This window comes from Devosia yakushimensis, assembly GCF_030159855.1.
GTDB lineage: Bacteria > Pseudomonadota > Alphaproteobacteria > Rhizobiales > Devosiaceae > Devosia > Devosia yakushimensis.
In genome coordinates this window covers 969,686-1,079,958 of the sequence record NZ_BSNG01000001.1, presented here as the reverse complement: position 1 = coordinate 1,079,958, position 110,273 = coordinate 969,686, and the positions used below count along the sequence as shown (strand labels likewise).

The 110,273-nt window shown below is 62.5% G+C and carries 126 protein-coding genes and 1 tRNA gene (1 of these 127 cut by a window edge); 64 read left to right on the top strand and 63 right to left on the bottom strand.

The annotated features are described in order from the left end of the window. The 7 genes from QQL79_RS05245 to QQL79_RS05215 form a co-directional block, all read left to right on the top strand. Positions 1–203, top strand: partial view of an ABC transporter permease gene (locus QQL79_RS05245; protein WP_284392822.1) — the end only. It extends 622 nt beyond the left edge of the window; only the last 203 of its 825 coding nucleotides appear in the window; its start codon lies beyond the left edge, outside the window; its stop codon occupies positions 201–203. Further along, complete coding sequence (locus QQL79_RS05240) at positions 203–991, top strand: ABC transporter permease (RefSeq protein WP_370461179.1); 789 nt, start codon at positions 203–205, stop codon at positions 989–991. Before QQL79_RS05245 ends, QQL79_RS05240 begins: the two co-directional genes overlap by 1 nt. A 7-nt stretch (positions 992–998) precedes the next feature. Beyond that, positions 999–2,060 (top strand): ABC transporter ATP-binding protein, encoded by a 1,062-nt coding sequence (locus tag QQL79_RS05235; protein WP_284388603.1) that lies wholly within the window; start codon positions 999–1,001, stop codon positions 2,058–2,060. A gap of 241 nt (positions 2,061–2,301) precedes the next feature. After that, positions 2,302–3,627: an amidohydrolase family protein gene (locus QQL79_RS05230; RefSeq protein WP_284388602.1), complete on the top strand. Its 1,326-nt coding sequence runs from the start codon at positions 2,302–2,304 to the stop codon at positions 3,625–3,627. After that, on the top strand, positions 3,624–5,006 hold the full coding sequence (locus QQL79_RS05225) for a M20/M25/M40 family metallo-hydrolase (RefSeq protein ID WP_284388600.1): 1,383 nt from the start codon (positions 3,624–3,626) through the stop codon (positions 5,004–5,006). Before QQL79_RS05230 ends, QQL79_RS05225 begins: the two co-directional genes overlap by 4 nt. A gap of 5 nt (positions 5,007–5,011) precedes the next feature. Continuing rightward, complete coding sequence (locus QQL79_RS05220; RefSeq protein ID WP_284388598.1) at positions 5,012–6,811, top strand: adenine deaminase C-terminal domain-containing protein; 1,800 nt, start codon at positions 5,012–5,014, stop codon at positions 6,809–6,811. Continuing rightward, complete coding sequence (locus QQL79_RS05215) at positions 6,804–7,697, top strand: nucleoside hydrolase (protein ID WP_284388596.1); 894 nt, start codon at positions 6,804–6,806, stop codon at positions 7,695–7,697. The genes QQL79_RS05220 and QQL79_RS05215 overlap by 8 nt, the downstream gene beginning before the upstream one ends. On the opposite strand, the gene QQL79_RS05210 is transcribed toward QQL79_RS05215, so the two are convergent. After that, positions 7,694–8,821 carry a M20 aminoacylase family protein gene (locus QQL79_RS05210; RefSeq protein WP_284392820.1) on the bottom strand — a complete coding sequence of 376 codons (1,128 nt, stop codon included), beginning with the start codon at positions 8,819–8,821 and terminating at the stop codon, positions 7,694–7,696. The genes QQL79_RS05215 and QQL79_RS05210 overlap by 4 nt on opposite strands. A gap of 121 nt (positions 8,822–8,942) precedes the next feature. On the opposite strand from QQL79_RS05210, the gene QQL79_RS05205 reads away from it, so the two are divergent. Beyond that, the gene (locus QQL79_RS05205; protein WP_284392819.1) at positions 8,943–9,578 is read left to right on the top strand and encodes a phosphoribosyltransferase; all 636 of its coding nucleotides are present in this window, start codon (positions 8,943–8,945) and stop codon (positions 9,576–9,578) included. 37 nt (positions 9,579–9,615) lie between these two features. On the opposite strand, the gene gnd is transcribed toward QQL79_RS05205, so the two are convergent. Next, a complete protein-coding gene (gene gnd, locus QQL79_RS05200) occupies positions 9,616–11,034 on the bottom strand; it encodes an NADP-dependent phosphogluconate dehydrogenase (protein WP_284388594.1) in 1,419 nt (472 codons plus the stop codon). Between the two features lie 183 nt (positions 11,035–11,217). Between gnd and QQL79_RS05195 the strand changes: the two genes are divergently transcribed. Both QQL79_RS05195 and QQL79_RS05190 read left to right on the top strand, forming a co-directional pair. Further along, positions 11,218–12,000, top strand: coding sequence for an SDR family oxidoreductase (locus QQL79_RS05195; RefSeq protein ID WP_284388590.1), 783 nt, complete (start codon positions 11,218–11,220; stop codon positions 11,998–12,000). Between the two features lie 12 nt (positions 12,001–12,012). Beyond that, positions 12,013–12,552, top strand: a complete 540-nt coding sequence (locus QQL79_RS05190) for a gluconokinase (protein WP_284388587.1) — start codon at positions 12,013–12,015, stop codon at positions 12,550–12,552. Here the strand turns inward: QQL79_RS05190 and QQL79_RS05185 are convergent. From QQL79_RS05185 to QQL79_RS05160, 6 genes are all read right to left on the bottom strand, one after another. Further along, positions 12,536–13,108 carry an ASCH domain-containing protein gene (locus QQL79_RS05185; RefSeq protein WP_284388585.1) on the bottom strand — a complete coding sequence of 191 codons (573 nt, stop codon included), beginning with the start codon at positions 13,106–13,108 and terminating at the stop codon, positions 12,536–12,538. The genes QQL79_RS05190 and QQL79_RS05185 overlap by 17 nt on opposite strands. Before the next feature lie 4 nt (positions 13,109–13,112). Next, positions 13,113–14,021, bottom strand: coding sequence for a DMT family transporter (locus QQL79_RS05180; RefSeq protein ID WP_284388583.1), 909 nt, complete (start codon positions 14,019–14,021; stop codon positions 13,113–13,115). Positions 14,022–14,115: 94 nt separating this feature from the next. Beyond that, positions 14,116–14,589, bottom strand: coding sequence for a CYTH domain-containing protein (locus QQL79_RS05175; RefSeq protein WP_284388581.1), 474 nt, complete (start codon positions 14,587–14,589; stop codon positions 14,116–14,118). 1 nt (position 14,590) lies between these two features. Then, positions 14,591–15,499 carry a CHAD domain-containing protein gene (locus tag QQL79_RS05170; protein WP_284388579.1) on the bottom strand — a complete coding sequence of 303 codons (909 nt, stop codon included), beginning with the start codon at positions 15,497–15,499 and terminating at the stop codon, positions 14,591–14,593. An 8-nt stretch (positions 15,500–15,507) separates the two neighbouring features. Then, positions 15,508–16,044, bottom strand: a complete 537-nt coding sequence (locus tag QQL79_RS05165) for a methylated-DNA--[protein]-cysteine S-methyltransferase (protein ID WP_284388577.1) — start codon at positions 16,042–16,044, stop codon at positions 15,508–15,510. A gap of 9 nt (positions 16,045–16,053) precedes the next feature. Continuing rightward, on the bottom strand, positions 16,054–16,617 hold the full coding sequence (locus QQL79_RS05160; RefSeq protein ID WP_284388575.1) for a TetR/AcrR family transcriptional regulator: 564 nt from the start codon (positions 16,615–16,617) through the stop codon (positions 16,054–16,056). 66 nt (positions 16,618–16,683) lie between these two features. Here QQL79_RS05160 and QQL79_RS05155 point away from each other — a divergent pair, with 66 nt between their 5' ends. Beyond that, positions 16,684–17,211: a dihydrofolate reductase family protein gene (locus QQL79_RS05155; protein WP_284388573.1), complete on the top strand. Its 528-nt coding sequence runs from the start codon at positions 16,684–16,686 to the stop codon at positions 17,209–17,211. Positions 17,212–17,265: 54 nt separating this feature from the next. On the opposite strand, the gene QQL79_RS05150 is transcribed toward QQL79_RS05155, so the two are convergent. Further along, the gene (locus QQL79_RS05150) at positions 17,266–17,448 is read right to left on the bottom strand and encodes a CsbD family protein (protein WP_284388571.1); all 183 of its coding nucleotides are present in this window, start codon (positions 17,446–17,448) and stop codon (positions 17,266–17,268) included. A gap of 145 nt (positions 17,449–17,593) precedes the next feature. On the opposite strand from QQL79_RS05150, the gene QQL79_RS05145 reads away from it, so the two are divergent. Together QQL79_RS05145 and QQL79_RS05140 are read left to right on the top strand one after the other, a co-directional pair. Beyond that, the gene (locus QQL79_RS05145; protein ID WP_284388569.1) at positions 17,594–18,265 is read left to right on the top strand and encodes an RluA family pseudouridine synthase; all 672 of its coding nucleotides are present in this window, start codon (positions 17,594–17,596) and stop codon (positions 18,263–18,265) included. Positions 18,266–18,283: 18 nt separating this feature from the next. Then, on the top strand, positions 18,284–19,333 hold the full coding sequence (locus tag QQL79_RS05140) for a hypothetical protein (RefSeq protein WP_284388567.1): 1,050 nt from the start codon (positions 18,284–18,286) through the stop codon (positions 19,331–19,333). 148 nt (positions 19,334–19,481) lie between these two features. Here the strand turns inward: QQL79_RS05140 and QQL79_RS05135 are convergent, their stop codons facing one another. The 3 genes from QQL79_RS05135 to QQL79_RS05125 form a co-directional block, all read right to left on the bottom strand. After that, positions 19,482–19,766 (bottom strand): hypothetical protein, encoded by a 285-nt coding sequence (locus QQL79_RS05135; RefSeq protein ID WP_284388565.1) that lies wholly within the window; start codon positions 19,764–19,766, stop codon positions 19,482–19,484. A 1-nt stretch (position 19,767) separates the two neighbouring features. Further along, on the bottom strand, positions 19,768–20,145 hold the full coding sequence (locus QQL79_RS05130) for a RidA family protein (RefSeq protein WP_284388564.1): 378 nt from the start codon (positions 20,143–20,145) through the stop codon (positions 19,768–19,770). A 14-nt stretch (positions 20,146–20,159) separates the two neighbouring features. Continuing rightward, a tRNA-Leu gene (locus QQL79_RS05125) sits at positions 20,160–20,245 on the bottom strand. A 475-nt stretch (positions 20,246–20,720) separates the two neighbouring features. On the opposite strand from QQL79_RS05125, the gene QQL79_RS05120 reads away from it, so the two are divergent. Further along, a complete protein-coding gene (locus QQL79_RS05120; RefSeq protein ID WP_284388562.1) occupies positions 20,721–21,227 on the top strand; it encodes a cupin domain-containing protein in 507 nt (168 codons plus the stop codon). A 31-nt stretch (positions 21,228–21,258) separates the two neighbouring features. Here the strand turns inward: QQL79_RS05120 and QQL79_RS05115 are convergent, their stop codons facing one another. The 5 genes from QQL79_RS05115 to QQL79_RS05095 all read right to left on the bottom strand — a co-directional run bounded on the left by QQL79_RS05115 (position 21,259) and on the right by QQL79_RS05095 (position 24,888). After that, entirely contained in the window at positions 21,259–21,831 is a 573-nt protein-coding gene (locus QQL79_RS05115; protein ID WP_284388560.1) for a dihydrofolate reductase family protein, read from the bottom strand. A 5-nt stretch (positions 21,832–21,836) separates the two neighbouring features. Continuing rightward, entirely contained in the window at positions 21,837–22,346 is a 510-nt protein-coding gene (locus QQL79_RS05110; protein WP_284388558.1) for an SRPBCC family protein, read from the bottom strand. After that, a complete protein-coding gene (locus QQL79_RS05105; protein ID WP_284388556.1) occupies positions 22,346–22,675 on the bottom strand; it encodes an ArsR/SmtB family transcription factor in 330 nt (109 codons plus the stop codon). Before QQL79_RS05105 ends, QQL79_RS05110 begins: the two co-directional genes overlap by 1 nt. A 414-nt stretch (positions 22,676–23,089) precedes the next feature. Then, a complete protein-coding gene (locus QQL79_RS05100) occupies positions 23,090–24,091 on the bottom strand; it encodes an NADP-dependent oxidoreductase (protein ID WP_284388555.1) in 1,002 nt (333 codons plus the stop codon). A 17-nt stretch (positions 24,092–24,108) separates the two neighbouring features. Continuing rightward, positions 24,109–24,888, bottom strand: a complete 780-nt coding sequence (locus QQL79_RS05095; protein WP_284388553.1) for an SDR family NAD(P)-dependent oxidoreductase — start codon at positions 24,886–24,888, stop codon at positions 24,109–24,111. A gap of 98 nt (positions 24,889–24,986) precedes the next feature. Here QQL79_RS05095 and QQL79_RS05090 point away from each other — a divergent pair, with 98 nt between their 5' ends. Beyond that, a complete protein-coding gene (locus QQL79_RS05090) occupies positions 24,987–25,538 on the top strand; it encodes a TetR/AcrR family transcriptional regulator (protein WP_348523170.1) in 552 nt (183 codons plus the stop codon). Positions 25,539–25,622: 84 nt separating this feature from the next. Here the strand turns inward: QQL79_RS05090 and gpt are convergent, their stop codons facing one another. Next, positions 25,623–26,120 (bottom strand): xanthine phosphoribosyltransferase, encoded by a 498-nt coding sequence (gene gpt / locus QQL79_RS05085; protein WP_284388549.1) that lies wholly within the window; start codon positions 26,118–26,120, stop codon positions 25,623–25,625. Between the two features lie 123 nt (positions 26,121–26,243). Continuing rightward, entirely contained in the window at positions 26,244–27,011 is a 768-nt protein-coding gene (locus tag QQL79_RS05080; RefSeq protein WP_284388547.1) for a competence/damage-inducible protein A, read from the bottom strand. A gap of 127 nt (positions 27,012–27,138) precedes the next feature. On the opposite strand from QQL79_RS05080, the gene map reads away from it, so the two are divergent. Together map and radC are read left to right on the top strand one after the other, a co-directional pair. Next, positions 27,139–27,972, top strand: coding sequence for a type I methionyl aminopeptidase (gene map, locus QQL79_RS05075; RefSeq protein WP_284388544.1), 834 nt, complete (start codon positions 27,139–27,141; stop codon positions 27,970–27,972). After that, positions 27,972–28,703, top strand: a complete 732-nt coding sequence (radC, locus tag QQL79_RS05070; protein WP_284388542.1) for a RadC family protein — start codon at positions 27,972–27,974, stop codon at positions 28,701–28,703. The genes map and radC overlap by 1 nt, the downstream gene beginning before the upstream one ends. Here radC and QQL79_RS05065 read toward each other — a convergent pair. Both QQL79_RS05065 and QQL79_RS05060 read right to left on the bottom strand, forming a co-directional pair. Beyond that, positions 28,695–29,909 carry a GNAT family N-acetyltransferase gene (locus tag QQL79_RS05065; protein WP_284388540.1) on the bottom strand — a complete coding sequence of 405 codons (1,215 nt, stop codon included), beginning with the start codon at positions 29,907–29,909 and terminating at the stop codon, positions 28,695–28,697. The genes radC and QQL79_RS05065 overlap by 9 nt on opposite strands. Positions 29,910–30,073: 164 nt before the next feature. Beyond that, complete coding sequence (locus QQL79_RS05060; RefSeq protein ID WP_348523169.1) at positions 30,074–30,808, bottom strand: cytochrome c biogenesis CcdA family protein; 735 nt, start codon at positions 30,806–30,808, stop codon at positions 30,074–30,076. Positions 30,809–31,114: 306 nt separating this feature from the next. On the opposite strand from QQL79_RS05060, the gene rpe reads away from it, so the two are divergent. The 7 genes from rpe (at position 31,115) to QQL79_RS05025 (ending at position 36,102) form a co-directional block, all read left to right on the top strand. Then, the gene (gene rpe, locus QQL79_RS05055; protein WP_284388539.1) at positions 31,115–31,786 is read left to right on the top strand and encodes a ribulose-phosphate 3-epimerase; all 672 of its coding nucleotides are present in this window, start codon (positions 31,115–31,117) and stop codon (positions 31,784–31,786) included. Positions 31,787–31,816: 30 nt separating this feature from the next. Continuing rightward, positions 31,817–33,145: an adenylosuccinate lyase gene (gene purB, locus QQL79_RS05050; protein WP_284388538.1), complete on the top strand. Its 1,329-nt coding sequence runs from the start codon at positions 31,817–31,819 to the stop codon at positions 33,143–33,145. After that, complete coding sequence (locus tag QQL79_RS05045; RefSeq protein WP_284388536.1) at positions 33,142–33,555, top strand: GNAT family N-acetyltransferase; 414 nt, start codon at positions 33,142–33,144, stop codon at positions 33,553–33,555. The genes purB and QQL79_RS05045 overlap by 4 nt, the downstream gene beginning before the upstream one ends. After that, positions 33,552–34,103, top strand: a complete 552-nt coding sequence (locus QQL79_RS05040; protein ID WP_284388534.1) for an RBBP9/YdeN family alpha/beta hydrolase — start codon at positions 33,552–33,554, stop codon at positions 34,101–34,103. The genes QQL79_RS05045 and QQL79_RS05040 overlap by 4 nt, the downstream gene beginning before the upstream one ends. Before the next feature lies 1 nt (position 34,104). Then, entirely contained in the window at positions 34,105–34,515 is a 411-nt protein-coding gene (locus QQL79_RS05035) for a GNAT family N-acetyltransferase (RefSeq protein ID WP_284388532.1), read from the top strand. Between the two features lie 18 nt (positions 34,516–34,533). Beyond that, positions 34,534–35,364, top strand: a complete 831-nt coding sequence (locus tag QQL79_RS05030; protein WP_284388530.1) for an apurinic/apyrimidinic endonuclease family protein — start codon at positions 34,534–34,536, stop codon at positions 35,362–35,364. Between the two features lie 423 nt (positions 35,365–35,787). Further along, positions 35,788–36,102, top strand: a complete 315-nt coding sequence (locus QQL79_RS05025; protein ID WP_284388528.1) for a DUF1344 domain-containing protein — start codon at positions 35,788–35,790, stop codon at positions 36,100–36,102. A gap of 54 nt (positions 36,103–36,156) precedes the next feature. Here QQL79_RS05025 and QQL79_RS05020 read toward each other — a convergent pair whose 3' ends face one another. Further along, a complete protein-coding gene (locus QQL79_RS05020; RefSeq protein ID WP_284388526.1) occupies positions 36,157–36,480 on the bottom strand; it encodes a DUF1476 domain-containing protein in 324 nt (107 codons plus the stop codon). A gap of 231 nt (positions 36,481–36,711) precedes the next feature. Here QQL79_RS05020 and purC point away from each other — a divergent pair, with 231 nt between their 5' ends. The 12 genes from purC (at position 36,712) to grxD (ending at position 45,824) form a co-directional block, all read left to right on the top strand. Further along, the gene (gene purC, locus QQL79_RS05015) at positions 36,712–37,476 is read left to right on the top strand and encodes a phosphoribosylaminoimidazolesuccinocarboxamide synthase (protein ID WP_284388524.1); all 765 of its coding nucleotides are present in this window, start codon (positions 36,712–36,714) and stop codon (positions 37,474–37,476) included. Between the two features lie 20 nt (positions 37,477–37,496). Further along, a complete protein-coding gene (gene purS, locus QQL79_RS05010) occupies positions 37,497–37,739 on the top strand; it encodes a phosphoribosylformylglycinamidine synthase subunit PurS (RefSeq protein ID WP_284388523.1) in 243 nt (80 codons plus the stop codon). A gap of 270 nt (positions 37,740–38,009) precedes the next feature. After that, entirely contained in the window at positions 38,010–39,089 is a 1,080-nt protein-coding gene (locus tag QQL79_RS05005) for an acyltransferase family protein (protein ID WP_284388521.1), read from the top strand. Between the two features lie 114 nt (positions 39,090–39,203). Further along, a complete protein-coding gene (gene purQ / locus QQL79_RS05000) occupies positions 39,204–39,872 on the top strand; it encodes a phosphoribosylformylglycinamidine synthase subunit PurQ (RefSeq protein WP_284388519.1) in 669 nt (222 codons plus the stop codon). Then, positions 39,817–40,530 (top strand): Pr6Pr family membrane protein, encoded by a 714-nt coding sequence (locus tag QQL79_RS04995; protein ID WP_284388518.1) that lies wholly within the window; start codon positions 39,817–39,819, stop codon positions 40,528–40,530. Before purQ ends, QQL79_RS04995 begins: the two co-directional genes overlap by 56 nt. Next, positions 40,523–41,134, top strand: a complete 612-nt coding sequence (locus tag QQL79_RS04990) for a DJ-1/PfpI family protein (RefSeq protein ID WP_284388517.1) — start codon at positions 40,523–40,525, stop codon at positions 41,132–41,134. The genes QQL79_RS04995 and QQL79_RS04990 overlap by 8 nt, the downstream gene beginning before the upstream one ends. Then, the gene (gene purL / locus QQL79_RS04985) at positions 41,134–43,359 is read left to right on the top strand and encodes a phosphoribosylformylglycinamidine synthase subunit PurL (protein ID WP_284388515.1); all 2,226 of its coding nucleotides are present in this window, start codon (positions 41,134–41,136) and stop codon (positions 43,357–43,359) included. Before QQL79_RS04990 ends, purL begins: the two co-directional genes overlap by 1 nt. 99 nt (positions 43,360–43,458) lie before the next feature. Then, entirely contained in the window at positions 43,459–44,064 is a 606-nt protein-coding gene (locus QQL79_RS04980; RefSeq protein ID WP_284388514.1) for a hypothetical protein, read from the top strand. Between the two features lie 90 nt (positions 44,065–44,154). After that, positions 44,155–44,388 carry a BolA family protein gene (locus tag QQL79_RS04975; RefSeq protein ID WP_035098949.1) on the top strand — a complete coding sequence of 78 codons (234 nt, stop codon included), beginning with the start codon at positions 44,155–44,157 and terminating at the stop codon, positions 44,386–44,388. Between the two features lie 4 nt (positions 44,389–44,392). After that, positions 44,393–44,713: a DUF6665 family protein gene (locus QQL79_RS04970; protein ID WP_284388512.1), complete on the top strand. Its 321-nt coding sequence runs from the start codon at positions 44,393–44,395 to the stop codon at positions 44,711–44,713. A 22-nt stretch (positions 44,714–44,735) separates the two neighbouring features. Beyond that, positions 44,736–45,362: an HAD family hydrolase gene (locus tag QQL79_RS04965; RefSeq protein ID WP_284388510.1), complete on the top strand. Its 627-nt coding sequence runs from the start codon at positions 44,736–44,738 to the stop codon at positions 45,360–45,362. Positions 45,363–45,488: 126 nt separating this feature from the next. Further along, positions 45,489–45,824: a Grx4 family monothiol glutaredoxin gene (gene grxD / locus QQL79_RS04960; protein ID WP_284388508.1), complete on the top strand. Its 336-nt coding sequence runs from the start codon at positions 45,489–45,491 to the stop codon at positions 45,822–45,824. A gap of 30 nt (positions 45,825–45,854) precedes the next feature. Here the strand turns inward: grxD and QQL79_RS04955 are convergent, their stop codons facing one another. Both QQL79_RS04955 and QQL79_RS04950 read right to left on the bottom strand, forming a co-directional pair. Then, positions 45,855–46,829: a GNAT family N-acetyltransferase gene (locus tag QQL79_RS04955; protein ID WP_284388505.1), complete on the bottom strand. Its 975-nt coding sequence runs from the start codon at positions 46,827–46,829 to the stop codon at positions 45,855–45,857. After that, positions 46,826–47,119, bottom strand: a complete 294-nt coding sequence (locus QQL79_RS04950) for a Dabb family protein (protein WP_284388504.1) — start codon at positions 47,117–47,119, stop codon at positions 46,826–46,828. The genes QQL79_RS04955 and QQL79_RS04950 overlap by 4 nt, the downstream gene beginning before the upstream one ends. Before the next feature lie 148 nt (positions 47,120–47,267). Here QQL79_RS04950 and QQL79_RS04945 point away from each other — a divergent pair, with 148 nt between their 5' ends. Both QQL79_RS04945 and QQL79_RS04940 read left to right on the top strand, forming a co-directional pair. Next, complete coding sequence (locus tag QQL79_RS04945; protein WP_284388503.1) at positions 47,268–48,485, top strand: MFS transporter; 1,218 nt, start codon at positions 47,268–47,270, stop codon at positions 48,483–48,485. A gap of 106 nt (positions 48,486–48,591) precedes the next feature. Next, entirely contained in the window at positions 48,592–49,845 is a 1,254-nt protein-coding gene (locus QQL79_RS04940; RefSeq protein ID WP_284388501.1) for a multidrug effflux MFS transporter, read from the top strand. Between the two features lie 49 nt (positions 49,846–49,894). Here the strand turns inward: QQL79_RS04940 and QQL79_RS04935 are convergent, their stop codons facing one another. The 5 genes from QQL79_RS04935 to ttcA form a co-directional block, all read right to left on the bottom strand. Next, on the bottom strand, positions 49,895–50,524 hold the full coding sequence (locus QQL79_RS04935) for an ATP-dependent Clp protease proteolytic subunit (protein WP_284388500.1): 630 nt from the start codon (positions 50,522–50,524) through the stop codon (positions 49,895–49,897). Between the two features lie 38 nt (positions 50,525–50,562). After that, positions 50,563–50,910, bottom strand: coding sequence for an SRPBCC family protein (locus QQL79_RS04930; protein WP_284388498.1), 348 nt, complete (start codon positions 50,908–50,910; stop codon positions 50,563–50,565). Beyond that, a complete protein-coding gene (locus QQL79_RS04925) occupies positions 50,907–51,221 on the bottom strand; it encodes an ArsR/SmtB family transcription factor (protein WP_284388496.1) in 315 nt (104 codons plus the stop codon). The genes QQL79_RS04930 and QQL79_RS04925 overlap by 4 nt, the downstream gene beginning before the upstream one ends. A gap of 178 nt (positions 51,222–51,399) precedes the next feature. After that, positions 51,400–52,218, bottom strand: a complete 819-nt coding sequence (locus QQL79_RS04920) for an inositol monophosphatase family protein (protein ID WP_284388494.1) — start codon at positions 52,216–52,218, stop codon at positions 51,400–51,402. Then, positions 52,215–53,087 carry a tRNA 2-thiocytidine(32) synthetase TtcA gene (gene ttcA / locus QQL79_RS04915; protein WP_284388492.1) on the bottom strand — a complete coding sequence of 291 codons (873 nt, stop codon included), beginning with the start codon at positions 53,085–53,087 and terminating at the stop codon, positions 52,215–52,217. Before ttcA ends, QQL79_RS04920 begins: the two co-directional genes overlap by 4 nt. Before the next feature lie 175 nt (positions 53,088–53,262). Between ttcA and QQL79_RS04910 the strand changes: the two genes are divergently transcribed. Continuing rightward, complete coding sequence (locus QQL79_RS04910; protein ID WP_284388490.1) at positions 53,263–54,651, top strand: SbmA/BacA-like family transporter; 1,389 nt, start codon at positions 53,263–53,265, stop codon at positions 54,649–54,651. Positions 54,652–54,862: 211 nt separating this feature from the next. Here the strand turns inward: QQL79_RS04910 and rpsD are convergent, their stop codons facing one another. From rpsD to QQL79_RS04885, 5 genes are all read right to left on the bottom strand, one after another. Next, the gene (rpsD, locus tag QQL79_RS04905; RefSeq protein ID WP_284388488.1) at positions 54,863–55,480 is read right to left on the bottom strand and encodes a 30S ribosomal protein S4; all 618 of its coding nucleotides are present in this window, start codon (positions 55,478–55,480) and stop codon (positions 54,863–54,865) included. Between the two features lie 171 nt (positions 55,481–55,651). Next, complete coding sequence (locus QQL79_RS04900; protein WP_284388487.1) at positions 55,652–56,890, bottom strand: MFS transporter; 1,239 nt, start codon at positions 56,888–56,890, stop codon at positions 55,652–55,654. 69 nt (positions 56,891–56,959) lie between these two features. Then, a complete protein-coding gene (locus tag QQL79_RS04895; RefSeq protein ID WP_284388486.1) occupies positions 56,960–57,769 on the bottom strand; it encodes an RNA methyltransferase in 810 nt (269 codons plus the stop codon). A gap of 56 nt (positions 57,770–57,825) precedes the next feature. After that, on the bottom strand, positions 57,826–58,422 hold the full coding sequence (locus QQL79_RS04890; protein WP_284388485.1) for a GNAT family N-acetyltransferase: 597 nt from the start codon (positions 58,420–58,422) through the stop codon (positions 57,826–57,828). Between the two features lie 222 nt (positions 58,423–58,644). Beyond that, positions 58,645–59,220 (bottom strand): GNAT family N-acetyltransferase, encoded by a 576-nt coding sequence (locus QQL79_RS04885; protein ID WP_284388484.1) that lies wholly within the window; start codon positions 59,218–59,220, stop codon positions 58,645–58,647. A 100-nt stretch (positions 59,221–59,320) separates the two neighbouring features. Here QQL79_RS04885 and QQL79_RS04880 point away from each other — a divergent pair, with 100 nt between their 5' ends. Continuing rightward, entirely contained in the window at positions 59,321–59,761 is a 441-nt protein-coding gene (locus tag QQL79_RS04880; protein ID WP_284388482.1) for a GFA family protein, read from the top strand. Here QQL79_RS04880 and fabF read toward each other — a convergent pair. Together fabF and QQL79_RS04870 are read right to left on the bottom strand one after the other, a co-directional pair. Further along, on the bottom strand, positions 59,758–61,038 hold the full coding sequence (gene fabF / locus QQL79_RS04875) for a beta-ketoacyl-ACP synthase II (protein WP_284388480.1): 1,281 nt from the start codon (positions 61,036–61,038) through the stop codon (positions 59,758–59,760). The two genes, QQL79_RS04880 and fabF, sit on opposite strands and share 4 nt — an antisense overlap. Before the next feature lie 29 nt (positions 61,039–61,067). After that, positions 61,068–61,505, bottom strand: a complete 438-nt coding sequence (locus QQL79_RS04870; RefSeq protein WP_284388478.1) for a MarR family winged helix-turn-helix transcriptional regulator — start codon at positions 61,503–61,505, stop codon at positions 61,068–61,070. Positions 61,506–61,625: 120 nt separating this feature from the next. On the opposite strand from QQL79_RS04870, the gene QQL79_RS04865 reads away from it, so the two are divergent. The 6 genes from QQL79_RS04865 (at position 61,626) to QQL79_RS04840 (ending at position 68,170) form a co-directional block, all read left to right on the top strand. Beyond that, a complete protein-coding gene (locus QQL79_RS04865) occupies positions 61,626–62,837 on the top strand; it encodes an NADP-dependent isocitrate dehydrogenase (RefSeq protein WP_035098930.1) in 1,212 nt (403 codons plus the stop codon). 247 nt (positions 62,838–63,084) lie between these two features. Then, positions 63,085–64,209 carry an OmpP1/FadL family transporter gene (locus QQL79_RS04860; RefSeq protein WP_284388473.1) on the top strand — a complete coding sequence of 375 codons (1,125 nt, stop codon included), beginning with the start codon at positions 63,085–63,087 and terminating at the stop codon, positions 64,207–64,209. 137 nt (positions 64,210–64,346) lie between these two features. Continuing rightward, entirely contained in the window at positions 64,347–65,081 is a 735-nt protein-coding gene (locus QQL79_RS04855; RefSeq protein WP_284388469.1) for a head GIN domain-containing protein, read from the top strand. A 108-nt stretch (positions 65,082–65,189) separates the two neighbouring features. After that, entirely contained in the window at positions 65,190–66,173 is a 984-nt protein-coding gene (locus tag QQL79_RS04850) for a glycerophosphodiester phosphodiesterase family protein (protein WP_284388467.1), read from the top strand. A gap of 90 nt (positions 66,174–66,263) precedes the next feature. After that, entirely contained in the window at positions 66,264–67,193 is a 930-nt protein-coding gene (locus QQL79_RS04845; protein ID WP_284388465.1) for a DMT family transporter, read from the top strand. Positions 67,194–67,285: 92 nt separating this feature from the next. Next, positions 67,286–68,170: a DMT family transporter gene (locus QQL79_RS04840; RefSeq protein WP_284388463.1), complete on the top strand. Its 885-nt coding sequence runs from the start codon at positions 67,286–67,288 to the stop codon at positions 68,168–68,170. 39 nt (positions 68,171–68,209) lie between these two features. Here QQL79_RS04840 and alaS read toward each other — a convergent pair whose 3' ends face one another. From alaS to ribB, 3 genes are all read right to left on the bottom strand, one after another. Then, positions 68,210–70,855: an alanine--tRNA ligase gene (alaS, locus tag QQL79_RS04835; protein ID WP_284388460.1), complete on the bottom strand. Its 2,646-nt coding sequence runs from the start codon at positions 70,853–70,855 to the stop codon at positions 68,210–68,212. A gap of 192 nt (positions 70,856–71,047) precedes the next feature. After that, positions 71,048–72,124 (bottom strand): recombinase RecA, encoded by a 1,077-nt coding sequence (gene recA, locus QQL79_RS04830; RefSeq protein WP_284388457.1) that lies wholly within the window; start codon positions 72,122–72,124, stop codon positions 71,048–71,050. 149 nt (positions 72,125–72,273) lie between these two features. Next, positions 72,274–73,392 (bottom strand): 3,4-dihydroxy-2-butanone-4-phosphate synthase, encoded by a 1,119-nt coding sequence (gene ribB / locus QQL79_RS04825; RefSeq protein ID WP_284388456.1) that lies wholly within the window; start codon positions 73,390–73,392, stop codon positions 72,274–72,276. Positions 73,393–73,584: 192 nt separating this feature from the next. On the opposite strand from ribB, the gene araD1 reads away from it, so the two are divergent. The 4 genes from araD1 (at position 73,585) to QQL79_RS04805 (ending at position 76,672) form a co-directional block, all read left to right on the top strand. After that, on the top strand, positions 73,585–74,580 hold the full coding sequence (gene araD1, locus QQL79_RS04820) for an AraD1 family protein (RefSeq protein ID WP_284388453.1): 996 nt from the start codon (positions 73,585–73,587) through the stop codon (positions 74,578–74,580). 67 nt (positions 74,581–74,647) lie between these two features. Next, entirely contained in the window at positions 74,648–75,664 is a 1,017-nt protein-coding gene (locus QQL79_RS04815) for an aldo/keto reductase (protein WP_284388451.1), read from the top strand. Between the two features lie 59 nt (positions 75,665–75,723). Further along, complete coding sequence (locus QQL79_RS04810) at positions 75,724–76,074, top strand: ArsR/SmtB family transcription factor (RefSeq protein WP_284388449.1); 351 nt, start codon at positions 75,724–75,726, stop codon at positions 76,072–76,074. Between the two features lie 112 nt (positions 76,075–76,186). Next, entirely contained in the window at positions 76,187–76,672 is a 486-nt protein-coding gene (locus QQL79_RS04805) for an SRPBCC domain-containing protein (RefSeq protein WP_284388447.1), read from the top strand. A 37-nt stretch (positions 76,673–76,709) separates the two neighbouring features. Here the strand turns inward: QQL79_RS04805 and QQL79_RS04800 are convergent, their stop codons facing one another. The 8 genes from QQL79_RS04800 to flgB form a co-directional block, all read right to left on the bottom strand. Further along, a complete protein-coding gene (locus tag QQL79_RS04800) occupies positions 76,710–77,093 on the bottom strand; it encodes a DUF2237 family protein (protein ID WP_284392817.1) in 384 nt (127 codons plus the stop codon). A gap of 5 nt (positions 77,094–77,098) precedes the next feature. Further along, entirely contained in the window at positions 77,099–79,669 is a 2,571-nt protein-coding gene (cckA, locus tag QQL79_RS04795; protein ID WP_284388445.1) for a cell cycle histidine kinase CckA, read from the bottom strand. Positions 79,670–80,153: 484 nt separating this feature from the next. Continuing rightward, positions 80,154–81,236, bottom strand: a complete 1,083-nt coding sequence (gene flhB, locus QQL79_RS04790; RefSeq protein WP_284388443.1) for a flagellar biosynthesis protein FlhB — start codon at positions 81,234–81,236, stop codon at positions 80,154–80,156. Between the two features lie 146 nt (positions 81,237–81,382). After that, entirely contained in the window at positions 81,383–82,153 is a 771-nt protein-coding gene (gene fliR / locus QQL79_RS04785) for a flagellar biosynthetic protein FliR (RefSeq protein WP_284388440.1), read from the bottom strand. Continuing rightward, positions 82,153–82,419 carry a flagellar biosynthesis protein FliQ gene (fliQ, locus tag QQL79_RS04780; protein ID WP_284388438.1) on the bottom strand — a complete coding sequence of 89 codons (267 nt, stop codon included), beginning with the start codon at positions 82,417–82,419 and terminating at the stop codon, positions 82,153–82,155. Before fliQ ends, fliR begins: the two co-directional genes overlap by 1 nt. Positions 82,420–82,480: 61 nt before the next feature. Then, entirely contained in the window at positions 82,481–82,810 is a 330-nt protein-coding gene (gene fliE, locus QQL79_RS04775) for a flagellar hook-basal body complex protein FliE (RefSeq protein ID WP_284388436.1), read from the bottom strand. A 21-nt stretch (positions 82,811–82,831) separates the two neighbouring features. Then, entirely contained in the window at positions 82,832–83,242 is a 411-nt protein-coding gene (flgC, locus tag QQL79_RS04770; RefSeq protein WP_284388434.1) for a flagellar basal body rod protein FlgC, read from the bottom strand. Between the two features lie 11 nt (positions 83,243–83,253). Continuing rightward, positions 83,254–83,646, bottom strand: a complete 393-nt coding sequence (gene flgB / locus QQL79_RS04765; protein WP_284388433.1) for a flagellar basal body rod protein FlgB — start codon at positions 83,644–83,646, stop codon at positions 83,254–83,256. Positions 83,647–83,840: 194 nt separating this feature from the next. On the opposite strand from flgB, the gene QQL79_RS04760 reads away from it, so the two are divergent. Next, positions 83,841–84,461, top strand: a complete 621-nt coding sequence (locus tag QQL79_RS04760) for a flagellar biosynthetic protein FliO (RefSeq protein WP_284388431.1) — start codon at positions 83,841–83,843, stop codon at positions 84,459–84,461. A 16-nt stretch (positions 84,462–84,477) separates the two neighbouring features. Beyond that, positions 84,478–85,221: a flagellar type III secretion system pore protein FliP gene (gene fliP, locus QQL79_RS04755; protein ID WP_284388429.1), complete on the top strand. Its 744-nt coding sequence runs from the start codon at positions 84,478–84,480 to the stop codon at positions 85,219–85,221. Here fliP and QQL79_RS04750 read toward each other — a convergent pair. The 5 genes from QQL79_RS04750 to QQL79_RS04730 all read right to left on the bottom strand — a co-directional run bounded on the left by QQL79_RS04750 (position 85,218) and on the right by QQL79_RS04730 (position 91,777). Then, a complete protein-coding gene (locus QQL79_RS04750) occupies positions 85,218–88,496 on the bottom strand; it encodes a tetratricopeptide repeat protein (RefSeq protein ID WP_284388427.1) in 3,279 nt (1,092 codons plus the stop codon). The two genes, fliP and QQL79_RS04750, sit on opposite strands and share 4 nt — an antisense overlap. 206 nt (positions 88,497–88,702) lie before the next feature. Further along, entirely contained in the window at positions 88,703–89,704 is a 1,002-nt protein-coding gene (locus tag QQL79_RS04745) for a MotE family protein (RefSeq protein WP_284388424.1), read from the bottom strand. Next, positions 89,701–90,129 carry a DUF6468 domain-containing protein gene (locus QQL79_RS04740; RefSeq protein WP_284388422.1) on the bottom strand — a complete coding sequence of 143 codons (429 nt, stop codon included), beginning with the start codon at positions 90,127–90,129 and terminating at the stop codon, positions 89,701–89,703. The genes QQL79_RS04745 and QQL79_RS04740 overlap by 4 nt, the downstream gene beginning before the upstream one ends. After that, on the bottom strand, positions 90,129–91,286 hold the full coding sequence (fliM, locus tag QQL79_RS04735; RefSeq protein WP_284388420.1) for a flagellar motor switch protein FliM: 1,158 nt from the start codon (positions 91,284–91,286) through the stop codon (positions 90,129–90,131). The genes QQL79_RS04740 and fliM overlap by 1 nt, the downstream gene beginning before the upstream one ends. Then, positions 91,286–91,777, bottom strand: coding sequence for a flagellar basal body-associated FliL family protein (locus QQL79_RS04730; RefSeq protein WP_284388418.1), 492 nt, complete (start codon positions 91,775–91,777; stop codon positions 91,286–91,288). Before QQL79_RS04730 ends, fliM begins: the two co-directional genes overlap by 1 nt. A 282-nt stretch (positions 91,778–92,059) precedes the next feature. On the opposite strand from QQL79_RS04730, the gene flgF reads away from it, so the two are divergent. The 10 genes from flgF to QQL79_RS04680 all read left to right on the top strand — a co-directional run bounded on the left by flgF (position 92,060) and on the right by QQL79_RS04680 (position 100,787). Next, positions 92,060–92,800 carry a flagellar basal-body rod protein FlgF gene (gene flgF, locus QQL79_RS04725; RefSeq protein WP_284388416.1) on the top strand — a complete coding sequence of 247 codons (741 nt, stop codon included), beginning with the start codon at positions 92,060–92,062 and terminating at the stop codon, positions 92,798–92,800. 15 nt (positions 92,801–92,815) lie between these two features. After that, positions 92,816–93,601, top strand: a complete 786-nt coding sequence (flgG, locus tag QQL79_RS04720; RefSeq protein ID WP_284388415.1) for a flagellar basal-body rod protein FlgG — start codon at positions 92,816–92,818, stop codon at positions 93,599–93,601. Between the two features lie 13 nt (positions 93,602–93,614). After that, the gene (gene flgA / locus QQL79_RS04715) at positions 93,615–94,556 is read left to right on the top strand and encodes a flagellar basal body P-ring formation chaperone FlgA (protein WP_284388414.1); all 942 of its coding nucleotides are present in this window, start codon (positions 93,615–93,617) and stop codon (positions 94,554–94,556) included. Positions 94,557–94,570: 14 nt separating this feature from the next. Then, positions 94,571–95,308, top strand: a complete 738-nt coding sequence (gene flgH, locus QQL79_RS04710; RefSeq protein WP_284388413.1) for a flagellar basal body L-ring protein FlgH — start codon at positions 94,571–94,573, stop codon at positions 95,306–95,308. Positions 95,309–95,509: 201 nt separating this feature from the next. Next, positions 95,510–95,680: a glycine zipper domain-containing protein gene (locus QQL79_RS04705; RefSeq protein ID WP_284388411.1), complete on the top strand. Its 171-nt coding sequence runs from the start codon at positions 95,510–95,512 to the stop codon at positions 95,678–95,680. Between the two features lie 67 nt (positions 95,681–95,747). Further along, a complete protein-coding gene (locus tag QQL79_RS04700) occupies positions 95,748–97,244 on the top strand; it encodes a carboxypeptidase M32 (RefSeq protein ID WP_284388410.1) in 1,497 nt (498 codons plus the stop codon). Positions 97,245–97,557: 313 nt separating this feature from the next. Next, a complete protein-coding gene (locus tag QQL79_RS04695) occupies positions 97,558–99,141 on the top strand; it encodes an ABC-F family ATP-binding cassette domain-containing protein (protein WP_284388409.1) in 1,584 nt (527 codons plus the stop codon). Positions 99,142–99,278: 137 nt separating this feature from the next. After that, positions 99,279–99,710 carry a curlin gene (locus tag QQL79_RS04690; protein ID WP_284388407.1) on the top strand — a complete coding sequence of 144 codons (432 nt, stop codon included), beginning with the start codon at positions 99,279–99,281 and terminating at the stop codon, positions 99,708–99,710. Positions 99,711–99,774: 64 nt separating this feature from the next. Continuing rightward, positions 99,775–100,173, top strand: a complete 399-nt coding sequence (gene csgH, locus QQL79_RS04685; protein ID WP_284388405.1) for a curli-like amyloid fiber formation chaperone CsgH — start codon at positions 99,775–99,777, stop codon at positions 100,171–100,173. Positions 100,174–100,367: 194 nt separating this feature from the next. Next, positions 100,368–100,787 carry a curlin gene (locus QQL79_RS04680; RefSeq protein WP_284388403.1) on the top strand — a complete coding sequence of 140 codons (420 nt, stop codon included), beginning with the start codon at positions 100,368–100,370 and terminating at the stop codon, positions 100,785–100,787. Positions 100,788–100,861: 74 nt separating this feature from the next. Here the strand turns inward: QQL79_RS04680 and dksA are convergent, their stop codons facing one another. From dksA to QQL79_RS04665, 3 genes are all read right to left on the bottom strand, one after another. After that, positions 100,862–101,281, bottom strand: coding sequence for an RNA polymerase-binding protein DksA (gene dksA, locus QQL79_RS04675; RefSeq protein ID WP_284388401.1), 420 nt, complete (start codon positions 101,279–101,281; stop codon positions 100,862–100,864). A 182-nt stretch (positions 101,282–101,463) separates the two neighbouring features. Then, positions 101,464–101,877: a GNAT family acetyltransferase gene (locus tag QQL79_RS04670; RefSeq protein ID WP_284388399.1), complete on the bottom strand. Its 414-nt coding sequence runs from the start codon at positions 101,875–101,877 to the stop codon at positions 101,464–101,466. 19 nt (positions 101,878–101,896) lie between these two features. Beyond that, positions 101,897–102,598, bottom strand: a complete 702-nt coding sequence (locus tag QQL79_RS04665; RefSeq protein WP_284388398.1) for a TetR/AcrR family transcriptional regulator — start codon at positions 102,596–102,598, stop codon at positions 101,897–101,899. A 124-nt stretch (positions 102,599–102,722) separates the two neighbouring features. Here QQL79_RS04665 and QQL79_RS04660 point away from each other — a divergent pair, with 124 nt between their 5' ends. After that, complete coding sequence (locus QQL79_RS04660) at positions 102,723–103,205, top strand: RidA family protein (protein ID WP_284388397.1); 483 nt, start codon at positions 102,723–102,725, stop codon at positions 103,203–103,205. A 243-nt stretch (positions 103,206–103,448) separates the two neighbouring features. Here the strand turns inward: QQL79_RS04660 and QQL79_RS04655 are convergent, their stop codons facing one another. The 4 genes from QQL79_RS04655 to QQL79_RS04640 form a co-directional block, all read right to left on the bottom strand. Beyond that, positions 103,449–104,429: an SDR family oxidoreductase gene (locus QQL79_RS04655; RefSeq protein ID WP_284388394.1), complete on the bottom strand. Its 981-nt coding sequence runs from the start codon at positions 104,427–104,429 to the stop codon at positions 103,449–103,451. Positions 104,430–104,507: 78 nt separating this feature from the next. After that, positions 104,508–105,773 (bottom strand): diaminopimelate decarboxylase, encoded by a 1,266-nt coding sequence (gene lysA / locus QQL79_RS04650; RefSeq protein WP_284388392.1) that lies wholly within the window; start codon positions 105,771–105,773, stop codon positions 104,508–104,510. 100 nt (positions 105,774–105,873) lie between these two features. After that, on the bottom strand, positions 105,874–106,572 hold the full coding sequence (locus QQL79_RS04645; protein WP_284388390.1) for a class I SAM-dependent methyltransferase: 699 nt from the start codon (positions 106,570–106,572) through the stop codon (positions 105,874–105,876). Between the two features lie 174 nt (positions 106,573–106,746). Further along, positions 106,747–107,385 carry a glutathione S-transferase family protein gene (locus tag QQL79_RS04640; RefSeq protein WP_284388388.1) on the bottom strand — a complete coding sequence of 213 codons (639 nt, stop codon included), beginning with the start codon at positions 107,383–107,385 and terminating at the stop codon, positions 106,747–106,749. A 177-nt stretch (positions 107,386–107,562) separates the two neighbouring features. Between QQL79_RS04640 and QQL79_RS04635 the strand changes: the two genes are divergently transcribed. Then, complete coding sequence (locus QQL79_RS04635; protein WP_284388387.1) at positions 107,563–108,006, top strand: Rrf2 family transcriptional regulator; 444 nt, start codon at positions 107,563–107,565, stop codon at positions 108,004–108,006. A gap of 3 nt (positions 108,007–108,009) precedes the next feature. Here the strand turns inward: QQL79_RS04635 and QQL79_RS04630 are convergent, their stop codons facing one another. The 4 genes from QQL79_RS04630 to QQL79_RS04615 all read right to left on the bottom strand — a co-directional run bounded on the left by QQL79_RS04630 (position 108,010) and on the right by QQL79_RS04615 (position 110,055). Continuing rightward, on the bottom strand, positions 108,010–108,423 hold the full coding sequence (locus QQL79_RS04630; RefSeq protein ID WP_284388385.1) for a DoxX family protein: 414 nt from the start codon (positions 108,421–108,423) through the stop codon (positions 108,010–108,012). A gap of 110 nt (positions 108,424–108,533) precedes the next feature. After that, the gene (locus QQL79_RS04625) at positions 108,534–109,259 is read right to left on the bottom strand and encodes a phosphotransferase (protein WP_284388384.1); all 726 of its coding nucleotides are present in this window, start codon (positions 109,257–109,259) and stop codon (positions 108,534–108,536) included. A gap of 13 nt (positions 109,260–109,272) precedes the next feature. After that, the gene (locus tag QQL79_RS04620) at positions 109,273–109,569 is read right to left on the bottom strand and encodes a DUF1905 domain-containing protein (protein WP_284388382.1); all 297 of its coding nucleotides are present in this window, start codon (positions 109,567–109,569) and stop codon (positions 109,273–109,275) included. A 57-nt stretch (positions 109,570–109,626) separates the two neighbouring features. Further along, positions 109,627–110,055 carry a flagellar assembly protein FliX gene (locus tag QQL79_RS04615; RefSeq protein ID WP_284388380.1) on the bottom strand — a complete coding sequence of 143 codons (429 nt, stop codon included), beginning with the start codon at positions 110,053–110,055 and terminating at the stop codon, positions 109,627–109,629. Between the last annotated feature and the right edge of the window lie 218 nt (positions 110,056–110,273).

The window sequence follows — 110,273 nt, the reverse complement described above, 5'->3', positions numbered from 1 at the left end:
GCAGCTTCACCGCTTATGCCACGCCCCAACTGCTGGGCGGAGAAAGCCAGATGGTCATGGGCACGCTGATGTATCAGCAGGCCATGGTCACCTTCGATTGGGTTTCGGCCTCCACCATCGCCGCCATCATGGTCGTCATCACCATAGCCATCGTGCTGCTGATGACCCGTATGGCCAAGCGCCTCAACCCCATGGCCATCTGATGACCACAAAACTCCACCCGGCCCTGATCGCCTTCACCGCCTTGGTCTTCGTGTTCCTGATCGGCCCGCTGATCATCGTGGTCGGCGCCGCCCTTAGCGACACGACCTATCTCACCTTCCCGCCGCAGGGCCTCTCCCTGCGCTGGTTCGAGAATATCTTTGAAATCTCGGCCTTCCGCCGCACGATCATCACCAGCCTGCAGATCGCGTTCCTCTCGACCTTCATTGCCCTCTTGATCGGCATCCCGGCCGCCTACGCCCTCAACCGCTACCGCATCCAGCTCCCCGGCTGGCTCTCGACGCTGTTCGTGCTGCCCATTCTGGTGCCCGAACTGGTGCTGGGCTTCTCCCTGCTCAAAAACGTCGCCGTGCAGTTCAACGCGCCCATCTACCTCTCCCTGGTCGTCGGCCATTCCCTGCTCGTGCTGCCCTATGTTGTCCGCGTCATCAGCGCTTCGCTCGCCAGCTTCGATTTCTCCATCGAGGAAGCCGCGATCAGCCTGGGTTCGCCCCCGCTCAAAACCTTCTTCACCATCCTTTTGCCCAATGTGCGCTCCGGCGTCATCGCGGCCTTCATCCTGTCGTTCATCACCTCGATCAACGACGTGTCGATCTCGATCTTCCTGACGGGCCCCGGCATCTCCACCCTCCCCATCCAGATTCTCGCCCATATGGAGCAGTTCTTCGATCCGACCGTCGCGTCGGTCTCGGTGCTGCTCATGGCGCTTACCGTGGCCGTCATGGCCATTGTCGAGCGCACCCTGGGCCTGACCTTCCTTGCCAAGTGAGCCAACCGTGACCCAAAACCTCTCCATCCAGAACATCACGGCGCATTACGGCTCCACCAAAGTCCTCGAAGACCTGTCGCTGGAAATTGCCGAAGGCGAACTCGTCTCCCTGCTCGGCGCCTCCGGCTGCGGCAAGACCACGACCCTGCGCCTTGTCGCCGGCTTCCTCGAACCCACATCCGGCAAGATCGAGCTGGGCGGCAAGGATCTGACCCGCCTGCCTGCCCACCAGCGCAATATTGGTCTGGTCTTCCAGAACTACGCGCTGTTCCCGCACCTGTCGGTGGCCGAAAACGTCGCCTTCGGCCTCAAGCAGCGCGGCGTTTCCGGCGACGCCAAGACCAAGCGCGTCACTGCCATGCTCGAACGCGTTGGGCTCGCTCACCTGGCTGAACGCCTGCCCGGCGCGCTATCTGGCGGCCAGAAGCAGCGCGTTGCCCTCGCCCGTGCGCTTGTCATCGAGCCGCCTCTCCTCATGTTCGATGAGCCCCTCTCCAATCTCGACGCCAAGCTGCGGGTCGATATGCGGGTGGAAATCCGCAAGCTGCAGCAGGCCAATGGCACCACCTCGGTCTATGTCACCCACGATCAGGAAGAAGCCTTCTCGATCTCGGACCGCGTCGCCATCATGCATGCCGGCCGCGTCATGCAGCTCGACACGCCCGAAGTGCTCTACCAGCGCCCCGCCAACGCCTTCGTCGCCCGCTTTGTCGGCTTCGAAAACCTGCTGCCAATGAGTGTGGTTGCCCGCGACGGCGCCAAGATCAACGCCCAAATGGCCGGCGGCGCTCAGCTCACCCTGAGCCAGGACGATTTCGGCCCCATCCCCGACAGCTTCATCCTGGCCTGCCGCGCCGATGGCCTCTCGGTCACCACCGGCACCGAAGGCATCCCCACGACGCTGGGCCTGCGCACGTATCTCGGCCGCGCCTACCAATATCAATGCGACACCCCGGCCGGCCATTTGGTCGCCAACGGCCCCCTGACCCGCCCGCTCGAAACCGGCGCCACAGCGAAGCTGGTGCCGGTCGCGGAGCAATGCACGATCCTGGCCCCGGAACCGGCGTGATGCAAATAGACCTCATAGTGAGCCCCCCGAGCTTTAGTCGAAGGGCAAACTGCAAGGTCGTGGCGCTATCCTGCCACACAACGACCACCCCCACCCCAACCCTCCCCTCAAGGGGGAGGGAGGCCTCTCAATCATCGCGATCTAAAGCTCACAGCATTTGCGGCTCTATCGTCCCCTCCCCCTTGAGGGGAGGGCTAGGGTGGGGGTCGCTTCGCTTTACGCACGCATTACGGCCAACCCCATGACCACAATCCTAACCAACGCCTGGCTCCTCACCCTTGACGACGCCCTTACCGAGCACCGCCCCGGCTGGCTGCAGATCGACGGCGACACCATCACCGCCCTCGGCTCCGGCACCCCGCCCACAGTGGAAAACGCCGAAATCATCGACTGCAACGGCGATATCGTCATGCCCGGCATGGTCAACGCCCATTGCCACATGGGCATGTCCGTCTTCCGGGGCCTGGGCGAAGACGTTGATGACCGTCTCTATCGCTACATCCTCCCGCTCGAGCGCAAATTCGTCACCCCCGAAATGGTCCGCGCCGGCTCGGCCCTCTCGGCGCTCGAAATGATCCAGGGCGGCGTCACCACCATCGCCGACATGTATTATTTCGAAACCGAAGTCGGCCGCGTCGCCGCCCAATCGGGCCTGCGCGCCATTGTCGGCCAGACGCTGGCGGATTTCGACCCGCCCGACCATAAGGACTTCGACCAAGGCTTCGCCCGCGTCGAGGAACTGGTCGATGAATTTGCCGGCCACGCTCTGGTCACCCCCTCCATCGCCCCCCACGCCCCCTATTCCACGGGCCTGAAGGTCATGGAGCGCGTCGCCCGCTGGTCCGCCGACCACCCCGGCGTGCCCGTCCAGATGCATCTGGCCGAAAGCACGCTGGAAGTCGCCTGGGCCCGCGATAACCACAACCAGTCCACCGTCGCCGTCACCCGCGACGCGGGCCTACTCAAGCCCAACCTCATCTGCGCCCATTGCCTGCAACTGGACGACGCCGATATCACCATGATGTCCGAAGCCCAGGTCTGCGCCGTCACCAATCCGCGCTCCAATGGCAAGGCCGGCCGCGGCATCGCCCCGGTCGAAAAGCTGCGCAATGCCGGCATTCCCACCGGAATCGGCAGCGACGGCGCCATGAGCGGCAATACGCTGGACCTGTTCAGCCAGTTCGCCCCCGTTTCGATGTTCGCCAAACTGCTCGGCGGTTCCCGCAAACCCTTGCCCGCCCTCGACGTGGTCCGCATGGCCACCATCGAAGGCGCCCGCGCGCTGAGCCTCAATCTCAAAACCGGCTCGCTCGAAACCGGCAAACAGGCCGACCTGATCCGCATCAGCCTCGCCGCCCCGCGCTTGCATCCGATTTACGACGCCTATTCCATGCTGGTTTTCGCCGCCATGCCAAGTGACGTCACCGACACTTTGGTCGCCGGCCGCTGGCTGATGCGCGACCGGCAGGTGCAGACGCTCGATCCCCACAAGACCCTGCGCGACGCCATGCAGATCGCCACCGAATTCAAGGCCGAAATGACCCGCATCGACGAGGCTGCCCGATGACCGAACTCACCGCCATTCTCGACGCCGTCGATGCCAATCTCGACGACAGCCTCGCCCGCCTCTTCGAGCTGATCCGTATCCCCTCGGTCTCGACCGAACCGCATTACAAGGACGATTGCCGCCGCGCGGCCGAATGGCTCGCGAGCGAACTGGCCGATATCGGCTTTGACGCCTCCGTCCGCGACACGGCGGGCCATCCCATGGTCGTCGGCCACGGCCCCAAAATCGCCGGCCCCCATGTGCTGTTCTACGGCCATTACGACGTCCAGCCCGTCGATCCTCTCGCCCTCTGGACCACGCCCCCCTTCGAGCCCTCCCTGGCCCCGCAGCCGGATGGCGAAACCTTCATCCTGGGCCGCGGCGCCTCCGACGATAAAGGCCAATTGCTGACCTTCATCGAGGCCTGCCGCGCCTACAAAGAAGTAACCGGCACGCTACCGATCCGTATTTCCATGCTGTTCGAAGGCGAGGAAGAAGCCGGCAGTCCCTCGCTCGGGCCATTCCTCGAAGCCAATGCCGAAGACCTCAAGGCCGACACGATCCTGGTCTGCGACACTGACATGTGGGACCACGACACCCCCGCCATCACCACCATGTGGCGCGGCTTTGTCAGCGAGCAATTCACCATCACTGCCGGCGATCGGGACCTGCATTCCGGCATGTTCGGCAGCGCCGCCCGCAATGCAGCCCAGCTGATCGGCACCATTATCGGCAAGCTGCGCAGCGACGACGGCGCCGTCGCCATCCCCGGCTTCTACGATGGCGTAGAGGATGTTCCCGCGGCCATTCTTGACCAGTGGAACCGCCTCCCCTTCGACGCCGAAAAATTCCTCGCCGATGTCGGCCTGTCCGTCCCCGCCGGCGAAACCGGCCGCTCAGTGCTCGAACAGGTCTGGGCCCGCCCCACCTGCGAAATCAATGGCGTGTGGAGCGGCTATACCGGCGATGGCTTCAAAACCGTCATCCCCGCCCAGGCCAGCGCCAAGCTCAGCTTCCGCCTCGTCGCGGGCCAGGACCCCGACCGCATCCGCGCCCTGTTCCGCCAATTCGTAACCGATCTGCTACCGGCCGATTGCAGCGTCACCTTCAAGGCCTATGCCGCCGCGCCCGCCCAGATCATGGACCTCGATGGTCCCCTGCTCACCAAGGCCCGCGCCGCCCTTACCGCCGAATGGAACCGCGAAACGGCCCTCGCCGGCACGGGCGGCTCCATCCCCATTCTGGGCGAGTTCAAGAAACGCCTCGGCATGGATTCCATGCTGATCGGCTTCGCCCGCTTCGACAACCGCATCCACTCGCCCAACGAAAAATACGACCTCTCCAGCTTCCACAAAGGCATCCGCTCCTGGGTGCGCATCCTCCACGCCTTCAAGGAGTAGACCATATGGCCCTCACCCGCTTTTCCGTCGCCCCGCTCTGGCAGCAGACCCAAGCCCTCGCCGCCGTCGCCGCGGGCCGCGCCCCCCCCGATGTGGTCATCACCGGCGCCCGCATGCTCTCGACCTATTCCGAGCGCATCGCCAATGATAAGGAAATCTGGCTGGTCGGCGGCCGCATCGCCGCCATCCACCCCGCCGGCACCTATAAAAAGGCCCCCGCGCCCAAAGCCGTCTACGACGCCAGGGGCGGTATTATCGCACCGGGCCTGGTCGATCCACACATCCACATCGAAAGCTCGATGGTCACCGCCTGCGCCTATGCCGAAGCCGCCCTCCTCAATGGCACCACGACCATTTTCTGCGACAGCCACGAGATCGGCAATGTCATGGACGTGGCGGGCGTTGAAGCCATGCTCGAAGACGCGCGCCTTGCCCCGCTCTCGATCTTCCTGACCGTTCCCTCCACCGTGCCCGCCACTTCCCCGGAGCTGGAAACCGCCGGCGGCGACCTCACCCCCGAGAAAATTGGCGCACTGTTCGACAAATGGCCCGAGGCTATGGCGCTGGGCGAAAAAATGGATTTCGTCCCCGTCGCCATGGGCGATCCGCGCAGCCACGCCATCATCGCGGAATCCCTCAAGCGAAACCGCCCGGTTTCCGGTCACATCTATGGCCGCGATTTCGTCGCCCCCTATGCCGCCTCTGGCGTCACCGACACGCATGAAGCCATCGACCGCGATATCTCCAATGATTTCATCGACGCCGGCATCTGGGTCTTTCTGCGCGGCGGCAATCCGGCCACCCCCTGGAATTCCATCGTCGAAGCCATCAAGCCCATCACCGAGCAGGGCGCCAGCCACAAGCGCTTCGCTGTCTGCACCGATGATCGCGACGCTGATGACCTGCTCACCTTCGGCCTCGATTGGGTCGTCCGCGAAGCCATTCGCCTCGGCATGAAGCCCGAACAGGCCTGGGCCATGGGCTCGCTGCATGGCGCCACCCGCTTTGGCCTGGGCGACGACATCGGTGGCCTCGGCGGCGGCCGCCGCGCCGATCTGGTCCTGCTGGGCGACGACATGAAGCCGGTCAGCACCTGGTATGGCGGCGAATTGGTCGTCGACCAGCGCAAGGTCATGCCCGTGCTGGAGCAAACCCTCAACCAGCGCTACCGCTACCCCGAGGCGGCCTACAATACCGTCCATCTGCCCAAGGGCCTCAAGCTCACCCCCGAGCTGCCGACCGCCCCGGTCACCGCCAATGCCATCGGCATCGAGCTGCCCGGCATCGTCCTGCCCCACCGCAAGGTGGCCATCGAGCCGGCCAATGATTGGGCCAGTATTCTCGACAAGCACAATCTGAGCTTCGTCACCGTCGTCGAGCGCCACGGCAAATCCAAGGGCGGCATCGCCCATGGCCTGCTGCAGGATTTCGGCCTCAAAAACGGCGCCGTCGGCTCCAGCGTCGGCCACGACAGCCACAATATCCTGCTCGCCGGCACCAACGAAGCCGATATGCAACTGGCCCTCGACACCATCGAAGCGGCCAAGGGCGGCATCGTCGTGGTGCAGGATGGCAAGGTCACCGCCTTTGTCGGCCTGCCTGTCGCGGGCCTGATCTCCGACAAGCGCGTCCACGAGGTCGCCGCCGAAAATCGCGCCCTCAAAACCGCCTGGGAAGCCGCCGGCTGCACCATCCCCTATATGGGCTTCAACCTCATCCCCCTCTCGGTGATCCCGGAAATCCGCATCACCGACAAAGGCCTGGTCAAAGTTCCCGAAATGACCTTGCAGCCGCTTTATGACTAATCGCCGCATCATCATCGACACCGATCCCGGCCTCGACGACGCCCTGGCCATCCTCCACGCCCTCAATTGCGGGCGTTTCGAGGTGCTGGGGCTCACCACCATGGCCGGAAATATCGGCATCGACAACACCACGCGCAATGCCGGGCGCCTGCTGGCCGCCATGGGCCGCAGCGACATCCCGGTCATCACCGGCGCTGCAAAACCACTTGCGCGCGGGATGATCGACATTTCCGACATCCACGGTAGCGACGGCCTGCACGGCCTCGCTTTGCCAGAGCCCCAAGCCACGCCGCCGTCCGACGCCGTCGTCTGGATGGCCGACCTGCTTCTGGCCGAACCCGCTAGCAGCGTCGATATCTTCGCCCTCGGCCCCCTGACCAACATCGCCGGTTTGATCACCCAGCATCCCGAAGCCGCCGCCCGCATCGGCCAGATCATCGCCATGGGTGGCGCGGTGGACGAGCCGGGCAATATCGGCCCCCGCTCCGAATTCAACTTCGCTACCGATCCCGAAGCCGCTGATATCGTCCTCCGCGCGAGCCTCGACCTGACGCTGGTCCCCCTCGACGTTACCCGCAAAGTCCGCGCCGACACCGCCTATATGACGGCCCTGCGCGGCACCAAGCCCGGCGACATCGCCGCTGATATCATCGCCCTCTATTTCGGCACCGGCCGCGAAAGCCGCCCCCTGCACGACCCCTGCGTCATGCTGTTGGCGCTCGAACCGAGCCTGTTCGATATCGAGCCCCGCCACCTGTCCGTCGATCTCACGGACGACCCCGGCGCCCTCAGCCCCGCCCAAGATCAACCCGCCACAAAGGTCGCCCTGCGCGTCAATGCCAAGGGCGTGCTGGACCTGCTGGCAGAGGGCCTGACGCGCACTTAGCGCAACTCCTGCTCCACCAGCGCCGTCCAATACCGCGCGCCCGTCACAATCGCGTCGTCATTGAAATCATACCGCGAATTGTGGTGCAGCGCTCCGTCCACCGCCGGCCCATTGCCCAGCCAGACATAGGCCCCCGGCACAACCGATCCGAAAAACGCGAAGTCATCGCCCGCAGTCGACGGCGGAAAATCGGTAACCACCGCCTTACCGGACGCAGCCCGCGCCGCCGCCAGCGCCCGCCGCGTCGCATCGACATCATTCACCACTGGCGGTATCCGGCGCAAAAACTCATATTCCACCTCGATCCCGAACGTCGCGGCCACGCCACGCGCCAGCCTGCCAATTTCGTCTTCCAACTGGTCCCGCACATCCGCCGAATAGGCCCGCGCCGTGCCCCCGATCCGCACCTCATCAGGAATGACATTGAGCGCCTTGAAATCCCCAGCGCTGACCGCGCAGGCACTCACCACCGCCGGCTGCAATGGATCGACCCGCCGCGCCACAATCGTATGCAGCGCCAGCAGAAACTGCCCCGCCGCCGTCACCGCATCGCGCCCCAGATGCGGCTTGGCGCCATGCGTACCGATGCCGCGAAACACCACTTCCCAGCTATCCGACGAGGCCAGTTGCGGCCCCGCCACCACCGCCATTTCGTCCGTCGCCAGCCCCGGCATATTGTGCAGCCCATAGGCCGCATCCACCGGGAACAGCTCGAAAAATCCCTCATCGATCATAGCCTTGGCCCCGCCGCGCCCTTCCTCGGCCGGCTGGAACACGAAATGCACAGTCCCCGAAAAATTCCGCGTCCGCGCCAGATGCCTGGCCGCCGCCAACAGCATCACCGTATGCCCGTCATGCCCACAGGCATGCATCGTATTGGGCACTGTCGAGCCATACTCCCGCTCCGCAAGTTCGGGCATGGCTAGCGCGTCCATATCCGCCCGCAGCGCAATCCGCCGCGTCCCATTCCCCACCTTGAGCGTGCCCACCACGCCTGTCTTGCCCAGCCCACGATGCACCGCAATCCCCGCCTGCTCCAACTGCTCGGCCACAATGGCGCTGGTGCGCACTTCCTCAAAGCCGAGTTCGGGATGGGCATGCAGATCGCGCCGCAGCGCAATCATGGCGTCGAGGTCGAAAGGGTCATTGCCGTCAGGAAGAGTCACGGGACAAGCTCGTCAAATTGGGATAGGTGACTTTTCGGCCAATCCCCTCCCGCCAGCAAGGAAAACCTCGCTTTTGTCACTGCTGCCGCACCAATTCTGGCAGGATATCCTGCCCCCGCCAGCCGCCCCCGCCGGCAGCTTCACCGACGCCTATCCCGCGACCCTGCCGGACGGACGCCAACTCCTGCTGCCCATCCGCATCCTGCCCGGCGACGGCACCAAGGCAGTCGCCTCGCTGATCATCAACCAGGCCAGCTTCACCGTCGCCGACGCGCTGGCAGATGGCCTCGCCACTCTGCTGCGCCCCTTCGCACCAGACATCATCATCGGCGTCCCCACTTTGGGCCTGCACCTGGCCCCCAATGTCGCCCGCCGCCTCGGCCACACCCGCATCGTGCCGCTCGGCACCTCCCGCAAATTCTGGTACGACGACGCTCTCTCCGAGCCGATGAGCTCGATCACCAGCCCCAATCACGCCAAAACCCTGTTCATCGACCCGCGCATGCTGCCCCTAGTTCAGGGCAAACGGGTCGCCGTGATCGACGACGTCATCAGCTCGGGCACCTCAATGGCCGCCGTCATGCGCCTGCTCGCCAAGGCCGGTATCGAGCCCGTCGCCATCGGCGCCGCCATGCTGCAGGGCAATAAATGGCACACCCCAATGCAAAAGTGGCGCGACAGAATTGTCGCGCCACTCAATTCACCGCTGCTGTAAAAGACCGAAACCGGCTGGGTGCCGCTGGCCTAAGCCCTTACTTCCCCAGCGTGCTCGGCCAAGTGCCGTGCAAATCGGTCCCGCGGCCCACAATCTCGAAACCATGGGCGCCAAAGAAATCGCGCTGGCCCTGGATCAGGTTGGCCGTGCCCTGGGCCTGGCGGTAGCTGTCGAAATAGCTCAGCGCCGCCGACAGGCAGATCATCGGGAATTCACCGACCGCCGCTGCCGCCACGACCTTGCGCAGGCTCGGATGCGCGTCCTTCATCAGCGTCACGAAGTCCGGCACCACCAGCAGGTTCACATTGCCGCCCTTTTCATAGGCCGCCGACATCTGATCGAGGAACCGCGAACGGATGATGCAGCCAGCGCGCCAGATCTTGGCGATGGTCGCCAGCGGCAGGTTCCAGCCATTCTCTTCGCTCGCCTTGGCGATCACCGCAAAGCCCTGCGCATAGGACACGATCTTGCCCGCCAGCAGCGCTTTTTCCAGGTCGGCCAGCGTCACGTCAGCCTTGCCGGCCGAACGCTTGCCGTAAATGGCCTCGGCCGCCACGCGCTCTTCCTTGCGCGAGGAGATCGAACGGGCCGCCACAGCGCCCTCGATAGCCGTTGCCGGCACGCCCATCTGCTGAGCGGCGATTGCCGACCACACGCCGGTGCCCTTCTGGCCCGCCTTGTCGAGGATCAGTTCAACCAGCGGCTTGCCGGTTTCGCCATCAACAGCGGCCAGCACGTGGCCGGTGATTTCGATCAGATACGAATTGAGCGGACCCTTGTTCCATTCCTTGAACACGTCGGCGCATTCGTTGGGGCTCATGCCCAGCCCGTCGCGCATCACGCCATAGACTTCGGCGATCATCTGCATGTCGCCATATTCGATGCCATTGTGGATGGTCTTGACGAAATGGCCCGCGCCGCCTTCGCCCAGATACGCGCAGCAGCTTTCGCCATTGAACTTGGCGGCGATGGCGGTCAGCACGCCTTCGGCATTGTGCCACTGCTCCTTGGAGCCGCCCACCATGATGGAGGGGCCGTGGCGCGCGCCTTCTTCGCCGCCCGAAACGCCGACGCCGAGATAACCGATGCCCTTGGGAGTAAGGTAATCAAACCGGCGCTGCGTATCGGTGAACAGCGAATTGCCGCACTCGATGATCGCGTCGCCCTTTTCCAGATGCGGCAGCAGCTGCTCGATCATCTCGTCCACCGGCTTGCCGGCCTTGACCATGATGATGATGGAGCGCGGCGCCTTCACGGTCTGCACGAATTCGGCCAAGTCGTATTTGGGAATGGTCTTGCCATCCAGGCCCTCGGCCTTGGCTTCCGCGACGAATTCGTCAATGCGCCCGGGCGACCTATTGTGGACAGCGATAGTGTAGCCTTTTTCGGCGATGTTCAGCGCCAGATTGGAGCCCATAACCGCCAGCCCGATCAGGCCGATATCCGCTGTCGACATATGTCAGTCCTTCCGAGATCGTCTTGTGCAATCCATGCACGCAGCGCATGCCACGCGGCCGGGAACTGACCACAAACCAGGCCGATACGGAAGCTGTATTTGCGCAAAAAACGGCTATTCAACACGCTTGTATGGAAGATGCTATTGCTTGCATCGGTCGCCCACCCTAGGTTCCGGGCACTTATGGAGGCCGCCTTGCAAAACCCATCGCCTTTCGACCTCACCGGCAAACGCGCTCTTGTCACCGGCTCGAGCCGCGGATTGGGCCTCGCGATGGCCACGGCCCTGGCGCAAGCAGGGGCTTCCATTGTCCTCAACGCTCGCGACAATGTCGCTCTGGGCGCTGCCGCACAGGATCTTGCGGCCACCGGCGCCAGCGTCAACGCGGTCGCCTTCGACGTCACCAACCGTGACAGCGTGGGTGAGGCCATTGCCTATATCGAAGACGAAATCGGCCCCATCGACATTCTAATTAACAATGCCGGCATGCAATTTCGCTCTAGCCTCGAAGCCTTCCCGCCGGAAAAATTCGACCAGGTCATCGCCACCAACCTGACCTCGGTATTCAATGTCAGCCAGCCCGTCGCCAGGCACATGATCGCCCGCGGCGCCGGCAAGATCATCAATATCTGCTCGCTTCTTGCCGAACTATCCCGCCCCTCCATCGCCCCCTATGCAGCGACCAAGGCTGCCGTGGCCAACCTGACACGGGGTATGGCTGTGGATTGGGCCCGCCACGGCCTCAACGTCAACGGCATCGCGCCGGGCTACTTCTCCACCGAGATGAACGAGGCGCTGCTCAAGGATGCCAAGTTCAATGCCTGGATCGAAACCCGCACGCCCATGGGCCGCTGGGGCCAACCCGAAGAGCTCGGCGGCGCCGCCGTGTTCCTCGCCTCCGACGCCGCGCGCTTCGTCAATGGACATATCCTTTATGTCGATGGCGCCTTTACCGCCACCGTCTGACCAGGAGCGGCCATGTCCACCCCTGCCCGTATCATTATCGCCATGGGTGTCAGCTCATCCGGAAAATCCACCATCGGCCAGTCCATCGCCCGGCGCCTGCATGTGCCCTTCCTCGATGGCGACGGCTACCACCCCGAAGCCAATGTCGAGAAAATGCGGGCCGGCATTCCCCTGACCGACGCAGACCGCTGGCCCTGGCTCGAAAAGCTCGCAAAGGCCCTGCACGAAGCGGCAAATCTGAAAGGCGCTGCGGCGGGCGCCTGCTCCGCCCTCAAGCGCAGCTATCGCGACTTTCTTGTCGAACAGGCGGGCGAACCGATCCTCTTCGTCTATCTCGACGGCACCAAGGAGGTCATCGCCGAGCGCATGGCCCGCCGCAAGCACGAATACATGCCCCAGAGCCTGCTCGACAGCCAGTTCGCCACCCTCGAAATCCCCGATCCGGCAAGCGAAAACGTATTGCCCGTTCCGGTCACCGATAGTGTCGAGAAGATCACCATGACCGTGGTCAAATCGCTCGACCACCTCAAAAGCTTCAAGCGCTGGCAATAGGCCCGCGCCGCCGGGCCAGCACGGCTGCGCCCCGCGGCGACAGCCGGTAGCCGATTTCGAGGCTTTCCGTCAGCCCGAGTGCCTTAAGCTGCCGCACCCTGGCTTTGAACTTGAGCTTGTCGAGACCCATTTCGTCGGCCAGCGCCTGCGCCACGCGCCCGGGATGCGCCTCGATCAGCGCCAAGACCTCTCCAGTCCAGGCGCCCCGCGCATCGAGCCGCGCCAATGCCTTGTCGATTTCTTCGGCATCACCGGCCGAGGCCCTGAGCGCAATGCGTGGATCGGCCCCCGCATATCGCATGCGGATGCGGTAAAGCTGACCTGGCCTGCCACCCTCCAACCACCGCCGCAACGCCGCGACGCTGTCGAACCCGGCCCGCCGCGCATCTTCCGGCGCAACCTCGCCGTCGACAATATCGACCGCCTCGATCGCCAGCACGCCAATGGCGGTCATCAGCGTGCCTCCGGCCTTCACTGTCGGCCGCGACCAGCGCCGGAACGCCGTATCGATCCGTCCGGCCTTGATATTCTCGAGATCGGCGGCCTTGAGCAGCATGGCGCTATTCCGCCGCCACGGGCTTGGCCGCGAACCGCCCCTGCCCATAGGTCACCAGCGCGGCCGCGCCAACCACCACGACCGCGCCGGCTACGGTCCAGCCATCCAACCCCACGCCGAGCAGCACGATATCGAACAGAAAGGCCCAGATGATGCCGGTATATTCATAGGCTGCCAACAGCGACACTGGCGCCCGCGCTGTTGCCTCCATCATCAGCACATGTCCCATGCCGCCCAGTACCCCCGCCCCGATCAGCAGCGCAAATGCCTGCGCGTCGAGCGCCGCCCAGCCCCAGAGGCTTGAAGCCAGCCCCGCCAGGCCGCATACGACCGCGAATGACAAGGCAATGCTGGCCGGCGGATCGGTGCGCGTCAGGTCCTTCACCTGCACCCGCGCCAGCGCATTGGCCGCCGCCATGCCGATCGCCGCGGCAATTCCGATCAGCGTGCCATCGCGCAGCTCCGCGCCCACCAGTGCCGGAAACAGCATCAGCACAATGCCCGCAAAGCCCAGCGCCACACCGGCAAATACCGTTGCCGCCGGCCGCTCGCGCAGAAACACCATGGCCGCGAAAATCGCAAAGATCGGTGAGAGATAGGTCAGTGCCGTGGACACCCCAACCGAAAGATAGGCCAGCGAAATAAACGACAGCGCCATCACCAGGCACCCCAACAAGCCCCGGATCAGATGCTTATAGGGATATTTCGTGCGCAGCGACGGGCCGATCTGCCCGCGAAGCGCCATGTAGATGAGAATGGGCACCAGCGCCACGAAACTGCGCCAGAACACCAATTGCCCCACCGGCGCGACCTTGGCCGCGTCGTGGATAGCGGCCGACATCGCCGCCATGGTCACGAGACCGAAGGTGGCAAGCCACAGGGCCGCTACGGGATTGGATTTTGTGATGACCAAAGGGCAGACCCGTGGCGTGAAACGAACGCTCTGACCTATCCCCATCCACGCCCACCTGTCACCTCGCTTTGATGCAGCGGCAGTAAGGCAGGCTCTATTTTACGCCCGGAACTGTCTCGCTCCGCGCCAGGCTGGCATTGAAATAGCGCTCGTCCAAGCTGACTTCCGCGCCCACCCAATCGGGCAGCGCGACAGGCTGGTCCTCGCGTTCCAGCTCCACTTCCGCGATCATCAGCCCCAAATGGCGCCCCTCAAATATGTCGACCTCCCAGATCAAGCCGCCAAACGGCACGATATGCCGCCGCTTTTCGAGCACGTGCGGCGCCGCCATGGCCAGCAGCTCCCGCGCATCCTCGATCGGAATGTCATATTCGAATTCGGCCCGGGAAATGCCCCTCGCCGCCCCCTTGAGCGTCAGCGCCGCCTTTTGGTCGTCCTTGCTGCGCACCCGCACCGTGGCCTTGGAATTCGACGACAAGTACCCCTGCCGCAACAGCGCGCTACTGGTCGCCAGGGCCTTCCAGCCCTCCCCCGTCACCAGGAACTTGCGCTCGATTTCCTGCGCCACGCTATTTCTCCACCGGCAACAACACCCAATAATCCTCAAATCTTCGGCGCAGCGTAGCGGGCTTTTCTGCCGTCAACTGCCGCCCCAGCGCAAAGGCCCGCTCAGCCAGTTCCGCTTGCCGCTCCACGATCAGCTTTTGCACTGCCATTATGTCGCTTCCGGCCAGTCCGCGCTCGCCGCTCAGCGTTTCGTCGAGAACCGCAAGATTGTGGTGGTCGCCCAAGAGCTCCCCCAGATCGTCCAGCAAGGTTTTGCGACCCGCCAGCAGCTCGGGTGCGCACCCTTCGAACAGGCTCACATGGTGCCAATGATATTTTGTGTCCTTGCGCCAATCATGCAGCGCTGCGGCGGTAACATCCTCCATCGCCGCCTGCATGCCTTCGCGCATCTGCCGATAGGTCGTCTCCAGCCCATCGCCGATCCGGGAAAACCCCGAACCTCTGATGGACCAGTCCTCGACCCGCTTGCCGGCTGCACGCATGAGCCCCGCAAAGGCCATGAGCAGATCCCGGCCATCGCCGGACCCTGCAGCCTCGCCCAGCCGCTCCTGCAATCGCCGCAGCACTCGGCCAGCCTGCTCGGCATCAAGCCGGGCCTTCGTGCCCCGCTGGATATCTTTCGCGAGCAATGCCTGGAATGTTTCGACCATTACGGCGCTGTCGCGCGCGCCGGCCAATCCATCGGCCGCATCGCGGAAAGCCCGGTTCTCCAGGACAAAGTCTTTGAAATGCGGCTCGATAAGCCGCAGCAATCCCCGCATTTTCTTGCAGCGCCGCCGCAGCCCATGCACCGTCTCGTCCAAGCTTTTACCGGTGGCCTCGCATTCGGCCAGAGCCTTGTCGATTTGCTCGCCGGCAATCGCGCGCACCTGCTTGCCGATATTGCGCTGGCGAGTAAAAGCAAAACCCATGGCCGTGCCTAGAATCCGAAGGTCATCTGCCCGGCTGGCGTGCCAACTTCAACGCCCTCCAGTGACAACATCCTGAGCTTGGATTCCGCTCCGCCCGGCGCGGAGAATCCACCCGGCTTGCCATCGCTTGCCAGCACGCGATGACACGGAATGACCAGGGGAATGGGATTGGCGCCCATCGCCTGCCCCACCGCGCGCGACAACGTCACGTCGCCCAATTGCCGGGCCAGCGCGCCATAGGTCGTCGTTTCGCCCCATTTGATTTCAAGCAATAGCGCATAGGCCCGCTGATGAAACGCCGGAGCCCCGCTCAGGTCGAGCGGCACATCGTTGAAATCGATCGGCTCACCCTCGGCATAATCCTCGATCCGGTTGATCAGCGCCTCGATGACCCGGGGTGGTTCACCAGGTCTGGCTTTGCCACGATTGATGCGCTCGCCAAGCGCCTCGTGTGCCAGGCCCGGCAATTGCAGCCGCGCCAGTCCCTTGTCGGTCCAGCCGATGCCAAATTCACCCAGCGCCGTATCGAAGACAGTGGTTTCCATGCCGCAATTCTAACGTCCTAAGACTGTCACACACCAGTCCCGCAATTCACGGCCAATAACTTCGCCCGGTGGTCCATCCTGCTCGAAGCCCCACCACAATTGGGCGCCCTGCCACTGGCTGGCGAGCATCAGGCCCAGTTGCTCCATTTTGGCGCTATCCCCCGTCAACCGCCGCCCCAGCGCCGCCGCGAGCGCCTTGCGCCACGCCGAACCGCGCGCCCGCAATACCGGGTCGCGCATGTCTTCGCGCAGAATGGCCAGCCCCATGGCGTTTTCCGCGTCGCTCATGCCTTCGGGGATCATCGCGACCAGCATATCCACCGCGCCATCCGGGTTCACCGCCGCCGTGCGATCCAGCTCTGCGGTCAAATCGTCGAGCTGGTCCCACCCCCGCAGCATGGCGGCGCGCAAAAACGTCTCCTTGGTCGCATAGCGCTGCACCAGCGTCGCCGGTGACAGGCCAACAGCCCTGCCGACAGCGGCAAAAGTCAGCGCATCGGGCCCTTCCCGATACATCAGGTTCATTGCTGCATCCAGGATTGCTTCATCCGTAACCGTCCGGGGTCGCGCCATGCACTTTCCATTTGTAAATGAACGTTCATTTATATATCTTGTCCAAGGTACATCAGGAGAAGGCAAATGGCTAGAATCGTCGGTTACATCGCATCGAGCCTGGACGGCTTCATCGCCACCGCCGATGAGAATCTCGATTGGCTGACCCAGCAGCCTGATCTCAACCTCGGCGAATTCGACTATCGCAATTTCATTGCGCGCATCCGTACCGTGGTCATGGGGCGCGCCACCTATGATTGGATCGAGCGCTATCCCGGCGCCTGGGAATATGATGGCAAGCGGGTGATCGTGGTCACCTCCCGCCCCATCGACAACCCCAAAGGCCCTCTCGAAACCCGCTCGGACATTCCCGCCCTCATTGCCGAACTCCGCGCCCTCGACGATGGCGATGTCTGGATGCTGGGGGGCGGCAAACTCCAGATGACCTTCATGCAGCAAGGCGCCTTGGACGAGATCGAGATCTACATCATCTCCGAGATCATCGGTGGAGGCATTCCGCTCTTTCCGCCCACAGGTCTTCGGTCCACCGGCAAGCTGATTTCGGCGCAGGCGCTTCATTCCAGTTGCGCCCGCCTCCACTACAGCTTCGACTGAGCAGCAAGAAGCCGCCCATCCGGGCGGCTTCTTCGTCGGTCTGGTGCAACCGGGTCAGTGCTTGAGCATATCGCGAGCCCGGTCCTTGGCCTGCCCCACCTTTTCCTGCAGCTTGCCGGCGGCCTTTTCCATCTTGCCTTCGGCTTTCATCCGATCATTTCCGGTCAACCCGCCGACAGCGTCCTTGACGGCGCCCTTAACCTGTTTGCCGGCGCCTTTGATCTGGTCTTTATGCATGACGCGCTCCTCGTGCTCGTGATGTGTTGAAAGAAAACGTCCGCCCTCATGGCCAGTTCCACCTCAGTCCGATCACAAAGCCGAATTGCGGGGCGGCCAGTTACGAAGAGTTGGTCAAACGAGCAGTCTCTGGTAAACGCCCCTCATGCCCGGTCCCATGCCCACATTGCTCGATTATTTTCCTCCGCTCGATCCCTATCTTAACGTGCTCTATCAGGACGGGGATATCCTGGTGCTGGACAAGCAAAGCGGCCTTTTGACCGTTCCCGGCAAGGACCCTTCGCTATGGGACTGCGTTGAATATCGCGCCCGCCAGACCTGGCCCACGGCGGGCATCGTTCACCGGCTCGACAAGGACACATCAGGCGTTCTGGTCATGGCGCTCAACAAGCGTGCCCATGGCCGCATCGGCAGCCAGTTCGAACACCGCAAAACCACCAAGAGCTATGTCGCCCGCGTGGCTGGCCTGATCGAGGCCGATTCCGGCCTGGTCGATCTGCCCCTCGCCACCGATTGGGACAACAAGCCGCGCCAGCGTGTCGACTATGAACACGGCCGCGCCGCCCAGACCGAATGGGCCGTCATGGAGCGCGAAGCCGATGTCACTCGCGTCCGGCTCCACCCTCTCACGGGCCGCACCCACCAGTTGCGGGTTCACATGAAAGCCATTGGCCATGTGATTCTAGGCGATGCATTTTATGGCGATTCCGCCACCTTTGCCGCCGCCCCTCGCCTGCAATTGCACGCCGCCGAACTCGGCTTCACCCATCCCACCAGCGGCGAGTTCATGGTCTTTACCGCCCCCACGCCCTTCTAGTTTTCCGCGAGCATAATCATGAAGAAAATCCTCGCCACCCTGATCGCCCTCGCCCTTTCGGTTCCGCAATTCGCAACCGCCTTCGACCAGCTCGAGCGCTTCGTCGCCATCGTACCGGACGACCCGCAGAACGCGCTGGCCTTCACCTATGTCGCGCCGCGCGATGGCTTTCTTTCCGATAAGCCGACGCTCTATGGCGTTGAGGACACGACCCTGCTCACCGCGCTGATCGGAGCCGAGGGCACCGATGTGACGACCGGCATTGCATTTTCGCAGGTTACCGGCGTGCTGAGCACCGGCGTGCCGCCCCGCCAATTGACGGTGCTGTTCGGCCAGCCTGGTTTTCTCGACGCCAGCGAAACGACGCTGCTCGCCCGCGGCTTTACCCGCTCTGAAATCGCGGGCCTGCCCATCTTGAGCAAAGGCGAAGACTATGCGCTGGACCTGGCTTCCGCGAGCGACCCGCTCGGCGGCGGCATGGGCAAGGCGCAACGTCTGGCACTGGACAATGACTTCCTGCTCCGTAGCGCTGGCTGGCCAGAAATGCGGATGGCCCTGGAAAATCTCGAGACGCCCCCCGCAATGACGGAACTCTGGCGCGCCACCATCACCGGTCTTCGCCAGGCCAGTGGGGAAAGCTGGCTCGATGTCGCTATCGGCTGGAATGCCGTGGGCTTTCTCGATGTCGGCGATCCCGCCGATTTCCTGCTCGATCCCACTGCCATCAAAAATCCTGGCAAGAAGACTGACGAAGAACCCTTGCCCGTATTCCCGCACGCAGTCATCGCCCTGACCGAAGATAGCGACAACGCCGCCGTCCGCATCGCCCTGCCCTTCGCCACCGAAGATCAAGCCAAGCAAGCCGGCAGTGTCATTGCCGACCGGCTATCGGCCAACCCGATCATGGCCACCGGCCAAGCCAATATTGCCGTGGAGCCTGTCGCCGCCTATTTCATCGCCGTCATCACCATCGAGGCCGAGAGCCTGCCCGACGCAGCCAAAAGCTTCACCGCCCAGAACAACGCCGTCCTGCAACGCAACTACGATATCCTGCGACTAAGCCTCTAGGACCAATCGCCATTCAGCTGATGCTGGCCTGCAAAGGGCAGTTTTCTGCGCTTCCGGTGCTCACGTACCCAAACGTACGTTCCGCTCCGGTTCTCGAAAACCGCCCTTTTCGGCTCAGCCTGAGTGAATGGCGATTGGTCCTAGCCGTCTATGCTTCGCCCAGATATCCCACCTCGATGCGCTGAAACAGGTGCCCCGGCTTCATCGTATCGAGCCATTTGCGGAAATCGGCGACATCCTTGAAGCCGGCGCGCCTGACCTCGGCTTCGGTCACGTCCGCCGGGTCCATGTCGTCCATCGCCTTGATGGCCAGCAACCCCACCTTGGTCTTGAGCGTGCCGCCGGCCTTGACCGTCGGCTTGCTCCAGCGCCGGAAAATCAGATCGACCTTGCCCGCCCTGATCTCTTCGAGCAGTTCCCGCTTGAGCAGCATTTTACCCCACCACCGCCGTCGCCAGCATTTCCACACGCAGGCCCTTGGCCAGCAATTCCTTGACCACCACCGTCGCCCGGACGGGATAAGGCGGCTTGAAATAGTCGGCATAAACCGCGTTCATGCCCTTGGCATCGGCGCTATCGATCAGGAAAACCTGCACCTGCACGATATTGGCCAGCGTGCCGCCGGCCGCCGTCACCGCCATCTGCAAATTCTCAATCGTCCGCCGCGTCTGCTCTTCTATGCCGCCGGCAACGATCTCACCGGTCGCCGGGTCCTCGGCAATCGCCACCAGCCAGAGCTGATTGCCCGCCTTGATGGCGTCGCTCACCGGCGAACTTCCCGCCGCAATTCCGGTATCGATCCGTTCGATCATCTGTCTCACCATTCTGGTGCGGGCGGCGGGACTTGAACCCGCACGGGGATACCCCCTCCGGATTTTAAGTCCGGTGTGTCTACCATTCCACCACGCCCGCGGCAGAGCGCGCTTAGCACGGTGCCGGGCGCATGCCAACGCTTGTTAGGCAATCGCCGGACAGCCAAAAATGCCGCCCGGCCATTATGGCGTCGCGGTTATACGGTAACGGGCGGCCATTGGGCCTTCCGAAACTTAGAGAACGGACCAATGGCCGCCCGTTACGATCCGCTTTTGCATGAGGTCCGGTTCAGGCGGTACCATTATTGCAGGTCCGGCTGCCGAGTTTCCAACCCCAATGGAGAAGCGCCCTTCTCCCACGGTCTCCCCACCCGGCCCTGCGTCGGGGCCGCGTAACTGGCGGGAATGAGGGTATGATGGCATGGGGGGCCGGAGCGGGGATAAGTTTTTCGTAGGGCCGGTTTCGACGCCATTCACGATCCACCGCGATGCTAAAGCCCGTATGCATTGCGGACACCAGCACTTTGCCTGATGCCCCCGAAAGCTGCCATGGTCGATTGAAAGGAGTCGCGCTTATGACTGAAGCTGTCGTCAATCTTGAGAAGCTGTCCCTTAAACCCGACAACATGGGCACTCGCTTCGCCAATGAGTACGCAGAGATCGGGACGGCTCTCGGCCTCAAGGCGCTGGGCGCCAATTATCTGGTCGTTCCGCCCGGCAAGACCTCCATGCCTTTCCATCGCCACCACACCTCCGATGAGATGTTCTTCATTCTTTCAGGCAAGGGTGAATACCGCTTCGGCGATGACCGCATTCCCGTGCGCGAGGGCGATTGCCTCGGGGCTCCGGCGGCCGGGGCGGCCCATCAGCTCATCAATACCGGCAGCGAGCCCCTGCGTTATCTGGCGCTGTCAAACAATACCAATGCCGAAGTGATCGAATATCCGGACAGCGGCCGCGTCCGCGTCGATGTCGGTCTCTCGGGGTTTCATCGGTATGACGGCACCTTCAAGGAAGGCGGCAAGCTGACGCCGCTCGGCTATTGGGAGGGAGAGGACATCGACGACGAGGGTAAGTCCTGAGTCTCGGCAATGCCGCCTCAAGGGGCTCACGCTAGCGTCTCGGCTCGTAGCGCAGCGCTACGGCGCCTGAGCTGAGTTCCCTCCGGTCGATGAGCTTCAACTCGACATATTTGGAGAGCCCGGCAAACAAGGTGGGTCCATGGCCGGCAAGTCTGGGCTGCATCACGAATTCGTATTCATCGATCAGGCCCAGCTCGGCCAGCGCCAGTGGGAGCTTCACGCCGCCCGTGAACAGCGCCCTGCCCGGTTGCTGCTTGAGCTTCTGCACCGCCTCGCCCAGGTCTCCGCTCACCAGCTCTGCATTCCAGTCGACGCGGTCGAGCGTGCTGGAAACGACGTATTTCTTCATCGCGTCGATGGTGTGCGCGAAAGGCTCCGTCCAGTCCGGGGGCGTTGTGGTCCGCGTCTCCAGCCGCCACGCCCCTTCCATCATCTGATAGGTGACGCGACCAAAGAGCAGGGCGTCGGCCCGGCCGATGCTTTCGGTGGCGTGGCGATGCGTCGCGCGCAGCGTCTCCTGCTGCAGCGCCTCGTCCGAGGGTATGGCGTTGTGGTCGACGCAGCCATCGAGCGTCACGTTGATGGAGTAGAGAAGCGGTCGCATTACACTCATTGCTCCTTTGCGGCTCGTGCCGCTATGGCCAAGTCGAAGCGTTGCAGCTGGCTGGTCAGTCCGATGATTGCGCCGCGCGTCATCTCGGGGTCCGGGTGGCGATCGGCCGTCAGGACCATCCGAACACGCCCGGCCTCGGCATGGAGCTCGACCATCATGTCGTAGGGATATGGTTCGACGCCCGGGACGAAGTCGATGTCGAAGCGAATCCGCAGGCGCCGGTGGGGCACGATCTCGACGAACCGACCGCTGACCCGCGCCGTTACCGGCCCGTTGACCTTCGCCATATAGGCGACTTGCTCGGCCCCCACCGCCGTCATCACGTGATCGAAGGCACCACCGACCCGCAGCTCGAGAGCCGATACCTCAAAGCGCATGCCCTCGGGCGCGAACCACTGTTCGAGCCCTTCCCTGGTGGTCCACAGCGCCCAGACGTCGTCGACCGACGCGTCGTAGACCCGCTCCAGCCGGATGGTATCCGGGCCCGGCTCGCTGGCCTGTGCCATCACTTCTTCCCCTCGCTCTGCCGTCGCGCGAGGGCGGCGTCGAAGCGATCGAGCCGGCCCTCCCAAAGCTTGCGATAGCTCCGAACCCAGTCCTCGATCGCCTGGAACGGCTCGGGCCGGAGCGAATAGAGGCGCCGCGCCCCATCAGGCCGCATCGTGACGAAGCCAGCTTCGCCGAGAATCCGCAGGTGCCGCGAAACGCCGGACTGATCGATGGCGACGGCCTGAACCAGCTCGCCCACCGCCCGCTCGCCGCCAGCCAGCGCTTCGACGATACGAAACCGCGTCGGGTCGGCCAACATTTCGAACATGTTTTGTTGCATCATCATGCATATGTATATCTATGCATATATAGGGTCAAGACGGTTCTGGCCAAGCGTGCCGCGCACCAAATGCGAGTATTTCGACCGGTGCAAACCGCCGGACAGCCGACATTGCCGCCCGGCCCTGAGGCGTCGCGGTTATACGGTAACGGGCGGCCTTTGACTCGGCCAGTGTAGACTAGGGGAGCCAAAGGCCGCCCGTCACGATCCGCTTTTGCATGAGGTCCGGTTCAGGCGGTACCATTCTTGCAGGTCCGGCTGCCGAGTTTCCAACCCCAATGGAGAAGCGCCCCTCTCCCACGGTCTCCCCACCCGGCCCTGCGTCGGGGCCGCGTAACTGGCGGGAATGGGGGCATGATGGCATGGGGGGCCGGAGCGGGGATAAGTTTTTGGAAGGAGCAGATTCCGATCCCATACCGGCTACCGAATCTTGATCACAACCTTGCCCTTCGCTCGGCCTTTGTGGACATAGGCCAAGGCTTCATTTGTCTGCGTGAAGGGGAATACTTTATCGAGCGTGGCACGGACGGCGCCTGCATCGATAAGGGCCGAAATGTTTGCGAGCTGGTCGCCATTAGCCGACATGAACAGGAAGGCGTAACGGACGCCAGCGCGCCTGGCGGCGCGCCGGATTCCCGAACTGGCGAGCCTCAGCACGAGGCCGATCAAGGGATTGAGTTTCCGGCTTCGGGCAAATGCGGGATCCGGCGGGCCCGAGATCGAAATTGCGATGCCGCCCGGCTTGAGAATGCCAATGGATTTCCTCAGCATTTCATTATCCTGACTGTGCAACACAACATCGTAGCCTGACAGGATTTGCTCAAAATCCTGCGTCCGATAATCGATGACGACGTCGGCTCCCAGCGCCTGGACAAGCTCGATATTCGCCGCGCTTGTGGTCGTCGCGACTACCGCTCCGAGATATTTCGCGAGCTGAATGGCAAAGGTGCCGACGCCGCCCGACCCAGCTTGGATAAAGATCTTCTGGCCTTTCTTCAGCTTGGCAATTTCAACCAAGGCCTGCCAGGCAGTGAGGCCAACCAGGGGAATGGAAGCCGCTTCCTCCATGGTCAGAGATCTCGGCGCGATGGCAAGATCGGCCTGATCCACAGCGATCTTCTCTGCGAAAGTGCCGATGCGCCCGTCGCGTGGCCTGGCATAGACCGCGTCGCCTACGCTGAAACGCGTGACGTTCGCCCCGACCTGGACGATCGTTCCGGCCACGTCGTGTCCCAACACGAATGGCGGGCGGTACGGCAGGATAGGTTTGAACTCGCCGTCGCGTATCTTGTTGTCCAGTTGGTTCACGCCTGCGGTGTGTATTTCGATCAACACATCATTGTCTTGAACCAGAGGATCGGCGACATCGCCCAAGCGAAGGTCCGCGTCCTTGCCATATCTATCGAGGGTAAAGGCCTTCACCGCTATCGCTCCTCGGTTCAGGCTTTAAGGCGGTAGCGGTCGGCTGGCGCAGCATTGGCCAAACTTGGCGGCAACGCGTGGCGGGCCGCCTGGAACGCGTCCCAAAGTGCGGCATCGGCCAGTGGCGGGATTGTCACGCCCTCTTTCTGGTCAAAACCAACCAAGGCGGCATCGACCAGATCGTCAACTTCCATAACGTTCTGCAGACTAGCAACATCCACGCCGGAGCGGGCCCAGATCGCGGTTCGCGTCGCGGCAGGCAGTACCGCCTGAACGTAAATGCCCCTAGGCCCGACTTCAGCAGCCAGTCCCTGCGAGAACGTCAGGATATAGGATTTTGTCCCAGAGTAGATACCGGGGAAATATTCCGGCAGCAGCGCGACCGCCGAGCCGATATTGACGATGCTGCCTTCCCCCCGTTCCAGCATGCCCGCCAAAGCAGCGGAAGCGAGTAATGTTGGGGCTGTGACGTTGAGCTGGATCAGCCACGCCAAGGCTTCGGGCTGTGCCGTGGCAAATGTTCCCGGCAGTGAATCACCGGCATTGTTGATCAGGATATCTATTGGCGAGCCAGTACGCAGACGGTCCGACACCACGTTCAGTTGCGCAGTGTCAGTGAGATCTGCCGGCAGCACTTCCACTTTGATGGAGTGGGAAGAACGCAGCTCCGCGGCCAGGGCCTCGAGCTTGTCGGTTGAACGCGCAACGAGGACCAGGTCGTGGCCGCGTGCCGCGAGACGGCGCGCATAGCTGGTGCCGATGCCGGCGGATGCGCCGGTGATGAGTGCTGTGGACATGATTGAACCTGTTGAAGAATGCGGTAATCGATGCCACATAGATGATGGTCGTCATCCAGAAGTCAAGATGACAATCATCATCTAGATAGGAGTTTTTTGTGGGGACTAGTCAGCATCAAAAGGCTCAGAGCCGCGCAGCAATCATAGTGGCGGCGTCGAGATTGTTTCGCGAGCGCGGCGTTGAAGCCGTAAGTGTCGCGCAGGTTATGGATGCGGCGGGCATGACACATGGAGGCTTTCCCCGTCACTTCGCGAACAAGCAGGAGCTTGTGAATGAAGCGCTCGCATCGGCTGCCGATGAGCAGCAGGCCGGAAATGCCACCTCTTCTGATGGCTTCGAGACGTTCGCGGATACCTACCTGACGCGGCAGCACCGGGATCACCCGGAGAGCGGCTGTGTATTCGCGGCGCTGGGTGGAGAAATTTCGCGGGCACCCGCCGAAACGCGTCGCGTTCTCAGCGAGCGGATACAAAGGCAGATAGCGGCATTTGGTGACGACCCAGACATGCGCGCGGACGCTCTGGGACGCTGGTCCAGTCTTATCGGCGCAATGATCCTGGCGCGCCTCGTGGAACCGGAGGAGCTATCGGATCAAATAATCGCCGCGGCCCGGCAGTTTGTCGGATTGCCGGAACAGGTCAAAGCCTGACGTGCGCCAGAATATATGGGCCGCCCCGAGAGCCGCCATTGAGCGGCCCCGTCAGCAAACACCACCAGCGCGGCTGTCTGCCCCTCAGTCCGTCCCGCCACTGATCGGGGCCACATAGGCCACGTCCAGGTCCCAGGGGAAGAAGATCCAGGTGTCCTGGCTGACTTCGGTGATGAAGGTGTCGACCATTTCGCGGCCCTTGGGCTTGGCATAGACCGTGGCGAAGTGGGCGCCGGGCAGCATTTCGCGGACGACGCGGGCCGTCGAGCCGGTGTCGACCAGATCGTCCACGATCAGGATCTTGGCGCCACCGCGGGCCAGTTCGAGCAGCGGGGGGCTGATTTCCTTGAGAACCTTGATGCCGCCCTGGTTCTGGTGGTCGTAGCTCTTGACCGCCACGGTCTCGACCGTGCGGATATTGAGCTCGCGCGCTACGATCGCCGCCGGCACCAGCCCGCCCCGCGCAATGGCCACGATGGCATCGAACGAACCCAGCCCCGCCAGCCGCCAGGCCAGGGCCCGGCTATCGCGATGAAACTGGTCCCAGCTGACCGGGAAGGACTTTTCGTTGGGATTGTTCACGCGATGCTCTCCTGCGCCGGCGCCACGGGCGCCCGATAAATGGATTTGCCGTTGCTTAGCAAAAGCCGGACGTCTGCGCTATTGCACCACGCGCACACGCCCACAACTCTTGCTATATTCGCGCTAGTTTTCCGGCGGCGTCACACCAGCCCTGGCATGGGCCGCATCCACCATGGCCTGCACCTTGGCGGTTGCTTCCTCAAGCAGCGCCTCGTCGGACGAGCGCAGGACCAGTTCGGTCATCACCCGATCCTTGCCCATCTGCGGATAGCTGCCCATTTTGACATCGGGATATTGCGCCTGCAGCGCGCCCAGCGGGCCGCCGACAGTGCCCTCGCCCACCGCCGCCTTGACCGTGCGCGACAGCACTTTCTTGCCGCCCTGCAGGGTCGGCGCCAGCGCTTCAAGCATGGCCCGCATGATGATCGGCACGCCCGCCATGACATGCACATTGCCGATCCGGAAACCGGGCGCGGCGCTGACCGAATTGACGATCAGATCGGCGCCTTCGGGAATGCGGGCCATGCGCAGCCGGGCTTCATTGACCTCGGTGCCGGTCTCCTTCCAGCGGGCTTCGAGCATGGCGCGCGCCTGCGGATTGATCGGCAGGGCCACGCCGAACGCCTTGGCGACCGCGTCGGCCGTGATGTCGTCATGGGTGGGGCCGATGCCGCCGGTGGTAAAGACGTAGGTATAGCGGGCCCGCAGGGCATTGACGGCATCGACGATGTCGTCGGTCTCGTCGCTGACGACCCGCACTTCCTTGAGGTCGATCCCCAGATCGGTGCAGAAATCGGCGGTGGCGCCGATATTGACGTCCTTGGTGCGTCCGGAAAGAATTTCATCGCCAATGACGATCAGCGCGGCGGTAATGGTGGCAGGGCTCGACATCGATTGAATCCGTGGCTTGCTGTCAGCCAGCAATGCCCGCCCCCGATAGGCGCGTCAAGCAAGTGTGTCACCCTTCCCATTGGCCAAGCGAGCGATTAGATTTATCGTGTTTCCTCCGGAGTTCTAGATGACCACCTTTGTCGATGCCAGTTCCAAGGCCCGCCGCACCCCTGGCGTTATCCCGCTGCATGGCGAGGAAGGCTTTGCCGGCATGCGCAAGGCGGGCCAGCTGACGGCGCAGGCGCTGGACATCCTGGTCGACTACGTCGAGGCGGGCGTGCCGACCTCCACCATCGATCGCGTGGCCTATGAATTCGCCCGCGACAATGGCGCCATTCCGGCCACCATTTTCTACAAGGGCTACCGGCACTCGCTCTGCACCTCGATCAACCATGTCGTGTGCCACGGCATTCCCGACGAAAGGCCGCTGCGCGAGGGCGATATCGTCAATATCGACCTGACGCTGATCGTCGATGGCTGGTATGGCGATTCGAGCCGCATGTATCCGGTGGGCGAAATTTCGCGCAAGGCGGAACGCCTGATCGAAGTGACCTATCTGGGCCTCGAAGCCGGCATTGCCGCCGCCAAGCCCGGCAATACCACCGGCGATATCGGCGCGGCCATCCAGGCTGTCGCAGAAGGCGAGCGCATGAGCGTGGTCCGCGACTTTGTGGGTCATGGTGTCGGCCGGCTCTTTCACGACGAACCCAATATCCTCCATTTCGGCGTTCCCGGCACGGGCGTACCGCTCCGGCCCGGCATGATCTTTACCATCGAACCGATGATCAATCTGGGCCGGCCGCATGTCAAAATCCTGTCGGATGGCTGGACGGCGGTGACCCGCGACCGCACCCTGTCCTCCCAGGCGGAGCATTCCATCGGCATCACCGAAACCGGCTGCGAGATTTTCACCCTCTCACCCGGCGGCCTCTTCAACCCGCTTGCCGCGCGGGCTGCCTGATGACCGACCGGCCCGACGAACTGGCCGAGGCCGCCTACCCTTCCCCGGTGCCGGCCGCCAATGATCATGCCGGCCATCGCCAGCGCGTGCGGGAGCGCTTCCTCAAGGTGGGCGGGGATGCGCTGGAAGATTACGAGCTGCTGGAGCTGATCCTGCAGCTTGTGGTTCCCCGCCGCGACACCAAGGCGCTGGCCAAGACGCTGCTGCGCGAATTCGGCTCGTTCTCGGGCGTGTTCAATGCCAGCCAGGCGCGGCTCGAAAAGATCGATGGGCTCGGCACGACGTCAGTGGCGCATATCAAGGTCATCCAGGCCGTCGCTGCCCGTTTCGGGCGGGATCGCATCGCCGCCGAAAAACCCATCCTGAGCTCCTGGACGCAGCTTATCGAATATTGCAACAGCCAGATGGCCTATCAATCCATCGAGCAGTTCCGCATCCTTTTCCTCGACAAGAAAAACCGGCTGATCGCCGACGAGGTGCAGCAGACCGGCACTGTCGACCACACGCCCGTCTATCCGCGCGAAGTCATCAAGCGGGCACTGGAGCTGTCCGCCACGGCGCTGATCCTGCTCCACAATCACCCTTCGGGCGACCCAACCCCCTCCTCCGCCGACGTGCGGATGACCAAGGAAATCGGCGATATCGCCAAGCCGCTCGGCATTACGCTGCACGACCATCTGATTATCGGAAAATCCGGCCACGCCTCGCTGCGCGGCCTCAAGCTAATCTGATTTCTCAGGTGCTTCTGCGGCCCGCTTGCCGGCCAGGCGATAGACGAAGGACTGAACATTGCGGGCAAGCACCTTGAGTTGCTTGTTCGCCTTGATATGCGCCCGCATCTTCTGGAAGGTCTGGTGCACGCCCACGATGACGGCGCCCCGCCCGGTCAGCCCGATATAATGCTGCCGCAGCGGCATCTGCACATTGCACCAATGCCGCTTTTCGTCGGTAAAGCCGCTGCCCATGTCGAAGACGCGCATGCCCTGGTCGAACACGCTCTGCATCACCCGCAGCAGGCATTGCTTGCCGGGGGAGCCGTTCTGGATTGCCGGATCGTCGCTCATCGAGGAAATCAGGCAGAACATGCGGTCATTATCGACTACATTGTAGCGCACCGCTACGATTGCCCCATCGAGCCGCAGCACATGCAGCCGCACATCCACGCCCGAGCCCGCAGCGGCCATGGCGTGGTAAAAGTCGGTCAACCGGTCATGCACGAAGGGATCGCGGATTCCCATGACCTTGAAGCGCGCTGCCCGCTGGATGAACATGGTCTCGATGGCGCAACGCATATCGCCGCCATTGCGGATTTCCTCGAATCCCACCTCGCCCATGGCTGCCAGGCGATCGCCCTGCTGGCGGTCATGCTTGCGGCGCGATTTGCTGCGCTGCAGCCTGTCGCATTCTTCCCAGCTGCCATATTGCGAGCGATAAAGCGTCTCTACGGCAAGGGTCGAACCGAGTTCGTCGAAAAGGCCGGTGGCCCCATCGATTTCCGTTGGCATGGAGCGCAGATAAATCAGGTCGGCGCCGCAAAGCTGGCCGACCATTGCCCGCCACAAGGCGCCGCGCCCGACTGGCCCAAGCGCCGCCAGCGTCTTGAAATCTGCGACCGGCGCATAGCAACCGGCATGCGCGCCGGGAAACCAGGTGAAAACCGGGATGCCCCGCACCGTCTTGCGATGCAGAGGCAGCAGCGCCACCGGGCGGCCATCGACCGTGCCCACGACAAAGCGCTGATCCTCGGCTGGGATGCCGCGATCCTCGATCCACAGGCGGATAAAGTCGTAGCTCTGCCCCGGCGACTCGATGCCGGCGGCGGTCAATGTCCGCCACACCGTCTCCACCGCCGCGATGTCGGTGCTGAGACTGGCGGCGATATCCGCGCGCAACGGATCGATCGCGACCACCGCCAGGCCAAGCGCGGTCGTGTCCAATGCCGTTTCCGGCAGCGCCGAGAATGCTGCGTTGAGTATCAGTTTCCGCCCCCAAAACCGTTGGGCAGCACTCTGCATGGACTGGGTGAATCAGACCTAAACAAGTGCGTAGCAAAACACCCGAGCTATAAAAGCCACGTGACGGGGTTAAGCGGAGCTTACTGTCAGCCGAAATTGGCGAGAACCGGGAAGGTCTCGAGGAACCAATAAGACAGCCGGGTGAAATTGCCGGTGAGGAACAGGACGCCGGTGATCACCAGCAATACGCCCATCACCCGTTCCACGGTGTGCAGATGGCGCTTGAAGCTGTTGAAGAAGGTCAGGAAGGGCCCAATGGCGATGCCGGCGAGGAAAAACGGCACGCCCAGCCCCAGCGAATAAAGCCCCAGCAGCGAAGCGCCTTCGAGAGCCGTATTCCGGCTGGCCGCGACCGACAATACCGCGGCAAGCACCGGCCCGATGCAGGGCGTCCAGCCTATGGCAAAGGCCAGTCCCAAGAGGAACCCGCCCAGCGGCCCGCTCGCCACACCCGGCCCGTTATGGCGAATCTGGCGGTCCAGCAATCCGATGCGGTAGACGCCGATGAAATGCAGCCCCATGGCGATGATCATCACCCCGGCAATCGGCGTCAGGATCGGCAACGCCTGCCGGAAGGCCTGGCCGAACGCCGTCGCCGTGGCGCCCAGCAGCACGAAGACCACGGCAAAGCCCAGGATGAAGAACAGCGAGGTCACCGCCACCCGGCGCTGCAACGCGGCCGACCCTGAGCCGTCGGCCCGCAACTGGTCGAAGCTCGCCCCACTCATATAGGTGAGATAGGGCGGCACCAGCGGCAGCACGCACGGGCTGAGAAAGCTCAGCACGCCGGCCCCGAACACCATGGGCAGTGAAAATTCCAAGCGACGCTCCTTTTGCGTTCTTCTAGCGCGAAGTGCCCGCAAAGCAATGCGCGGCTTGGTCGCATCGCCGGTTTGTGAAGCGGATACCCTCTCCTAGCCTCCCCCTGATAGGGGGAGGGATCTCTCCACTGTTGGAACTGGATCGAGTCTTAACCACCGGCCTGTCCCTCCCCCTGTCAGGGGGCTAGGAGGGGGTACCGCGCTTACAAAGCAACCCATTCCCCACTTTCCATCGCCCCTCCCTTGCCCGCGCCAGCCCGCCGCTATAAGGCAAGAACGCATCTTTTGTCGGCAAGGCGAGCGCTCATGACCACCCGACCCATCCGCATTGCGCCATCGATTCTTTCGGCCGATTTCAGCCAGCTTGGCGCCGAGATCGAAGCCATCGACAAGGCCGGGGCCGACTATATCCATGTCGACATCATGGACGGCCATTTCGTGCCCAATATCAGTTTCGGCCCGCTCGTCATGGCCTCGGTGCGCAAGTTCAGCGCCAAGCCCTTCGACGTGCACCTGATGATCGCACCGGCCGATCCCTATCTCGCCGCCTTCGCCAAGGCCGGCGCCGACATCATCACCGTCCATGCCGAGGCCGGGCCACACCTGCACCGCTCCATTCAGACCATCAAGGCCGAGGGCAAGAAGGCCGGTGTTGCGCTCAATCCCGCCACGCCCGTGTCGGCCCTTGAGCATGTTATCGACGATATCGACCTGCTGCTCGTCATGTCGGTCAATCCCGGCTTTGGCGGCCAAAGCTTCATTCCCGCCGCACTGACCAAGCTGGCCCAGGCCCATGCCCTGATCGGCAAGCGCCCCATCGATCTGGAAGTCGATGGCGGCATCACGGCCGAAAATGCCGGTGCGGCCGCCAAGGCGGGCTGCAATGTCTTTGTCGCCGGCTCCTCCATCTATGGCGGCAACGATCCCGCCACCTACGCCTCCCGCATCGCTGATATCCGCGCCGCGGCCACTCTTTGACTCGAATTCTGAACGCGAAGGCCTAAGCCCATGATTCCGCGCTATTCCCGCCCCGAAATGGTTGCCAATTGGTCGGCCGAAAACCGCTTCGCCATCTGGTTTGAGATCGAAGCCCACGCCACCACCAAGCTCGCCGAACTCGGTGTCGTTCCCAAGGAATCCGCCCAGAAAATCTGGGACGTGATGAATGCCCGCAAGGCCGAGCTGGGCGATTACGGCTTCGATGTCGAGCGGATCGACGAAATCGAGCGCACCACCAAGCACGACGTCATCGCCTTCCTCACGCATTTGAGCGAAATCGTCGGCCCCGACGCCCGTTTCGTGCACCAGGGCATGACCAGTTCCGACATTCTGGACACCACCCTGTCGGTGCAAATGGCTCGCGCCGCCGATATCCTGATCGCCGATGTCGATGCCCTGCTCGCCGCCCTCAAGCGCCGCGCCTATGAGCACAAGGACACCATAACCATCGGCCGCAGCCATGGCATTCATGCCGAGCCGACCACATTCGGCGTCAAGCTGGCCGAAGCCTATGCCGAATTCACCCGCAATCGGGCGCGTCTTGTCTCAGCGCGGGCAGAGATTGCCACCGCCGCAATTTCGGGCGCCATCGGCTCCTTCGCCAATATCGACCCTCAGATCGAAGAATATGTTGCCGAAAAACTCGGCCTCGCCATCGAGCCGGTCTCGACCCAGGTCATCCCGCGCGATCGGCACGCCATGTTCTTCGCCACGCTCGGCGTTGTCGCCAGCTCCATCGAGCGCGTCGCCGTCGAAATCCGCCATTTGCAGCGCACCGAAGTGCTCGAAGCCGAGGAATTCTTCTCCCCCGGCCAGAAGGGCAGCTCCGCCATGCCCCACAAGCGCAATCCGGTACTCACCGAAAACCTCACCGGCCTCGCGCGCCTCGTGCGCGGCATGGTCACCCCGGCGCTGGAAAACGTCGCGCTCTGGCATGAGCGCGATATCTCGCACTCCTCGGTGGAACGCATGATCGCCCCCGATGGCACGATCACGCTGGATTTCGCCCTCGCCCGGCTGACCAATGTCATCGACAAGCTGGTCGTCTACCCCGAAAATATGCGCAAGAATCTCGACTTGCTCGGGGGTCTGCACAATTCCCAGCGTGTCCTGCTCGCTCTCACCCAGGCCGGCTACAGCCGCGAAGACAGCTATGCCGTCGTCCAGCGCAATGCCATGAAGGTCTGGGAAATGCGCGGCGACCGCGCCGGCCAGTTCGCCAAGAACCTCAAGGCCGATCCTGAAGTGACTCTAAGCGACGAACAACTCGACGCCATGTTCGACGACGCCTACCACCTCAAGCATGTCGATACGATTTTCCGGCGGGTGTTTGGATGAGCATTATCTGCGCCCAGGAAACCGGCCTGACCGCCGAAGAATACACCGCCTGCGTCGGCCAATCGGCGCTGGGGCCCACTCGCCCCCTGAGCAATGCCGAGCGCGTTCAGGCCTATCTCGACAACTCCAATATTGTCGTCACCGCCCGGGACAGTAATGGAACCCTGGTGGGCCTGTTCCGCGGCATGACGGACTGGGGCTGGGTCTGCTATTGCGCCGACCTGGCCGTAATCGAGAGCTATCAGGGCAAGGGAATCGGCGCTTTGCTGATGAACAAGGCCACCGAAATCCTGGGCCCCGGCGTTACGATTGCGCTGCTCTCCCTGCCCGGCGCCGAGGGCTTCTACCAGAAGATCGGCCTGACCCAGACCGGGGCAGCCTTCTATCGCGACAGGACGCATCGCACATGAAGCTCGCCGAAGCCGATATCCTGATCCTGCCGGGTCTGGGCGGTTGCAGCCCTGGCCATTGGCAATTGCGCTGGGCCGAGCGCATGTCCAACGCCGCCATTGTCGAACAGGCCGATTGGGACGAGCCCGATCTGGATGATTGGGTTTCCACCATCGAGCAGGCCATCCTGCTTGCCACGCGACCCGTCGTGCTGATCGCGCACTCGCTGTCGGTCATCGCCATTGCCCATACGGCGAGCCGGCTGATCGATTCCAATGTGCGCGGCGCCTTCCTCGTCGCCCCGCCCGATCTTGAGCTGAGCCCCGATGCACCGGAGGAAACCTATCCCTTCCGCCCCATCCCGCGCGATCCTCTCCCCTTCCCCTCCCTGTTGGTTGCCTCCAGCAACGATCCGCTTTGCACCATTGACCGGGCCGTGGAATTCGCCACCTGCTGGGGCTCCGATTTCCATCAGGCTGGCGAAGCCGGCCACATCAATGTGGCGTCCGGCCATGGGCCATGGCCCGAGGGGCTGCTGATGTTCACCCGCCTCATGCAACGGATTTGACATGTCCGACTATGTCCTGACCGCTGAAACGCCCAGCGTCGCCGATTACCGCCGCCTGCGCGAAATCGCCGGCCTCAGTGGCAAGTCGCAGGCGGCCGCCGAAGCGGGCCTGCCCAATAGCTGGTTTGCCGTCATCATCCGCCATGGCGATGCCGTGATCGGCATGGGCCGCGTCATCGGCGATGGCGGCACCGCTTTCCAGATCGTCGACATCGCCGTGGAACCGGCCCATCAGGGCAAGGGGCTGGGCAAGCAGATCATGGCGGCGCTGATGGATCATCTGCGTCGGAACGCCCCGGCGACTGCCTATGTCAGCCTCATCGCCGATGGCGATGCCCGCCATCTCTATGCCAAATACGGCTTCGAGCCGGTCATGCCCGCCTCCATTGGCATGTATACGCGCATCGGCTGAGGCCAAGGACAGCAAAAAATGCAGAAACTTCTGGTGCTCCAATCCCTGTGGGCCATGCAAAATCTGCGCGGCGCTCCGGGCGTGCGTTCGCTCGAGGACAATGTCGCGCGCATCAAGGCGGCCGGCTTCGACGGTTTTGGCGGCATGCTGGAAGACGACGACATGGCCCGCCGGGCCTCTGCCCTGGCAGCAAGCGAGGGATTGGTGCTGGAGGGGCTCTTCCTCCCGACAAATCTGGGCGAAGTAGAAATGGCCATAGAGCGCGCAGAACGCTTTGGGGTCCATCACCTCAATCTGCAATTGCGCATGCTGCCGCGCACGCTGGATGAAGCTTCGCGGCTGATCGCGGCCATCCAGCGGCTCATCGGTCAGGCCGATATCCCGGTCTATATTGAAACCCACCGCGGCCGGTTGACCAACGATCTGCTATTCACCCTGGAGCTTCTCGACCGGCATCCCGATCTTCGCCTCCTGGCCGATCTCTCCCATTATGTCGTGGCCCGCGAGATGGAACTGCCGATCGATCCGACGGCCAATCAGCAGATGCTGACCATCCTCGATCACGCATGGGCCTTTCATGGCCGCATCGCCGGCAGCGGCCAGGTGCAATTGCCCCTGAGCTATCCCCAGCACCAGCCCTGGATCGATCAATTCGTGTCCTGGTGGTCGGCCGGGTTCGCCAGCTGGCGCAGCCGGGCCGCAAGCCATGCCGAGCTGACCTTCGTGTGCGAGCTGGGACCGCAGCCCTACGCCATCTCCGGCCCGGACGGCATCGACCTCACCGACCGCTGGGAAGAATCCCTGACCATGCGCGAGCTGGCGCGCCGGGCGTGGGAACAAAGCGCCTAGCCTGATCGTCGCGCGTGAGTACCCCCTCCTAGCCTCCCCCTGATAGGGGGAGGGACCGCCTTGTGGCTAGAACTCGATCCAGTTTCAAGAGTGGAGATATCCCTCCCCCTATCAGGGGGAGGCTAGGAGGGGGTACTCCGATGCCTCACCCAGCCAAAATCCGCCGCAATCACCCAAGATAAACCGCAAACCCTGGTGGCCTGACACCGATCCGCCCAAGATCTGTCTAAATCCATGACTTTGTGGCTGTTTGGCTGAACAAGTAATTAAATTACTTTAACTTGAGACCGCCATTTGCCGGTCCTAGCCTCCTTATCGCAGGTTTGGACCGCGCCGGCATCTCGAATGCGACCTGCGACTCGACGCGATCTGTAAACCGGCCAATTCCGGGCACGTCCCGGCTGTCTTTACGGAGACATCACTATGCGCAAGATCATCGTTCCCGCTGTCCTGGCTCTCATCGTCGGCACGTCCGGCATGGCATTTGCTGCCACTACCACGCCCATGGCCCCGGCGGCCAAGCCCGCGGCGGCCGCTACCATCGCCGCGCCGCAGTCCATCAGCAGCACGGTCAAGGCGTTCGACCTCAAGACCCATTCCCTGACCCTGGCCAATGGCATCGTCTATAAATTGCCGGCCACGTTCAAAGACCCCGGCCTCAAGAATGGCGCCAAGGTCACGGTGAAGTGGCAGCAGAACGGAAAAGAATACGACGCAAGCAGCGTCACGCTCGGCTAGCGCGCCCGAGCTTGGGATCCGAGGCGAAGCAAGCCTTCGCCTCGGCCCGGCAAATCAACCTTCGGCGGCGATCTGCTCATTGGCGACAGCCACCAGCTGCGCCATTTTCTGGCGAATCACGTCATCGCCGATTGCCACGCCCTTGGCCTTGAGGTCGCTCGAAACCTTGCGGAACACGTCCTCGTCACCGGCCTCCTCGAAATCGGCAGCCACCACTTCGGCGGCATAGGTCTTGGCGTCGTCGCCCGTCAGGCTCAGCAGCTCTGCCGCCCAGATGCCAAGCAGCTTGTTGCGGCGTGCTTCGGCCTTGAACTTTTTCTCCGCGTCGAAGGCGAATTTGGCTTCCTGGCCCTTCTGTCGATCGTCAAACGCGCTCATCAATGTCTCCCGCTGGCTCTGATGCATCGCCGTTCCGGCGTCCGCCAATCGACATAGGCGGTTCAGCCGGGCAAATCAACGCCGTCCGGCCGGCTGCGACCTTATGCGGCCCAACCCTCTCGCGAATGGCACCTATCCCCTGCATTCTATCGAAAGAGCTTGCATTTTTGTGCCTTTGTGGCGCATGAAGCGGCCGAAATCATCCCCTTCCTTCATCGGTCCGGAACTTCCATGAACCGTCGTCGCAAAATCTATGAAGGCAAGGCCAAGATCCTGTTCGAGGGTCCTGAGCCGGGCACGCTGGTCCAGTATTTCAAGGACGATACGACCGCTGGCGACGGTGCGCGCCTTGAGATCGTCGATGGCAAGGGCGTGCTCAACAACCGCATTTCCGAGTTCATCTTCACCAAGCTCAACGGCCTGGGCATCCCGACTCACTTCCTGCGCCGCATCAACATGCGCGAACAGCTGATCAAGGAAGTCGAGATCATCCCGCTCGAAGTCGTCGTGCGCAATGTCGCCGCCGGCTCGCTGGTCAAGCGCCTCGGCCTCGAGCCCGGCACCCAGTTGCCCCGCTCGATCATCGAATTCTACTACAAGGACGATGCCCTTCATGACCCCATGGTCAGTGAAGAACACATCACCGCCTTTGGCTGGGCCACCCCTGCCGAGCTGGACGACATCATGAGCCTGGCCATCCGGGTCAATGACTTCCTCTCCGGCCTCTTCATGGGCGTGGGCATCCAGCTCGTCGACTTCAAGATCGAATGCGGGCGCCTTTATGAAGGCGATCTGATGCGCATCGTGCTGGCCGACGAGATCAGCCCGGACAATTGCCGCCTGTGGGACATCAAGACCCGCAACAAGATGGACAAGGACCGCTTCCGCGAGAATCTCGGCGGCCTGGTCGAGAGCTATCGCGAAGTCGCGCAGCGCCTCGGCATCCTGGTCGAAACCGACAATGCGCTGGCCACTGGCCCGCGCCTGGTTCAGTAAGCGTTCATCGGAGCGGCGAAATGAAGGCACGCGTCACCGTCACCCTCAAGACCGGCGTCCTCGATCCGCAGGGTCAGGCCATCGAAGGGTCCTTGAAAAGCCTTGGTTTCTCGGGCGTTGGCGCCGTCCGCCAGGGCAAGGTCTTTGACCTGGCCCTGGAAGGCAGCGACGAAGCCGCCGCCCGCACCACCCTCACCACCATGTGCGAAAAGCTGCTCGCCAACACGGTGATTGAAAACTACGCGATAGAAATCTCCAATTAATCTTTCGCTGTTATCCTATCGAGCGCGCCGAAGTGAGGCGCCGGACCATTTGTCATGCTCAAAACTATTTCGCTCACGGTTATGTTCATTGCGACGCTGGGCCTGCTGTTCGCGGCCTATGCTTCCGTTCCGGTCTAAAGCGCCTATATTGGGCGGGATTTAGTTAAATCCTTACCAGTTAAACATTTCGATTAAGCCTGCATGCAGGCTTTTACGCTTCCACAGCGCATTACCGCTATCATGACCCGGCAGGTTCTGGGGGATGCGGCAATGGCTGAATCAGCAAAACGTCTGGACTGGGTTGATATGGCCAAGGGCCTGTCGATCTTCCTGGTGGTGTTGATGTATGCGGCGACGAGCGTCGGCGAAGATACCGGCGGTATCGGCGCGCTGCATTGGTCCGTCGCCTTTGCCATGCCCTTCCGCATGCCCGAATTCTTCCTGATTTCCGGCCTGTTCCTCTCCCAGGTCATCGACCGCCCCTGGAAAGCCTATGCCGATCGGCGCGTCGTTCATTACCTCTATTTCTACGCGCTCTGGGCGGTGATCCACATCGTCTTCAAGGTTGGCCTCTTAACCGCCAATCCCGTCGGCGCGGCAAGTGATATGGTCTGGGCCGTGGTCCAGCCTTATGGCGTGCTGTGGTTCATCTACATGCTGGCCGTGTGCGGGGCCGCTGCCAAGCTGCTGCACGATATCCGGGCGCCCCACTGGGCGGTCTTCGCCATCGCTGCAATCCTGCAAATGGCCAAGATCCACACCGGCAGCTACGCCGTGGACCAATTCGCTGCCTACTTCGTGTTCTTCTATTCCGGCTATGTGCTGGCGCCCCACCTGTTCCGCCTGGCGGCCTGGGCCCATGAAAATGTCACCATCGCCATTATCGGCCTTTTCATCTGGGCCATCCTCAACGCGGCCCTGGTTTTCTCGCCCGGCTTCAAGATGGACCCGGTCCACCCCGTCATGGGTATCGCCGGCCTGCCCGGCGTCCACCTGATCCTGGCGCTGGTGGGAACATCGGCCCTTTGCGTGATCGCGGCACTGCTGACCCGCCTGCCCTGGATGAACTGGCTGCGCTGGATGGGCTCGAAGTCGCTGATCATCTATGTGGCCTTCGTGCTGCCCATGGGCATAGCCCGCACCGTCTTGATCAAACTCGGCTTTGTCGAGCCGACCCTGCTGGGTCTGGCCGTCATGGCCATCTCCATCATCTCCCCGCTGATCCTCTATTGGCTGGTGCTGCGCACGGGCTGGGGCATGTTCCTGTTTGAACGCCCCGCCTGGGCCCACCTGCCCGGCACCGGATCGCGCCGCGAAGAGCCGCGCGCCGTTCAGGCTCCGGCCGAATAGCTGACCATCTCGCAATCAAGCCAAGGGCGGGATATTCCGTCTCGCCCCTTGCCTTTTTGCCCAAGACTCACCACAAGGGCCTCGCGCAACCCCTGACATAGCGAGGACCTGCCGATGAAATCAGCCGTCATCGTCTTCCCCGGCCTCAATCGTGACCGCGACATGATCGCGGCACTCACCAAGATTTCCGGCACCGCCCCACAGGTGGTCTGGCATCAGGATGCCGACCTGCCGGATGTCGATCTCGTGGTGATCCCCGGTGGTTTCTCCTATGGCGATTATCTGCGCTGCGGCGCCATCGCCGCCCGCTCGCCCATTATGGACAAGCTGCGCGACCGAGCTGCCCAGGGCGTCAAGGTGTTGGGTGTCTGCAATGGCTTCCAGATCCTGGTGGAGGCGGGCCTGCTGCCAGGCGCCCTGATGCGCAATACCAGCCTCAAATTCGTTTGCCGCGAGGTCAAGCTGCAGGTGGTGAATGCCGATACCGCCTTTACCCGCGGCTATCAGCCGGGCCAGGTCTTCCGCTGCCCCGTCGCCCATCACGACGGCAATTACTTCGCCGACGCCGAAACCATCGCGCGGCTCGAAGGCAATGGCCAGGTGGCGTTCCGCTATGCCGAGGGCACCAATCCCAATGGCTCGATCAACGATATCGCCGGCATTTTCAACGAGCAGAAGAACGTGCTCGGCATGATGCCGCACCCCGAAAACCTGATCGAAGCGGCCCATGGCGGCAGCGACGGACGCGCGCTGTTTTCCACGCTCCTGGAGCGGGCAGCCTGAGATGAACCTGCGGGCGCCAGTCAATCCGCGAACGCTGTTGACCTGGCTTGGCCTGCTGTTCGGCGCCGGCGGGCTGGTGCTGCAATTCGTTCTCTCGATGCAGCTGGCTTCCGAAAATGGCCGGGATTTTCCGGGTTTTCTTGGGCATTTCTTCGCCTTCTACACCATCCTGACCAATATCGTCCTGGTGCTGATCTACCTGTCGGACGTGCTCCCGACGCCCCGCCTCTCCCTGTTCCAGCGCCCGCTGGTCCGCGGCCTGATGGCGGCAAATATCGCGCTGGTCGGGCTCTACGTCTATTTCGTGCTGCGCCACCTCCATGTCCTGGAGGGGCTCTACGAGCTGGCCGACACCATCCTGCATTATCTGTGCCCCACGCTCTATCTGCTGTGGTGGCTGGTGACGCAAAAGCATGGCCAACTGCGCTGGAACCAGCTGCCGCTCATGCTGCTGCCGACGCTGGTCTATTTCCTCTATATCCTGGCCCGCGGCGTCTGGGTGCAGCAATACCCCTACCCGGTGCTGGATGTCGTCAATCTCGGCTACGGCCAGGTTTCCCTCAACGCCCTCTTCATGGGCAGCGCCCTCGCCCTGCTCTGTGCCGGCGTCATCACCGCCGACAAACTCATTGCCCGGGGTGTTCCACGCCATGTCTGATGCCACCACAAGGACCAGTGTCGCCATCGTCATCTTCGAGGACGTCGAAGAACTTGACTTCATCGGCCCCTGGGAAGTGTTCAGGATGGCCGGCCGGATGGGGGCGCCCGTCGACACCTTCACTCTGGGATGGCCTGATACCACGATCCGCTGCGCCGAAGGGCTCCGCGTCACCGCCGACCACACTTTCGATGATGCCCCGCATGCCGATATCGTCATCGTTCCCGGTGGCCGTGGCACCCGCCCGTTGGTGTCCGACACCGCCTTCATCGACCGCCTTCAGCCCTATATGGCCGCGGCAACGTGGCGGACCTCGGTCTGCACGGGCGCTGCCCTGATCGGCAAAGCCGGATTCCTCGATGGCAAGCGCTCAACGACCCATTGGAACGCCTTCGATTTTGTCCGCACCGCTGCGCCAAAAGCCATATTGCTGGAAAACCAGCGCTTCGTGCATGACGGCAACGTGGTGACCAGCGCAGGAATCTCGGCAGGCATCGACATGTCCCTGTGGCTAGTGGGACACCTGTTCGGCGAAGAACTTGCCCGCTCCACGCAGCGCCAAATGGAATATTTTCCAAAGCCTCCCTACGGAAACGCTACCTGATGACCCTTCAGAACGACATCGTCATTACCCCCGAGCTGGTTGCCGACCACGGCCTGAAGCCCGACGAGTACCAGAAGATCCTCGATTTGATCGGTCGCACGCCGACCTATACCGAACTGGGCATTTTCTCGGCGATGTGGAACGAGCATTGCTCGTACAAGTCCTCCAAAAAGTGGCTCAAGACGCTGCCGACCACCGGCCCACGCGTCATTCAGGGGCCGGGCGAAAATGCCGGCGTCGTCGATATCGGGGACGGGCAGGCCGTGGTTTTCAAGATGGAAAGCCACAACCATCCCAGCTTCATCGAACCCTATCAGGGCGCAGCGACCGGCGTCGGCGGCATTCTGCGCGACGTCTTCACCATGGGCGCGCGTCCCGTCGCGGCGATGAATGCGCTGCGTTTCGGCAGCCCCGATCATGAAAAGACCCGCCACCTCGTCTCCGGGGTGGTGGCCGGCGTCGGCGGCTATGGCAATGCCTTTGGCGTACCCACTGTGGGTGGCGAAGTCGAATTCGACGAGCGCTACAACGGCAATATCCTGGTCAATGCCTTTGCGGCCGGCCTGGCCGACACCGACAAGATTTTCTATTCCAAGGCGGAAGGCGTCGGCCTGCCCGTCGTCTATCTCGGCGCCAAGACCGGCCGTGATGGCGTCGGCGGCGCCACCATGGCCTCGGCCGAATTCGGCGACGATATCGAGGAAAAGCGCCCCACCGTGCAGGTCGGCGACCCCTTCACCGAAAAGCGCCTGCTCGAAGCCTGCCTCGAACTGATGCAGACCGGCGCCGTCATCGCCATTCAGGACATGGGCGCGGCGGGCCTAACCTGCTCGGCCGTCGAAATGGGCGCCAAGGGGGACCTGGGCATCGAACTGGACCTCGACAAGGTGCCGGTGCGCGAAACCCATATGACGCCCTATGAGATGATGCTGAGCGAAAGCCAGGAGCGCATGCTCATGGTGCTGCATCCCGAAAAGGAAGCCGCGGCCCGCGCCGTCTTCGAAAAGTGGGAACTCGATTTCGCCACGGTCGGCAAGACGACCGACGACCTGCGCTTCCGCGTGCTCTGGCAGGGTGACGAGGTTGCCAATCTGCCGATCAAGGAACTGGGCGACGAAGCCCCCGAATACGATCGTCCCTGGATCGAGCCGCAGAAGCCGGCGCCGCTGGCCGCCACCGACATCCCCCAGATGGACGTGGCCGATGCCCTGCTCAAGCTGATGGGCAGCCACCAGATCGCCTCGCGCCGCTGGGTCTATGAGCAGTATGACACCCTGATCCAGGGCAATTCCCTGCAACGCCCCGGCGGCGACGCCGGCGTCATTCGGGTCGAGGGGCACGATACCAAGGCGCTGGCCTTCACCTCCGACGTCAATCCGCGCTATTGCGAGGCCGACCCCTATGAAGGCGGCAAGCAGGCCGTGGCCGAAGCCTGGCGCAACCTCACCGCGACCGGAGCCGAGCCGCTGGCCGCCACCGACAATCTCAATTTCGGCAATCCGGAGCGTCCCGAAATCATGGGGCAGCTGGTGGGCGCCGTGAAGGGCATTGGCGAAGCCTGCCGTGTACTCGAATTCCCCATCGTTTCGGGCAATGTCAGCCTCTATAACGAAACCAATGGCCGCGGCATCCTGCCGACCCCCACCATTGGCGGCGTGGGCCTGCTCCCCGACTGGAACAAAATGGCCCGCATCGGCTTTGCCGCCGAAAACCAGGTCATCCTGCTGGTCGGTGCGCCCGCCGCGCGCGGCAGCCATCTGGGCCAATCGATCTATCTGCGTGACCTGTTCGGCCGCCGCGACGGCACGGCACCCGCAGTCGATCTTGCCCATGAAAAGCGCACCGGCGATTTCGTCCGCAAGCTGATCCGCTCCGGCGCGGTCACCGCCTGCCATGACCTCTCGGATGGGGGCCTTGCCGTGGGCCTGGCCGAAATGGCCGTCGCCTCGGGGATCGGCGCTGTTATCGTCGACCTCACCGACCAGGATACGATCCTGCAATATTTCGGCGAGGATCAGGGCCGCTACCTCGTGACCGTCAATTTCGATCCGCAGGGCGACGAGATCGCAGCACTCTGGAACGAGGCAGAAAAGCTGGGCATTCATGCCCCCTGGATCGGCACGACTGGCGGCAGCGATCTGGTGCTCGGGAGCGCTCGCCCCCTGCCCGCGGCTGACCTTCGCGCCGCACATGAAAGCTGGTTCCCCGCCTATATGAACGGGTAAGTTTCGCGCGCATCGATCAATTAATCTTGCTGCCTTATGATCGCCGCTCTTTGGAGTGCTTTGGCACTCCGGGGCGGCGTTATCATTTTGGAGACGACCATGAATTTTCGACCGGCAATCAGCTGCCTAGCGGCATTGAGCATCAGCCTGCTGCCGGCCGCCGCCCATGCCCAGAGCGTCAATGTCACCCGCTCCATCCTGCAGGATCAGCCCTATACGATCATCTACCCCGATTTCATGATCCCATCCGGTGGCGCCACGGAACCGCTTAGCCTCACCCATCCCAGCGTGCCGCTGCAATGCGACATCACCATCGTCCCGGTCGAAGACACCACCTGGTCGGCCGATAGCGCCCTTGCCAGCCTCGATGACGGCGAAGTGGCCGCGAGCTGGGCCAGGACCTTCCCCGGCTTCACGCTAGCCAGCAAAGCGACCACGCCCTACCAGAGCGGCACCGCCCTGCTCTATGACGGCCAAAGCACCGACTCGCCCATGGGCATCCCGCTGACCATCGTTCACACCGAAGCGGTCGATTCCGGCCGCGGCTATACGCTGGACTGCCTGTTCGCCACCGACGTCACCCAGCAGGCCCGCCCGATCGTCGATTTCATCATCGCCAATTTCTCGACCAAATCCGACGCCGAATGCTGCGTTGGAGCGGTAGCGGCGCCCGTGGCCACGGAAACTCCGGCGCCAACTCAATAACGCGATGCAGCGCTCATATTGAAGCGCTTGCCCCGGTACCATATCTTGGAGGAGTCGGCGCTGACGCCGTCATGACCAAGGAGTTGAGCAATGCCCATGGACGCCAACGAGATCGAGCGCCGCATTAAGGCCGCGTTGCCTGACGCCGATATCGATATTCGCGACCTCGCCGGCGACGGCGATCACTACGCCGCCACCGTCATTTCCGCCGCCTTCAAGGGCAAGTCCCGCGTGCAGCAGCACCAGCTGGTCTATGCCGCCCTGCAAGGCGACATGGGCGGGGCACTGCATGCCCTGGCCCTTCAAACCAGCGCGCCTGAATAGAACAGTGACGCTGCGCGACTCGCTTGATCTGATCCGCATGGTCCGTCCCGAATCCGGGACGGCTGCGCTGGAATACGAAATCGCGGCCGAACGCGCTTCCTCGATCAGCGCCGCCGAGCGCAAGGTGATCACGACCCTTGCCGCACTTGCCCAGGCCCATGGCGACCGCGAACCGGCGCTGGCTGACGCTCGCCAGGCCGTCTGGGAATATTTCGTCCATCGCGAGCTGATCGGCTTCCGTCGTCATACCGATGTGATTCAAGATCTAAATATTCCCCGCGAAGTCCTTGCCGGGCTTGGCGCTTCTCCGGCGAGGAGCAGGTGAGTCCACATCACATGGAGTCCGCATGACTCGCGCGGTTTTCTTCGACATCGACGGCGTACTGATCCACGGCTTCCATGCTCGCCCCGACCTGACCCGTCGCTGGGATACGAACCTGCTGGCCGATATGGGCGTGGAGTCAAAGCGGTTCGTCGACGAATTCATCTACGATATTTTCGTCAAGAAGGTCGTCACCGGCGAAATGTCGGTTATCGATGCCCTTGAGCGCCGGCTGCCCTCGCTCGGCTATAAAGGCTCGCCGATCGCTTTCCATCATTACTGGCTGATCAACGACAGCGAGCTCAACCAGCCGCTCCTTGACGGCATCCGCCAACTCAAGCGCAAAAGCGACATTCGCCTCTATATCGCTACCAATCAGGAACATCTGCGCGCCAGTTGGCTCTGGAGCCATCTGGGTCTCAATGAGCTGTTCGATGACATGTTCTATTCGGCTCGCATCGGCGTGCGAAAACCCGACCCTGCTTTCTTCGACTTCGCCATGAGCAAGATCGGCCCGCAAACCGAACCGCCGCTTTTCTTCGATGACACGCCCAAAGTCATCGACGGTGCTCGCGCGGCCGGCTGGGAGGCGGTGCTGTTCAACACGATCGACGACTTCACCAGCCATCCCTGGATCGCCGCGCGCCTTTAGCCCGTTCCCATCGACAAGGCTTGATCGGCAAATGGCGATGGCAGGCCTCGACAGCGCCGCGCCAAGCTCCTATTTATTGACCAACGATTTTCCCGGCCTCCCCCGGACCCAAGAAAGGCTGCCGCAATGACCGACATCAACGCATTCATCGACGACAAGGTGAAGAACAACGACGTCTTTCTGTTCATGAAGGGCACGCCGGATTTTCCGCAATGCGGCTTTTCCGGTCAGGTCGTCCAGATTCTGAACTATCTCGGCGTCGACTATGACAGCGCCAACGTGCTGGAAAGCGCCGAACTGCGCGACGGCATCAAGGCCTATACCAATTGGCCTACTATTCCCCAGCTCTATGTGAAGGGCGAATTCGTCGGCGGCGCCGATATCGTCCGCGAAATGTTCCAGGCCGGTGAACTGCAGACTCACCTCGAAAGCGCCGGCATCGCGGTCAAGCAGTCCGCCTGATTTCTTGAATCAAGCTGAGAAGGCCCTACCCTAACCCGGTGGGGCCTTTTGCTTTTCTAGCGCCTCTATCGCCCCCAGCATGCGCGGATGATCCGCGATGCCGGCCAGGGCCCAGTGCCCGGCCAACCATTGCGGCGACCCCGACCAGCCGTCGGCAACAAGCTGTTCCACCGCTTCCAGTGCGGCCTCGTCCGCCCCGGCCGCCGCCCAGGCGCAGGCCGCGTGAAATCCCAGCCAGGCGATAGTGCTACGCTTCTTCGCAAAATGCTCAGCCAGCCGCTGCCATTCAGCTGCCGGCAGATCATCCACATTCTCCGCCGGCAGGCTTGCGCTATAGGCCAATGTCTCCACCGGCTCCCCCGCGCCGATCTGGCGGGCCAGGCCTATCGAGCCACGGTTGGAAGCGTGGCAATGCCAGCCCATCGCAACAATGCCTTGGCCGTGCGCTGCCGCAAGGCAGGCCCGCGCCGCAAGTCTTGCCAGGCCACGCCGCCGGTGACCAGGATGGGTCCAGACCCCCATCTCGGCGCGTTGCCCGATAACAAGATCGGGCAGGCAACGACTTACCTCAACGTCTCCAGCATAGATGCGCTGCCCCAGCCCATCGCCGTCGACGATCAATCGATAGCCCGCAGGCATTGCCGGCATGGGACCAGGTCCGGGCACGATGGCGAAGGTCAGCCGGGGATGGACCAGCATGGCGTCGTTGGGCAGAACCTGCTCGATGCCCGCTCGCTGGACCGGATCGACATGGAGGTAGACCCAATCGTCAAGCTGGTCCCGGATGGCCGAAGCGACCTCTGCCGAAGGACAGCGGCCCACGAGATAAACGCCTTCAGGGCCTTCAATGACGGCCACACGCGGCTGGTCTGCGTCATCGACCCAGACCTCGCCTTCGGCCGCCCCGCCCAACACGACCGCGACGCTGCCATGGACCGTTGCCATCGCGGAAGCGATAGCAGCGACCTTGTCATAGGCAGTGCGCCGCAGCGTAACGAGACTCACCCCGGTTGCGCCTCGAAATCTGCCGACAACCGCAATTCACGCAGCGGCCGGACGCGCCGCGTGGCTTCGGCATAGGTCGGGTGCGCCTTATAGGCCGCGAGTGACGCGGCATCGGCGAATTCGGCATAGACCACGACATCCACCTCGTTGGATATCTGATCCACCTTGCTGTTGCGCGATACCTCGAAATGGCTGCTATGCGGAATGGTCCCCAGCAGCGACAGGCCCTCGCAAATGGCATCGAGATCGTCGCTGGACTTGGCCGTAAAGAAGACGATGTGGCGGATCAATATGGGCTCCCGGATAGACGCGCGAGTTGTCGGTGCGATTGACCTATGCGTCAAGTCATCACTGGTCTTGATAGATCCCATTCAGCAATATTGCTTTGCGTGATGATGTCGCGGGCGTAGATAGGACATCCACGCTGGATATCCGACCATGACCTCATCGGCCCTTCGCCCCGCTGTTCCCCTGATCGCCATTATCATCGCCGGGTGCATCATCGCCGCCATCGGCAATGGCGTGCGAACCAGTTTCGGCCTGTTCACCTTGCCGATGACGGCGGACCTGGGCCTCAGCCGCGAGGGTTGGGGCCTGGCCATGGCCATTCAGAACCTGGCCTGGGGCATTGCCCAGCCCTTTGCCGGCGCCTTTGCCGACCGGGTCGGAACGGCCCGCACCGTGGCCGCCGGCGCCGCTCTCTATGCCCTTGGCGTCGTTCTCATGGCCTTCTCGCCCAATGCGCCAATCATGTACCTGACGGCCGGTGTCATTACCGGCGTGGGCATCGCCGTCTGTTCGTTCAGCGTCGTCATGGCCGCCTTTGGCCGCTCGGTGCCTGCCGAGAAGCGCAGCTTTATCTTCGGCATCGCCACCGCCGCGTCGTCATTCGGGCAATTTGCCTTCGCCCCCATCAGCCAGGGCTTCATCAATGCCTTCGGCTGGCAGACCGCGCTGATCTATCTCGGCGCCATGCTGCTGCTGATCATCCCGCTGTCCTATGCGCTGCGGGGCCGCACCGAACGGCCTGCCGGCCAAGTCGACATGCCGTTCATGCAGGCCCTCTCCCGAGCCTGGGGCCATGGCTCCTATCGCCTGCTGGTGATCGGCTTCTTCGTCTGCGGCTTCCACCTCGCCTTTATCAACGTCCACATGCCCGCCTATCTGGTGCAATGCGGGCTCTCGCCCGATGTGGGGAGCTGGACCATTGCCGTCATCGGCATATTCAATGTCGCCGGCAGCCTGCTCGCCGGCTATCTCGGCGGCCGGGTACCCAAGCAGATCCTGCTGGCAAGCATCTATTTCCTGCGCGCGATCGCCATCGGGCTGTTCATGCTGTTCCCGGTCAGCGAAATCACCGCCTATGCCTTCGCTGCCTCCATGGGCTTGCTCTGGCTGTCGACCGTGCCGCCGACGGCCGGGCTGGTCTCGGTCTTTTTCGGTCCGCGCTATATGGGCATGCTTTATGGCGTCGCCTTCTTCAGCCACCAGCTCGGCTCATTCATGGGCGTCTGGCTAGGGGGCGTGGCTTTCGACCTGACCGGCCATTACGACCTGGTCTGGTATCTGGGCATTCTGCTCGGACTGGGCTCGGCGGCGCTGCATCTGCCGATCAACGAGCAATCGGCGCCAAGCTTCGGCCTGAAGCCGGCCTGACATCGTCATTTGCCGATTGAAGCCTTGCCAAAGCGGACCATGAGGTTCATGGTCCGCTTCACCTTTTTCGCCGCGCGGTCGCTCGCGGTCTCCCCGAGAATCATTCATGTCCGATCATTTTTCGCGGGTTCTGTCCCGCCCTGAATTCATTGCCCTTATGGCCGCCCTGATGGCGCTCAACGCACTGGCCATCGACGTCATGCTGCCTGCCCTGCCCTATATGGGCGAAGCCCTGGGGATCAGCAGCGAAAATGAGCGCCAGTTCGTCATTTCCGCCTATATGATGGGCTTTGGCCTGGCCCAGCTCGCCTTCGGGCCCCTGTCCGATCGCTTCGGCCGCCGCGCGCCGCTGCTGATTGGCATCGTCGTCTACATCATCGCTGCCGTCGCCGCTGTCTTCTCGCCAAGCTTCGGCGTGCTGCTGGCCTTCCGCTTCCTGCAGGGTCTGGGTGCCGCCGGAACGCGCGTCATCGCCACATCCATCGTGCGCGACATGTATTCGGGCCGCGCTATGGCCGAAGTGATGTCGCTGACCTTCATGGTGTTCATGGCCATCCCCATCATCGCGCCAGGCATCGGCCAGGTCCTGCTGTTGACCGGACCGTGGCAGACCATTTTCCTCTTTATGGGTGGCCTCGCCGCCGTCTTTGGCATCTGGGCCTTTTTCCGCCTGCCCGAAACCCTGGCCCTGGGCAATCGCCGCCCGCTGACGGTCAGCGCCATCATCGATGGCTTCCGTATCGTCGTCACCAACCGCGTCGCGTTCTGCTATGGCCTGGCGGGCACCTTTACCTTCGCCGCCCTGTTCGGCTTCATCAGCTCGTCGCAGCAGATCTATGTCGATATCTATGGCCTGGGCGTCTATTTCCCAGTTGCCTTCGCGGCCGTGGCTGCGCTGATGGCGGTCTCGTCCTTCACCAATTCGCGCATCGTCTCGCGGGTTGGCATGCGGCGGCTGTCGCATGGCGCCATGCTGGTCTTCACCGGCATGAGCGCCATCTGGCTGATCCTGGCGCTGCTGAACCTGCTGCCGATCTGGCTGTTCCTGCCAATCCTGTCGGTGATCATGTTCTGCTTCGGCTGGGCCGCCTCGAACATGAACTCGCTGTCCATGGAACCCCTGGGCTCGGTGGCGGGCACGGCCTCCGCCGTTTTCGGCTTCATCCAGACCGTCGGTGGCGCGCTGATCGGCAGCTTTATCGGCCAGCAGTTCAACGGCACAGTGGTCCCCGTTGCCGGCGGCTATTTCGCCATGGGCGTGCTATCGCTGGTCTTCATCCTGATCGCCGAGAATGGGCGCCTGTTCGGCGTGGGCACCGAACACGCCCACACCGATATGAGCCATCACGCCGCTCACTAAAGCGCATGTCTTTATCCCGAAACCGGTAACCACTTTCGGTAGACATGCTCTAATCCTGCTCGGGGCGCGGCAGCGCCTCGAACTCTCCCCGGTCGTGATAGACATGATCGACCAGGCCCCAGTCTTTGGCCTGTTCGGGCGTCATGAAGTGGTCGCGCTCCAGTGCGGCCTCCACCTCCTCATAAGTGCGCCCGCAATGCTTGGCATAGAGATTGTGCATGCGGCGCTTCAGCCGCTGGCTTTCCTCGGCATGCAGCACGATATCGGTGACCTTGCCCTGATAGCCGCCGCTGGGCTGGTGCAGCATGATCGAGGCATTGGGCAGGCAGATGCGGCTGCCGGCCTCCCCGGCCATCAGCAGGAACGAGCCCGCCGACATGGCCATGCCCATGCAAAGCGTGCCCACCGGCGCCTTGATGAACTGCATGGTGTCATACATGGCCAGAGCCGAGGTCACCACGCCACCGGGCGAGTTGATATAGAGGCTGATCTCCTTTTTGGGGTTTTCAGCCTCGAGGAACAGCAATTGGGCGCAGACCAGCGCGGCCATATTGTCCTCGATCTCGCCATTGACGAAAATGATCCGCTCGCGCAACAGGCGCGAATAGATATCGAAAGACCGCTCCCCGCGGTTGGATTGCTCGACCACCATAGGGACGAGTTGCATCATGTCGCGCATCGGCGAACTCCGTTCTGCTCTGAGATTTTGAATAAGGGTTAGGCGGCCAGCATCAGCGGGCCGGCTAGATTGCTATTGGCGGCAACCGGCATCACCACCGGCTCATGGGTCAGCCGGAACCAGGTGCGCCCGTCAGCCATGGGCTTGAGCTCGAAGGTCACGACGCTGTCCTCGGCATCGCCGGCCGCACCCTGCCCGGCCTCGCGCCAGTGATAGCTCAGCGACTTGTTTTCCTCCGCCGCCAGCACGGTCAGATCGAGCTTGCCGCCCGCTTCGGCCTCTGGTGCCAGCCAGCGCTCCAGATATTCCGGGATGGTCAGGGCCCGCCATACCTTTTCCGGCGCAGCATCGAGCGCACATTCATAGATCAAGGCGTCGGTCGTCATTGGTCCATCTCCTTGAGCAGGTCTTTGAGGTGATCGATCCGCTGAGGCCAGAAGGCGCGATGACGCGCCAGCCAGCCATGCAGCGGCGCCAGGCCCGCCGGCTCGATCCGGTAATTGACATAGCGCCCTTCGCGCCGTTCGCTCACCAGCCCCGCCTCGCGCAATACGGCAAGATGCTGGGACATGGCGGGCTGCGAAATGGCAAAACCTTCCCGCAGCTCGGTCGCCGTCATCTCGGCCGTCGCCAACCGCTCGAACACCGCCCGGCGCGTCGGATCAGCCAGCACTTTGAAGATATCGGTTTCGCTCATGCCGATACATAAGCACAGACTTATGAGTCGAGCAAGGGGGGCAATGAGGGGAGGATTTGGGGCTCTCGTTACCCCCACCTAGCCTCCCCCTGACAGGGGGAGGGATCTGCCGGTGGTTGGGGTTGGATCGAGGCCCAGGTGGCAAACGTTGCTCCCCCTATAGGGGGGTATCCCCGCCTCAGTAGGTAAAAACCTCGCGCCGCAGGGCTTCCCAGCTGTCCTTGTCGGTTGCAACGATCAGCCCGCCATCCACGTGATGGGGCAGATAGGGCGAGCCGTCGAGCCGGGCCGCATAGCCGCCGGCTTCCTGCGCCATCAGCGTGCCGGCCAGGTGATCCCAGGGCATCAGCTTGTTGTAGCCCAGGAAATGGGTATGGCCGGAAACGAAGGCGCGATATTCGTGCCCCGCCACGCGGTAATTGGAAACGATCCGCACCTTGGCGAAATTGGCCAGCACGGTCGCGCGGCTTCCCGCCGGCATGAACGCCACCGAGGCGCAGCCCAGCATGTCGGCCAGCGGCGCCGGCTCGGCAACCTGCACCCGCACAGCTTCGCCATCGGGCCGCCGCAGCCAGGTGCCGCTGCCCTTTTCGGCGATCATCCAGTCATCGCCCATCGGATCGTAGATGATGCCCGCCACGGTCTCGCCCTTGGACACCACCGCCGCCATCACTGCGAACAACGGTAGCCCGGCGGCATAATTGGCCGTGCCGTCGATCGGGTCGACCACTACGGCCAGATCGGCATCGGCCAGGGCCGTCAGCAGGGCCGGATCAGCCGCCACCGATTCCTCGCCGACAAACAAAGCCTCGGGCGCAAGTGCGGCAACCTTGGCCTTGATGAAGCGCTCGGCGGCCTCGTCGGCCTCTGTCACCAGGTCGATGGCCGAGGTCTTGATCTTGACCATGCCAGCGTCCAGCCGGCGGAAGCGGGGCAGTATTTCGGCCTTGGCTGCATGCCGCAGAATTCCCGCCAGCGCTCCGATATCAACACTCATAATCCGGTCCTTCGTTCGAACAGCCCTGCAAAATCGAACAATTTCGGATCGAGCATATGGCTTGGATTGATATTGCCCAGCGCACGGATCATCACGTCCTTGCGGCCCGGCATGCGTTTTTCGATGTCGTTCAGCATGGCCTTCATCGCGTTGCGCTCCAGCCCATCCTGGCTGCCGCAGAGGTCGCAGGGGATGATCGGAAAGGCCATGGCGTCCGAAAACCGCTGCAGATCGCTTTCGGCGCAGTAGATCAGCGGGCGCAAGACCTCGATATCGCCCTCGTCATTGAGCAGCCGCGGCGGCATGGCAGCGAGCTTTCCGCCATGAAAAAGGTTCATGAAGAAGGTTTCAAGACTATCGTCGCGGTGATGCCCCAGCACCAGCGCCGTGCAGCCTTCCTCCCGCGCGATGCGGTAGAGATTGCCGCGCCGCAACCGGCTGCACAGCGAGCAATAGGTCGCCCCGGCCGGCAGCTTGTCGGTGACGATGGAATAGGTGTCCTGATATTCGATGCGGCGTGGAATCCCCAATCCGCTGAGGAATTCGGGCAGGATATGCTTGGGGAAATTGGGCTGGCCCTGATCGAGATTGCAGGCCAGCAATTCGACCGGCAACAGGCCGCGCCATTTGAGATCGAGCAGCAGCGCCAAGAGGCCATAGCTGTCCTTGCCGCCCGACAGCGCCACCAGCCACTTTTCGCCCGGCCGCACCATGGCAAACTTGTCTAGCGCCTCGCGCATATTGCGCATCAGGCGCTTGCGCAGCTTGTTGAACTCCACGGTCCGTGGCGCTCCGGCAAAAATCGGGTGCGCACCGGATTCGGCTTCATCGGCCTCGGCCGGGGGGACGGCATCCAAAATGGCGCTCATTGGAACTCTCTGGGAAACTCTCGCGGCAATCTGTGCGTAGCTGATAGCGCCCCTGCCCGCTTGTGGAAAGCAAAACCCGGCCGCCGAACATTACCAAGCTTTAACTTCCCATTCTTGCTTTGGACGTTTTGCGGCAGTTACATGACACACCCTACCGGCACCCTGGAGTCTCGCGGTGTTTCGCTCTTTTTTTCCTGTTCCCAAGATCTTCTTCAGTTCCGCCGCATTGTGGCTGCTTGCGGCCGTGCTGCTGTGGTTCGCCATTGGCGAGCCGATGCGATCCGTCATCAGCATCGACCGCTTCACGCACCCGTCGATTGCCGCACCGGTATCCGATCAACCGGCGGCTACTGATACGGCAGCGCCCGCCCCAGCGGCGGGCACACGACAGACCGACCCTGATGCGCCGGCAAACACGGCAAGCGAGGCCCCGGCGCAGGTCAGCCGCGCGACTGCTGCGGCCGAAGAAGGCTCGAACCTGAACTTCCTGACTGCGGAGCGGGTCTGGCTGTACCAGTATGTTGTAATGATCGCCGTACTCTTTTGCGCATTCTGGTACTTCTACAAGCGCAACGAATGGTATTGGTGGTCTGTCGTTAGCTCGACCGTCATCCTGCTCGTCATCTATTTTCAGGTGCAGGTGCAGGCCTTCGTCAACGAATGGTCCGGCTCATTCTTCAACACCATCCAACTCGCGCTGACACAGCCCGGCTCGGTGACACCCGAAAAGCTTTATGGCCTAACATGGACCATCGTGCTCGTCACCATCCCCAATGTGCTGGTCGCTGTGGCATTGGCTTTTTACACGTCGCACTACGTGTTCCGTTGGCGCAAGGCGATGAACTTCTACTACATGGCCTACTGGCCCCAGATACGCGAAACCGAGGGTGCGGCACAGCGCGTTCAGGAAGACACCATGCGCTTTGCCTCCATCATGGAAGACTTGGGCACGGCCTTCTTCGACTCCCTTATCACCCTCGTCGTGTTCCTGCCTTTGCTCTGGCAGCTATCGTCCAATATCAGCGAACTGCCAATCTTCGGTTCGACGCCGGGCGGACTGGTCTGGGTCGCGCTGCTGGGTGCGGCTGCGGGCACGGCCTTGCTGGCGATCGTCGGCATCAGGCTGCCGGGTCTTAACTTTGCCAACCAGCGGGTGGAGGCTGCCTATCGCAAAGAGCTGGTATTCGGCGAAGACCATGCTGATCGCGCCGATCCGCCCACCATACGGGAGCTTTTTGCAGGCGTGCAGCAAAACTACTTCCGCATGTATTTCCACTATACCTACTTCAACCTGGCTCGATACGGCTACACCAACATGGTGGGTTACGTTCCGCTGGTGGTCATGGCGCCCTCGATCCTGGCAGGCACGCTGACCATGGGGCTTTACCAGCAAATCCAGATTGCGTTCGGACAGGTGTTCAGCTCGTTCCAATTCTTCGCCCGCGCCTGGACCGTAATCGTCGAGCTGCAGTCGGTAATCATGCGTCTGCGCAAGTTCGAGAGCTACATCCCCCAGGATCAAGACCCGATCAAGGTCAGCGTCGGGGATGCAGCGCCCGTCTAGTCTGGCGTTCTGAGGAGCGAGATTGGGTGACTTGCGGCAATCTCCAATACCCCCACCTAGCCTCCCCCTGATAGGGGGAGGGACCGTTCCGTGGTTGTGCCTTTGATCCAGCCCCATCTCTGCGTAGCACCAGCCGGGGCGGCCTGTCGTGCACCCAAACAAAAAGGCCGCCCCGAAGGGCGGCCTTTCCAATTCTGAAATTCGGCTTCGCTTAGCGCGAGTAGAATTCGACGACCAGGTTCGGTTCCATCTGGACCGGATAGGGCACGTCCGACAGCGCCGGAACGCGGGCGAAGGTGGCGGTCATCTTGTTGTGGTCGACTTCGACGTAATCAGGAACGTCGCGCTCGGCCAGCTGGGTGGCTTCGATCAGCACGGCGAGCTGCTTGGAGCGCTCGCGCACTTCGATCTTGTCGCCGACCTTGACCTGGTAGGACGGGATGTTGACACGCTTGCCATTGACCAGGATATGGCCGTGGCTCACGAACTGGCGCGCAGCGAACACGGTGGCAACGAACTTGGCGCGGTAGATGATCGCGTCCAGACGGCTCTCGAGCAGGCCGATCAGGTTCTCGCCGGTATCGCCCTTAACGCGGGCAGCTTCGGTGTAGAGGCGCTTGAACGCCTTTTCGGTGACCGAACCGTAATAGCCCTTGAGCTTCTGCTTGGCGCGCAGCTGCAGACCGTAGTCCGAGAGCTTGCCCTTGCGACGCTGACCATGCTGGCCGGGGCCATAAGCACGGGCATTGAGCGGGGACTTGGGACGGCCCCAGATATTTTCGCCAAGACGGCGATCGATCTTGTACTTGACTGAATGACGCTTCGACATCGCGTATCCTTCTTAACAGTTGAATGGATCGCGCCCTCCTCTGCCATCCCGAGGGATGACCGACAGACCTCAATAATTCAGGAGATCCCGGGTGCGCCTATAGGCCCAAAGGCCCGGATAGGTGGGCGCGTCATAGATGGCGCGGCCACCGAAGTCAAGCCGGCAGAGGGCTCAGGCCATCTTCTTGTCCAGCGTCTTCTGCTCACGCAGGCCGGGGAAAATCTGGCTCCAGATGACGGCGACGGCAATGGCGCCGAAACCGCCAAGCACCACCGCCGGCACCGGGCCAATGAGATGAGCGACCGTGCCAGCGCGGAATTCGCCCAATTCGTTCGACGCGCCAATAAACACCGAATTGACCGCATTGACCCGGCCGCGCACCTCTTCGGGCGTCCAGAGCTGCATGATCGTCTCGCGAATGGTGACGCTCACCATGTCCGATGCTCCCACCAGGGCCAGCGCCGGAATGGAAATCCACACACTCGTCGAAAAGCCGAACACCACGGTAAAGGCGCCGAACAGGCCGACAAACAGGAAGAGCAGCTTGCCGGCATAATTGCGGATCGGAAACCGGGTGAGGAACAGCGCCATGACAATGGCACCGATTCCCGGCGCAGCACGCAGCAGCCCAAGCTCCTGCGGCCCGGCATGGAGGATATCCTTGGTATAGACCGGCAGCAGCGCCACCGCCCCACCCATCAGCACGGCGAACATGTCCAGCGAAATGGCGCCCAGCACCACCTTGTTGGAGAAAATATAGCGGAAGCCCGCCAGCATAGTTTCAAGGCTCGTCGCCTGATGCGATTCCCGCTGCGCGGGCTTCGGGATCAGCAGCACGGAGACCCCCGCGGCCAGGAGCAGCACGCCTGCCGTGGCAAAGGGCACCGCCGGCCCGATGCCATAGAGCAAACCGCCGGCAGCAGGCCCCATAATGGCCGAGAATTGCCAGGCGGAAGCATTGAGGGTGATGGCATTGGAGAGCGCTTCGGAGGGCACGAGATTGGGCGCCAGGGACTGGGCCGCCGGGCCCCAGAAGGCGCGCGCCGTGCCCAGCACGACCAGAATGCCGAAAATCGGCCAAACCTCATGCGCCTGCGCATTAACGAAAACCAGAAAGCCCAGCGCGCAAACCAGCTCGACCACCAGGCAGGCGGTCATGATGAAACGCCGGTTGAAGCGGTCGGCCGTGAGCCCGGTGACCAGGATCAGCAGCAGCGCCGGCAGGAACAGGCATAGCCCCACCAGGCCCAGCAGGAACGCGTTGCCGGTGACGTCATAAATCTGCCAGGCGATCGAGACCGACATGATCTGCACCGCAAAGCCGACCAATAGCGTGGTCAGCCAGAAAAAGCGGAAGCCGATATAGGTGAAAGCGAGACGGGATTTGTCAGTGGGGGCGGGCGTGCTCATGGATCAAGCAGATCGCATGACAAACTGTCGCAGTCAAAGGCGGAACACGCAGATTCGGTTCGCCCCGCATCATTCCGTGTCTGTGTTGCCACCCGGCTTCTGCCGGTTGGGGTTGGGCCGCTGGTGCCGCCGGTCAATCGAGGAGATGACCCCGCGCAGCGTGCGGATTTCCTGGCTGGTGAATTTGCCGCGCTCCAGCATGGTCCGCAGATTGTTGATCACCGTCGGCCGCTTGTCCGGCGCCGTAAAGAAACCGGACTGGTCCAGAGTGGATTCAAGATGTCCGAAAAGTCCCACTAGCTCTTCCCGCGGCGCAACTTCCGCCAGCGCATCGGAGAATGGCAGGGCCGTGCCCGCATCACTGTGCCGGCGCCACTCATAAGACAGCAGCAGGACAGCCTGGGCAATATTGAGCGAAGCAAAGGCCGGCTCCACCGGCAGCGTAACGATGGCGTCGGCCAGCGCCACTTCCTCATTGAGTAGGCCCCACCGCTCCCGGCCGAACAACAGCCCGGCGGGACGGCCGGAGCCGATCTGCGCCGCGAGGTTTGTCGCGGCCTCTTCCGGGCCTAATACGGCCTTCTGCATGTCCCGGGACCGCGCGGTGGTGGCATAGACCAGCGTCAGATCGCTGATCGCCTCTTCCAGTGTTTCAAAGACCCGCACACGCTCGATCACATGATCGGCGCGAGACGCGGCATTGACGGCCTTTTCATTGGGCCAGCCATCGCGTGGCCGCACCAGCCGCAAATCCCACAGGCCGAAATTGGCCATGGCCCGCGCAGCCGTGCCGATATTCTCACCCAGCTGCGGTTCGCACAGGATGATAGCCGGCGTCGGCGCAAGCGTTGGTTTAATCGAAGAATCCGTACCGGCCATGGCGCCCAATCCGTAAAGTCAGGCGCACATATCCCATTTGCCGGGGCAGATGCAAATCAGGCCACGCGATGGCGTGGTGGCAATTCCCGCACTTTGCTTGGGCGTTGCCATTCCCGGTCGAGCACCGCGAAATGCAATTCCTCGTCCCACTCGCCCTGGAACAGGGCATGCTCGCGATAATGCGCCTCAAGCCGCATGCCCAGGCCCTGCATCAGTTTGATGGAATGGTGGTTGCGGCCATCGCATCGCGCATAGAGGCGGTGAATGCGGAAATGGTCGAAAGCCAGGTCGAACAAGGCGCCAAGCGCCTCCCCGGCAAAGCCTTGCCCCGCATAATCGGGGTTGATCACAAAGCGAACCTCGCCCTGCCCCGCCGTTGCGTCGGACCAGTGCAGCGACACATGGCCGATCAACTGCCGATCGCCTTTTCGCACCATAGCCAGGGTCAGCGTATCGCCAGGTCGCTGCAGGCTGACATGGCCCCGCATGACATTGAGCGCCCCCGCCACCTCGCCCTTGTCGCGCGCGCTGCTGACAATATAGCGCTGCACCGACGGCAGGCTGAAATAGGCTCCAAGCGCTTCGATATCGCCGCGTTCAAAGGTTCGCAGCAGCAAACGCTCGGTTTCGATAGGCAGACTCAATGACGACATGATTGCGCTCCCTCCCGCTAGGCATTGCGAGGTTCTCAACGCGAGGGGAGTCGCAGGCGTTCCTGCCGTGCGGTGAAATATTCTACCTCAGAAGATGACCGTGTCCCGGGGCGTGAGCCCGCGTTTAAAGCCTGATGCGAGCGACGCCGGATTGGCCGATAAAATCACTCAATATCAATGCGATAATCGTAAAATATCAATGCGATAATCGTAAAATCTGAATCAGAAGGGGAGGTGTGCGCGGCGCTTTTCCGGCCATTCCCGTTCGAGAATGGCGTAGATGAATTCCTCGTCCCATTCCCCTTTGAACAGGGCGTGCTCGCGGAAATGTGCTTCCCGCCGCATGCCCAACCGCTCCATCAATTTGGCCGAAGCGATGTTGCGGGCGTCGCATCGCGCCATGACCCGGTGCATGCCGCCATCCTTGAATGCGAGATCGAGCAGGGCAATGGCGGCTTCCGTCGCATAGCCGCGCCCCTGATGGTCGGGATGAAAGATCCAGCCGATTTCCGCCTGGCGCGCGGCCAAATTGCGCAGGATAAGGGAAACCTCCCCGATCAGCGTCCCATCGTCCATCAGCTCCACGCCGAGAACAATTTTGTCCTCTTCCTCGACCAGCGCGATCTGCCCGATGCGCTGTTGCACCGCCAGCGCACATTCCTCGCGGCTCAGCGGCACGTCGAACAGGTAGAGGGCGACATCGTCACGGCGGCGATAATCATAGACCGCATCGACATCGCCGCGCGTGAAAGGGCGAAGGCGCAGCCTTGCCGTTTCGAGCGGATAGTCAGGTTGCAACGCCAGCTCCTCCCGTTGACCGCGCGCACTCTTGCGGCTGCGCCGCGCAAAAACAAGGGGGCCCTTGCGGGGATAGCCCGCCCATGCCAGCCTCGGACCCATGAGCAAATCCGAACACCCGATGGTGGACGTGACAGCCGCCTGCGCCTGCGGCGCCGTCGCAATGTCAGTGCGCGGCCGCATCATGGCGATGCTGATGTGCTCTTGCCTCGATTGTCAGCGGGCGACCGGCACCGGGCATTCCAGCGTGGCGTTGGTGCCCGGTTCGTCCTTGACGATTACCGGGCCGACCAGCTCGTTCCAGCGTCCCGCCGATTCAGGCGCCGTCTTCACCCGGCACTTTTGCCCCACATGCGGAACGCCGCTTCATGGGCAATCGTCCCGCGCTCCCGACCTGCGCATGATACCCATTGGCTTCTTCGCCGGGCAAAATGACTGGTTCGATCCCAACCAGCTGATCTTCGCCCGTTCCCGGCAGGCCTGGGACCTAGTGGCAGATCACCTGCCGCGATACCAGACCTACCGGGAGCAGGAACGTTAGATCCGGCCGAACACCAGGCTCGCATTGACGCCGCCAAAACCGAAGGAATTGGAGAGCGCGTAATCGATGGCCTTGGGCTTGGCGACCTTGGGCACGAGGTCGAAAATATCGGCCACTTCCTCGGGGTCATCGAGATTAATCGTCGGCGGCAGGATGCCAGTGCGCAGCGCCTGAACCGAAATGATCGCCTCAATCGCCCCAGCCGCCCCAAGCATATGCCCGGTCGCAGATTTGGTAGCCGACACGGCAAGGTCCTTGCCACGGCCCGGGAACACCGCGGTAATCCCGGCGATCTCGGCATTGTCGCCAACCTGGGTGGAGGTGGCGTGCGCGTTGACATAACCAATCTGGCCCTGATCGATACCGGCCATCTCCAGCGAATTGCGCATCGCTACCTGTGCGCCAGCGCCATCGGGCGAACCGGCCGTGAGGTGGTAGGCGTCGGCCGAGGTGCCATAACCGGCTAGAATAGCCAGCGGTGTCGCGCCCCGTGCCTTGGCATGGCTGAGCTTTTCGATGACCAGCACCGCTGCGCCTTCCGACAGCACGAAGCCATCGTGCCCCTTGTCGAAGGGGCGCGACGCCAGATGCGGCTCGTCATTATACGAAGAACTCAGCGCCCGCGACGCACCGAACCCGCCGATGGAAATGGGGTCCACGGAGCCTTCCGCGCCACCGACAACGGCCACCTCGGCCTCCCCCGTCATGATCAGGCGCATGCCATCGCCAATCGCCTGGGCCGAAGCCGCGCAGGCGGTGACCGGGGCGCCGATTGGCCCCCTGAAGCCATGAAGGATGGAAATCCACCCGGCGGCAAGATTGGCAAGGAACGATGGCACGGTGAACGGCGACAGCCGCCGCGGCCCCTTCTCCTGGATAATCTCGACGGCCCTGGCCATGACGGGCGATCCGCCCACGCCCGAGCCGATAATGGTGGCGGTAGCGGCCTGATCTTCGGGCGAAGTCGGATGCCAGCCAGCCTGGTTCAGCGCTTCGGTAGCCGCGCCGATGCCATACTGGATGAACAGGTCCATCTTCTTGATTTCCTTGCCGTCGATGAAATCAGCGGGATCGAAACCATGCGGCACATCCGCCTTGCTGGGCACCAGGCCTGCAATGCCGGAGGTAAACCCGGTCGTATCGAACCGGTCATTGCGGACGATACCACTCTCGCCGGCCAAAAGGCGCGTCCAGAGCGTGTTCACGCCCACGCCCATCGGGCTGACGGCACCCATGCCGGTGACGACGATGGGATCGGCGGGATCGGGCTTGAGCATTCTGTCTCCTTGGTTTGCGATCGTTTCGGCTAGAGCCGGGAAAGCTGCTGCAGTGCCGTGATGACAACGGCGAAATCGGGGCGGACGAGCGTTTCGCGCAACTCGGCCTGCGATGCCCGCCATACCGGCACCATCTGTGCCACCAGGTCCCGCCCCGCATCGGTAAGCACGCACACCCGGCCATTCACACCCGATGGGCGTGTCGAAATGACGACGCCCTTGGTTTCGAGCAGGTCGAGATTGCGAGACAGTGTCGTGCGGTCCATCGCAATGCTGTCGGCCATCTCGGTCACCGACAGGCCGGGCCGGCTTTGCAGCGACGTCAGGATGGTGAACTGCGCCGCCGTCACGCCGAAGGGCCGCAGCTTACGGTCGGCCCGCCGGGTGATGGCGCGCGCCGCCATCCGCGTATTGAGCACCAGACATTGTGAAAAATCGTCCTGCATGGCCGCGATATAGTCGTGCATATACACGGCGTCAAGCTGGGCAAGCCCCCATGCCGAGCCAACCTTTGCGCTTTTCGCCTGCGATGCTATACGGCTGCCAGCAGGGCCGGAGCGGCCAAAACAGCACTGAGGGAGTACTCTATGAGCAAGATCAAAGTCGCTAACCCGGTCGTCGATCTCGACGGCGATGAAATGACCCGCATCATCTGGCAGGCGATCAAGGACAAGCTCATCCATCCCTATCTTGACCTGCCCATCGAGTATTACGATCTTTCGGTCGAGAGCCGCGACGCGACCAACGACCAGATCACGGTCGATGCCGCCCATGCCATCCAGAAGCACGGCGTCGGCATCAAATGCGCCACCATCACCCCCGATGAGCAGCGCGTCGAAGAATTCAAGCTCAAGAAGATGTGGAAGTCGCCCAACGGTACCATCCGCAACATTCTGGGCGGCGTGATCTTCCGCGAGCCCATCATCTGCAAGAACGTGCCGCGCCTAGTGCCCGGCTGGACCCAGCCGATCATCGTGGGCCGCCATGCCTTTGGCGATCAGTACCGCGCCACCGATTTCCTCTTCCCCGGCAAGGGCACGCTCTCGATCAAGTTCACCGGCGAAGACGGCAAGGTCATCGAGCACGAGGTCTATCAGGCTCCGGGCGCCGGCGTTGCCATGGCAATGTACAACCTCGACGACTCGATCCGCGATTTCGCCTATTCGAGCTTCAATTACGGCCTCGCCCGCGGCGTGCCGGTGTATCTGTCCACCAAGAACACCATCCTCAAGGCCTATGACGGCCGCTTCAAGGATATCTTCCAGGAGATCTACGAGGCCGAGTTCAAGGAACAGTTCGAAGCCAAGAAGATCTGGTACGAGCACCGCCTGATCGACGACATGGTCGCCTCGGCTCTCAAGTGGAGCGGCGGCTACGTCTGGGCCTGCAAGAACTATGACGGCGACGTGCAGTCCGACATCGTGGCGCAGGGCTTCGGCTCGCTGGGCCTGATGACCTCGGTTCTGGCCACGCCCGATGGCAAGATCGTGGAAGCCGAAGCCGCTCATGGCACGGTGACCCGTCACTACCGCCAGCACCAGCAGGGCAAGGAAACCTCGACCAATTCGACGGCTTCGATCTTTGCCTGGACCCGCGGTCTCGCCCACCGCGCCAAACTCGACGACAACGAGGCGCTGGCCAAGTTCGCGCTGACGCTGGAAAAGGTCACCGTCGACACGATCGAAGAAGGCAAGATGACCAAGGACCTCAGCCTGCTCGTTGGCCCCGATCAGCCCTGGCTCTCGACCCTGGGTTTCCTCGATGCGATCGACCAGAACCTGCAGAAGGCCATGGCGTAAGCGCTGGCGCTACAAGCCGGGAAATATGGAAGGGCCGGAGCATTGCTCCGGCCCTTTGCTTGTGCCGTTCCGGCAACAGTGTTGCACCCCTGCGCCAATGACACATTTTAGTCTTAATGCAGCACAGGCGCCGATTGACGGCTTGCCGCAAACAAGATCACCTAGACGTTAACGTCAACTTGGCCGGCAAACGGCTCGGTGCGGCGCGGCGAAAATACGCCGCTTCGTGAATCTGGGAGGATTCCACATGCTACGCAGCCTTATTCGCAGCATCGCGCTGTCAGCAGTGATTGCCCCGGCGACCATCGGCGCGGCCCATGCCGGGGGATTGGAAGCCAATGGCTATAACTGGGACCTGCTGTTCGATCCGGGCACCTATGTCGGCAAGGGTACCGTAACGCGCGTTATCATCGACCATGACATTACCAGTCTTGCCGCGCCGGGTCTGGGCACGGTCGCTACATCGTCCAACCGCACCTATTACAACTTCGCCGCCAAGGCCGATCTGATCGACAACGCCTCCTGCCTGGTTTCGGCGCAAAACCCATGGGGTTCGGGCACGGACCGTCTCCTGCCCTATGCCGCGGCCACCGGCCAGTCGGTCCGCGAACGCATCACATCCAACGATCTTGGCCTGACTTGCGCCTATGGCTTTGCTGTCGGCCCGGGCAGCCTCAGCATCATCGGCGGCGTCTCGGCGCAAAGCCTTGATTATGAAGCCCTGGTTCCGGCCCTGCTGCCCGGCCCGACCCTGGGAACGCTCCCGGTCGAGCTGGACGGGAACGGCTTTGGCTGGCGCATCGGCGCGGCCTATGAAGTGCCCGAAATCGCCCTGCGCGTCAGCGCCATCTACAACGCCGCCATCGACTACGATCTTTCCGGCACATTTAGCGCAGGCCTGCCTGCGGCAGCGAGCGTCACCACGCCCCAGACCTTTGAGGTCAAGGCGCAGAGCGGCATCGCCCCTGGCTGGTTGGTGCTGGGCGGGATCAAATGGGTGGACTGGTCGGCGGTCGATGCGCTGACCGTGACCACGCCCGGCCCCACCTTGACCACGGTGCTCAATTACGAAGACGGCTGGACCGTATCGGCCGGCGTTGGCCACCAGCTGACCGAGGACCTGACGGTTCTCGCCGGCCTCACCTGGGACCGGGGCACTTCACGCGAAAACGGCGCCGGGGTGCTGGCCAACGGCACACAATCCGACCGCTGGGGCGCAAATCTGGGTGCCGCCTACAAGCCGAGCGAAAATTTCGAGCTGTCCGGCGGCGTGTCCTATTCGATGATCGAGTCGGGGACCAATGCACTGGGGGAAACCTGGGACACCGGCAGCGTCCTGGCCTTCAGCTTCAGCGCCAAGGCATCGTTCTAAGACGCGGAAGGCCGGAGCATTGCTCCGGCCTTTGCTTACCCAGCAAGGCCTTGTCATCTTCCAACTATATTTTCACGATCTCTTGAGCGAGCGCCGCGAACCACCATATGCGGAGCATCCAACAGGGAGATGGATAAATGCGGACGATTGCCACTCTGGCCTTTGCCACCACCATTGGACTGACGCTCGCCGGAGCGGCCCATGCCGAAAGTCGCAGCTTCGAGCTGAAGGATTTCGACAAGATCGATATCGCCACGGGCATAGACGCGATCGTGACCATCGGCGACACATTCGCCGTTGTGGCAGACTCCAACAGCCCCGACGCCCTCGATAATCTGCGGCCCACTGTATCGGGCGGCGTCCTAAGCGCGCACTTCGACCAGAGTTTCCTGGATTTCATCGTCAGTGGTGGCCTGGTCGGCATGCTGCTGGCCAATGGCAATGCCATAAGTGTCAACATCACCCTGCCCGCCATCACCGGCATTTCCGCCAGCTCGGGCGCCGATGTTCGCGCCGGCAATCTGAGTGCGGAAAATCTTGAGATCGAAGCCTCAAGCGGCTCCGATATCAGACTGGTCTCTGCAACGCTGGGCGCTGTGGAGGTCGATGCCTCGAGCGGCTCCAGCGTCGACCTCTCCGGAACCTGCAACAGTATTGACGCTGGCGCATCGAGCGGCTCGAGCATCGATGCCGACGGCCTGGTTTGCGCCACTGCCACCGCCCAGGCGTCGAGCGGCGCCGATATCGACGTGCACGCCACCCAGAGCCTCAAGGCAGACGCTTCGAGCGGCGGCAATATCGAGGTCCGCGGCAATCCGGCTCAGACCGATATCGATTCATCGAGCGGCGGCGACGTTTCGCTCGAGGACTGATCGCGTGGCGCGGCGCGGCCGCATTCAGACAAAACTCAAAGACCGCGCCGGCCTCATTTCAACCTGATTTCCTCCCGACAGCTGTCGCAGCGATCTGGGGGGGGAATCATGAAGCGTTGGACGCTGCGCATCCTGCTGGCGGCCTTGGTGGCTGCCACCGGGATTTATCTGTTCAACGCCAGCTGGCGCGTCGCTCCACCAACCGACCCGCAAGTGGCCCTGATCGCCCATCGCGGCATCCACCAGACCTATGACCGGCAGGACCTGGACAACGACACCTGCACCGCCGAGCGCATGGACGCCCCGACCCATGAATTCATCGAGAATACGATTCCCTCCATGCAGGCGGCCTTTGCCGCCGGCGCCGATATCGTCGAACTCGATGTGCACCCCACTACGGACGGCCAATTTGCCGTGTTGCATGACTGGACCGTCGATTGCCGCACCGAAGGCACCGGCGAAACCCGCAGCCACGACATGGCCTATCTCAAAACGCTCGATATCGGCTATGGCTACACCGCCGATCGCGGCGCCACCTTCCCTTTGCGCGGCAAGGGGGTGGGGCTGATGCCAGAACTCAAGGAAGTATTGTCGGCGATGCCCGACAAGCTTTTCCTCGTCAATTTCAAGAGCCGTGAGGCGCGCGACGGCGATATGCTGGCCGATCTTCTGGTGCAGTACCCCGATATGCGCAGCGCCATCTGGGGCGCCTATGGCGGCGACGAGCCCACCTTTCGCGCCGAGGACCTGATCGGGGGGCTCCATATCTGGTCGCGTCGCGGCCTGGTCGATTGCCTGCTGCACTATGCGGCGCTGGGCTGGACGGGCTTTGTGCCCCAAGCCTGCCGCAACACCACGATCATGGTGCCCATCAATGCCGCGCCCTTCCTCTGGGGCTGGCCCAATCTCTTTGTCGACCGCATGGCGGCACAAGGCAGCCAGATCATCCTGCTCGGCCCCTATAGCTCGGGCGATCCCGGCACAGCCGGCATCGACACGCCCGAACTGCTGGCGCAAGTGCCCGAGCAATTCTCCGGCTATATCTGGACCAACAAAATCGAAACCATCGGGCCGTTGTGGCGCGGCCGATAATATTGCAGCGACACATTCGCCCATCGACGGAAGCGCCGGGGCCCTCTAGTCTCCAACTATTCCCGGCGTCTCTGTTTTTTTGGATGTGCCATGCCGATCGGCGTGCTTTACGCGGTTGCCGCCTATTCGATCTATTCCTGCGGCGATGCGATCATCAAGGGCTTCGGCCAGACGCTCAGCGTTTTCGAGATCGGCTTTTTCATCGCCCTGTTTTCCCTGATCCCTGCGCTCTTCGTCAAACCGAAAGGCGAACGCTGGCGCGACAGTTTCAAACTCCGGCACCCGGCGCTGGTCCATCTGCGATCCTTTAGCGGTGTCGCCTCCTCCACCCTTGTGACCTTTGCCTTCGTCACCATCCCCTTCGCCGAGACCTATTCGCTGGTCTTTCTCATGCCGCTCTTCATCACGGCCATGTCCGTATTGCTGCTGAAGGAGCGCGTTCATGCCGTCCGCTGGGCCATGCTGCTGGCCGGCTTCATCGGCGTCATGCTTGTGGTGCGGCCTGGCTTTCGCGAATTGGAACTGGGGCACCTGGCGGCATTGGGTTGCGCCTTTTTTGGCGCCACGACCACCACGGTATTGCGCGTGGTTGCCAGCGACGAAAAGCGCGTCAGCCTCATCGCCCTGCCCGCGCTCTATCTGCTGGTGGCCAATGCTGTGCTGATGGCGCCAACCTTCGTTATACCGAATTGGCAGCAATTTGCCCTGCTGCTCGTCAGTGGCAGCTTTATCGGCATGGGGCACATCCTGCTTATCGCCGCGACCCGCAATGCGCCGGCCAGCCAGGTCGCCCCGGTGCAATATGTCCAGATCATCTGGGCCATCGCGCTCGGCGCCTATTTCTATGCCGAGCACCCCGACTGGATTGCCTATATCGGCCTGGCTGTCGTCATCCTATCCGGGCTGGTCAATGTCTTCATCGATGGTGCGCGGGCGCGCATCGCCGGCCGCTTTGCCGAATACCGCGCCCGGCCCGGCCCCAAAACCAACATCACCGAAGTACAAGGGCCGGAAATATAGCGCAGATGCCCGGCCAGCACCGTCGACGGCGCCTGTCCTGGTTTGTATGGTAGACCGCTTTCCCGAGTCTTCCTCATATTTTGGATGTTGCGATGCCGGTCGGCGTCATTCTGGCCTTTTTGGCCTATGCCAGTTTTTCAATGGCCGATGCCCTGATCAAGGCGACCGGCCCCGCCATGTCGGTCTTTGAGATCGCCTTCTTCACCACCAGCTTCTCGATCATCCCCGCCATGCTGACCAAGCGCGGCGAAAGATGGCGCGATATTTATAAGCTCAAGCATCCCTGGCTCGTGCATTTGCGTTGCGCCACGGCGATCCTGGGCACGGCCTGCGTCATGTATGCCTTTACCCATATCCCTTTTGCCGACGTCTATGCCGTGGGCTTCCTGACGCCGGTGGTGGTGACCATATTGGGCGTGCTGGTGCTCAAGGAACATGTGGCGCCGCATCGCTGGCTCTTGCTGCTCATCAGCTTTCTCGGCGTCGTGCTGGTCATCCGCCCCGGCGTCCGCGAGCTGCAGCTGGGGCATCTGGCCATCTTCTGCAGCGTCTTTTTCGGCGGCATAACCACGATCATTCTCCGGCACGTCGCGCCACGGGAAAGAAGGGTAAGCCTGGTGGGCATTCAGGTGCTCTATTCAGGCCTGTTCAATGGCCTGCTGATGCTCCCGGTCTTCGTGGTGCCATCGCTTGAGCAATTGGCCGTATTCCTCGGAATTGGCCTGTTGGGCGGCACGGGCGGCCTGCTGCTCATTTCCGCGGCCAAGCGCTCGCCCGCCAATCTGGTGGCGCCGGTGCAATATAGCCAGTTGATCTGGGCCATCGTATTCGGCGCGGCATTCTTTGGAGAATACCCCGATTGGGTGGCCATTGTCGGCCTCGTCATCGTGCTATCGGCCGGATTGGCCAATGTGCTGAGCGAGAAGATGAAGATCGTCTGGAAGCCCCGGCTCTTCTTTTATCGGACCGGGCTTTAGCGACAGACCCCGCCGCGCGGCGGGGTCTGATGCTTTCGCTTAGAGTGCTGCCCTGACGGCAGCGATGGCCTCGGCAGCCTTGGAGCCATCGGGTCCGCCGCCCTGCGCCATGTCGGGCCGGCCGCCGCCGCCCTGCCCGCCCAGAGCCAGTGTCGCCAACTTGATCAGCTCGCCTGCGGCATAGCGGGCGGTGAGGTCCTGCGTCACACCGACAGCCACGGTACCCTTGCCGTCCTCACCCTTGAGCACGACGGTAACGACGCCCGAGCCGATGCGCTTCTTCTCGGTATCGACCAGGCCCTTCACGTCCTTGGCGGCAATGCCCTCGACCGTACGGCCAACATAGATGACGCCATTGATCGTCTCGTCTGCCGCAGCGGCCGGTCCGGAGGCGCCGCCACCCAGAGCCAGCTTCTTGCGGGCATCGGTCAGCTCGCGCTCGATCTTCTTGAGGTTCTCCTGCAGGGCTCCGATACGGTCGAGCACTTCATGGCTGCCCGAGCGCAGCAGGCCGGCTGCCGCATTGACGATGGCGACATTGGTATTGCCCCGATGCCGCGCTGCCTTGCCGGTCAATGCCTCGATACGGCGCACGCCCGCACCCACCGCGCTCTCGGCGACGATGGAGACAAGCCCAATATCGCCGGTGCGGCGTACATGGGTACCGCCGCAAAGTTCCACCGACCAGCCCAGGCCATTGCCGGTGGGCTCGCCCATGGCAACGACGCGAACTTCATCGCCATATTTCTCGCCGAACAGAGCGCGCGCACCCGATTCCTTGGCTTCTTCCACGCCCATCAGGCGCGTCTCGACCGGTGCGTTCTGGAGCACGATGGCATTGGCGATATCCTCGACCTCGGCCATTTCCTGCTCGGTCACAGGCTTGGTATGCACGAAATCGAAACGCAGCCGGTCGGGCGAAACCATGGAGCCCTTTTGCGCGACATGGTCGCCCAGGACAATGCGAAGCGCTTCATGCAGCAGGTGCGTGGCCGAATGATTGGCACGGATCGAGGACCGCCGCTCGTGATCGACCAGCAATTCCACGGGCTGGCCGAGCTTCAGGGTACCGCTGGCAACCTTGACCTTATGAGCAAAAACGCCGTGGAATTTCTGCGTATCGGCAACATCGGCCGAGACGCCCTCGCCTTTGAGCACACCGCTATCGCCGACCTGGCCGCCGCTTTCGCCATAGAAGGGCGTCTGATTGAGAACGACAAAGCCCTCATCGCCGGCGGTCAGCGAGGAAACCTCGACGCCGTCCTTGACCAGCGCCTTGATCTCGCCTTCGGCAATTTCGGTTTCGTAGCCCAGGAACTCGGTGGGGCCGAGCTTGTCGGCCAGCCCATACCAGACGGTATCGGTTGCCGCTTCCCCCGAACCGGACCAGCTCTTGCGTGCCTCGGCCTTCTGCTGGGCCATGGCGGCATCAAAGCCGGCCTGATCGACACTGATGCCGCGCGAGCGCAGGGCATCTTCGGTCAGATCAAGCGGGAAACCATAGGTGTCATAGAGCTTGAAGGCGGTCGAACCGCTCAGCACCTGCCCCTCGGCCAGGTCCTTGCTCTCGTCAGCCAGGATCTGCAGGCCGCGGCCAAGCGTCTTGAGGAAGCGGCCTTCCTCAAGCTTGACCGTCTCGGTGATCATTGCTTCCCCACGGCTGAGCTCGGGATAGGCCTGGCCCATCTCGCGCACAAGGGTCGGTACCAGCTTGTGGATCACCGGCTCGCTCGCGCCCAGAAGGGTGGCGTGGCGCATGGCGCGGCGCATGATGCGGCGCAGCACATAACCGCGCCCTTCATTGGAAGGCAGCACGCCTTCGGCGATCAGGAAGGACATCGAGCGCAGGTGATCGGCAATGACGCGCAGGCTGCGATTGCCTTCGCCATTGACATCGGCGCCGGTTGCCGAGGCAGCGGCACTGATCAGCGCCTTGAACAGGTCGATATCGTAATTGTCGTGCACGCCCTGCATGACGGCAGCCACGCGCTCAAGGCCCATGCCGGTATCGATCGAGGGGCGCGGCAGGCCGGTGCGCGACCCGTCGGCATGCTGCTCGAACTGCATGAAGACGAGATTCCAGATTTCGATCCAGCGATCGCCATCTTCCTCCGGCGAGCCCGGAGGGCCGCCCCAGATGTGATCGCCATGGTCGTAGAAGATTTCCGAACATGGACCGCAGGGACCGGTATCGCCCATCTGCCAGAAATTGGACTTTGCACCGAGCCGCACGATGCGATCCTCGGACAGGCCGGCAATCTTCTTCCAGAGTTCCATGGCCTCGTCATCGTCCTGATAGACGGTGACCATGAGCTTGTCCTTGGGCAAGCCCCAATCCTTGGTCAGCAGATTCCAGGCCAGCTCGATCGCGCGATCCTTGAAATAATCGCCAAACGAGAAATTGCCGAGCATCTCGAAAAAGGTGTGATGCCGTGCGGTAAAGCCGACATTGTCCAGATCATTGTGCTTGCCGCCGGCGCGCACACATTTCTGCGCGGAGGTCGCGGTCGAATAGGGCCGCTTTTCAACGCCGGTAAAAACGTTCTTGAACTGCACCATGCCGGCATTGGTGAACATCAATGTCGGATCGTTGCGCGGCACCAGCGGGCCCGATGCCACGGCCTCATGACCATTGCGGGCGAAGTAATCGACAAAACTCGAGCGGAGATCGTTTACGCTGGTCATCAACAGGCTTTCATCGGAATGGCGCCATGCGCCGCAGAAGGTCGGGGGGCTTTCTATCGCGCGGTTTGCGCCTCTGTCCAGCATTGCGGCAGCAAGAGGGCATTTGTCATTGGCCGCGATGCCAATGGCGCCAAAAGAAAGGAGGCAGCGCTTGCGCGCCACCTCCACAAAACCGGCATGGGAAAGGACGATCTATTCGTCGCTATCCGCACCATCATCGTCCCCGCCGGACACCAGCAGAACTTCACCAAGCAGGCCGGAACTTTCACGCACACCGCGCTCGATCGTTGCCGCTGCCTCGGGATTGTCCTTGAGGAACTGCCGCGCATTCTCACGGCCCTGCCCCAGGCGCTGGCTATCCCAGGAGAACCAGGCGCCGGACTTCTCGACAATGCCCGACTTGACGCCAAGGTCGATCAATTCGCCAGTCTTGGAAATGCCTTCGCCATACATGATGTCGAATTCCACCTGGCGGAACGGCGGAGCCAGCTTGTTCTTGACCACCTTCACGCGGGTCTGGTTGCCCACGATCTCTTCGCGATCCTTGATCGCGCCGATACGGCGGATATCGAGACGAACCGAAGCATAGAATTTGAGCGCATTACCGCCCGTCGTAGTTTCGGGCGAGCCATACATCACGCCGATCTTCATGCGAATCTGGTTGATGAAGATGACCAGGCACTTCGACTTGGAGATCGAGGAGGTCAGCTTGCGCATGGCCTGGCTCATCAGGCGAGCCTGTAGACCAGGCAGCGCGTCCCCCATTTCGCCTTCGAGTTCGGCACGCGGCGTCAGCGCAGCCACCGAGTCGACAACCAGCACGTCGATGGCGCCGGAGCGCACCAGCGTATCGGTGATTTCGAGCGCCTGCTCGCCGGCATCGGGCTGGGAAATCAACAGGTCATCGACATTGACCCCGAGCTTGCGGGCATAGATCGGATCGAGCGCATGTTCCGCGTCGACGAAAGCACAAATGCCACCGGCGCGCTGCGCCTCGGCAATGACATGCAGGGCCAGCGTGGTCTTACCCGAGCTTTCGGGCCCGAAAATCTCGACGATTCGGCCCTTCGGCAGGCCGCCAATGCCCAAGGCGATGTCGAGGCCGAGCGATCCGGTGGAGATGGCCTCCACTTCGATCGATGCAGCCTCGCCCAGCCGCATGATCGAGCCCTTGCCGAAGCTGCGCTCGATCTGGCCGAGCGCTGCGGCAAGTGCCTTGTCCTTATCCATAGTTCCACCCTCAACAACGCGAAGCGGCGAGCCAGCCATAGTTCTCTCCTTATTTCACGCTCTGGGGGGCCGCGCAACGCGTTGGCACCGCAGGTCGCTGTCCATTTAATGTGCCCTATTTGTTCTCATTTTGTTTCCAAAGTGTCAAGTGGGGAACCGGAACAAAATAAGAAAGGCACCTGAAGGGGTCAGGAGAGCAGAATCGTTTCGCCGATCTCGAGCCCAAAGCCGCCCAGACCGACATATTGGCGCCCCGAAGTCGTCATCAGGGCGATGGATTGGACACCGAGATCGCGCAGCATCTGCGAGCCCACGCCAATCTCGCGCCAGCCCTTCATGCGCTTGACCGCGCTGCCATGATGCTCGCCGCCCTGCCCGTCCTGTGTCGGGGAGCGACGGCTATCCTCTTCGCGATCCCCGGCGGAAGCGCCGCGCAGCAACAGAACGATGCCGGTGCCGCCCCGCGCGACGATCTCCGCAACAGCACGCTCAATGGGATCGGCCTCGCCGGCCGCGCGCGCCAGCAGATCGCGCAGCGGCTGTTCCCGGACGATGCGGCAAGGCACATTGCTCTTGCCCTCGACATCGCCCAGCACCAGCGCCACTTGCTGCACCGGATCGAACGGGGTCTGATAGGCATAGGCAACCGCCGGCAAGCCGCTGACCATGGTGGGAACCACGGCCTGGCGCGACAGGAATTTCTCCTGTGCCAGGCGATAGGAAATCAAATCCTCGATCGAGATGATCTTGAGGCCGTGCTCCTGGGCAAAGGCGATCAGTTCGGGCAGACGCTTGACAGTGCCATCGTCATTGACCACTTCGGCCAGCACGCCGGCCGGCTCAAGGCCAGCCATGCGCGAGAGATCGATACCGGCTTCAGTATGGCCGGAACGGGCCAGCACGCCGCCCTCCCGGGCCAGCAGCGGGAAGATGTGACCCGGGCGGATGAAGTCGCCAGCATGAGCATTGCCCCCGGCCAGCGCCCTTATGGTGGCGGTTCGTTCAGCGGCGGAAATACCCGTGGTCATGCCGACCCGGTAATCGACCGTCACGGTAAAAGCCGTGCGGAACGGATCGATATTATTGGCGACCATGGGATCGAGATTGAGCTCGGCCGCGCGGGCCGTTGTCATCGGCACACAGATAATGCCGCTGGTATGGCGGATCATGAAGGCGATCTTTTCGGGCGTCGCCTTGCCGGCCGCCATGATCAGGTCGCCCTCATTCTCCCGGTCGGTGTCGTCCACCACAACCACGAGTTCGCCTGCGGCAATCGCCGCGAGTGCGCTTTCGACGCTGTCCAGCATGGCAAAGTCATCCCCGGCGCCGCCCTGGCGCTGCCCCCGATATAGAGACGCCAGCGACCTCGCACAATCCAAAGCAGGGTCTATGGTGGCGCGAGATTTCATTAGTATGATTTTTGGGCTTGCCTAGTGTGCCCCTCTTGCGTTCTATGCCTGCCAGTTTGGCCCGCCGGGCCTCTCCGCGGGAGGACACAAATGAATCTGATCCAATATTTCGATCTCAACGGCGAGCGCGCCGTCGGCGCCGTCCAGGGCGAGGTGACCCGCCAGGTCAATGGCGCCAGCAGCGTCTACGGTCTGGCCCAGGCGGCAATCGCCGCCCAATCGGGCATGGGCGCGCTGATTGCGCAGCAGGGATTGGGCGAAACTGTCGATAAGGCAGCCCTGTTGGCCGAAGGCCGGCTTCTGGCGCCGATCGACCATCCCGACCCGGCCCATCTTTATGTCACCGGCACCGGCCTCACGCATCTGGGGTCCGCCGCGACGCGCGATGCCATGCACAAGTCCAACGGCACCAAGACCGAGGACAACCTGACCGATTCCATGAAAATGTTCCGCATGGGGCTGGAGGGCGGCAAGCCCGCCGATGGCAGCAAAGGCGTGCAGCCGGAATGGTTCTACAAGGGCAACGGCTATACCGTCGTCAATCCCGGCCACCCCATCCCCTCGCCCAGCTTCGCCCTGGACGCTGGGGAAGAACCTGAAATCGCCGGCATTTATCTCATCGACCACAATGGCCAGCCCCGGCGACTGGGCTTTGCCCTGGCCAACGAATTCTCCGACCATGTGACCGAACGGGTCAACTATCTCTATCTGGCGCATTCCAAGCTGCGCGCCTGCTCGTTCGGACCGGAATTGCGGCTGGGCGATCTGCCGGCCCATATCGAGGGCAAATCACGCATCTGGCGCGATGGCCAGGTGATCTGGGAAAAGCCATTCCTCAGCGGCGAGGATAATATGAGCCACACCATCGCCAATCTGGAATATCACCACTTCAAATATGAGCTGTTCCGCAATCCCGGCGATATCCATGTGCATTGTTTCGGCACGGCAACGCTGAGCTTCGCCGATGGCATTTCGACCAGGCCCGACGACATTTTCGAGATCGAGGAAGCCCAGTTCGGCGCCGCCCTGCGCAACCCGATCCGCATCGAAACCGAACACCCGGTAATCATCGGCAACGTCTACTAGGACCAATCGCAGCGTCTTTACGGCGGCCAACTAACATGTCAGTTATCCTCCCATCTGGGAGGAGACTATGGCGGCACGCACATTCGAGACGCGCCAGATCGGCAAAACCGGTCTGGAAATCACCACACTGGGCCTTGGCTGCGCGTCCCTGGCCGGCATTTTTACCAATGTGCCGGCCGACCAGGCCCGAGCGACCATAAGCCACGGCCTCGACATGGGGATAAATTACGTCGATACGGCGCCCCAATATGGTTATGGCCGCTCCGAGCATCTCGTCGGCGACGTCCTGCGCGAGCGGCGCGCCGGCACCGTGCTCTCGACCAAGGTAGGGCGGCGCCTCAAGCCCGTGAAGGAATGGAGCGAGCCGCATAATTGGGTCAATCCCCTGCCCTTCGAGCAGGTCTATGACTATTCCTATGACGGCATCATGCGCTCCTACGAGGACAGCCTGCAGCGGCTGGGCATGAATGGCGCCGATATTCTTTATGTCCACGACATCGGCACTGCCACCCATGGCGTAGAGGGCAACAAGCCCTTGTGGAAACAGCTCGAAAGCGGTGGATACAAGGCGCTGCGGCAATTGCGCGACAGTGGCGAGATCAAGGCGATCGGGCTGGGCGTCAATGAATGGCAGGTGCTGATGGACGCCTTCGCCCTGGGCGATTGGGACGTGTTCCTGCTTGCCGGGCGCTATACGCTCCTGGAGCAGACTTCGCTCAATCCCTTCATGAGCACCTGCATCGAGCGCGGTGCTTCCGTGGTCATTGGCGGCCCGTTCAATTCGGGCATTCTGGTGGGCGGCGCCATCTTCAATTATGCCAAGGCACCGCAGGCCATTGTTGATCGCGTCAAAGCACTCGAAACCGTCTGCCAGGATTTCGGTGTAGCCCTGCCCGCCGCCGCGCTGCAGTTTCCCCTGACTCATCCCGCCGTATGCAACGTGCTGCCGGGGCCGAAATCGCCGGAAGAACTCGACGGCATCCTCAAATGGTGGGACGCCAAAATCCCCGACGCGCTTTGGACGGAACTGGCCAACCAGGGATTGCTGGCCCCCGGAACGCCCATTCCCGGCGGAACGGCTTGACGCGGAGAGCGAACAAGCATTGAATAACCAATAGGTTTTATAACCAAAATAGGTCATTCATGCCGACGCCTGCCAGTCTTGACGCCACTTTCCAGGCTCTGTCCGACCCGACACGGCGCGCTATTCTGGCGCGGCTGGCACAAGGCGAAGCCTCGGTGATGGAACTTGCCGAGCCCTTCGCCATGAGCCAGCCGGCCATTTCCAAGCATCTCAAGGTATTGGAAAATGCGGGGCTGATTTCGCGCGGGCGCGACGCGCAGCGGCGGCCATGCAAGCTGGAGGCACAGCCACTAGCCGAGGCCACCGGATGGCTGATCGAATATCGCAAATATTGGGAAGCCCAATTTGAGCGGCTCGATGACCTGCTTGATGAACTCAAGCGGCTGGAGGCCATGGCAGGCAAAGCGTAGAGCGCAGGACGATCCGCTGGAATCGGATCGTGCGCTCTATCTTATTGTTGTCGCATCGGATTCGACCGAAAGCCGCTTCGCACTTTTCGGTCCGATGCTTAGGGAGGACGAGATGGCATTTGGCGGACCACTGCGCATATCCACGCCCAGCGATACCGAAATCCTCACCGAGCGCGACTTCGCCGCGCCGCGCGATCTGGTGTTTGCCTGCTATACGCAGCCGCCACTGATCAAGCGCTGGCTGACCGGCCCGCCGGGCTGGACCATGCCGGTCTGTGTTTTCGAGGCGCGAGCCGGCGGACGCTATCGCTACGAATGGCATAAGGGCGATGAGCGCCTGGCCATGTCTGGCGTGATCCACACCATCACTATGCCGGAACATATCCGAAGCGAGGAAGGCTTTGATCAGCCCGACACCGGCGGCATGTCGCAGTCGCTGGTCGATTTCGAGGAAAAGCCTGAGGGAACGACAGTGATCAACCGGCTGACATACGCGTCCAAGGCCCTGCGGGACCAGATTGCGGCAACGGGCATGGCCGATGGCATGGAGATGAGTTTCAAGAACCTGGATGCGCTATTGGTGGAGCGGAAGCGCTAGCTCTATTTTTGCTTCCCCCACGGTGTCATTCCCCGCCCTAGTTCAAATCCAGAGCATACCTCTTGAGCACCTCGAGGGGGATAAGTCCGAGCACGGCTTGATTGGTTGAGCGCAGGAACACTTTGGGCGCCTTGCCGGCGGCGTGGGCTTGCGCCCAGCGGCCGGCGACGAGGCACCAATGGTCGCCGCCGCTCAGGCCGGGAAACGAGAATTCCGGATGCGGCGTGGAAAGATCGTTGCCGACCGAAGCGGAAAATTCCAGGAACTCTTCCGTCGCCTGGATGCACACCAGATGCACCGCCGCGCCATCCGGCCCGGCCGCACAATAACCGGTGCGGAAGAAGCCGGTCAGCGGATCGCTGGAACAGGGCTGCAGCGGCTCGCCCAGTACATTGAGCTCGGCGGCGCCGAAGCGCCCCATCTCGTTCAATTGACCTCGCCCTTGCCCAGCCGCTGCAGCACTTCCTTGACCTTGGAATTGATCTGATCGAGCGAATAGGGCTTGGGCAGGAAATCCACGCTCTGGTCGTCCTCGATGTCCCGGCGCACGCTTTCCTCCGCATAGCCGGACACGAAAATAACCTTGAGATCAGGCATTTCCCCGCGCACATGCTTGAGCAGTGTCGGCCCGTCCATTTCCGGCATCACGACATCGGAAATCATCAGGTCGATCTTGTAATCAATGTCCTCAAGCACTTCGAGCGCTTCTTCGCCGCCATCGGCCTCGAATACCTCATAGCCGGTAGCGCGCAGGGCGCGGGCCGAGAAGGCGCGCACGCTCTCTTCGTCTTCCACCAGAAGAATGCGTTCCTGGCCGGTGAGATCGCGCGCTGGGGCAGCGGCGGCGGCCTTGCCGGCAATTTCGTTCTCGGCTGGCACATGGCGCGGCAGGAAAATCTTGAACGTCGTACCGACGCCAACGGTCGAAACCGGATAGATATAACCCTCGGTCTGCTTGACGATGCCATACACGGTCGAGAGTCCGAGGCCCGTCCCCTTGCCCAATTCCTTGGTCGTGAAGAAGGGCTCGAAAATCTTGGCGATGACTTCCGGGCTCATGCCAGTGCCCGTATCCTGCACATCGATAAGCACGAAATCGGCCGGGACCATGCCCGCGAAAGTCATGCGCTCGGCTTCTGCCCGCTCGACATTGCCAGTGCGGATGGTGATCGAGCCGCCATTGGGCATGGCGTCGCGCGCATTGACCACCAGGTTGATGATGACCTGTTCGAGCTGCACGACGTCCGCGCGCACCGGCCAGATGTTGCGGCCATGCTCGACGGTCAGTGTATTCTTCTCGCCGATCATGCGCTTGAGCAGCACGGTAAGATCGTCAACGATCAGCGGCAGCTCCAGCACTTGCGGCCGCAGGGTCTGCCGACGCGAGAAGGCCAGCAACTGCCGGGTGAGCCCGGCCGCGCGATTGGCATTCTGCTTGATCTGCATCAGCTCGCTGAACGAGGGATCGCCCGGCTTGTGCTTGAGCAGCAGCAGATCGGAGAAGCCAATAATGGCGGTCAGCAGATTGTTGAAATCATGCGCCACACCACCGGCGAGCTGGCCCACAGCCTGCATTTTCTGGCTTTGGGCAAACTGGGCCTCGAGCTTGCGCTGGTCGGTCATGTCGAGCGCATAGACATTGACCTGCTCGGCCGAGCCTTCGCTGAGCTCGGAAGCCGAAAGGTAGAGCCGGACGGCATGATCGCCCTCGGCATTGAGCAGGGCATCGACTGGCTCGACTTCCGAGCGATTGGCGGTGGCATCGCCAATGGCGCGGGCAAACTTGTCGCGGCTCCCCTCCCCGATCAGCTCGCTCAGCGGCTGCATTTCAAGGCTTTTTTCCTCGCCCGACCAACGGAAAATGCGCCCGAACGGCGCATTGGTGCGGATGATGCGGCCCTCGCCATCGAGCGTGGCAATGGCAAAGGGCGTGTCGTTGAAGAAGCGCGAGAACCGCACTTCGGCCGCGCGCAGCTCTTCCTCGGTATCGGGGGCGCTCGACATGTCGAGCACCAGCGTCCGCGTTTCGCCCAATTCACCATCGGCCATGCGGGCTGCGCGATGCAACAGGCGCACCGGCAGGCTCGTGCCATTGCGGCGGACCAAGTCGATATCGATGACCTCGGTCGAAATCTCGCCGTCGCCGCGGCCGCGCATCAACAGGGTCGCCCCATCGCCGCGGACGATATCGGAGAGGCCAAGATGCCCCGCATTGAACTCGGCCAGGTCATAGCCCAGCCAGTCGGTCAGCGTCGAATTGAGATATTGGATGCGGCCATGCGCGTCGGCAGAGAAGAAGCCGGCCGGAGAATGATCGAGATAGTCGATGGCGCGCTGCAGGTCGCGGAAGGCGCTCTCATTATTGTCGCGGTCACGGGTAATGTCCTCGACCGACCAGATGACCAGCGGCTTTTTTGCCTCGTCGCTTTCGGGCAAGGGCCGCACGGCGACGCGATACCAGAACGGGCGGGCACTCTCGGCCTGCGATCCGCCCAGCCCGCCAACCAGACGGATATCCTCGACGGCACTACGGCCATCCTTGGCAGCGCGGGACAAGCGATAGATGGCCTCGCTGGCATCGGACTGGCCAGCAAAGAGGCGGGAGACGCCCACCGGAAGGCCATTGTTCAGCGCACCGCTGAAGCTGCCGTAATGCGCGTTGACGTAGGAAATCTTGCCGTCCCGATCCGAGACCACGGCGCCGAATGGCAGGCTGTCGATAACGGCGCGGGAAATCGTGCGTCGCTCCTCATTGCCGGCAAAGCGAAACAGGCCCGCAGCCAGCCCGAAGAGGCAGAAGACCCCGACCACGGCCAGCACGCCGACAAAAGTCATCACCAGATCCATGGGAATGCGGTCGCTGAAAAAGGAGAAGGCCACGGCCAGCGCCACCAGCACCACGCCCAAGGCCACGACACGCCACAGCCCCGCGCTGCTGCGCTCGGAGGCCAATAGTGGATCGGGATAGGTGTCCTCGCCGAGCGGCGTCGATGCCATGGGTCGTTGTGCTCCGGGATGACGTTGAGTCGGGGCGAATCAGGGCCTGACACAGGTCTAGCAAATGGGCCGGGCCGTTGGGAGGGTGAACAAAGTTATAAACATGGCCGTGAAAAAGCGCCACATGGGACAAATTGTTCCTGTGGTTGAGCGGCGATGGCGAGACCGGCGCCTCGTGGGATTTGGTAGTAATGGTGAAACGTCGGTCTCGCCATCGCGCCGGGTCTTTTCGCAAGGACGGGTGGGCACACTATTGTTTCAAGCGTTGTACCCGTTCCCCCCACACGATTGGAGCGACCTCCAATCCCCGACTGTCACCCAGCCCATTCACTCGTCATGACCGCGCTCTGGCGGGGTGATGAGGGGAGTGTAAGCGCAAGTGGAGGGGGTGGGGATAAGATGGGTAAGGTCGACAGATTTGGGCCTCCCTCCCCCCATGAGGGGGCTGGGGTGGAGGGCGATGGGCGCGCCCTGACCGGAGCCCCTACCCCGCCCTCCAGCCACCTGACTTCTTGAGGCGCATGACGAAGCCGATGACTTCGGCAACGGCCTTGAAGTGTTCGCCCGGAATGACGTCATCGATCTCGACACTGGCAAAGAGCGCCCGGGCCAGCGGGGGATTTTCCACGATCGGCACGTCGTTTTCCTTGGCCACTTCGCGGATGCGGAACGCCACCGCATCCGCCCCTTTGGCCACGCATTGCGGCGCGCCCATGGAGCGATCGTATTTGAGCGCCACGGCAAAGTGGGTCGGGTTAGTGATAACGACGGTGGCGTCGGGCACGGCCGCCATCATGCGCTTGCGGGCGCGATCATGCCGGAGCTGGCGGATGCGGCCCTTGACCTTGGGATCGCCTTCCATCTGCTTGTATTCGTCGCGGGTTTCCTGAACGGTCATCATCTGCCGCTTCCACCATTTCTGGCGGACATAGAGATAATCGGCCAGCGCAATGACGGTCAGCACCGCCAGCGTGGCGGCGAAAATCTTGAGGCCGATCTCCTGGAAATCGGCGAGAATGATCAATGGATCGGCCGTCATCATCGTGTCGAGCCGGTCGCGCTCGGGCCAGACCACGAAGAACAGCACCGTGCCCATGACGCCGATCTTGAGCAGTCCCTTGCCGAAATTGACCAGGGATTCGGTCGAAAACAGGCGCTTGAAACCGGCCAGCGGCGAAATTTTGGAGAGTTTCGGTGTGATCGGCTCGGTCGAGATCAACGGCCGGTGCTGGATGAGATTGGCGGTAACAGCGCAGAAGGTGAGGATCACCAGCGGCACGAAGATCGTGCCGAGCAGCGCCAGCGCCAATCCGTTGAAGAAAACCGCAAAGCCCGAGCCGCCCAGCTCGAACTGATCGGCATTGGTCATCACCACCTTGAGCGATTCCATCAGGCTCGCGCTGGTCGATGGCGCCATCATCGCGAAGATGGCGGCCGAACCGAGCAGCATGAACCAGGTGGTCACCTCCTGGCTCTTGGCGACATCGCCCTTCTTATGGGCGTCCTCCAGCTTCTTCTGGGAGGGGTCCTCAGTCTTACTGGCCTGTTCGGGGGCTTCGTCTGACATCTAGAATGCCCCCATCCAGCCATTGCCACGGCCTGCGAAGCGCAGTTCGCTCCGCTTCCGGTGCTCACGTACGCAAACGTACGCTGCGCGCCGGTTCTCGCGAACCACCCTTCTCGACTCCTGGCAATGGCCGGCTGGGCACATTCTCAGCCCCTCCACATCGCCAGGTGGTTCTCAAAGCCGGTAATGTACCAGCCCATCATCATGGTCAGCAGCAGCGCAAAGAGGATGAGGCCGACCATCACATTGGCCGGCATCAGCAGGAAGAAAACCTGCAGCGCCGGCATCAGGCGGGCCAGTATGCCCGCGCCGAGGTTGAACACTAGGCCGAACACGATGAAGGGCGCCGACATCTGGATGCCGATGGAAAAGGCGCTGGCGACAGTGCGCAGCGCCAGTTGCGCCGCATCGTCGAACATCAGCGGATCGGCGACGCCGAAGACCACATAGCTGTCATAGGTCGCCGCCAGCGCGACATGATGCAGGTCCGTGGCAAAAATCAGCGTCATGCCGAGAAAGGAGAGGAAGCTGCCGAACACCGCGCCCTGCACGCCAACCTGGGTGGGGTCGGCCGCCATTGCCGCGCTGAGACCCGATTGAAACGCGATGACGGCGCCCGCCACCTGCGTTGCCATGACAGTGATGCGCGCAATGGCGCCCAACATGATGCCGATGGCCAGTTCGTGGAAGATCAGGCCGACAATATCAATGAAATCGACGGGCATGGCCGGCAGGTTGGGTGCCAGCAGCGGATAGACGACGAGCGTGAAGGCCAGCGCGAAGGACAGGCGCATCCGCACTGGGATCATCGTCTCACCCAGCGCCGGCATCAGCATCAGGATGGCCCCGATGCGGCAGAACATCAGCAGATAGAGAAAGGCCGTATTGGGCAGCCAATCGAGCCCGATGCTGATCATCAGCCGCCCACGATGATCATGTCGATCACCCGGTTCATATAGCCGCCCATGGTCGCGCCCAGGAACGGCAGCGCGATCAGCATGGTGATGAAGATGGCGATGATCTTGGGCACGAAGACCAGGGTTTGTTCCTGAATCTGCGTCAGCGCCTGGAACAGGGCAATCACGACACCGACCAACAGGCCGACCAGCATCATCGGCGCCGAAACGATAATCAACGTCCAGATGCCATCAGTCGCGATGTCGAGAACTTCGGCGCCGGTCATTGCAGTTCCTCAGGCGAATCGTCGCCCACGCGCCCATTCTATCCCTGCGCGGAAGTCTGCGTCAGATCGGCATCCGCATGATTTCTTCATAAGCCGAAATCACCCGGTCGCGCACCGTGACCATGCTCTCGATGGCCAATTCGGTCTGGCTGAGCGCGGTGACCATATCAACCACATTGGCCTTGCCATTGACCATGTCGATGGCCATCTGGTCCGACGCCTTGCCGGCATCCATCACGCCCTGCACCTGCTGGGCCAGCATCTGGGCAAAATTGCCCCCTGCATCACCGGTTGCGGCGCTGAGATCGGTGGTCGGCTTGGCCGCCTGGGTGATCAGGCGGCTGGCATTGCCATAGGCGGCGGTGGCGGCGTTGAAGGGTGTTGTGGCCATCTGGCATTATCCTCGATGCGCTCAGCCGCGCAGAATGTCGATCGTGCGGCCCAGCATTTGCCGGGTGACGGTGACGACGTTGAGATTGGCTTCGTAGGTGCGCTGGGCTTCGCGCATATCCATCGTTTCGATCAGCGTGTTGACGTTGGGATATTGCACATAGCCGCTGGCATCGGCGGCCGGATGGCCGGGCTCATAGCGGCTGGTGAAATCGCTCATGTCATAGGCCAGGCGCCCGACCTCGACGACCTTGCCACCCACTTCGGCATCGTAATGGGTCTGGAAGGTCGGGATGCGGCGGCGATAGGGCTCCTCCCCCGGCGCCTTGCCGGCGGAATCGGCATTGGCGATGTTCTCGGCGATGACGCGCATCCGGGCTGTCTGCGCATGCAGGCCCGTGGCAGCGATACGGAGCGAGGAATTGAAATCCATGATCTAGGCTCCTAGGCCGAGCGGCCAAGCGCGGTTTTGAGGATTTTGATCGACTTCTGGTAGACCGTCGTGGCGGCCTGATAGTCCATCATGTTGGTGGTGACCTTCATCATCTCGTCCTCAAGGGAAACCCCATTCCCCTCCGGCGTGATTTCGAAATTGGCCATGCGCTGAGCGCCAAAGGCGCCGCCTTCGCTGCTGGACACGGAAAAGTGCATCGGCTGGGTAGCGAGCGTGGTAATGCTGGCCGAGGAAAAACCGCCTGGCCGGTCGGCAAGATCATATTGCGCCAGGTCGCGGCCTCGGTAACCGGGCGTTTCCGCATTGGCAACGTTTTCAGCAAGCAGGCCTTGACGAGCCTGATGCCAGCGCATCTTGTCGGTAAGCGCGGAAAAAACCGGCATGTCCATGAGGCCCATCGGCCGCTACCTCTCGCGAGTCCATAAGTGCGCAATGGGCAAATCTTGCCGGGTCATGGTTAATCAAGTGTTAATTAACCCCTGCAATACCGGCGCATGCCTCGCAATTTGCAAAATGCTGCGGCCAAATAGGCAATATATGCCGCCCGGATTCGGGTAAGCGCGTTCTGGGAGACGTCATGCAGTTCATCACCAGCCTTTTTGGCGGTACGGAAAACTCCATCCTGACCGTCGTCTTCGCACTCGGCATCGTGCTGGTGCTGATCGTCCTGGCGGTGTGGCTGCTCAAGCTGCTGTTCAGCGCCTCGGGCAATGTAGCGCGCGGCCGCAACCGGCGGCTCTCGGTCAGCGACAGCCTCGCGGTGGACCAGAAGCGGCAATTGCTGATCGTGCGGCGCGACAATGTCGAGCATCTCGTATTGATCGGTGGCCCGCAGGACGTGGTGATCGAGACCGGCATAGCAGTGGACGAAACGGCATTGGCCTCTGGCCGCAGGCAGGTGCCCATGCTGGGGCGCAAGCCGGCGCCCGTGACCGCTCCGCCCGCCAAGGCAGTGGTCCCCGAACCGGTCGTCGGCCCGGCTGCCACGATCGAGCATCTGGGCGAGGCCGCCAGCCAGCGCAGCGCGCGCTCTTTGCGCCATACCGGCCTGATGCGGTCGGTCGATCCTGCAGTAAACGCGGGAAACTCCGACAAACCGGCTCCCGGAGCCACCGACTCAGCTAAAGAGGACAGTGCACAGCAAGACGTGGAAGGCACTGATCTTGGCGAGGGCGAGACCAAGACCAAACGGAAGTAATGCATCGCCGCACCGTATGCGGCGTCTGCTTACTCTTGCCGGCCTTGTCGCATTTGCCGTTTTGGTGCTGACGCCCAGCCTGGCCTATGCGCAGAACCTGTCGATCGATTTTGGCGATGAAGCAACCCTGACCGAACGGGCAGTCCAGCTCATCGGGTTGATCACCCTGCTCTCGCTGGCGCCGTCCATCCTCGTCATGGTGACCAGCTTCACGCGCATCGTGGTGGTGCTGTCGCTACTGCGAACGGCCATCGGCCTGCAGACCGCTCCGCCCAATTCGGTAATGGTATCGCTGGCGCTGTTCCTGACCCTGTTCGTGATGCAGCCAACGCTGCAGCAAACCTATGACCAGGGCATCGCACCTCTCCTGGCCGGCCAGATGGAAGTCGCCGAGGCCTTCGAGGCCGGCGCCGCACCCTTGCATGCCTTCATGCGGGCCAATGTGCGCGAGCAGGACCTGCAGCTGTTCTTCGATCTGACCGAAGCCGAAGTGCCGGCCGAGCCCGAGGCGATCCCGCTGCAATTGCTGGTGCCGGCCTTCATGATCTCGGAATTGCGCCGGGCCTTCGAAATCGGCTTCCTGCTGTTCCTGCCCTTCGTCGTCATCGACATGGTGGTCGCCTCGGTGCTGATGTCGATGGGCATGATGATGCTGCCGCCGGTGGTGATTTCACTGCCGTTCAAGCTGATCTTCTTCGTGCTGGTCGACGGCTGGTACCTGGTGGCGGGTTCGCTGGTGCGAAGTTTCGTCAGCAGCTAGAGCGCGGCCAGGCCCGCATCCGGCCGGCTTGCCCCCAGCGGGGCCAGGGCATCCGTGCCGCCATAGGTCTGCCGGTATGCCGCGAGAAAAGCGTTGAGCCCGTCAATGCCCGAGACCTGGTTGGCGACCTTCTTGAATTCAAGACTGTCGACCTGGATCGTTCCGGTCACATAGTCGAAAATCGGCCATTCGGGTGACGTGACCATCCGCTCGGCGAATTTCGAACGGAGCCGGGCCAGCCCCATCGTGTCATTGGCCATGACATAACCAACGGCAGCCTTGATGACGCCCATGCGCTCGGGCTGAGCCAGCGCCGCGGCGTGGTTCGGCTCGGAATAGAGGGCCTCCAGCATCTCGCTGGCCTCGACATAGCGGCGCGACTTCCAATGTGCGTCGATCCGCAACAGGCTCACATCGCGCCCATCCATGTCGCGCAGCATATCGAGCGCCAGCACATCGCGGCCGCCATCGATCATCGCCCGCGCCTCCAAAAGCCGCCGCTGACGGACAAGAGAATCCGGCAGACCCGGCAATTGGGTGGCATTGAGCACCCGCAAAGCGTCCTGGGGCCGGCGGTCCGCGACATAGATGACCGCAAGATCGGTGGCAACCTGGGTGCGGGCCACGCCCCGCAGCCGATTGTCGAGCTGGTATTCGAGCAACTCGGCAGCCTGCGGCAGCAAATCGACCCGGACCAGCCGCCGCGCCAGGTTGCGGATCATCTCGTCACCGCGCCGGCCCGGCGGCGTCAAATGGCGGAAGTCATAGTAGAGGCTGAGCGCCTCGACCGGGCCCAGCGTGTCGGCCTTGCCATCGAGAAACAGCGTCGAGAACTCGGCCTGGGCGTCATCGCGCATGGCATTGGTCGCCGCACCGTCCGGATAGGTGCCCACCGCCTGCTTCACCACTTCAAAGCCAAGGCGATAGTCGCCGTCGCGGAAATAGAGATCGGCCAGCAGACGCTGCATATCGGCTTCCAGCGGATTGCCGCGCCACAGCAGAGCTTCCGCCGCCAGGGTCTGCGCGGCCTTTTCCAGATCGAGACGGCCGGCCTGATCGAGCAGATAGAGCGTGCGATAGACCGCTTCAGCCCGGGTGGGCCGGATATCTGCGGCAATGACCTGGCCATAGGTGTCGATGGCTTCATCGATGCGGCCCTGCAGCTCATCGATCCGGCCCGACATCAGGTGATAAAGGCTGGTCTCTTCGGCGTTGAGGGCGGCGAAGTTCAACGCGCCCAGGAACCGCTCGGCCAGGGCGCTATCGCCAGTCTCGACGGCGGCGCGCATGGCCGCGAAATGGAAGCGATTGCGCGCCCAGGCCGGATAGGAAGCGGCAATGCTCGCGGCCTCCATTCCATCGGCGCGGGCGCCCTTGAAATCATAGAGATCGGCGCGGGCGATGGTGCGCCAGAACAGGGCATCCATGTCCTGGCTCATGGCCGTGCCGCCCAGGATGGCCAGCGCCTCCTTGGGCCGGTGGGCCATCGTATCGGCGATGGCCAGGCTCATGCGCAGCTTGCGGGTCAAAGCGGCGGACTGCAATTCGCTCTCGAGCACCCGCAACACACCAATCGCCTCGTAGGACAACTGGTTGGCAAGGTAGTATTGCGCGAGGTCCAAGCGGGCAGTATCGCGCTGAGCGCCGTCAGCCTCGGCAGCCAAGGTCAGCAGCTCGTCACGCCGAACCGAGAAGGCTCCGGCATCGGGCTGTTCGAGCCGCGCCAGATCGATGAAGCTGCCACGCACGCCTTCTCCATTCGAGCCACCGAGGGACCGCGGCCCGTCGAGTGCCGAGACAGTCAATCCGCCTGGCAGCGAGATGACGGCAACGTCGCTATCCACGGCCATGGCGAGACTTTCCGTCTCCGGCTTGATCACCAGACCATGGACGCTGCGCAGCGCAGAAAATTCGACATAGTCGAGCGGTCGCGTAATGCCGCGAGCGGGTGGATAGGCCGTGACCACCTTGAGCATGTCGCCCACAACCGGGTCGCGGAAATCATGCACCCTGGCCGGACGGGCGATATTGGCGACCATTTCGAACGAGCCTTCGACGTCCCGGCGGCGGCTGAGCTGGATCGGCTCGGTCGGGGTCAGGACCATATCGCCAAGCGAGAGCACCCATGCCATGCCCTCCGAGCCCAGGCTCGCCAGACGATCCTGATTGAGATCGATCCGCACCACCTGCGTATCTCCAGCCGCCACGGCAGAAAACGTATCGGCGAGCGCGGTAAGCTCATCGGATTTCGTCGGCTGGGTAATGCCTACCGTAGTGTCAAAAATCATCCAGACGGTATCGCCGCGCCGGAACACGGCAGCGGGCGTATCTTGCTCGAACGGGAAGACCACCCGCAGCGTCGAGCCAACCACATTGACGAAGGGCGTGATCGTCGCGGAGGCGTCGGAAGCGAGAGCGCTGGTTTGTGGCGCACCGCCGACCTCCCCCGCGGGACCTTGGCTGGCCGGAACCTTTGCCGCCTCGGCCAGGCTGGCGGCCTCGAAGCTGGGCAGCCCCTGCCCGGCAATGTCGATATCCAGCACGAATTGCCGCGAGGAATTTTCGTAAAAGCGCGGCGTCACGCCCTCGGCCAATTGCAGAGTGACATTGGCGCCGTCCGGGGTGACTGCGCTTTCAATGCCGGTAATTTCGGGCGGCAGATCGGCGAGAAGACTGCGAATATCGACCCCGACCGGCCATTCGAACGCAATATGGCCGGTCTGACCATCCTGCACATATTGGGCTGTGGTCGGCACGGTCCAGTCGAACTGAACGCGCAGGAATGTGGGATTGCGGCCGATGCGAACATTCGCTTCCGGCTTTAGCTCGGCGACATCGGCCGCCTTGCGGTCGCGCTCGGCCTTGATGGCCGCCAGCCGCGCCCGCTCGGCCAGCTCATCCACCACTTCCTGCGGCAGCGCCGGGGGCATGCCCTGCCAGGTGGGGGGCAAAAGGTCGATGAAGAGCTTCTCGCCGGCTTCAATGCGGTTGAAATTGAATGCCTTGCGCAGCCCCATGCGCAGGCCGCGGCCATCGGGATCCACCCGCGCCACTGAGAGATAGTCGGGCATGGTGGTGCCCACATCGGGCAGGATGACGGAAATCTGCTCGTTGAACTCAAGCGACAACACACCGTTTTCGATGCGCATCGTATAGCCGGGGAGATCGTCGAGTCCGGGGAAGCTGAGGATCAGACGGCCATAGCCATTCTCCTGCGTAACCAGGAGTTGCCCCTGCGCCTGGCCGAATGCCGGCGCAACAACGCATAGCGTCACCGCAGCACACACTGCTAACGCACGCTTAGCTTTCTGCCAGCCTGCAAGTATTGCGGTCTTCACCGGCCGCTGCCCCGACGCCTACTGACGCGTCTACAGCACCGGCTATTCTTGCCGGAAACACGAAACGCGTGGGTTACACAAACTACGGGGTGCAACCTAACGTGCCGGGCTTAACGGCGGCTTACTCCAATAGTGAGAAAGCCTTACTGACCGACGATCTGTGGCAGCGCCTGCAAATCGTCTGGCGTCATCTCCGCCGCGGGCTGGTCGGCGAGCGCAGCCATGCGCACGGTAAGCTCCTGCGCCCGCGTCGCATTCATTGCCGCCAGGATCGGCGCCATCTTGCGCGGGTTCATCGTCTTGGCCACCCGCAGCAAGACCTCCATGTCCAGTGCATTGAAGATATTGGCGGCGTCGCGCGGCTTCATGGTCTCATACATGGCAACGATGCTGGCGAACTGCCCGGCTTCCATCTCCTGGCGCTGGTCGACCAGGCTCGAAATCTGCGCCTCCAGCGCTTCCAGCGTTGCCTGGCGCTCGGCCACGCGTTGCTCGGCGGCATCCACCAGCGACGCGCGTAGGGCCAGATCCTTCTCGTAGGTTTCAAGTTCGGTGCGCCGCGCTGCCAGCGATTGCAGGATGCTTTCTTCGGTGGCAGAGCCCCCCTGCACATTGGTCATCGGCACGGGCGCGCCGCTGGCGTCAACCTGCATCGGCACGGCATCACCCGAGGGGAAGCAATCCAGGGCCATGGAATCGACGAAACTGCTGGTGGCGGGTTCGGCGGCGCCTTCGGCAGATGCTGCTTCACCATGACCGCCGCCATTCTGCGTTTGATTTACCGCGCCATTCTCATCCAAGGCGGCATCGACCGCGACGCAATTGTCGCCCGATGGCGGCGTGGCAGCGGCATGGTCTTCCGCGGCAGGCGCCGCTGCGGGCGCTGGCGCGCCGTGGCCGCCGCCAGCGGCTTCCGGTTCACCCAGCGTAGGCGCGCTATCCGATAGCGTCGGCGTGGCATCCTCCAGAACCGCCTCGCCAGCCTCCGCCGATACGGCTTCCCCGCCGCCGGTAGCACCCGCCGCCCGTGCCGGGGTCACGCCGGCGAGCACATAGCCGCCATTGGTGACAAGACCGATGGTCTTGAACATCAACAGCGCCGCAATCGCCATGACCACGACAGGAAGCAGGCGAACCGATTTCACGCGGCAACCCCGCGATTGCGCACCCGGGCAGAAAGCTGCTCCAGCGCCGACTGCACCTTGTTGGGCTGTTCCACTGGCTCGACGGCCTGGCTCTGCCGGGCGGCGCTGGTGATCTTGGCGATCCGCTCCATCAGCGCGGTACCCGCCGTGACATGGTTGGCCAGTTCGATGCCGAAGCGCTCAGCTTCCTCGAGCCGCGAATTGAGCGAAAGATCGGCTTCCACCGCAGTCTGCTTGAGCTCCTTGATCGCCTGATTGGCCAGATTGGTCGCCGAAACGAGATCCGCCACCATCTGGCGCATCACGTCCTTGTCGGCATGCAATCGCTTGAGCCGCTGGTTGAGAACCGTGCAATAGCCGATGGTCAGGGCCAGAAGAACGGCAACCGCACCTTCCACAAATATCCCGAGGGGCAAACCGAACATCATCGTCCTTCCGCTGTGTCGTCAAATTCCTCAAAGGCCGCCATGGTCACCTTGGGCGGATTGAGCGGCCGGGTGACCCGAACCGAAACGTGATTGCCGATATGGCCCATAATGGCCTCGGTAAGCTCCACATCCCCGCACCGCAGCCGCACGGGATCGGCGGGCGTGCGCTCGAACATCACCATGTGGCCGGGCTGAAGATTGAGCACGCGCGAGAGCGGCACGTCCTGCTCATGCAGCACCGCTTCGATCTCGACATCGGCCGAATAGATTTCGGTGGCCAGATGACCTTCCCAGATCGGATCGCGACCGAATTTTTCACCCATGAACATCTGCAGCAACTGCTCGCGGATGGGCTCGATGGTGGCATAGGGCAGCAGGATTTCGACCTTGCCGCCACGGTCGTCCATCTCGATCCGGAGCTCGATCAGGATCGCCGCATTGCCGGGCCGGGAAATCGCCGCGAAGCGCGGATTGGTTTCCATGCGCTCGAGCTTGAAATTGACCTGCGTCACCGGCTCGAAGGCGCGGTGGGTGTCATCGAGAATGACCTCGATCATCCGTCGGGCCAGCGCCATTTCGATCGTGGTATAGGGCCGTCCCTCGACGCGTATATTGCCGCCGACCCGGCGGCCGCCCAGCAGCACGTCGATCATCGAATAGATCAGCGAGGAATCGACCGTCAGGAGCCCGTAATTCTCCCATTCCTCGGCCCGGATGACCGACAGGATCGCCGGCAGCGGAATGGAATTGAGATAATCGCCGAACCGCACCGACGAGATCGAATCCAGAGTGACTTCGACATTGTCGGAGGTGAAATTGCGCAGCGAAGTCGTCGTCAGCCGCACCAGGCGGTCGAAGACGACTTCGAGCATGGGCAGGCGCTCATAGCTCACCAGCGCCGAATTGATCAGCGCCTGCACGCCCGTCAGCTCGACATTGCTGCCTACGCTGGCGTCGAACCCGAGCAGGCTGTCGATCTCGTCCTGGTTGAGAACGCGGTCCCCGCTATCGTCCCCCTCGCCCGCCGCGCCCTCGATCATGGCGGCCCATTCGGCGGCGGCCGCGGCTGCGCGCTCCTCTTCGGATTTCGCGGGCGCGACCCCGTCGAGGTCCCAGGTTTCCGACAGCTTGTCTTGGTCCGTGGGTCCAGCCATTACTGCACCAGGATTTCCTTGAAGAGGATGCTTTCGACGCGCTGCGGATAGATGGCGACATTGACCCGCCGGGTCAGCTCTTCCTTGAGGCGATAGATTCCGGCCGAACCCTCAAGATCGCTCTTGCGCAGCTCGCGCAGATAGACCTGGAAGGCATCGGTGACCTTGGCCATGCTGGGCTGGATCGCCGTCATCACATCCTGATTGGCCACTTCAAGCGCGATGCTCAAGCGCATGAAAGACTGCCCGCCGGCCTCATTGCTGAGATTGACCGTCATCGGCGGCAAATTGAAAATGAAGGTATGCGGCGCCTCGGCGGCAGCAGCTTCATGCCCGCTCCCGCTCTCGGCGGAGCTGCCTGACGAGAGGAAATAATAAAGACCCGCCCCGCCCAGCAGGACGACGACCGCGGCAGCTCCAATAATAAGGAAGAGCTTGGGCACGCCCTTTTTACGGGCACCGCCTTCACCGGCTTCTGCTTCAGCGGCCATGCCAACCTGCCAAACACGAGGATTTCCGGACGATTCCGGCTCTGCATCCAGCTAAGCGCCGGATGGTTAACGATTGGTTACAAATGCACCCAAAGCGGCAAAATTTGCCGGGCAGCTTTTGCCGCGCCGGGAAAATCTAAACCGGCAAGGCTAAACGCGCTGAAAGCCTATCTATCTGATTTTATTAAAAATTCCGGTCTGGCATGGTTTCTGCAATGTAAACGGCGAGGCCAAGGCTTGGGGAAGCGGCGGTCTCGGGGACGTTAACACCGGGGATCAGCGATGATCGAAAATGCGCAACTGATCAGCCTCAGCCGGCAGATCGCGCTGCAGCGGCAGATGGATGTGGTGGCCAACAATATGGCCAACATCAACACCACCGGCTTCAAGGCCGAAAACCTGCTGTTTGAAGAATATGTCATGCCGGTCGCCCGCGACCAGAACTTCCCGACGATCAACCAGCCGCTCTCCTATGTGCAGGACTGGGCGACCATGCACGACATGTCGGGTGGCGCCATGGTGCAGACCGGCAACGAGCTGGATGTCGCCCTCAACGGCACCGGCTTTTTCGCCGTGCAGACCGGCGCCGGCGAGCGCTGGACCAAGGCCGGCTCCTTCCAGATCAGCAGCAATGGCACCCTTGTCGACATCAATGGCAACCCGGTGCTGGGCGAAGGCGGCCCGATCCAGTTCGGCCCCGAGGAAACCGGCATCCTGATCGCGTCCGATGGTTCAGTCAGCTCCAGCGCCGGCCCCAAGGACCGGTTGCGTCTCGTTGAATTCGCCAATGCTCAGGACCTGACGCGCGAAGGCAATAACCTCTTTGCCGGCGGCACGCCGCTTGCCGCCACCAATACGCGCGCCATGCAGGGCTTCGTCGAACGCTCCAACGTTTCGGGCGTGTCCGAAATGGCCGAGATGATCCGCGTAACCCGCTCGTACGAATCCATCGCCTCGCTGACGCAGAAGCAGGACGAGCTCCGCCGCTCGGCCATTCAGCGCCTCGGCGATGCCAACGCGTAACCCTGGGGAACAGCCATGAAAGCTCTCTACATCGCATCAACCGGCATGAGCGCTCAGGAACGCAACGTCGAAGTCATCTCCAACAATATCGCCAACATGCGCACGACCGGCTACAAGCGTCAGCGAGCCGAATTCGAAGACCTGCTCTACCAGCAGGTCACCCGCGCCGGCGCGCAGACCTCGGACCAGGGTACGATGGTGCCGGCCGGCCTGGAGATCGGCTCGGGCGTGCGCACCGTCTCGACGCCCCGTGTGATGAGCCAGGGCAGCGTGAACATCACCGAACGCGAGCTCGATGTCGCCATTCGCGGCGAAGGCTTCTTCATGATCACCCTGCCCGATGGCCGCACCGCCTATACCCGCGACGGCTCGTTCGAGCGCGACGCGGAAGGCACGCTGGTCAATTCGAGCGGCTATCCGGTTGAGCCCAACATCACCATCCCGGGCACCGCGACTTCGGTTTCGATCTCGCCCGACGGCCTGGTGCAGGCCTATCTCAACAACGAGACCATCCCGACCCAGCTCGGCCAGCTCCAGCTCGCCCGCTTCGTCAACAAATCGGGCCTGGAATCGATGGGCGACAACCTGTTCCTCGAAACCGCTGCCAGCGGTCCGGCACAGGTTGAAATCCCCAATCAGGATGGCACCGGCAATCTGCTGCAGAACTATCTCGAAATGGCCAATGTCAATTCGGTCACCGAAATCGCCGACCTCATCGCCGCCCAGCGCGCCTACGAGATGAATGCCCGCATCATCTCCGGCGCTGACTCGATGATGCAGGCCACGAGCCAGCTTCGCTAAGGGAGACAGCTAGATGATCCGCACGCTTCTCGCCACCTTCGCCACCGCACTGCTCGCCGGCACCGCATTCGCGGACCCGACGCTCAAGGCCGACATCGCCGTCTCCGCTGCCGTGGTGACCGTCGGCGACATGTTCGAGGACGCCGGCACAGCCGCTGAACAGCCCCTGTTCCGCTCGCCCAAGCCCGGCACCAGCGGCCTCGTGCCCCTCGCCGATATCACCGCCGCAGCAGCGCGGGTGGGCATCGCGACTTTCGATACCAACGGCGTCAGCGCCAGTCGCGTCACGCGCGCCGCCAGCGTCGTCGACGAGGCACGCATCGCCCAGCTCATCGCCGACGATCTGCGCCAGCGCGGCATCATGACCGACGGCATGACGGCCGATACCCTGTTCAATAGCCCTATCGCGCCCATCAACGCCGAACCCGTTGGCACGCCGGCCAGCATAGTGAGCCTGCGCTACCTGCCCGGCACCGGCACGTTCACGGCCCGCCTTGCCATCGCCGGTGAAACTCAGCCGCTGGACGTCACTGGCACGATCGAACTGCTGATCGAAGCCCCCCACCTCAGGGCCAGCCTGCCGGCCGGCACGGTGCTCGGCCCCGACAATATCGAGATGCGCCCGGTCGCACTGCGCTTTGCTGACGGCGCCGGGATCGCCCAGCCGAACCAGCTGATCGGCATGGCCCTTACCCGCCAGAGCCGCGAAGGCATGATGCTCAAGCCCTCCGACGTGACGACACCCCAGATCATCGCCAAGAACCAGCTGGTGACCATCTATTTCCGCAAGGGCCCGATGACGCTGACGGTCAAGGGTCAAGCCATCACCAGCGCCGCGGCGGGCGGCCCGGTCCAGGTGCTCAACCTCGCCTCCAAGCGCCTGATCAACGCCACTGCCATTTCCGCCGGTGCTGTCGAAGTCAGCATCGCTCCCCTTTCCGTCGCCGGCCTCTAGCTCAGGAGCCCCAAATGAAACTCGTCAAACTCGCCACCCTGCTGCTGCTCACCGGCTCGCTCGTCGCCTGCACCACAACCGACCGTCTCGCCAATGTCGGCAAGGCGCCGGTGCTGACGGCCATCGAGGACCCCACCACCATTGCCGGCTACCAGCCGGTGCGCATGCCCATGCCTGAGGCGATTGCCGATACCTACCAGCCCAACTCGCTCTACCGCACCTCGGCTCGCGGCTTCTTCAAGGATGAGCGCGCCCATCGCATCGGGGACATTCTCACCATCGTCGTCACCATCAATGACAGCGCCCAGATCGACAACACGACCAATTCCAGCCGCAGCGCGTCCAACACCGCCGGCATGGGCGGTATTCTGGCCACGGTCATCAACCGCGGCTCAGGCGGCAATATCGACCCGTCCGCCGCCGTCGACTTCACCTCCGGCATGGCCAATAAGGGCGCCGGATCGGTCAACCGCTCGGAAAGCCTGGAGACTTCGGTTGCAGCCGTCGTCACGCAGATTCTGCCCAATGGCAATCTGGTGATCGAAGGCCGCCAGGAAGTGCGGGTGAACTTCGAGGTCCGCGACCTCATCGTCACCGGCATCGTGCGCCCCTCCGATATCCGCGCCAACAATACCATCCCCTCGGCCAAGATCGCCGAAGCCCGCATCTCTTATGGCGGCCGCGGCCAGATCACCGATGTCCAGCAGCCCCGCTATGGCCAGCAGGTGATGGACGCAATCCTCCCCTTCTAGACCGGTCCCGAATTCCCGCCGCGCATTCCCCCAATGGTGCGGCGGGTTCTCCCCGGCGGGGCCCAGAAGGACCCCGCCTGGCCGGCTCCAGAACGGACGCCGGCCTTCCCCAAGGCGCAGTCTCCCCGGCTGCGCCTTTCCCCTTTTTTTGTGGAACCCTGGGCGCCTCGAGCAGTTGGTCTGCAAGACGGGAGCAGCATCATGAGCACCAGCATGGGCATTGCCCTGGGCATAGCCATCGGCGCCGGTATCGGCATCGCCCTCGACAATCTCGCATTGGGAATTGGCATCGGCATCGCAATCGGCGCTGGCCTGGGCGCCGCTTACGGCGGGCGGAAAGACAAGCCGCTCCCGCCGCCGGATGACGACTAGTAGCGCGCACGGCTTGCCCTAGCCGCTGAGCTATGGAACACCTCTGGTCGCAAACCGGAGCCTGCCCATGTCCTTCCAGAAACTCGACGATCTCGGCCGCAAACTCGAAGCGCTGGAGCATGCGCTGTCCATCCTTGGCGCCGACGAGGCCACCCATATGGCGGTTGGCGGCGGCGAAAAGCGGGCCGAGGCCATGTCCAACCTGGCCGGACTCTACCATGCCCAATCCACCGCGCCGGAAATCGCCGACTGGATCGAAGCGGCCAAAAAGGAAGTCGAATCCGAAGATCAGAAACTGGCCTTGGGCGAGTTCCAAAAGACCTATATCAACGCCACGTGCCTGCCCACCGAGTTCGTCGAACGCAAGACCGCCGCCACCATGCGCTCCGAACAGCTCTGGCGCGAATTGCGCGCCAAGAATGACTGGGACAGCTTTCTGCCGGCGCTGGAAGGCGTTGTCGCCCTGGTGCGCGAGGAAGCACAATTGCGTGCCGACGCGCTGAAACTCGCGCCCTATGACGCGCTGATGGAGCAATATGATCCCGGCAACCGCACGGCCGATCTCGACCTGGTGTTTGGTGATCTCAAGAGCTTCCTCACGGGTTTCGTGCCCGAAGCCCTGGCGGCCCAGGAGCAGCGGCTGGCCAAGCGCCCGCGCAAGGTGCTGAGCGGCCCCTACCCAATCGAAAAGCAGCGCGAACTTGGCCTTGCTGCCATGCGCGCCGTGGGCTTTGATTTCACCCATGGCTCGCTGGCCGTGTCGCACCACCCCTTCTGCGGCGGCGTGCCGACCGATGTGCGTATGACCACGCGCTATCGCACCGACGAATTCCTCTCCTCGCTGATGGGCGTGCTGCACGAAACCGGTCACGCACTTTATGAGCAGGGCCTGCCCAAGGCATGGTCGCATTGGCCACTGGGCAAGGCCCGCGGCATGGGCATCCACGAGAGCCAAAGCCTGTTCGTGGAAATGCAGCTCTCGCGCAGCCCGGAATTCTGGGAATTCACCCTGCCCCTGGTGCATCTGCATCTGGGCGAAGACGCCATTCCCGGCTGGGAAATTACCGATATCCTCAGCGAGGTGAACCATGTCGAGCGCGGCTATATCCGCGTCGATGCCGACGAGGTCACCTACCCGCTCCACGTCATCCTGCGCTACGAGCTGGAACAGGACCTGGTCAATGGCAAGCTGGAAGCCAGCCAGATTCCCGAGGCCTGGGACGCCAAGATGACCGAATATCTGGGGCTTTCGACATTGGCCGATCCCAAGGATGGCCCGATGCAGGACGTCCATTGGCCGGGCGGTGCCTTCGGCTATTTCCCCAGCTATACCCTGGGTGCCATGATCGCGGCGCAGCAATGGGCGGCGCTGGAAAAGGTGCAACCGAGCGTGCGCGAGGATATTCGCAAGGGCGACTTCACCGGCGTCAATCAATGGCGCAGCGACAATATCTGGACGCAGGGCTCGCGCTGGTCGACGCCGGACCTGATTACCCGCGCCACGGGCGAACCGCTGAACGCGGACTTCTTCAAGGCGCATTTGAAGAAGCGGTATCTGGCGTAGTTTTGCAGCTGGATCAAAGCGATAGAGGCGATAGCGGAATCAGTTTCTGCCAGACCGAATATCCCCACCGTCGTCATCACCCGGCTTGTCCAGGTGATCCACCTTTCCGCGCGCGCTGAAGCATGGATTGCCCGGACAAGCCGGGCAATGACGGTATGGGTTTCCTCTCAACACGAGGGCCCGCCACCAGCCAAACTTGACATCTCCACCACCCTGCCTATCTTCAGCCCACCCGCAGCACAGACCGGACGGTACCCAATGGATTCGACGATGACCGACTGCCTCATCCGCATCGCTCATTCGGAATCCGTCCATGCCCGCCTCCATTACGCTGCACCAACTTTCCTATTCCACGCCTGACAACCAGCCGCTTTTTTCCGGTCTCGACCTCAGTTTCGGCAACGAACGCACGGGGCTGATTGGCCGTAACGGCACGGGCAAATCCACCCTGCTTCGCCTGATCCTGGGGGAGCTGACGCCTGTTTCGGGCTCGGTCAGCGTCACGGGCACGCTTGGCGTGCTCGAGCAATCGGTGCGGGTCGATCCCACTGAAACCGTGGCCGATCACCTCGATATTGCCGGCGAACTTGATCGGCTCGATCGTCTCGAACAGGGGCTTGGCACGGCCGAAGATGCCGGCGAAGCCGATTGGACCCTGCCCGGCCGCATCGACGCGGCCCTTGCCGATGTGCACCTGCCCGCTCTCGATCCCGGCCGCCTGCTCTCCACACTGAGCGGCGGCGAGCGAACGCGGCTGTCGCTGGCCCGGCTGATCCTCGCCAAGCCGGACATGATCCTGCTCGACGAGCCCACCAACAATCTCGATGCTGACGGGCGCGAAGCGGTCGTCGATCTGCTGCATCGCTGGCGCGGTGGGGCAATCGTGGTCAGCCATGACCGGGCGCTGCTGCGCGAAATGGACGCCATTGTCGAGCTTACCAGCCTCGGCGCCAAGACCTATGGCGGCAATTGGGACCATTATAGCGAACGCAAGGCATTGGAACTGTCGGCTGCCGAGCATCAGCTGGCATCGGCCGAGCGCAAAGTGGCCGAGGTCGACCGCAAGATCCAGGCAGTTGCGGAACGCAAGGCCCGCAAGGACGGCGCCGGCAAGCGCAAGGCGGCCAAGGGCGACATTCCGCGCATCATGCTGGGTGGTATGAAGGAGAACTCGGAAAATACCAGTGGCGGCAATACGCGGCTAGCCAACCGCCTGCGCGGCGAGGCGGCAGAAGCCGCCAGCGAAGCCCGGGCGCAGGTGGAAATCCTGACCCCGCTCTCCGTCACGCTGACCCCATCCGGCCTTCCGGCCGGCCGGACGGTATTGCAGGCGGACGCTCTGAGCGGTGGCCCCGTGCCTGAAATCCCGGTCGTGGCCAATGCCTCGTTCGGCATTATCGGGCCGGAGCGTGTCGCCATTACCGGGCCCAATGGCTCAGGCAAGACGACGCTGTTGCGGCTGCTGACCGGCACGCTCGCGCCCACGAGCGGCGTGGCCCGGATATTGGTGCCCTATGCCCTGCTCGACCAGACGGTGAGTCTGCTCGATCCCCAGCTCAGCATTCGCGACAATTTCCGCCGCCTCAACCCCGAGGCGGACGAAAATACCGGCCGGGCGGCGCTGGCCCGATTCATGTTCCGCGCCGATGCGGCATTGCAAAAGGTGGGCACGCTCAGTGGCGGAGAGACCCTTCGCGCGGGGCTCGCCTGCACCATTGGCGGCAACAACCCGCCGCAATTGCTGATTCTGGACGAGCCCACCAACCATCTCGATATCCACGCTATCGAGCAAGTGGAAGCGGGCCTGCGCGGCTATGACGGCGCACTTCTGGTGGTCAGCCATGACCGCGATTTCCTCGACGCCATCGGCATCGAGCGGGAGATCGTGCTGGCATAGACCGGCCCGGATGCACTTTTCCAACAATGAACGGAATCTGAATCGCGGGTTCAGTCAGCGTTCCGGCGCGCCTGTTTAAGCCAATAGTCATCGGCAGAAAGCGCTCGGAGGGAGCGCCGCCAAACAGGAGAAGTCAAATGAAGCGCATCGTCATCACCACCGCCATCGCCGCCGTTCTCGCCGTCACCGCCGCACCCGCCATGGCCGCCGGTGTCTGGGTCAACCAGTGGGGCTTCGGCAATGCCGCCGGCGGCAACCAGGCTGGCTGGAACAACAGCCTGGGCATCGACCAGACCGGCAACTGGAACTCGGCCGTCGGCCAGCAGTTCGGCCACAACAATGTCGGCGCCATCGGTCAGCAGGGCAATAACAACTATGCCGATACCTGGCAGCACGGCAACGGCAATGCGGCCGGTGTCGGCCAGTTCGGCGACAATCACACCGCGATCCTGACCCAGGACGGCAATGGCAACGTCGCCGCCGGTGTGCAGGTCGGCAATGGCTGCAATGCCAATGTCACCCAGGCCGGTGCCGGCAATGTCACCGCCTTCGTGCAGGCCTGCCCCTGATGCCTGACGACCCGCGGCCGGAAGGGCTTCCCCTTCCGGCTCATCCTAGAACGGGAGACAAAAAATGATCAGCTTTGACAAACGCTTAGGTTTTATCCCCGCCCTGCTCGGCCTGGGCCTCGCGGCCTTCGCCGTAACCGGTGGACAAGCGGGAACGACCACGTCCAGCGGCCCGGTGCAGTGCGGCGTGACCTCGACCACCCAGAACGGCATGCTGATGCTGGAGGGCGCGGTGCATACCGATGTGGCGGTCAACGGGTCCTACCAGTTCCGGCTGCAGAGTTCGGGTTCGGGCGGCAATACCAATATCAGCCAGGGCGGGAATTTCGCTATCGGCGCCAACGAGATAGCGACGCTCGGCAAGGTCATGGTCAATGCCGGATCGCGGTATGACCTGGTCTTCGAGGTGACCGCCAATGGCAAGAAACTCGATTGCGATCAGGAGCTTGTCACCAAGCTTTGATTCAAAACCCGATACGCCGTCCAACAGGGCTTCAGTTCGCTGAAGCCCTTTTTCATGCGTTAGCACGAGCGGCGAATTTGTGCACAGACTGTGAACGTTGACTGAACATATCGCTCCGGATCGGTTCACGCACACTCCTGCATTCTTGGGTCATCAGCTGGAACAAGCCAGCACCAACAAACAGGAGAGACGCCATGACCACCAAGATCATCAAGACCACCCTTGCCGCCCTTGTCGCTGCCGCCATCGGCGTCGCCGCGATTGCCAGCCCTGCCACCGCCGGCGGCCAGGTCTCCATCAGCTATGCCCCCACCGATCCCGATGAAGCCCAGGCACTGGGCCTGGGGCTTGGCCTCTATTCGCTGTTTCAGGGGATGAATACCACGGGCGCCAATGTCAGCCAGCACGGCAATGGCAATTCCGCCGGCGGCAGCCAGACCGGCTCGGGCAATAACGGTGTCATCGTGCAGGATGGCAATGGCCACAACGGCACGATCCATCAAAATGGCAACAATAATAGCTGCGGCCTGTTCCAGTTCGGCCAGAACACCAATGGCTCCTGCATGCAGAACGGCAATGGGCAGTCCAGCATCACCGGCGTCTTCGGCTTCTGAGCCCGTGCCGGCCAAACAATAAGGGCCCGCTGCGGCAGCGGGCCCTTAATTGTGTTCAGCGCGGCGCCATCGGACTATTCGTCGCGATAGACCTTCTCGCGGCGCTCATGCATTTCCTGGGCTTCCAGGCTCAGCGTAGCGGTCGGCCGGGCATCGAGCCGGGCCAGGCCGATCGGATCGCCGGTTTCCTCGCAATAGCCATAGGTGCCATCGTCAATGCGCTTGAGCGCGGCATCGATCTTGGAAATCAGCTTGCGCTGGCGGTCACGGGTACGCAGCTCCAGCGAGCGATCGCTTTCCGAACTGGCACGATCGGCCATATCGGGATGGTTCTGGCTTTCTTCTTGAAGATTTGCGAGCGTTTCGCGGCTTTCGCGCAGGATCTCATCCTTCCACGAATTCAGCTTCGCCCGGAAATACTCGCGCTGGCGCGAATTCATAAACGGCTCGTCGTCACTGGGCCGGTATTCAACTAGGTCAACAACCGAAGACATCAGCAGACTCAACTCCAATGCACCCCTAAGGCGGCCTATATATGCGCGTGAGCCCCACCGGGCAAGCACGCAAATGACCCGGTGGACAACGTGGCAAAGTGCCGCCGCGCAAGGCGCATACCCCACAAAGGACAACAGTTTGATGACCGGGGCCTGCCGATGCCGGGAGGGAGCGGACGCGCTTAGCGCCGCAGCAGCTTGCTCATGCTGATGCGAGGCTCGATGCTGTAGCCCGACCGCTCGTAAAACGAGACCGTCGCGGCATTCGATTCCACGACCTGCAAATTCACCTTGACGCAGCCCAATGCGGCAAGGCGGTGCTCTGCCTCGGCGAGAAGATCGCGGCCAACACCACGGCCTCGATGCGATGCCAATACGGCGATGCGCGAAATCCATCCCCGATGGCCCTCATAGCCAGCCATGACCGAGCCGACGACAGAGGCGCCATCAAGGGCAACCAGCATCAAATCCGGCTGAAATCTCAGCTTTTCGGCAATCGAGTCTGCCGCCGCATTCCAAGGCGCGTCATTGGGGAAGGCTTCCGCCCACAAGGCGCTGACGCCGGAAAAATGCTCGCTGCCATATGGAGTTATCAATATCATTGCCAAACCGGATTTACGTGGGTGTGGTCTTGGGGGCGAGGCCGGAGAGCAGGAAATCGAGGCCGTCCCGGAAGGCGCCGTCCCAGTCGCTATCGAGCAGCAGGCGCGAGCGCTCGATGGTCGGATAACGCTCGCTGAGGCCTGCAAGGCTTTGCTGGGCGGCGGCCAGGTCGTCGGCCGACCGCTCGAAGCTGCCGCGGGTGATGGTGGCGCCCATGACATAGTTCCAGAGCGACCATATCGCCGCGTTGAGATCGGCTTCGGCCACGCCGGCACGGCTCAGGGCCCTGCCAAGCAATTCCAGGCGGCAAAGAATATTGGGGCCAAGGGCCCGGCGCGGCAGGAGCGATACCGACCAGGGATGGCGCAGCATGCTGGCGCGCCAATCTTCCAGCATGTGCAGGACTTCTTCGCGCCAGTCCTGCGCCCCGGCTGGTGATTGCCCGGCGCGATATTCGAGCACGGCATCAAGCGCCAGATCGAAAACGGCTTCCTTGTTGTCGACATGCCAATAAAGGCTCATGGCGCCCGCGCCAAGGCGATCGGCCAATTTGCGCATGGTCAATCCGCCAATGCCATCGGCGTCCAGCAGGTCTACCGCCGTCGCCACGATACGATCGAGGGACAGGGCCGGCTCGCTGCCTGTTTCTGGCGCAGGCCGAGGCGCCGCACTGTTCCGCGGCTTGCGCTGGCTCCCGGTGGGTTTGGCTGGCATTCGTCTTCCTCACGTGATCGCAAACCGATTTTGGCCGCCGGCACTGGAAATGTCGATGCCGGGCGATTGACTCGTACATGGTACGAGTGCAAGTTTATCGTACAACGTACGACAAGAGCAAATCATGTCACACACGATCAAACACCTGCTTGCCGGAGGACTAATCATCATGACCATGGGAGCCCCCGCCGCGATGGCGGCGAACGACCTCCAACTGACCATCGTGAACCCGCCAAATCTCGGCGACCCGACGCCGAACGGCTACAGTACGGCGGTGATCGTGCCGCGCGAGGCTCGGATTGCCTATATTTCGGGTCAGGGCGGCCAGGACAGCACGGGCGCCCTCTCGCCCGACTTCGCCGCCCAGGTCAAACAGGCCTATGCCAATCTCGGCGTGGCGCTGGATGGGCTGGGGGCACGTCCCGACCAGGTCGCCAAGCTGACGGTCTATGTGGTGGACCATGACATGTCCAAACTCGAAGTGCTGACCAGGAACGTCACGGAAATGTTCGGCGAGACGCTGCCGGCGCAGACCCTGGTTCCGGTTCCCAAGCTGGCCATCGACCCGATGCTGTTTGAGGTCGAAGCCGTTGTGATGCTGGACTGAGGCGGGGCGTCGTTCAGGGTTGAGGGAGCCCTCGGTGCGGTCATAAGCGCGACGTCATCCCGGCGAAGGCCGGGATCCATGCTGCGGACCATCCACCACGCTGATGGTCGTGGAGAGATGTGGACATGGATTCCGGCCTTCGCCGGAATGACACCCTGCGTGTTGTGATTCCGAGTGAACTTCCCGAGGGAGGTCAGCTTTTTCGCGTACGCGAAAAGGGCCGGGATCGAGGCTCTCAGAATATTAGCCCAGCGCCGTCTGGTCGCGGCAGATTCGGTCGACCAAGGCGTCGAACTCGCCCTTGGGCGGGCGATTGGCGGCCAGGCGCTGTTTCAGGTGCTGGATCGGCTCGGCCAGGATTTCATCGAGGCTTTCGGCGCAGGTAAAGTCGCCGGCGACGCTCTTGACCTTGGAATTGTCGAAAATCGCAGTCCAGGCCTTGTCTCCGGTCAAAGGGCCGACCCATTCCGGATTGTAGCGGACCAGCGTATCGGTCGGCACATGCACGATCTTGGCCTCGACGCCCAGCAGGCGGGCAATAGCCTTCTGGATATCGTCCCAGATATGGGCACGATCATTGGTGATGTGGAAGACGTCGTTGAGCGCAGCCTTGTTGCCGAAGAGCCCGACAAACGGCACCGCGAAATCGACCGAACGGGTCAAGGTCCAGGGCGTGTGGCCGTCGCCGGCGACAATTGTCGGCTCGCCATCGAGCATGCGCCGCGCCATGATATCGCTGTCGCCCATCATGATGGGCAGGCCGGTGCGGACGGTGTGGCTCGGGCGCACAATGGTCCAGTCGAGGCCCTGGCTCTGCTGCAGCAGCTTTTCGCAGGCAATCTTGGCCTGGCTATAGGGCCAGTAGGGATTGATCGCCGGTGTCTTCTCGGTGATCACATAATGGCTCGCCGGCTTTTCATAGACCGAGGCGGACGAAATGAAGATGTATTGCCCGCAATGGCCGGTGAAGATCTCGATATCCCGCGCCACCTGATCGGGTGTGAAGGCGATGAACTGGCACACGACATCGAAATTGGCCTTGGCCAATTCGGCATATTCAGGGCCGGCCAGCTCGCCGATGATGGATGTAACGCCCGCGGGCAAGGCGCTTTCCCGCTTGCCGCGATTATAGACGCTGACAGAGTGCCCTTGCGAGACGGCGCGCTCAACGCATGGATATGAAATCTGGCCGGTGCCGCCGATGAAAAGAATGCTCAGTGCCATCTGAAAATACCTTTGCGGGAAAAGAACCAGATCGATGCTAGCCCAAAGGCACCGGCATGGCGAGGCAAGCCGATGGCTTCACACCACCCCGCCATCGGCTTCGAGATCCAGCAATTGCTCGATGCTCTGGCGTTTGCGGATGACCGAAAGCACACCCTCGTCCAGCATGACTTCGGGCGCCAGCGGCCGCGTATTATAGTTCGATGACATGGTGGCGCCGTAGGCCCCCGCATCGCGCAGAATGGCAAAGTCTCCCACCTGGGGCAGCGGCAGATCGCGGAACTCGACAAAGCCGCCATCATGCTGGGTAAAGACGTCTCCGGCCTCGCAAAGCGGCCCGGCAACGGCGATGGGCCGGGGCTCACCGGCGACCGGCGCGCCGGTATTCGTCACGAAGCAGATTTCATGGTGGCTGCCGTAAATGATAGGGCGGGCCAGCTCGTTGAAGCCGGCATCGAGAAGTACAAAATGCTTGTCGGCCACTTTTTTGACAGCGCGTATCTCGGCAATGAGCAGCCCGGCATTGGCCACCAGATAGCGGCCTGGCTCCAGTTCGAGGCGAAGCGGGCCACCGGTGATCTGCTCGGCCGCGAGCCGGGTCTTGTTCCACGCCGCATAATATTCGGCGATATCGATCTCGGGCTCCCCCGCCCGATAGGGCACCGAAAGCCCTCCGCCCGCCGAGATCGCATGAAGCGGCCGGTTGGCGCGGCGCACGGCGTCGAGCATGCTGTCGCAGACCCGGTGCAGATGGCCATAGTCGACGCCCGAGCCGATATGCATGTGAAGGCCAACCACGGAGAGCCCGTATTCATCCGCGAGACGCAGGCTATCCTCGAGTTCCTCGTGCCAGATGCCGTGCTTGCTCGAGGGGCCACCGGTATTGGTCTTGCGATTGTGGCCATGCCCGAATCCCGGATTGAGCCTGAGCCAGATCGGATGTCCCCGCCGCGCCCGGCCCACTTGCCGCAACATGTCGGGCGACCCGCAATTGACCGGAATGCCGAGTTCGACGACACGGGCCAGCGTCGCCTCGTCGATAATGTCGGCGGTAAAGACGATCTCATGCGCGTCCGTGCCGGGCACATAGCCGGCCCGCAGGGCCCGTTCGATCTCGCCGAGCGAAACCGCATCGACCATCACGCCCATGGACCGGAGCAGGCGCAGGATATGCGTGTTGCTATTGGCCTTCTGGGCATAGCGCACGCAATCGAACGCTGCCAATTGCCTGGCGCGCTGCCGGATCGGCTCGGCCTCGTAAAGCCAGAGCGGCGTGCCCAAGGAACGTGCGGAAGTGAGTGCGGCGTCGATCAGCTCCGGCCGCAGGGATTGTGGTCTCGTCACGAACAGGGTCTTCCGTCTGGATAAATGGCCGAATGTGTTTAGGCCAAGCCTTGCATGAGGGAAAGCGGGGGTGATGCGCCGGCGGCGCGGCGGGCGACACTCACGCCGCCTTGATGCTCCCCCAGACCAGCCTGGTACGCACCCGATATGTCAGGCGGCCTTCGCTCGCATGCGGCCGCAGCACGTCCGCAAGCTCGCCATCAAAGTCCCTAAGACGGGAGCCCAGTTTCGACGGCGCGAATGTATCGCGCGAATGCTGGCAACCGATGAAGTCCGCAACGCTCTGCTCGAAAGGCTCGGACAGGAAATACTCATCGCCCCTTATGTCGAGATAACCGGCATAACTGTCCCAGTACCGGGCCTTGCCGGGCGGATCGAACGGCTCCCCGGTAATCACCAGCACCCATTTTGCGAGGAAGCCGAGCCAATCGGCGTGCCATGGCGGCTCGAAAGCGTCGTCCCCCGAAACAACCGCGAAAGCATGCCCGGCACCCGCATGCGCCCTGAGGCGCGGAAAGAGGCGGGCATGATCCATCCAGTGGATGCTCGCTGCTGCAACGATCAGGTCGAACCGGTGTCCCTGGATGGGGAATTCCTCGGCAAAGCCCTCTATCCAGTCGATATTGGATGCGGTGCCACCCGGCAGGGATTGGCCCAGCGCAAGCATGTTCCGGGACGGATCGACCGCAATTACCCTGTCGAAATGCCGGGCCAGCGGACGCGCAATCTTGCCCGGCCCGCAGCCGATATCGAGCAGGCAAGCCCGGCCCGGGGCGATCTCGACGAGTTTCAGGAACAAGGACTGAGGGTAAGGCGGGCGAAAAACGTAGTTCTCAACAACATCGGCTTCCTCAAAGGAAGCACCTGCTCGTCCACTCATCAGACCCCCGTTCTGGCGCCGAAAGCGGCCACCAGAACCGAGCTATAGCAGCCGATTGGGACATTTGTGAAACACATATCCCGGGAAGCAAAGCTAGCTGTTGGCCTGCGCCTTTTGCGCGGCGAAGGCGCGTTGATAGGCGGCGCGCCCCTCGGCTCGGGCGCAATAGGCCGCAAGGCTGGGAAATTCATCCAGAATGCCCGGCGGGCGCACCCTGAGCAGCGCGTGGACCATCATCAGATCGCCTGCGCTGAACGCGCCGTCGAGCCAATCGGCATCGCCAAGACGCGCGGAAAGCTGACGCAGCCGGTCGCGGATGCGATCCGTGACGAGCGGCATGCGCTGCTCGAACCAGGGCTTGTCCCCCTCCCCGAACCGGAGGGTCTGCAATTCGAGTATCGGCGGCTCCACCGTACCGATCGCGGCAAACATCCAGGTGATGGCGCGCGCCCGGGCATTGGCATCGTCCGGCAGCAGGCCGGGATGCTGCTCGGCGATATGAAGCACGATGGACCCGGACTCGAACAGGACAAGATCGTCCTCCTCATAGGTGGGTATCTGCCCGAAAGGTTGTCGCGCCAGATGCTCGGACTGCTTCATCTGGGCGAATGAAACCGGCCGGACCGCATAGGATTGGCCGACTTCTTCAAGTGCCCAGCGGACGCGCATATCGCGGGCCAGCCCTATGCCCTTATCGGGGGATCGTTCGAAGACTGTGATGGTAATGGTCATTTTGCAGCTCCCGATGTCTGGTCAGCGCCCTCGTGCCCTGCCCTTACTGCATCGACGAACGGCCGGAGCGGACTTCGACAGCCAAGCGCAAGATTGGCATTGCCGATGGAAGCCATGTAACATCGTATGCACCGTGAGGTCGCGCCCACTCGTTTGCGACATGACTATGGAAGACCCATGCGCCAGGACAATCGCCTCTCCCGCGTTCTGCATGCCCTGCTCCATCTCCACCAGATGAAGGGGCCGGCCACTTCGGAACTGATCGCAGGCATGCTTCACACCAATGCCTCGGTGGTGAGGCGAACCATGGGCGGCCTGCGGGAGGCCGGCATTGTCAACGCCACCAAGGGGCATGGCGGCGGCTGGCAATTGGCCCGTCCACTGGCCGAGATCACGCTGCTGGAGATTTACGCGGCGCTCGGCTCGCCGACCCTGTTCGCCATCGGCATCGATGCGGAGGAAACGAGCTGCCTGCTGGCCCGGGCCGCCAACCAGGCAACGACAGAAGCGCTGGAGGCTTCCCGCCGCCAGTTCGAAGATGCGCTCAGGAATGTTTCGGTGCTCGATATCGCCGCCGGCTGGAATGCCGACATGGCGCACTGCGCACCGCGGGCGGGTTAGCGGTCAGCCCCCCGCTCTCCCTTCCCGCCACGGCACGGGCAAAAGCCCATCAAGGCTCCAGCGGCCCGGGCCGGCAAAGAAGATGTAGAGAAAGACGAAGCAGAACAGCACGGCGCCCGTGCCCATATTCGTGGCCGGGAAGAAGCTCTGCGGCGCATGGGCTATCCAATAGCCGACGGCCATCATCCCCGAAAGGATGAACGCGGCTGGCCGCGTCAGAAACCCGACGATCAACAGGGCGCCACCGAAGAATTCCAGAATGCCCGCCGTATAGGTCAGGCCATCCATGGGAATGTCGAACGGCGCTGGCGGAAAGCCGAACAGCTTCTGCATGCCGCTCTCGAAGAACAGCAATCCGGCAATGATGCGCAGGGCGGCAAGCGCCATAGGCGCGTAAAGGTTGAGTCTCTCGAACATGATGGTCTCCTCCGGCTGAATATCGGTAACGCTGTTCCTCCGACGAATGACGCGGGAGAATTTCGACATTTCAGGGGGACAATGCGGACGGGACCAGTTGCCGCCGGAAATCACAAATGCCGTTCGTCCGGAAAACCCGTCGGCAGCAATTGCTCGGTGACGTGCAGGGCAGTCCATGCGGCAGCCGAAGCCGCCCAGTCAGCCATTTCCTGCATGCCTCGGTGCCTTGCCCAACTCGCCAGCCTGGTTTGGCGCGCAAGCGCATAGGCGGCGATCTGCGGCGGTGAACAGGCCGGCAGCTCATAGCCCTCCGCAAAGAGGGTCAGGCGCCGGATTTGTTCGGCGCCGGTATAGTCATCGGCATTGCCCAGATCGAGCCAGGAAAAGGCGGAATAGCCCAGGTCCCAGAGGCGCAGTCCAGGCATGATCGTATCAAAGTCGATGAGGCCATAAGGCATTCCGTCCCGGAAAACGCCATTCGGCGGACCCCAATCGTTGTGGCACATCACCTCGGCGCCGCTTTGCAGCACAGCTGGAAAGTCTGCGGTTGCATCATGGAAGCGCCGGAGGAGACCGGCGGCCGACAAAAGCTGTCCATCGCTGAAATGACCTAGATCACGCGGCACATCCCCCGGAAGAAAGCTCAGAATTTCCCGGCTCTGCTCATCGACGCCGAGAAAACGCGGCACGCCGTCGAAGCCCTTGCGCTCAAGGTGCAGGAGCAGGTCATGGACCTGCCCGCGATCCCTCAGGATCGGCCGTCTGACGGTGTCGCCAAGCCGCACCACCCCGGCCGTAACGCGGCCGCCCTCAAGCGGAATTTCTGCGTCGTCCACTCCTGCCCCCACCTCAGCGCCGCGGTTGGATTGTCATGTCAATATCAATCGTATCGCCGACGGTGATCCCGTGCTTTCTCCTGACGGCCATTTTGATCGGCAAAAGATAGGTGTCGTCCTTGGGGAATAGCGAGGTGATAAAGCCAGCCCCGCCAATAACCACGTCGACCGGGATCATGCCCCAGCCATAGGTTACGTGCCTGGCCGCCTGCCGGATCGCGTCGACATGCTCGGCCGGGATGGGCGCGAAAACGAAGGGCGCCGGACCGCGCCAGTGAATGACCGTGGCCTGAAATTTGAGATGCAGCATGGCTCCCCCGTCCCTGCGGAGGCTAGCCTTTCCGGGCGGCCGTGGCTATCTGAGGGGCTAAGGAAAACGGCCCAGCTTGGCCAGCTCGACCCGGACGCGCAATTCGATGTCGTCCAACACGGCATCGAGGCCAGGCATGGAGCGCTCGCGGACCTCGCCCAGCAGGACCATCAGTTGATCCAGCTGATCCGCGCCGACACGGCCAACGAGCAGATCGGCCTTGATTGCATCGAGCATATCGAGAAGCGAGGCGCCCCGGCGCATGGCCCGCTTCTTTTTCGCGACCGCCGGGTCTTCCACGGCTTGTAGAGCCAGGATCGCGTCGATGCCAGCGGCTGCCGCCATGGGCGCAGCCCCGGCCACGCGAACCGCATTATCTTCGCCGGCAGGAACGAAGGCCATGCCCGAACCCGTACGGCCCGTGGCGGCACGGCCACTGACCCCATTGGTGCGAGTATTGGTTTCGATGCGCAAAGCCAGACTCAAATCAGTTCGATGCCTACCCCGGCAAAATCTGCCGCAAGGCGTTAACAAGAGATTAATCCACCCGGCAAGAATTGCTGGGTCACGGGATTTTGGCCACCAAAATGCCTGCCATCCGGGATTAAAATCCAGTTATATCAAAAGGTTGGATCAAAACTCCGAGCTTTGGCACGCTTTTCGCAATGTCATCGTCAAATGCCGCGCCATGGGGATGGAGCGGC

Coding starts and splice junctions, on each gene's coding strand:
- QQL79_RS05240 (WP_370461179.1), top strand. CDS start 203: ATGACCACAAAACTCCACCCGGCCCTGATCGCCTTCACCGCCTTGGTC.
- QQL79_RS05230 (WP_284388602.1), top strand. CDS start 2,302: ATGACCACAATCCTAACCAACGCCTGGCTCCTCACCCTTGACGACGCC.
- QQL79_RS05225 (WP_284388600.1), top strand. CDS start 3,624: ATGACCGAACTCACCGCCATTCTCGACGCCGTCGATGCCAATCTCGAC.
- QQL79_RS05220 (WP_284388598.1), top strand. CDS start 5,012: ATGGCCCTCACCCGCTTTTCCGTCGCCCCGCTCTGGCAGCAGACCCAA.
- QQL79_RS05215 (WP_284388596.1), top strand. CDS start 6,804: ATGACTAATCGCCGCATCATCATCGACACCGATCCCGGCCTCGACGAC.
- QQL79_RS05210 (WP_284392820.1), bottom strand. CDS start 8,821: ATGATTGCGCTGCGGCGCGATCTGCATGCCCATCCCGAACTCGGCTTT.
- gnd (WP_284388594.1), bottom strand. CDS start 11,034: ATGTCGACAGCGGATATCGGCCTGATCGGGCTGGCGGTTATGGGCTCC.
- QQL79_RS05195 (WP_284388590.1), top strand. CDS start 11,218: ATGGAGGCCGCCTTGCAAAACCCATCGCCTTTCGACCTCACCGGCAAA.
- QQL79_RS05190 (WP_284388587.1), top strand. CDS start 12,013: ATGTCCACCCCTGCCCGTATCATTATCGCCATGGGTGTCAGCTCATCC.
- QQL79_RS05185 (WP_284388585.1), bottom strand. CDS start 13,108: ATGCTGCTCAAGGCCGCCGATCTCGAGAATATCAAGGCCGGACGGATC.
- QQL79_RS05170 (WP_284388579.1), bottom strand. CDS start 15,499: ATGGGTTTTGCTTTTACTCGCCAGCGCAATATCGGCAAGCAGGTGCGC.
- QQL79_RS05165 (WP_284388577.1), bottom strand. CDS start 16,044: ATGGAAACCACTGTCTTCGATACGGCGCTGGGTGAATTTGGCATCGGC.
- QQL79_RS05160 (WP_284388575.1), bottom strand. CDS start 16,617: ATGGCGCGACCCCGGACGGTTACGGATGAAGCAATCCTGGATGCAGCA.
- QQL79_RS05155 (WP_284388573.1), top strand. CDS start 16,684: ATGGCTAGAATCGTCGGTTACATCGCATCGAGCCTGGACGGCTTCATC.
- QQL79_RS05150 (WP_284388571.1), bottom strand. CDS start 17,448: ATGCATAAAGACCAGATCAAAGGCGCCGGCAAACAGGTTAAGGGCGCC.
- QQL79_RS05145 (WP_284388569.1), top strand. CDS start 17,594: ATGCCCGGTCCCATGCCCACATTGCTCGATTATTTTCCTCCGCTCGAT.
- QQL79_RS05140 (WP_284388567.1), top strand. CDS start 18,284: ATGAAGAAAATCCTCGCCACCCTGATCGCCCTCGCCCTTTCGGTTCCG.
- QQL79_RS05135 (WP_284388565.1), bottom strand. CDS start 19,766: ATGCTGCTCAAGCGGGAACTGCTCGAAGAGATCAGGGCGGGCAAGGTC.
- QQL79_RS05130 (WP_284388564.1), bottom strand. CDS start 20,145: ATGATCGAACGGATCGATACCGGAATTGCGGCGGGAAGTTCGCCGGTG.
- QQL79_RS05120 (WP_284388562.1), top strand. CDS start 20,721: ATGACTGAAGCTGTCGTCAATCTTGAGAAGCTGTCCCTTAAACCCGAC.
- QQL79_RS05115 (WP_284388560.1), bottom strand. CDS start 21,831: ATGCGACCGCTTCTCTACTCCATCAACGTGACGCTCGATGGCTGCGTC.
- QQL79_RS05110 (WP_284388558.1), bottom strand. CDS start 22,346: ATGGCACAGGCCAGCGAGCCGGGCCCGGATACCATCCGGCTGGAGCGG.
- QQL79_RS05105 (WP_284388556.1), bottom strand. CDS start 22,675: ATGATGATGCAACAAAACATGTTCGAAATGTTGGCCGACCCGACGCGG.
- QQL79_RS05095 (WP_284388553.1), bottom strand. CDS start 24,888: ATGTCCACAGCACTCATCACCGGCGCATCCGCCGGCATCGGCACCAGC.
- QQL79_RS05080 (WP_284388547.1), bottom strand. CDS start 27,011: ATGTCGAGCCCTGCCACCATTACCGCCGCGCTGATCGTCATTGGCGAT.
- map (WP_284388544.1), top strand. CDS start 27,139: ATGACCACCTTTGTCGATGCCAGTTCCAAGGCCCGCCGCACCCCTGGC.
- radC (WP_284388542.1), top strand. CDS start 27,972: ATGACCGACCGGCCCGACGAACTGGCCGAGGCCGCCTACCCTTCCCCG.
- rpe (WP_284388539.1), top strand. CDS start 31,115: ATGACCACCCGACCCATCCGCATTGCGCCATCGATTCTTTCGGCCGAT.
- purB (WP_284388538.1), top strand. CDS start 31,817: ATGATTCCGCGCTATTCCCGCCCCGAAATGGTTGCCAATTGGTCGGCC.
- QQL79_RS05045 (WP_284388536.1), top strand. CDS start 33,142: ATGAGCATTATCTGCGCCCAGGAAACCGGCCTGACCGCCGAAGAATAC.
- QQL79_RS05040 (WP_284388534.1), top strand. CDS start 33,552: ATGAAGCTCGCCGAAGCCGATATCCTGATCCTGCCGGGTCTGGGCGGT.
- QQL79_RS05035 (WP_284388532.1), top strand. CDS start 34,105: ATGTCCGACTATGTCCTGACCGCTGAAACGCCCAGCGTCGCCGATTAC.
- QQL79_RS05030 (WP_284388530.1), top strand. CDS start 34,534: ATGCAGAAACTTCTGGTGCTCCAATCCCTGTGGGCCATGCAAAATCTG.
- QQL79_RS05025 (WP_284388528.1), top strand. CDS start 35,788: ATGCGCAAGATCATCGTTCCCGCTGTCCTGGCTCTCATCGTCGGCACG.
- QQL79_RS05020 (WP_284388526.1), bottom strand. CDS start 36,480: ATGAGCGCGTTTGACGATCGACAGAAGGGCCAGGAAGCCAAATTCGCC.
- purC (WP_284388524.1), top strand. CDS start 36,712: ATGAACCGTCGTCGCAAAATCTATGAAGGCAAGGCCAAGATCCTGTTC.
- purS (WP_284388523.1), top strand. CDS start 37,497: ATGAAGGCACGCGTCACCGTCACCCTCAAGACCGGCGTCCTCGATCCG.
- QQL79_RS05005 (WP_284388521.1), top strand. CDS start 38,010: ATGGCTGAATCAGCAAAACGTCTGGACTGGGTTGATATGGCCAAGGGC.
- purQ (WP_284388519.1), top strand. CDS start 39,204: ATGAAATCAGCCGTCATCGTCTTCCCCGGCCTCAATCGTGACCGCGAC.
- QQL79_RS04995 (WP_284388518.1), top strand. CDS start 39,817: ATGGCGGCAGCGACGGACGCGCGCTGTTTTCCACGCTCCTGGAGCGGG.
- QQL79_RS04990 (WP_284388517.1), top strand. CDS start 40,523: ATGTCTGATGCCACCACAAGGACCAGTGTCGCCATCGTCATCTTCGAG.
- purL (WP_284388515.1), top strand. CDS start 41,134: ATGACCCTTCAGAACGACATCGTCATTACCCCCGAGCTGGTTGCCGAC.
- QQL79_RS04980 (WP_284388514.1), top strand. CDS start 43,459: ATGAATTTTCGACCGGCAATCAGCTGCCTAGCGGCATTGAGCATCAGC.
- QQL79_RS04975 (WP_035098949.1), top strand. CDS start 44,155: ATGCCCATGGACGCCAACGAGATCGAGCGCCGCATTAAGGCCGCGTTG.
- QQL79_RS04965 (WP_284388510.1), top strand. CDS start 44,736: ATGACTCGCGCGGTTTTCTTCGACATCGACGGCGTACTGATCCACGGC.
- grxD (WP_284388508.1), top strand. CDS start 45,489: ATGACCGACATCAACGCATTCATCGACGACAAGGTGAAGAACAACGAC.
- QQL79_RS04945 (WP_284388503.1), top strand. CDS start 47,268: ATGACCTCATCGGCCCTTCGCCCCGCTGTTCCCCTGATCGCCATTATC.
- QQL79_RS04940 (WP_284388501.1), top strand. CDS start 48,592: ATGTCCGATCATTTTTCGCGGGTTCTGTCCCGCCCTGAATTCATTGCC.
- QQL79_RS04935 (WP_284388500.1), bottom strand. CDS start 50,524: ATGCGCGACATGATGCAACTCGTCCCTATGGTGGTCGAGCAATCCAAC.
- QQL79_RS04930 (WP_284388498.1), bottom strand. CDS start 50,910: ATGACGACCGACGCCTTGATCTATGAATGTGCGCTCGATGCTGCGCCG.
- QQL79_RS04925 (WP_284388496.1), bottom strand. CDS start 51,221: ATGAGCGAAACCGATATCTTCAAAGTGCTGGCTGATCCGACGCGCCGG.
- QQL79_RS04920 (WP_284388494.1), bottom strand. CDS start 52,218: ATGAGTGTTGATATCGGAGCGCTGGCGGGAATTCTGCGGCATGCAGCC.
- ttcA (WP_284388492.1), bottom strand. CDS start 53,087: ATGAGCGCCATTTTGGATGCCGTCCCCCCGGCCGAGGCCGATGAAGCC.
- rpsD (WP_284388488.1), bottom strand. CDS start 55,480: ATGTCGAAGCGTCATTCAGTCAAGTACAAGATCGATCGCCGTCTTGGC.
- QQL79_RS04900 (WP_284388487.1), bottom strand. CDS start 56,890: ATGAGCACGCCCGCCCCCACTGACAAATCCCGTCTCGCTTTCACCTAT.
- QQL79_RS04895 (WP_284388486.1), bottom strand. CDS start 57,769: ATGGCCGGTACGGATTCTTCGATTAAACCAACGCTTGCGCCGACGCCG.
- QQL79_RS04890 (WP_284388485.1), bottom strand. CDS start 58,422: ATGTCGTCATTGAGTCTGCCTATCGAAACCGAGCGTTTGCTGCTGCGA.
- QQL79_RS04880 (WP_284388482.1), top strand. CDS start 59,321: ATGAGCAAATCCGAACACCCGATGGTGGACGTGACAGCCGCCTGCGCC.
- fabF (WP_284388480.1), bottom strand. CDS start 61,038: ATGCTCAAGCCCGATCCCGCCGATCCCATCGTCGTCACCGGCATGGGT.
- QQL79_RS04870 (WP_284388478.1), bottom strand. CDS start 61,505: ATGCACGACTATATCGCGGCCATGCAGGACGATTTTTCACAATGTCTG.
- QQL79_RS04865 (WP_035098930.1), top strand. CDS start 61,626: ATGAGCAAGATCAAAGTCGCTAACCCGGTCGTCGATCTCGACGGCGAT.
- QQL79_RS04860 (WP_284388473.1), top strand. CDS start 63,085: ATGCTACGCAGCCTTATTCGCAGCATCGCGCTGTCAGCAGTGATTGCC.
- QQL79_RS04855 (WP_284388469.1), top strand. CDS start 64,347: ATGCGGACGATTGCCACTCTGGCCTTTGCCACCACCATTGGACTGACG.
- QQL79_RS04850 (WP_284388467.1), top strand. CDS start 65,190: ATGAAGCGTTGGACGCTGCGCATCCTGCTGGCGGCCTTGGTGGCTGCC.
- QQL79_RS04845 (WP_284388465.1), top strand. CDS start 66,264: ATGCCGATCGGCGTGCTTTACGCGGTTGCCGCCTATTCGATCTATTCC.
- QQL79_RS04840 (WP_284388463.1), top strand. CDS start 67,286: ATGCCGGTCGGCGTCATTCTGGCCTTTTTGGCCTATGCCAGTTTTTCA.
- alaS (WP_284388460.1), bottom strand. CDS start 70,855: ATGACCAGCGTAAACGATCTCCGCTCGAGTTTTGTCGATTACTTCGCC.
- recA (WP_284388457.1), bottom strand. CDS start 72,124: ATGGCTGGCTCGCCGCTTCGCGTTGTTGAGGGTGGAACTATGGATAAG.
- ribB (WP_284388456.1), bottom strand. CDS start 73,392: ATGCTGGACAGCGTCGAAAGCGCACTCGCGGCGATTGCCGCAGGCGAA.
- araD1 (WP_284388453.1), top strand. CDS start 73,585: ATGAATCTGATCCAATATTTCGATCTCAACGGCGAGCGCGCCGTCGGC.
- QQL79_RS04815 (WP_284388451.1), top strand. CDS start 74,648: ATGGCGGCACGCACATTCGAGACGCGCCAGATCGGCAAAACCGGTCTG.
- QQL79_RS04810 (WP_284388449.1), top strand. CDS start 75,724: ATGCCGACGCCTGCCAGTCTTGACGCCACTTTCCAGGCTCTGTCCGAC.
- QQL79_RS04805 (WP_284388447.1), top strand. CDS start 76,187: ATGGCATTTGGCGGACCACTGCGCATATCCACGCCCAGCGATACCGAA.
- QQL79_RS04800 (WP_284392817.1), bottom strand. CDS start 77,093: ATGGGGCGCTTCGGCGCCGCCGAGCTCAATGTACTGGGCGAGCCGCTG.
- cckA (WP_284388445.1), bottom strand. CDS start 79,669: ATGGCATCGACGCCGCTCGGCGAGGACACCTATCCCGATCCACTATTG.
- flhB (WP_284388443.1), bottom strand. CDS start 81,236: ATGTCAGACGAAGCCCCCGAACAGGCCAGTAAGACTGAGGACCCCTCC.
- fliR (WP_284388440.1), bottom strand. CDS start 82,153: ATGATCAGCATCGGGCTCGATTGGCTGCCCAATACGGCCTTTCTCTAT.
- fliQ (WP_284388438.1), bottom strand. CDS start 82,419: ATGACCGGCGCCGAAGTTCTCGACATCGCGACTGATGGCATCTGGACG.
- fliE (WP_284388436.1), bottom strand. CDS start 82,810: ATGGCCACAACACCCTTCAACGCCGCCACCGCCGCCTATGGCAATGCC.
- flgC (WP_284388434.1), bottom strand. CDS start 83,242: ATGGATTTCAATTCCTCGCTCCGTATCGCTGCCACGGGCCTGCATGCG.
- flgB (WP_284388433.1), bottom strand. CDS start 83,646: ATGCCGGTTTTTTCCGCGCTTACCGACAAGATGCGCTGGCATCAGGCT.
- QQL79_RS04760 (WP_284388431.1), top strand. CDS start 83,841: ATGCAGTTCATCACCAGCCTTTTTGGCGGTACGGAAAACTCCATCCTG.
- fliP (WP_284388429.1), top strand. CDS start 84,478: ATGCGGCGTCTGCTTACTCTTGCCGGCCTTGTCGCATTTGCCGTTTTG.
- QQL79_RS04740 (WP_284388422.1), bottom strand. CDS start 90,129: ATGTTCGGTTTGCCCCTCGGGATATTTGTGGAAGGTGCGGTTGCCGTT.
- fliM (WP_284388420.1), bottom strand. CDS start 91,286: ATGGCTGGACCCACGGACCAAGACAAGCTGTCGGAAACCTGGGACCTC.
- QQL79_RS04730 (WP_284388418.1), bottom strand. CDS start 91,777: ATGGCCGCTGAAGCAGAAGCCGGTGAAGGCGGTGCCCGTAAAAAGGGC.
- flgF (WP_284388416.1), top strand. CDS start 92,060: ATGATCGAAAATGCGCAACTGATCAGCCTCAGCCGGCAGATCGCGCTG.
- flgG (WP_284388415.1), top strand. CDS start 92,816: ATGAAAGCTCTCTACATCGCATCAACCGGCATGAGCGCTCAGGAACGC.
- flgA (WP_284388414.1), top strand. CDS start 93,615: ATGATCCGCACGCTTCTCGCCACCTTCGCCACCGCACTGCTCGCCGGC.
- flgH (WP_284388413.1), top strand. CDS start 94,571: ATGAAACTCGTCAAACTCGCCACCCTGCTGCTGCTCACCGGCTCGCTC.
- QQL79_RS04705 (WP_284388411.1), top strand. CDS start 95,510: ATGAGCACCAGCATGGGCATTGCCCTGGGCATAGCCATCGGCGCCGGT.
- QQL79_RS04700 (WP_284388410.1), top strand. CDS start 95,748: ATGTCCTTCCAGAAACTCGACGATCTCGGCCGCAAACTCGAAGCGCTG.
- QQL79_RS04695 (WP_284388409.1), top strand. CDS start 97,558: ATGCCCGCCTCCATTACGCTGCACCAACTTTCCTATTCCACGCCTGAC.
- QQL79_RS04690 (WP_284388407.1), top strand. CDS start 99,279: ATGAAGCGCATCGTCATCACCACCGCCATCGCCGCCGTTCTCGCCGTC.
- csgH (WP_284388405.1), top strand. CDS start 99,775: ATGATCAGCTTTGACAAACGCTTAGGTTTTATCCCCGCCCTGCTCGGC.
- QQL79_RS04680 (WP_284388403.1), top strand. CDS start 100,368: ATGACCACCAAGATCATCAAGACCACCCTTGCCGCCCTTGTCGCTGCC.
- dksA (WP_284388401.1), bottom strand. CDS start 101,281: ATGTCTTCGGTTGTTGACCTAGTTGAATACCGGCCCAGTGACGACGAG.
- QQL79_RS04665 (WP_284388398.1), bottom strand. CDS start 102,598: ATGCCAGCCAAACCCACCGGGAGCCAGCGCAAGCCGCGGAACAGTGCG.
- QQL79_RS04660 (WP_284388397.1), top strand. CDS start 102,723: ATGTCACACACGATCAAACACCTGCTTGCCGGAGGACTAATCATCATG.
- QQL79_RS04655 (WP_284388394.1), bottom strand. CDS start 104,429: ATGGCACTGAGCATTCTTTTCATCGGCGGCACCGGCCAGATTTCATAT.
- QQL79_RS04640 (WP_284388388.1), bottom strand. CDS start 107,385: ATGACCATTACCATCACAGTCTTCGAACGATCCCCCGATAAGGGCATA.
- QQL79_RS04635 (WP_284388387.1), top strand. CDS start 107,563: ATGCGCCAGGACAATCGCCTCTCCCGCGTTCTGCATGCCCTGCTCCAT.
- QQL79_RS04630 (WP_284388385.1), bottom strand. CDS start 108,423: ATGTTCGAGAGACTCAACCTTTACGCGCCTATGGCGCTTGCCGCCCTG.
- QQL79_RS04620 (WP_284388382.1), bottom strand. CDS start 109,569: ATGCTGCATCTCAAATTTCAGGCCACGGTCATTCACTGGCGCGGTCCG.